This is a genomic window from Streptomyces subrutilus (genome assembly GCF_008704535.1).
Lineage (GTDB): Bacteria > Actinomycetota > Actinomycetes > Streptomycetales > Streptomycetaceae > Streptomyces > Streptomyces subrutilus.
Genome location: NZ_CP023701.1, coordinates 2,390,469 through 2,505,811 on the forward strand (window position 1 = coordinate 2,390,469; position 115,343 = coordinate 2,505,811).

General features: G+C 72.7%; 94 protein-coding genes and 2 riboswitches (2 of these 96 cut by a window edge). Of the genes, 37 read left to right on the forward strand and 57 right to left on the reverse strand.

Translation table 11 applies throughout. From position 1 onward, the window contains the following. The 5 genes from CP968_RS10155 to CP968_RS10175 all read right to left on the reverse strand — a co-directional run. Nucleotides 1-2,426: the 5' portion of a helix-turn-helix transcriptional regulator gene (locus CP968_RS10155; RefSeq protein WP_150521835.1), read on the reverse strand. It extends 661 nt beyond the left edge of the window; 2,426 of the gene's 3,087 nt are visible here — the first part of the coding sequence; it begins with the start codon at nt 2,424-2,426; the stop codon falls past the left edge of the window. Nucleotides 2,427-2,506: 80 nt separating this feature from the next. Beyond that, complete coding sequence (locus tag CP968_RS10160) at nt 2,507-2,683, reverse strand: hypothetical protein (RefSeq protein WP_167536780.1); 177 nt, start codon at nt 2,681-2,683, stop codon at nt 2,507-2,509. Between the two features lie 158 nt (nt 2,684-2,841). Continuing rightward, nucleotides 2,842-3,450: a GHMP family kinase ATP-binding protein gene (locus CP968_RS10165; protein WP_150517701.1), complete on the reverse strand. Its 609-nt coding sequence runs from the start codon at nt 3,448-3,450 to the stop codon at nt 2,842-2,844. Nucleotides 3,451-3,625: 175 nt separating this feature from the next. Then, nucleotides 3,626-5,863 carry an MMPL family transporter gene (locus CP968_RS10170; RefSeq protein ID WP_150517702.1) on the reverse strand — a complete coding sequence of 746 codons (2,238 nt, stop codon included), beginning with the start codon at nt 5,861-5,863 and terminating at the stop codon, nt 3,626-3,628. A gap of 222 nt (nt 5,864-6,085) precedes the next feature. Next, nucleotides 6,086-6,502: a cupin domain-containing protein gene (locus CP968_RS10175; protein WP_167536781.1), complete on the reverse strand. Its 417-nt coding sequence runs from the start codon at nt 6,500-6,502 to the stop codon at nt 6,086-6,088. A 55-nt stretch (nt 6,503-6,557) separates the two neighbouring features. On the opposite strand from CP968_RS10175, the gene CP968_RS10180 reads away from it, so the two are divergent. After that, on the forward strand, nt 6,558-7,358 hold the full coding sequence (locus CP968_RS10180) for a GNAT family N-acetyltransferase (RefSeq protein ID WP_150517703.1): 801 nt from the start codon (nt 6,558-6,560) through the stop codon (nt 7,356-7,358). Between the two features lie 69 nt (nt 7,359-7,427). Here the strand turns inward: CP968_RS10180 and CP968_RS10185 are convergent, their stop codons facing one another. Next, entirely contained in the window at nt 7,428-8,162 is a 735-nt protein-coding gene (locus CP968_RS10185) for a siderophore-interacting protein (protein WP_150517704.1), read from the reverse strand. Nucleotides 8,163-8,223: 61 nt separating this feature from the next. Then, entirely contained in the window at nt 8,224-8,364 is a 141-nt protein-coding gene (locus CP968_RS34750) for a hypothetical protein (protein ID WP_244330608.1), read from the reverse strand. Here CP968_RS34750 and CP968_RS10190 point away from each other — a divergent pair. Together CP968_RS10190 and CP968_RS35345 are read left to right on the forward strand one after the other, a co-directional pair. Then, on the forward strand, nt 8,327-8,539 hold the full coding sequence (locus tag CP968_RS10190) for an acetyltransferase (protein ID WP_244330600.1): 213 nt from the start codon (nt 8,327-8,329) through the stop codon (nt 8,537-8,539). The two genes, CP968_RS34750 and CP968_RS10190, sit on opposite strands and share 38 nt — an antisense overlap. A 226-nt stretch (nt 8,540-8,765) precedes the next feature. Further along, nucleotides 8,766-10,604: a protein kinase domain-containing protein gene (locus tag CP968_RS35345; RefSeq protein WP_229886129.1), complete on the forward strand. Its 1,839-nt coding sequence runs from the start codon at nt 8,766-8,768 to the stop codon at nt 10,602-10,604. Between the two features lie 183 nt (nt 10,605-10,787). Here CP968_RS35345 and gatB read toward each other — a convergent pair whose 3' ends face one another. The 10 genes from gatB to CP968_RS10245 all read right to left on the reverse strand — a co-directional run bounded on the left by gatB (nt 10,788) and on the right by CP968_RS10245 (nt 22,756). Next, a complete protein-coding gene (gatB, locus tag CP968_RS10200; protein ID WP_150517706.1) occupies nt 10,788-12,299 on the reverse strand; it encodes an Asp-tRNA(Asn)/Glu-tRNA(Gln) amidotransferase subunit GatB in 1,512 nt (503 codons plus the stop codon). 16 nt (nt 12,300-12,315) lie between these two features. Then, nucleotides 12,316-12,561: a hypothetical protein gene (locus tag CP968_RS10205; protein WP_150517707.1), complete on the reverse strand. Its 246-nt coding sequence runs from the start codon at nt 12,559-12,561 to the stop codon at nt 12,316-12,318. Next, entirely contained in the window at nt 12,558-14,051 is a 1,494-nt protein-coding gene (gatA, locus tag CP968_RS10210) for an Asp-tRNA(Asn)/Glu-tRNA(Gln) amidotransferase subunit GatA (protein ID WP_150517708.1), read from the reverse strand. The genes CP968_RS10205 and gatA overlap by 4 nt, the downstream gene beginning before the upstream one ends. A 5-nt stretch (nt 14,052-14,056) precedes the next feature. Continuing rightward, on the reverse strand, nt 14,057-14,353 hold the full coding sequence (gatC, locus tag CP968_RS10215; protein WP_010984178.1) for an Asp-tRNA(Asn)/Glu-tRNA(Gln) amidotransferase subunit GatC: 297 nt from the start codon (nt 14,351-14,353) through the stop codon (nt 14,057-14,059). A 293-nt stretch (nt 14,354-14,646) separates the two neighbouring features. Then, the gene (locus CP968_RS10220; RefSeq protein ID WP_150517709.1) at nt 14,647-16,833 is read right to left on the reverse strand and encodes a putative bifunctional diguanylate cyclase/phosphodiesterase; all 2,187 of its coding nucleotides are present in this window, start codon (nt 16,831-16,833) and stop codon (nt 14,647-14,649) included. 395 nt (nt 16,834-17,228) lie between these two features. Then, nucleotides 17,229-19,430: an NAD-dependent DNA ligase LigA gene (ligA, locus tag CP968_RS10225; RefSeq protein ID WP_150517710.1), complete on the reverse strand. Its 2,202-nt coding sequence runs from the start codon at nt 19,428-19,430 to the stop codon at nt 17,229-17,231. A gap of 30 nt (nt 19,431-19,460) precedes the next feature. Next, nucleotides 19,461-20,456: a methionine synthase gene (locus CP968_RS10230; protein WP_150517711.1), complete on the reverse strand. Its 996-nt coding sequence runs from the start codon at nt 20,454-20,456 to the stop codon at nt 19,461-19,463. Then, nucleotides 20,453-21,142, reverse strand: coding sequence for an SDR family oxidoreductase (locus CP968_RS10235; protein WP_189828865.1), 690 nt, complete (start codon nt 21,140-21,142; stop codon nt 20,453-20,455). The genes CP968_RS10230 and CP968_RS10235 overlap by 4 nt, the downstream gene beginning before the upstream one ends. A 112-nt stretch (nt 21,143-21,254) precedes the next feature. After that, complete coding sequence (locus CP968_RS10240) at nt 21,255-21,599, reverse strand: DUF1330 domain-containing protein (RefSeq protein WP_150517713.1); 345 nt, start codon at nt 21,597-21,599, stop codon at nt 21,255-21,257. A 95-nt stretch (nt 21,600-21,694) separates the two neighbouring features. After that, complete coding sequence (locus tag CP968_RS10245) at nt 21,695-22,756, reverse strand: GlxA family transcriptional regulator (RefSeq protein ID WP_150517714.1); 1,062 nt, start codon at nt 22,754-22,756, stop codon at nt 21,695-21,697. Between the two features lie 126 nt (nt 22,757-22,882). Here CP968_RS10245 and CP968_RS10250 point away from each other — a divergent pair, with 126 nt between their 5' ends. Next, nucleotides 22,883-23,806, forward strand: coding sequence for an NADP-dependent oxidoreductase (locus tag CP968_RS10250; protein ID WP_150517715.1), 924 nt, complete (start codon nt 22,883-22,885; stop codon nt 23,804-23,806). A gap of 18 nt (nt 23,807-23,824) precedes the next feature. On the opposite strand, the gene CP968_RS10255 is transcribed toward CP968_RS10250, so the two are convergent. The 3 genes from CP968_RS10255 to CP968_RS10265 form a co-directional block, all read right to left on the reverse strand. Next, nucleotides 23,825-24,559 carry a M48 family metallopeptidase gene (locus tag CP968_RS10255; protein ID WP_150517716.1) on the reverse strand — a complete coding sequence of 245 codons (735 nt, stop codon included), beginning with the start codon at nt 24,557-24,559 and terminating at the stop codon, nt 23,825-23,827. Between the two features lie 44 nt (nt 24,560-24,603). Beyond that, the gene (locus tag CP968_RS10260) at nt 24,604-28,194 is read right to left on the reverse strand and encodes a type I restriction endonuclease subunit R (RefSeq protein ID WP_150517717.1); all 3,591 of its coding nucleotides are present in this window, start codon (nt 28,192-28,194) and stop codon (nt 24,604-24,606) included. Nucleotides 28,195-28,303: 109 nt separating this feature from the next. After that, nucleotides 28,304-28,813 (reverse strand): ATP-binding protein, encoded by a 510-nt coding sequence (locus CP968_RS10265; protein ID WP_229886126.1) that lies wholly within the window; start codon nt 28,811-28,813, stop codon nt 28,304-28,306. 285 nt (nt 28,814-29,098) lie between these two features. On the opposite strand from CP968_RS10265, the gene CP968_RS10270 reads away from it, so the two are divergent. Together CP968_RS10270 and CP968_RS10275 are read left to right on the forward strand one after the other, a co-directional pair. Then, entirely contained in the window at nt 29,099-29,962 is an 864-nt protein-coding gene (locus CP968_RS10270; protein ID WP_150517718.1) for a helix-turn-helix domain-containing protein, read from the forward strand. A gap of 2 nt (nt 29,963-29,964) precedes the next feature. Then, entirely contained in the window at nt 29,965-30,153 is a 189-nt protein-coding gene (locus tag CP968_RS10275) for a DUF397 domain-containing protein (protein WP_150517719.1), read from the forward strand. Here the strand turns inward: CP968_RS10275 and CP968_RS10280 are convergent, their stop codons facing one another. From CP968_RS10280 to mnmA, 5 genes are all read right to left on the reverse strand, one after another. After that, nucleotides 30,154-31,392 (reverse strand): restriction endonuclease subunit S, encoded by a 1,239-nt coding sequence (locus CP968_RS10280; RefSeq protein WP_150517720.1) that lies wholly within the window; start codon nt 31,390-31,392, stop codon nt 30,154-30,156. Then, on the reverse strand, nt 31,382-33,973 hold the full coding sequence (locus CP968_RS10285) for a type I restriction-modification system subunit M (RefSeq protein ID WP_150517721.1): 2,592 nt from the start codon (nt 33,971-33,973) through the stop codon (nt 31,382-31,384). The genes CP968_RS10280 and CP968_RS10285 overlap by 11 nt, the downstream gene beginning before the upstream one ends. 84 nt (nt 33,974-34,057) lie before the next feature. Next, on the reverse strand, nt 34,058-34,897 hold the full coding sequence (locus CP968_RS10290) for an RloB family protein (protein WP_167536783.1): 840 nt from the start codon (nt 34,895-34,897) through the stop codon (nt 34,058-34,060). Beyond that, on the reverse strand, nt 34,894-36,231 hold the full coding sequence (locus CP968_RS10295; RefSeq protein WP_150517723.1) for an AAA family ATPase: 1,338 nt from the start codon (nt 36,229-36,231) through the stop codon (nt 34,894-34,896). The genes CP968_RS10290 and CP968_RS10295 overlap by 4 nt, the downstream gene beginning before the upstream one ends. Nucleotides 36,232-36,382: 151 nt before the next feature. Further along, nucleotides 36,383-37,513, reverse strand: coding sequence for a tRNA 2-thiouridine(34) synthase MnmA (gene mnmA, locus CP968_RS10300; RefSeq protein WP_150517724.1), 1,131 nt, complete (start codon nt 37,511-37,513; stop codon nt 36,383-36,385). A 68-nt stretch (nt 37,514-37,581) separates the two neighbouring features. Here mnmA and CP968_RS10305 point away from each other — a divergent pair, with 68 nt between their 5' ends. Next, entirely contained in the window at nt 37,582-38,256 is a 675-nt protein-coding gene (locus CP968_RS10305; RefSeq protein ID WP_150517725.1) for an N-acetylmuramoyl-L-alanine amidase, read from the forward strand. A gap of 46 nt (nt 38,257-38,302) precedes the next feature. On the opposite strand, the gene CP968_RS10310 is transcribed toward CP968_RS10305, so the two are convergent. The 11 genes from CP968_RS10310 to CP968_RS10360 all read right to left on the reverse strand — a co-directional run bounded on the left by CP968_RS10310 (nt 38,303) and on the right by CP968_RS10360 (nt 50,325). Continuing rightward, nucleotides 38,303-39,466, reverse strand: a complete 1,164-nt coding sequence (locus tag CP968_RS10310; protein ID WP_150517726.1) for a cysteine desulfurase family protein — start codon at nt 39,464-39,466, stop codon at nt 38,303-38,305. Nucleotides 39,467-39,613: 147 nt separating this feature from the next. Further along, nucleotides 39,614-40,471, reverse strand: a complete 858-nt coding sequence (locus CP968_RS10315; protein WP_150517727.1) for a thioesterase family protein — start codon at nt 40,469-40,471, stop codon at nt 39,614-39,616. A gap of 58 nt (nt 40,472-40,529) precedes the next feature. After that, entirely contained in the window at nt 40,530-41,186 is a 657-nt protein-coding gene (locus CP968_RS10320) for a trimeric intracellular cation channel family protein (RefSeq protein WP_150517728.1), read from the reverse strand. Nucleotides 41,187-41,327: 141 nt separating this feature from the next. Then, the gene (locus CP968_RS10325; RefSeq protein ID WP_373304029.1) at nt 41,328-42,452 is read right to left on the reverse strand and encodes an ABC transporter ATP-binding protein; all 1,125 of its coding nucleotides are present in this window, start codon (nt 42,450-42,452) and stop codon (nt 41,328-41,330) included. After that, nucleotides 42,449-43,546 (reverse strand): ABC transporter ATP-binding protein, encoded by a 1,098-nt coding sequence (locus CP968_RS10330; RefSeq protein ID WP_150517729.1) that lies wholly within the window; start codon nt 43,544-43,546, stop codon nt 42,449-42,451. Before CP968_RS10330 ends, CP968_RS10325 begins: the two co-directional genes overlap by 4 nt. Next, nucleotides 43,543-44,541 (reverse strand): ABC transporter permease, encoded by a 999-nt coding sequence (locus CP968_RS10335; protein ID WP_189828864.1) that lies wholly within the window; start codon nt 44,539-44,541, stop codon nt 43,543-43,545. The genes CP968_RS10330 and CP968_RS10335 overlap by 4 nt, the downstream gene beginning before the upstream one ends. A gap of 132 nt (nt 44,542-44,673) precedes the next feature. After that, complete coding sequence (locus CP968_RS10340; RefSeq protein WP_150517730.1) at nt 44,674-46,452, reverse strand: ABC transporter substrate-binding protein; 1,779 nt, start codon at nt 46,450-46,452, stop codon at nt 44,674-44,676. Between the two features lie 74 nt (nt 46,453-46,526). Next, nucleotides 46,527-47,522 carry an ABC transporter permease gene (locus CP968_RS10345; protein ID WP_150517731.1) on the reverse strand — a complete coding sequence of 332 codons (996 nt, stop codon included), beginning with the start codon at nt 47,520-47,522 and terminating at the stop codon, nt 46,527-46,529. A 486-nt stretch (nt 47,523-48,008) separates the two neighbouring features. After that, nucleotides 48,009-48,749: an enhanced serine sensitivity protein SseB C-terminal domain-containing protein gene (locus CP968_RS10350; RefSeq protein ID WP_150517732.1), complete on the reverse strand. Its 741-nt coding sequence runs from the start codon at nt 48,747-48,749 to the stop codon at nt 48,009-48,011. An 83-nt stretch (nt 48,750-48,832) separates the two neighbouring features. Further along, on the reverse strand, nt 48,833-49,567 hold the full coding sequence (locus CP968_RS10355) for an enhanced serine sensitivity protein SseB (RefSeq protein ID WP_150517733.1): 735 nt from the start codon (nt 49,565-49,567) through the stop codon (nt 48,833-48,835). A gap of 80 nt (nt 49,568-49,647) precedes the next feature. Then, nucleotides 49,648-50,325, reverse strand: coding sequence for an AAA family ATPase (locus CP968_RS10360; protein WP_373304032.1), 678 nt, complete (start codon nt 50,323-50,325; stop codon nt 49,648-49,650). 193 nt (nt 50,326-50,518) lie between these two features. Next, nucleotides 50,519-50,622, forward strand: a riboswitch (glycine riboswitch). A 140-nt stretch (nt 50,623-50,762) separates the two neighbouring features. Between CP968_RS10360 and gcvT the strand changes: the two genes are divergently transcribed. The 10 genes from gcvT (at nt 50,763) to CP968_RS10410 (ending at nt 59,464) form a co-directional block, all read left to right on the forward strand. Further along, nucleotides 50,763-51,878, forward strand: a complete 1,116-nt coding sequence (gene gcvT, locus CP968_RS10365) for a glycine cleavage system aminomethyltransferase GcvT (RefSeq protein WP_150517734.1) — start codon at nt 50,763-50,765, stop codon at nt 51,876-51,878. A gap of 102 nt (nt 51,879-51,980) precedes the next feature. After that, a complete protein-coding gene (gcvH, locus tag CP968_RS10370; RefSeq protein WP_150517735.1) occupies nt 51,981-52,364 on the forward strand; it encodes a glycine cleavage system protein GcvH in 384 nt (127 codons plus the stop codon). Between the two features lie 15 nt (nt 52,365-52,379). Beyond that, nucleotides 52,380-53,636 carry a serine hydroxymethyltransferase gene (gene glyA, locus CP968_RS10375; protein WP_150517736.1) on the forward strand — a complete coding sequence of 419 codons (1,257 nt, stop codon included), beginning with the start codon at nt 52,380-52,382 and terminating at the stop codon, nt 53,634-53,636. A gap of 322 nt (nt 53,637-53,958) precedes the next feature. Then, nucleotides 53,959-55,341 (forward strand): L-serine ammonia-lyase, encoded by a 1,383-nt coding sequence (locus tag CP968_RS10380; protein ID WP_150517737.1) that lies wholly within the window; start codon nt 53,959-53,961, stop codon nt 55,339-55,341. Nucleotides 55,342-55,498: 157 nt separating this feature from the next. After that, nucleotides 55,499-55,906 (forward strand): SsgA family sporulation/cell division regulator, encoded by a 408-nt coding sequence (locus tag CP968_RS10385; RefSeq protein WP_167536784.1) that lies wholly within the window; start codon nt 55,499-55,501, stop codon nt 55,904-55,906. Nucleotides 55,907-55,967: 61 nt separating this feature from the next. Then, a riboswitch (cobalamin riboswitch) is annotated at nt 55,968-56,162 on the forward strand. Nucleotides 56,163-56,191: 29 nt separating this feature from the next. Next, entirely contained in the window at nt 56,192-56,887 is a 696-nt protein-coding gene (locus CP968_RS10390; RefSeq protein ID WP_150517739.1) for an energy-coupling factor ABC transporter permease, read from the forward strand. Beyond that, complete coding sequence (locus CP968_RS10395; protein ID WP_150517740.1) at nt 56,887-57,225, forward strand: energy-coupling factor ABC transporter substrate-binding protein; 339 nt, start codon at nt 56,887-56,889, stop codon at nt 57,223-57,225. Before CP968_RS10390 ends, CP968_RS10395 begins: the two co-directional genes overlap by 1 nt. A gap of 3 nt (nt 57,226-57,228) precedes the next feature. After that, nucleotides 57,229-57,978, forward strand: a complete 750-nt coding sequence (gene cbiQ, locus CP968_RS10400; RefSeq protein ID WP_150517741.1) for a cobalt ECF transporter T component CbiQ — start codon at nt 57,229-57,231, stop codon at nt 57,976-57,978. Further along, nucleotides 57,975-58,832: an energy-coupling factor ABC transporter ATP-binding protein gene (locus CP968_RS10405; RefSeq protein ID WP_150517742.1), complete on the forward strand. Its 858-nt coding sequence runs from the start codon at nt 57,975-57,977 to the stop codon at nt 58,830-58,832. The genes cbiQ and CP968_RS10405 overlap by 4 nt, the downstream gene beginning before the upstream one ends. Nucleotides 58,833-58,894: 62 nt before the next feature. Further along, on the forward strand, nt 58,895-59,464 hold the full coding sequence (locus tag CP968_RS10410; RefSeq protein WP_150517743.1) for a PadR family transcriptional regulator: 570 nt from the start codon (nt 58,895-58,897) through the stop codon (nt 59,462-59,464). A 45-nt stretch (nt 59,465-59,509) separates the two neighbouring features. Here CP968_RS10410 and CP968_RS10415 read toward each other — a convergent pair whose 3' ends face one another. Continuing rightward, a complete protein-coding gene (locus CP968_RS10415) occupies nt 59,510-59,722 on the reverse strand; it encodes an EF-hand domain-containing protein (protein WP_150517744.1) in 213 nt (70 codons plus the stop codon). A gap of 254 nt (nt 59,723-59,976) precedes the next feature. Here CP968_RS10415 and CP968_RS10420 point away from each other — a divergent pair, with 254 nt between their 5' ends. After that, nucleotides 59,977-60,762 (forward strand): tRNA-dependent cyclodipeptide synthase, encoded by a 786-nt coding sequence (locus CP968_RS10420; protein WP_150517745.1) that lies wholly within the window; start codon nt 59,977-59,979, stop codon nt 60,760-60,762. On the opposite strand, the gene CP968_RS10425 is transcribed toward CP968_RS10420, so the two are convergent. The 8 genes from CP968_RS10425 to CP968_RS10460 all read right to left on the reverse strand — a co-directional run bounded on the left by CP968_RS10425 (nt 60,729) and on the right by CP968_RS10460 (nt 70,557). Then, nucleotides 60,729-61,916 (reverse strand): YncE family protein, encoded by a 1,188-nt coding sequence (locus CP968_RS10425; RefSeq protein ID WP_150517746.1) that lies wholly within the window; start codon nt 61,914-61,916, stop codon nt 60,729-60,731. The genes CP968_RS10420 and CP968_RS10425 overlap by 34 nt on opposite strands. Then, on the reverse strand, nt 61,913-62,704 hold the full coding sequence (locus CP968_RS10430) for a polysaccharide deacetylase family protein (protein ID WP_150517747.1): 792 nt from the start codon (nt 62,702-62,704) through the stop codon (nt 61,913-61,915). Before CP968_RS10430 ends, CP968_RS10425 begins: the two co-directional genes overlap by 4 nt. A gap of 363 nt (nt 62,705-63,067) precedes the next feature. Then, on the reverse strand, nt 63,068-63,592 hold the full coding sequence (locus CP968_RS10435; RefSeq protein ID WP_150517748.1) for an ATP-binding protein: 525 nt from the start codon (nt 63,590-63,592) through the stop codon (nt 63,068-63,070). 243 nt (nt 63,593-63,835) lie between these two features. Next, nucleotides 63,836-64,603, reverse strand: coding sequence for an enoyl-CoA hydratase/isomerase family protein (locus CP968_RS10440; protein ID WP_150517749.1), 768 nt, complete (start codon nt 64,601-64,603; stop codon nt 63,836-63,838). Nucleotides 64,604-64,698: 95 nt separating this feature from the next. Beyond that, a complete protein-coding gene (locus CP968_RS10445) occupies nt 64,699-65,937 on the reverse strand; it encodes a L,D-transpeptidase (RefSeq protein WP_150517750.1) in 1,239 nt (412 codons plus the stop codon). A 167-nt stretch (nt 65,938-66,104) separates the two neighbouring features. Continuing rightward, nucleotides 66,105-66,917: a L,D-transpeptidase family protein gene (locus tag CP968_RS10450; protein WP_150517751.1), complete on the reverse strand. Its 813-nt coding sequence runs from the start codon at nt 66,915-66,917 to the stop codon at nt 66,105-66,107. A 132-nt stretch (nt 66,918-67,049) separates the two neighbouring features. Then, a complete protein-coding gene (locus tag CP968_RS10455; protein ID WP_150517752.1) occupies nt 67,050-69,191 on the reverse strand; it encodes a choice-of-anchor A family protein in 2,142 nt (713 codons plus the stop codon). A gap of 145 nt (nt 69,192-69,336) precedes the next feature. After that, a complete protein-coding gene (locus tag CP968_RS10460) occupies nt 69,337-70,557 on the reverse strand; it encodes a L,D-transpeptidase (RefSeq protein ID WP_150521842.1) in 1,221 nt (406 codons plus the stop codon). 182 nt (nt 70,558-70,739) lie between these two features. Between CP968_RS10460 and glgX the strand changes: the two genes are divergently transcribed. Then, the gene (gene glgX, locus CP968_RS10465) at nt 70,740-73,124 is read left to right on the forward strand and encodes a glycogen debranching protein GlgX (RefSeq protein WP_373304028.1); all 2,385 of its coding nucleotides are present in this window, start codon (nt 70,740-70,742) and stop codon (nt 73,122-73,124) included. A 127-nt stretch (nt 73,125-73,251) separates the two neighbouring features. Next, nucleotides 73,252-73,974: a CDP-alcohol phosphatidyltransferase family protein gene (locus tag CP968_RS10470; protein WP_150517753.1), complete on the forward strand. Its 723-nt coding sequence runs from the start codon at nt 73,252-73,254 to the stop codon at nt 73,972-73,974. Here the strand turns inward: CP968_RS10470 and CP968_RS10475 are convergent. Then, complete coding sequence (locus CP968_RS10475) at nt 73,955-74,443, reverse strand: FAD synthase family protein (protein WP_150517754.1); 489 nt, start codon at nt 74,441-74,443, stop codon at nt 73,955-73,957. The genes CP968_RS10470 and CP968_RS10475 overlap by 20 nt on opposite strands. A gap of 172 nt (nt 74,444-74,615) precedes the next feature. Between CP968_RS10475 and CP968_RS10480 the strand changes: the two genes are divergently transcribed. Genes CP968_RS10480 through CP968_RS10490 form a run of 3 tightly spaced genes read left to right on the forward strand, consistent with a single transcriptional unit; the run spans nt 74,616 to nt 78,792 of the window. Next, nucleotides 74,616-75,821 carry a glycosyltransferase family 4 protein gene (locus CP968_RS10480; protein WP_150521844.1) on the forward strand — a complete coding sequence of 402 codons (1,206 nt, stop codon included), beginning with the start codon at nt 74,616-74,618 and terminating at the stop codon, nt 75,819-75,821. Further along, complete coding sequence (locus tag CP968_RS10485) at nt 75,818-77,566, forward strand: lipopolysaccharide biosynthesis protein (protein ID WP_150517755.1); 1,749 nt, start codon at nt 75,818-75,820, stop codon at nt 77,564-77,566. The genes CP968_RS10480 and CP968_RS10485 overlap by 4 nt, the downstream gene beginning before the upstream one ends. Continuing rightward, complete coding sequence (locus CP968_RS10490; protein WP_150517756.1) at nt 77,563-78,792, forward strand: MATE family efflux transporter; 1,230 nt, start codon at nt 77,563-77,565, stop codon at nt 78,790-78,792. Before CP968_RS10485 ends, CP968_RS10490 begins: the two co-directional genes overlap by 4 nt. 31 nt (nt 78,793-78,823) lie before the next feature. Here CP968_RS10490 and CP968_RS10495 read toward each other — a convergent pair whose 3' ends face one another. Continuing rightward, on the reverse strand, nt 78,824-80,344 hold the full coding sequence (locus CP968_RS10495) for a hypothetical protein (protein WP_150517757.1): 1,521 nt from the start codon (nt 80,342-80,344) through the stop codon (nt 78,824-78,826). Nucleotides 80,345-80,437: 93 nt separating this feature from the next. On the opposite strand from CP968_RS10495, the gene CP968_RS10500 reads away from it, so the two are divergent. Beyond that, nucleotides 80,438-80,977 carry a WcaF family extracellular polysaccharide biosynthesis acetyltransferase gene (locus CP968_RS10500; protein ID WP_150517758.1) on the forward strand — a complete coding sequence of 180 codons (540 nt, stop codon included), beginning with the start codon at nt 80,438-80,440 and terminating at the stop codon, nt 80,975-80,977. Then, nucleotides 80,974-82,092, forward strand: a complete 1,119-nt coding sequence (locus CP968_RS10505; protein WP_150517759.1) for a glycosyltransferase — start codon at nt 80,974-80,976, stop codon at nt 82,090-82,092. The genes CP968_RS10500 and CP968_RS10505 overlap by 4 nt, the downstream gene beginning before the upstream one ends. A 28-nt stretch (nt 82,093-82,120) precedes the next feature. Here the strand turns inward: CP968_RS10505 and CP968_RS10510 are convergent, their stop codons facing one another. From CP968_RS10510 to gmd, 4 genes are all read right to left on the reverse strand, one after another. Next, entirely contained in the window at nt 82,121-82,336 is a 216-nt protein-coding gene (locus CP968_RS10510) for a DUF6458 family protein (RefSeq protein WP_150517760.1), read from the reverse strand. Between the two features lie 136 nt (nt 82,337-82,472). After that, nucleotides 82,473-83,153, reverse strand: coding sequence for a hypothetical protein (locus CP968_RS10515; RefSeq protein ID WP_150517761.1), 681 nt, complete (start codon nt 83,151-83,153; stop codon nt 82,473-82,475). Nucleotides 83,154-83,233: 80 nt separating this feature from the next. After that, nucleotides 83,234-86,011, reverse strand: coding sequence for a CBM96 family carbohydrate-binding protein (locus CP968_RS10520; protein ID WP_167536785.1), 2,778 nt, complete (start codon nt 86,009-86,011; stop codon nt 83,234-83,236). Between the two features lie 246 nt (nt 86,012-86,257). Beyond that, nucleotides 86,258-87,271, reverse strand: coding sequence for a GDP-mannose 4,6-dehydratase (gene gmd / locus CP968_RS10525; RefSeq protein WP_150517763.1), 1,014 nt, complete (start codon nt 87,269-87,271; stop codon nt 86,258-86,260). 335 nt (nt 87,272-87,606) lie between these two features. On the opposite strand from gmd, the gene CP968_RS10530 reads away from it, so the two are divergent. Then, entirely contained in the window at nt 87,607-88,551 is a 945-nt protein-coding gene (locus CP968_RS10530; RefSeq protein ID WP_150517764.1) for a GDP-L-fucose synthase family protein, read from the forward strand. Between the two features lie 18 nt (nt 88,552-88,569). Here CP968_RS10530 and CP968_RS10535 read toward each other — a convergent pair whose 3' ends face one another. Beyond that, on the reverse strand, nt 88,570-90,045 hold the full coding sequence (locus CP968_RS10535) for a sugar transferase (protein WP_150517765.1): 1,476 nt from the start codon (nt 90,043-90,045) through the stop codon (nt 88,570-88,572). Between the two features lie 384 nt (nt 90,046-90,429). Here CP968_RS10535 and CP968_RS10540 point away from each other — a divergent pair, with 384 nt between their 5' ends. Both CP968_RS10540 and CP968_RS10545 read left to right on the forward strand, forming a co-directional pair. Next, nucleotides 90,430-92,700 carry a M4 family metallopeptidase gene (locus CP968_RS10540; RefSeq protein ID WP_150517766.1) on the forward strand — a complete coding sequence of 757 codons (2,271 nt, stop codon included), beginning with the start codon at nt 90,430-90,432 and terminating at the stop codon, nt 92,698-92,700. Nucleotides 92,701-92,926: 226 nt separating this feature from the next. Then, nucleotides 92,927-94,414 carry a beta/alpha barrel domain-containing protein gene (locus CP968_RS10545; protein WP_150517767.1) on the forward strand — a complete coding sequence of 496 codons (1,488 nt, stop codon included), beginning with the start codon at nt 92,927-92,929 and terminating at the stop codon, nt 94,412-94,414. 40 nt (nt 94,415-94,454) lie between these two features. On the opposite strand, the gene CP968_RS10550 is transcribed toward CP968_RS10545, so the two are convergent. Continuing rightward, nucleotides 94,455-96,020 carry an MFS transporter gene (locus tag CP968_RS10550; protein WP_150517768.1) on the reverse strand — a complete coding sequence of 522 codons (1,566 nt, stop codon included), beginning with the start codon at nt 96,018-96,020 and terminating at the stop codon, nt 94,455-94,457. A gap of 162 nt (nt 96,021-96,182) precedes the next feature. Between CP968_RS10550 and CP968_RS10555 the strand changes: the two genes are divergently transcribed. Then, complete coding sequence (locus tag CP968_RS10555) at nt 96,183-97,220, forward strand: Lrp/AsnC family transcriptional regulator (RefSeq protein ID WP_229886124.1); 1,038 nt, start codon at nt 96,183-96,185, stop codon at nt 97,218-97,220. A 141-nt stretch (nt 97,221-97,361) separates the two neighbouring features. On the opposite strand, the gene glgP is transcribed toward CP968_RS10555, so the two are convergent. Then, a complete protein-coding gene (glgP, locus tag CP968_RS10560; RefSeq protein ID WP_150517770.1) occupies nt 97,362-99,998 on the reverse strand; it encodes an alpha-glucan family phosphorylase in 2,637 nt (878 codons plus the stop codon). Nucleotides 99,999-100,605: 607 nt separating this feature from the next. Between glgP and CP968_RS10565 the strand changes: the two genes are divergently transcribed. From CP968_RS10565 to glgB, 4 genes are all read left to right on the forward strand, one after another. Then, entirely contained in the window at nt 100,606-102,600 is a 1,995-nt protein-coding gene (locus CP968_RS10565; protein ID WP_150517771.1) for an alpha-1,4-glucan--maltose-1-phosphate maltosyltransferase, read from the forward strand. Further along, the gene (gene treS, locus CP968_RS10570) at nt 102,597-104,342 is read left to right on the forward strand and encodes a maltose alpha-D-glucosyltransferase (protein ID WP_150517772.1); all 1,746 of its coding nucleotides are present in this window, start codon (nt 102,597-102,599) and stop codon (nt 104,340-104,342) included. The genes CP968_RS10565 and treS overlap by 4 nt, the downstream gene beginning before the upstream one ends. A 152-nt stretch (nt 104,343-104,494) precedes the next feature. Continuing rightward, on the forward strand, nt 104,495-105,940 hold the full coding sequence (locus CP968_RS10575; RefSeq protein WP_150517773.1) for a maltokinase N-terminal cap-like domain-containing protein: 1,446 nt from the start codon (nt 104,495-104,497) through the stop codon (nt 105,938-105,940). Continuing rightward, on the forward strand, nt 105,937-108,225 hold the full coding sequence (glgB, locus tag CP968_RS10580) for a 1,4-alpha-glucan branching enzyme (RefSeq protein WP_150517774.1): 2,289 nt from the start codon (nt 105,937-105,939) through the stop codon (nt 108,223-108,225). The genes CP968_RS10575 and glgB overlap by 4 nt, the downstream gene beginning before the upstream one ends. 48 nt (nt 108,226-108,273) lie before the next feature. Here the strand turns inward: glgB and trxA are convergent, their stop codons facing one another. Beyond that, a complete protein-coding gene (gene trxA, locus CP968_RS10585) occupies nt 108,274-108,621 on the reverse strand; it encodes a thioredoxin (protein ID WP_150517775.1) in 348 nt (115 codons plus the stop codon). A gap of 64 nt (nt 108,622-108,685) precedes the next feature. Then, entirely contained in the window at nt 108,686-109,084 is a 399-nt protein-coding gene (locus CP968_RS10590) for a MerR family transcriptional regulator (protein WP_150517776.1), read from the reverse strand. Nucleotides 109,085-109,342: 258 nt separating this feature from the next. Between CP968_RS10590 and CP968_RS10595 the strand changes: the two genes are divergently transcribed. Then, a complete protein-coding gene (locus CP968_RS10595) occupies nt 109,343-110,035 on the forward strand; it encodes a helix-turn-helix domain-containing protein (protein WP_229886122.1) in 693 nt (230 codons plus the stop codon). A 137-nt stretch (nt 110,036-110,172) separates the two neighbouring features. Here the strand turns inward: CP968_RS10595 and CP968_RS10600 are convergent, their stop codons facing one another. Further along, a complete protein-coding gene (locus CP968_RS10600; RefSeq protein WP_150517778.1) occupies nt 110,173-111,198 on the reverse strand; it encodes an ATP-dependent 6-phosphofructokinase in 1,026 nt (341 codons plus the stop codon). Nucleotides 111,199-111,529: 331 nt separating this feature from the next. Here CP968_RS10600 and pta point away from each other — a divergent pair, with 331 nt between their 5' ends. From pta to pyk, 3 genes are all read left to right on the forward strand, one after another. Then, nucleotides 111,530-113,623 (forward strand): phosphate acetyltransferase, encoded by a 2,094-nt coding sequence (gene pta / locus CP968_RS10605; protein WP_150517779.1) that lies wholly within the window; start codon nt 111,530-111,532, stop codon nt 113,621-113,623. A 108-nt stretch (nt 113,624-113,731) separates the two neighbouring features. Beyond that, nucleotides 113,732-114,946, forward strand: coding sequence for an acetate kinase (locus CP968_RS10610; protein ID WP_150517780.1), 1,215 nt, complete (start codon nt 113,732-113,734; stop codon nt 114,944-114,946). 62 nt (nt 114,947-115,008) lie between these two features. Next, nucleotides 115,009-115,343, forward strand: partial view of a pyruvate kinase gene (pyk, locus tag CP968_RS10615; protein ID WP_150517781.1) — the 5' portion only. It continues 1,096 nt past the right edge of the window; only the first 335 of its 1,431 coding nucleotides appear in the window; its start codon is at nt 115,009-115,011; the stop codon falls past the right edge of the window.

Sequence of the window (115,343 nt, forward strand, 5' to 3'; positions counted from 1 at the left end):
CCTGCGTCGGCGGCGGGCAGTCCACGGGCCTCGGCTTCCGCGGACGCTCCGGCGAGCAGCAGCGGCCAGGCGTACCGGTGCTGTCCGAGCGGGAAGCCGTAGGCGACGGCGGCGGCGACCTCGGTGCGGACGTCGGCGATGCGGCCCTCCCCCGCGGCGACGCCGATCGCGAGGCGGTACAGCGGTATCCGGTGCTGGGGCTGGTTGTCGTGGGTGCCGAAGTGGGCGTGGGCCGCGGCGAGTTGCGCGGTGGCCTCGGACAGCTCGCCGCGGGCCAGGGCCAGGTAGGCCAGGCGGGCGGCGCCCGAGCCGCGGGGGGCCGCGCTCTGGCCGACGAGCAGGGTGCGCCGGGCCGCCTCGGCGGCCTCGTCCCAGCGGCCGAGGCTGTAGAGGCTCTCGGCCACGTTGCCGCTGACCCAGGCCTCGCTGTCCGACAGACGTGACCGGCTGACGAGTTCGACGCCCTGCCGGCCCAGTTCCACCGCTTCCCGGGACCGTCCCATGCTTTCCAGTTGAGAGGTGAGGTTGATATGAGCCCGTCCCACGAGCTGCGTCAGACCCAGTTCGGCGGCCCGGTCCTTGACCGCGAGCAGCTCGCCGAGCCCGGATTCGCCGGTGCCGGTACCGGTGCCGGAGTCGGTGAGCAGGCAGCCGACCGTGATCCGGGCGTTGAGCTCGGTCTCCTCGGCGCCGACCATCCGCGCGTAGGCCACGGCCCGTTCGGCGGCGACCAGGTTGCCGGGGCCCGGGTCGTGGAGCATGCCCCAGCCCGCGGCCCAGACGAGGACTTCGGCGTGGACCCGGGACGGGGGCAGCCCCCTGACCAGGTCCTGGGCCTTGGCGATCTCCTCCCAGCCGTCGCTGCGGCCGAGTCCGGCCACCAGCCGGGAGCGTTCGGTCCAGAACCAGGCGGCGCGCAGCGGGTCCTCGCCGTCCAGCAGCCGCAGAGCCATCTTGGTTATCTTCAGGGCGCGTTCCCGCTCGCCGCCGTAGCGGGCCGCGACCGTCGCCTCGGCGAGCAGGTCGAGCCGCCGGAGCGGGGTGGAGGCGGGGTCGCAGCCGCACGGCGGGTACACCTCGGTGTAGTCCGCGGGGCGCAGCGCCTCGCGGACCTCCTCCGGGGCGCTGTCCCACAGGTCCATCGCCCGTTCCAGCAGCCGCAGCTGCTCGGAGTAGGCGTGCCGGCGGCGGGCGGCGACGGATGCGGCGAGCACGGCGGGCAGCGCCTTGGCCGGATCGTTCGCGTGGTACCAGTGGCTCGCCAGCCGGATGACCCGCTCCTCGGCGCGGATCAGCGTCCCGTCGGCCTCCAGGGCCCGGGCGTAGCGGCGGTTGACGCGGGCCCGTTCGCCGGGCAGGAGGTCGTCGCTCACGGCCTCGCGGACGAGCGAGTGGCGGAAGCGGTAGCCGTCGCCGTCGGAGGTCGCGAGGAGGATGTTGGCGCCGACCGCGGCGCGCAGCGCCTCGATCAGTTCGTCCTCGGTGAGCCCGGCGGCGGCGCGCAGGAGCTCGTACTCCACGGTCGAGCCGCCCTCTGCGACGACGCGCACCACCCGCTGGGCCTCTTCGGAGAGGACCTCGACCCGGACGAGGAGCAGATCGCGCAGGGATTCGGTGAGCCCGGTCCGGCAGCCGCTCGCCCGGGAGGCGACGAGTTCCTCGACGAAGAAGGCGTTGCCGTCGGAGCGGTCGAAGACGGAGTCGACGAAGTCCTCGTCGGGCTGGCTGGCGAGGATGCCGGCGAGCTGGCGGCGCACCTCGGCCCGGTTGAAGCGGGGCAGTTCGATGCGCCGGACGGTGCGGAGCCGGTCCAGCTCGGCGAGGAGGGGGCGCAGCGGGTGGCGGCGGTGCACGTCGTCGGCGCGGTAGGTGGCGACGACGACCAGGCGGCCGCTGCCGAGGGTGCGGAAGAGGTAGGCGAGCAGGTGCCGGGTGGAGGTGTCCGCCCAGTGCAGGTCCTCCAGGACGAGGACGAGGGTGCGTTCGGCCGCGAGCCGCTCCAGCATCCGGGCCGTCAGCTCGAACAGCCGGGCGGTGCTCTCCTCGTCGTGCGGGCCCCGGGGGGTGTCGCCGAGTTCGGGCAGGATGCGGGCGAGTTCGCCCTCCTGCCCCGCGGCCGCCTCGGCCAGTTGCCCGGGGAGGCTGCGGTGCAGGGCGCGCAGTGCCGTCGAGAAGGGGGCGAAGGGAAGCCCCTCCGCCCCGATCTCCACACAGCCGCCCACCGCGACCACGGCGCCCCGGCGGTCCGCCGCGCAGAGGAACTCCTCGGTGAGCCGGGTCTTGCCGACTCCGGCCTCTCCCCCGATGAGCAGGGCCTGCGGCTCGCCGGCGGCGGCGCGGGCCAGCGCGCCGGTGAGTACGGCCAGTTCGTCGGCGCGGCCGACGAACACCGGGCTGACAGATCGGGTCTCCACGCCGCCGAGCATCGCACATGCGTCCGGTCCGGCGGCAGCCGTGATCATTTCGCGGGCCGCCGGGTACGGGTACGCGCGCCGCGCGCCGCGGTTCACGCGGCGCGGGTGAAGCGGCCCCGCTGCGTCCTCACCGGCCCCTCGGCTTCCCGGCCGCGCGAGGAACGGCGCAGCGCCTTGCGGGCCTCCCGCGCCTCCCGCGCCCTGCGGTACTCGTCGGCCCGCCGGATGAGGTCGGCACTGCGGGCGGCGGCCATCTCGTACTCGAACATCGCGTACTCCCTGGGGGGTTTCTCGGGCACCTCGTTCGGTGTGGTCCAAGATTCGCTTCCCAGGGGGTACCGCCACATCGGGAGCATGCCGCATCTGTCCGGCCCCGGAGTCCTTAGGCCGGGGCCGACGGGCTCCGCGGGTGCCTTAGCCGGGTGCCTCAGGGCTGGGCGGCCGCGGGGACCTCGGGCAGGGGGAGGAAGTACATGACGGCGAAGACGATCATGCCGAGGGCGCCCAGGGCGACGGCGGCCCAGGCGACGGCACGGACCCAGTTCGGCAGGGTGCGGCCGGGGGCGCCGAAGGCCGGGCGGGCGAGGACGAAGACGGCCAGCAGCAGGGCCAGGGTGGCCAGCACGCCGTTGGCGAGGGCGGTGAGGTGCCAGGCGTCCCCGTACAGGGAGGCGATCTGGTCCTTCGGCGGGGCGGACTTGTTGCCCTCGATCTGGCCGATCAGGGTCTGGCGCTCGGCCAGGACGCGGGAGACCCAGCTGCCGCTGAGGGCGACGAGTCCGAGCCCGGCGGCCGCGACGGCGGCCGCACCCGATCCGACGCCCGCGGAGCGCACCTCGTCCTCGACCGGCTCCTCGTCGAACTCGTCGTCGTCCGGGTCCGTGTCGGTCCCGGCGGTGACGGCCCCGGCGGGCTCGGCCTCGGGGCGGGCTTCGGTGCCGGCCTCGGCGGCCCGGTCGGCCTCGGCCTTCTTCAGGTCGGCGGGGGCGGCGTCCGCCTCGGGGGCGGTCGGGTCGGGGGTCTTCGTGGTGTCCATGCCGGGCACCGTAGGCGGCCTGTCTGAGAGGTTGATGAGAATCCGCCGGAGGTGGCGGAGCGGCCCGTCCCGACGGGCCGTGCGGGCCGCGGCGCGGGCGGAGCGGGGTGTCCGCGGCGCCCGGCCGACGGCCTCGGGCCCCCGTTCGCCGGCGGGCTCACGGGGGTGCGCGGGATCACCGGGCCGCGGTGGCGCTCTCGCTGTCGCTCCCGCTCGCGGCGGTCCGCCGCGCCGGAAGCGGCGCGTGCGGTCCGCGGTCCGGTGGTTCGATGCTGATGCGGGGCAGCCGCCGGTCGAGCCAGGCGGGCAGCCACCAGTTCGCGCCGCCCAGCAGGTGCATCAGGGCGGGGACGAGCAGGGTGCGCAGGACGAAGGCGTCGAGGGCGACGGCCGCGGCGAGCGCGATGCCGAACATCGCGATGATCCGGTCACCGCTCAGCACGAAGGCCAGGAACACGGAGATCATGATGACGGCCGCCGAGTTGATGACCCGGCTGGTCTCCGCCAGGCCGACGCGGACGGCGCGCCGGTTGTCCCCGGTCTCCAGCCACTCCTCGTACATGCGGCTGACGAGGAAGACCTGGTAGTCCATGGAGAGCCCGAAGAGCACGGACACCATGATCACGGGGAGGAAGGGCTCGATCGGCCCGGCGCTGCCCAGCCCGAGCAGTTCGCTGCCCCAGCCCCATTGGAAGACCGCCACCACCACGCCGAAGGACGAGGCGACCGCGGCGATGTTCATCACGGCGGCCTTGAGCGGGATGCCGATGGACCGGAAGGCCAGCAGCAGCAGGACGCAGCCGAGGGCGACGACCACCCCGACGAACAGGGGCAGTTTGCCGATGACGACCTCGGCGAAGTCGTCGTAGCCGGCGGTCACCCCGCCGACGTGGACCCGCATGGAGTTGCCGTGCCCGGCGCGCGGGATGACCTCCTCGCGCAGGGTGTCGACGAGGTCGCTCGTGGCCCGGGACTGGGGCGCCGATTGCGGTACGACGGTCAGGACGGCGGTGTCGCCGCTCCGGTTGAGGACGGCCGGGCCGGCGGAGGCCACGCCCTTCGTGTCCCGGAGCGCCGCGGCCAGGGCCTCGACGGCCACCCGGTCCCCCGCCCCGTCGAGGCGGGCGACGACGGTCAGCGGACCGTTGGTACCGGGGCCGAACCCGTCGGCGAGCAGGTCGTAGGCCTGCCGGGTGGTGGAAGAGGCCGGGTTGTTGCCCTGGTCCGAAGTGCCGAGGTGGAGGGAGAGCGTGGGCAGCGCGAGCACCAGCATGACCACGGTGGCGACGGCGCCGAGCAGTTTGGGGTGCCGCTCCACGAAGCCGGACCAGCGGACGGCGAAGCCGGTGGCCTGCTCGGGCCGCGGCCCTTCGGCGGCGAGCCTGCGCCGCTCGCGGCGCGAGAGGGCCCGCGGGCCGATCCAGGAAAGGAGCGCCGGCAGCAGGGTGACCGAGGCGGCGACCGTCAGCACCACGGTGACGGAGGCCGCGATCGCGACCCCGTCGAGGAAGTCCAGCCGCAGCACGAGCATGCCGAGCAGCGCGATGCAGACGGTGGCTCCGGCGAAGACGACGGCCCGGCCGGTGGTGGCGACGGCGTTCTCCGCCGCCTCTTCGACGGGCAGGCCGCGCACCAGGCCCTTGCGGTGGCGGGTCACGATGAACAGGGCGTAGTCGATGCCGACACCGAGGCCCACCAGGGTGCCGAGCATGGGGGCGAAGTCGGCGACCGGCATCGCGTGGCCGAGGAGGGTGATGCCGAAATAGGCGGTGCCCACGCTGACGAGCGCCGTCGCGATGGGCAGCAGGCTGGCGGCGAGCGAGCCGAAGGCCAGGAAGAGCACGAGGGCGGCGACGGCGACGCCGATGACCTCGGCGAGGTGCGCGGTGGGCGCCTCGGTCAGGGCGATGGCCCGGCCGCCGAGTTCCACCCGCAGGCCGCCGGCCTCGGTGCCGGCGTTCTTGGCGGCGGCCACGACGGCCTTGGCCTGGGCCTCGGGCACGGCGTCGCCCGGCCGGTCGAAGGTCACCACGGCGTAGGCGGTGCGCCCATCGGGGCTGATTCGGGCGGCGCTCTCGGGACCGGTCCCGTACGGGCCCTCGACCGAGCCGACGCCGGGGAGCGCGGCGACCGTGTCCAGGGCGCGGGTCATGCGCTGCTCGATGTCCGGGGTCCGCGCGCTCTCGTGGTCCGGGGCCCGCCACACGATGGTGTTCGTGTCGCCGCCCTGGCCGTGGAAGGCCTCGCGGAGCAGGTCGTTGGCCTTGCCCGATTCGGTGCCGGGCACCTCGTAGTTGTTGGAGAACGCCGCACCGGCGGTACCCGCGGCCAGCGCGCTCCCGCCGAGGGCCAGCAGCCAGATCAGGACGGCGAGGAGTCGGTGGCGCATGCACCACCGTGCGAGTGCTGCCAACGGAGGTGCTCCCTGGTGGTTCGGATCTTTACCGGGGAGGGCCCGTCGCAAAGAACACGTGAACTGAACGCTTCAACCGGTGAAGGTACGGCCGCGGGCACGGGGGATCACCCCGGGATGCGGCCCAGGTGGTCTACACCGTGCACCATCTCAGCGTTTGATGATCCTCGGCCCGTTTCGTGGGCATCGTCACAGGGGCAACGGGCCCGGTGGGGCCGTTGGTCACGGCCTCGGGTGGCCGGCCGTCCCGGCGGCCCCGTGCCCCGAGGGCTCGTCGGCCCGGTAGCCCGGGACCGAGGGCCACCTGACGGTGAGGACCACCGCGTCCTCCTCCGCGTACCAGGAGTGGTCGACCCCGCGGCCCCAGAGCACGTAGTCGCCCTGCTCGGCGAGGACGACGCTGCGTTCCGGGAAGTCCAGCCGGAAGCGGCCGCTGATCAGCACCAGCAGCGCGGTGCGCCGCTCGGCGGTCGCCCACCGCTCCCGCTCGTCCCCCCGCGGGTGCACGCCCCACTTGATCTCCACGTCCCGGCTGTGCCGGGGGTCCGCCGGGTCCTTGAAGTGGCCCAGCAGCCAGCCGCGGTCGGCGGCCGCGTCGGGGGTGGCCTTGCCGGTGTAGATGGTGGAGTCGGCGTTCACGGAGGTGAGGCTAATGCAGTTGTGCGGGTGCCCCGGACCCTGATGAGCTGGCCGGATGACGATCGAACGTGACGCATTGACGGACATCCGGGACCGCTACGACGCCCTGGTGCGCAGGGAGGCACGGCCCGACAGCGCCGAGGCCCGGGTGGAACGGGCGGGCGGGGTCGTCCGGCACGTCATGCCGGGGGCCGGGTGGAACGGGATCATCTGGTCGGACCTCGACGAGGAGACGGCGGACGCGGAGATCGCGGCGCAGGTGGCGTTCTTCACCGAACGCGGGGCGTCGGAGTTCGAGTGGAAGCTCTACGGCCACGACCGGCCGGCGGACCTGGGCGAGCGGCTGCGGGCGGCCGGGCTGGTACCGGACGCGGCCGAGACCCTGATGGTGGCGCGGACGGACGACCTCGCCCGGCTGTCGGTCGAGCCGCCGGACGGCATCACCGTGCGGCCGGTGACGGACGAGGCGGGCCTGGACCTGATGATGGCGGTCCACGACCGCGCCTTCGAGGCCGACCGCCCGACGCACCTGCGGGAGCAGGTGCTCGCCATGCTCCGCGAGGAGCCCGACTCCATCGCCGCCGTGGTCGCCATGGCGGGCGACACCCCGGTGTGCGCGGCCCGCGTCGAGATGCGCCCGGGCACCGAGTTCGCGGGCCTCTGGGGCGGCGGCACGGACCCCCGGTGGCGCGGCCGCGGCGTCTACCGCCACCTGGTGTCCCACCGCGCGCGCCTGGCGGCGGCCCGCAGCGTCCCGTACCTCCAAGTGGATGCCTCGGACGAAAGCCGTCCCATCCTGGAGCGCCTGGGCTTCGAAGTCCTGGGCGTGACGGTGCCGTACATGTGGAGGGGGTAGGGGTCGGGCACCACGGGCCCCCGCCCCCGCCCCACCCACCCCCACCCCCCGACGCCCCCCGAGCCGCCCTCAGCCTGCCGGTCGCCAGTAGCCCAGGCCGTTCACCCGCTGCTTCGGCAGGGCGAGGTCCTTGCGGAGGTAGGACGTGAGGGTGCGGGTCGTTGCCGTGTCGCAGGCCAGCCATACGTACGCCGAGGACGGGTCCTCCACCAGTTCCGGCAGTTCGGCCTTGACCCGGTCGACCAGTGCCGTGCCGCCGCGCGAGACCCGGCGGACGTCGTGCCGGGCCGTGTCCAGTCGTACCGGCAGCTCCGCGTCCGAGGCGTGCTGCGTCTCGAACCAGATCGTCGCCGGGGTCTGGGGGAAGGCGTCCAGCAGGGAGTTGATCGCCGGGAGGGAGGCCGGGTCGCCGATGACGAGCAGGCGTTCCGGGGCCGGGGCGGGGGCGGTGAATCCGGTGCCCTGGACGGTCGCGTCGATGGTGTCGCCGGGCCGGGCGGCGCGCGCCCACGCGCTCGCGGCGCCGTCGTGCAGGGCGAACTCGAAGGAGAACGTGCCCGTTCGGGGGTCCGGGTCCACGAGCGTGTAGGCCCGCTGGTGCGGCCGGCCGGCGCCCTCGAACCACACGCGCACCCACATCGTGGGGTGCAGGGACGCGCCGGCCTCGGCGAGGAGTCCGCCGTCCGTGAAGTGCACCCGACGGTAGTTCGCGGTGACCTCTTCGGTCCCCGTCACGGTGAACGTGAAGTCCTTGCCCCGCATGAGCTTGAGGACCACGCCCTCCCAGCCCTTGCCGACCGCCATGTCCGACCCCTCCCCTGTGCGCCCTATAGTTAGGCCAGCCTAACCTAAGCCATCCCGGGAACTACGTGAGCAGCGTCGACAGGAGCGTGAGCAGGAGCGAGGGCGGCGCGGGGTTGATGATCGCCTTCATGTCGTTCGTGTTCTCCGACGGCAGGAAGCGGCGCGTGGTCGCCGAGCCGGACGCCCGCAACGAGAAGGCCATCGCCCGGCTGCAGCGCACCGGTCTCGCGCTCGGCCCGGAGCTGGAGCTCCCCGAGATCGACTGCCCGCGGTCCACCTCCCGGCGAAGCGGGCCCGCCTCGCCTTCCTCGACTCGCCGGTGCCGCTGCCCGAAAACCACTGACGGGGGCGGCCCGCCCGGCCGGGCGCTCGGCTAACGGAGGCTGCCGGGAAGGTGGTTGGGCGGGTCGGGCACCGGGCGGGGAGCGGGCCGGTTCCCGCTGCCGGTGGGGGGATCGGGGCGGGGGCGGTGTTCGTCGCGTCGGCTTGCCGACACGGATTCCGCTCATATCGTCACCCTAACGGGACGTCGATTTCCATTGACCCCGCCCGGCCTCCGGCAGGAAGCTGATGCCCACTCAAAGCATTCCGGGGTGGGGAACATTGACCAGTCAGAACCTGCACATCGGACCGGACTCGGCAGCGGACCGCTACCGCCTCCTCCGGTCCATCGGGCGCGGCGGGGAGGCCGTGCTCTATCTCGCGGAGATCGAGCTCGCGGGCGGATCGGAGCCCGTGGTCGTCAAGGTGCTGGACTCCAAGACGACCATCACGCCCGACGTCTTCGACCGCATCAGCCAGAAGTGGAACGAGCAGGCCGAGCTGCTGCGCTTCGTCCACCGGCCGGGCGTCGTCGGCGTCCGGGAGCACTTCGAGGGGCCGCCCATCCACCGGCCCGGGGAGTCCGCCACGCTCACCGGGCGGGCGCTCGTCCTCGTCATGAACCACGTCGACGGCCTGGACCTGCGGGACTGGCGGGCGGAGCGGACGCTGGCCACCGCCGCCGAGCGGCGTGAGGTGATGCGCACGCTGGAGCAGCTGGCCGACGTGCTGGACTGGCTGCACTCGGGGAAGGCCACACCGTCCGGGCGCCAGGTCATCCACGGCGACCTCTCCCCCGGCAACGTCATGGTCGACGCCCACGGGCAGGCCACGCTGGTCGACTTCGGCCTCAGCAAGCTGACCGCCGACCATCAGACGGCGGAGGTGTGGTTCACGCCTGGCTACGCGGCCCCCGAGGTGTTCGACGGCAAGCGGACGCCGGGTGCGGACCGGTACGCCTTCGGGGCCATCGCGTACTTCCTGCTCAGCGGCCAGTCGCCGCCCGCCACGCCCGAGCAGCTGGCCCACGCGCTGACCGAGCTGCCGCAGATCGCGGTGCTGGACGCGGAACAGCGGGCCCGGATCACCTCGATCTACGCGGCCGACCCGGGCAAGCGGCCGGTGAACCTGGCCGGCTGGATGAAGGACGTCCGGCACGCGGTGGTCTCCACGACCACCTCGACCTCGCAGCGGGTGGTCGCAGACTCCCCGCCGAAGCCGGCCGTGCCCCCGCCGCCGGTGGCGCCGCCGCAGCCCCTGGCCGCGCCCGCCTCCGCGCCCGTGGCCCGGCCCCCCGCGCAGAGCCCGCCCGCCCCCACCCCCACCCCCGCCCACGAGCCCGAGCCCGAGCCGGTGCGGGCCACGGTCCCGGAGGGGTACGGGGCTCCGTTCTCCCACGGAGCGCAGGCGCCCACCGCGGAGCAGCCCCAGCCGTACGCGCCGGGACCCGCGCCCGCACCCGCGCCCGCGCCGAAGAAGAGGCGGCGTACCGCGCTGGTCGTCGGCGCGGTGGCGGCGGTGCTGCTGCTCACCGCCGGGGCGTTCGCCGGGGCGCGGCTGCTCAAGGACGAGGACCGGGGGACGGACCGGGCCGCGGCCGACACGCCCGTCGCCCCGGCGGCGAGCACGCCCGGGCCGTCGGCGCCCGACCCGTCCGAGAGCGCGACGGACGAGCCCGCGGTCCAGCCCAGCGCCTCGGGTTCGCAGCCGCCGTCCGGCATCGCGCCGGACGTCAAGGCCGCCGACCTGACGGTGATGCGCCCGGTCTCGGAACTCGACAACTTCACGGTGGGTTCCGCCAAGATCGACACCAGGCAGTACGGCGCCGCGTTCATCGGGGAGCACAGCTGCGACTTCGACGCGACCGCGGAGTTCGACCTCAACCGCGAGTGGAAGCACCTGGAGTTCACGGCGGGCATCGACGACGGGTCCACGAAGGAGAAGGGGCGGGTCAGCATCTCCCTCGACGGTCAGCCCGCCGCGTTCTCCGAGCTCGTGGAGCTCGGCAAGCCGGTCACGAAGTCGGTGGACGTGAGCGGGGCGCTGCGGCTGCGCATCAAGGTGGAGAAGGGCTGCGACACCGGAATCGTCGTGATCGCGGCCCCTCAGCTCACCCGCTGACCCGCTGACCCCACGGCCCCCCGACCTGCTCATCCGCCGACCTCGCACCGGCCGACCTCCCACCGGCCGCCACCGGCTCGGGAGCACCACGCGGACGGCCCCGCACCGGAACTCCGGTGCGGGGCCGTCCGCGTGGCGGTGCCTGCGTGCCGCGCCCCCCAGGGGACGACGCGCGGGCGGCTCCTACTCGCCGACGCCGAGGCGCTCCAGGATGAGCTCCTTGACGCGCGCCGCGTCCGCCTGGCCGCGGGTGGTCTTCATGACCGCTCCGACCAGGGCGCCGACGGCGGCCACCTTGCCGCCGCGGATCTTGTCCGCGATGGCCGCGTTGCCCGCGATGGCCTCGTCGACGGCCGCGCCGAGCGCGCCCTCGTCCGAGACGACCTTCAGGCCGCGCTTCTCGACGACCTCGTCCGGGGTGCCCTCGCCGGCGAGGACGCCTTCGAGGACCTGGCGGGCCAGCTTGTCGTTCAGCTCGCCGGCCGCGACCAGCGCCGCGACACGGGCGACCTGCGCCGGGGTGATCGGCAGTTCGTCGACGACGACGCCCTGCTCGTTGGCGTTGCGGGCGAGCTCGCCCATCCACCACTTGCGCGCGGCGGCCGAGTCGGCGCCCTCCTCGATCGTGGCGACGATGGAGTCCACCGCGCCCGCGTTGAGGATCGACTGCATGTCGTGCTCGGTGACGCCCCACTCCTCGCGGAGCCGGTTGCGGCGCACGCGCGGCATCTCGGGCAGGCCGCCGCGCAGCTCCTCGATCCAGGCGCGGGCCGGGGCGACGGGCACGAGGTCGGGCTCCGGGAAGTACCGGTAGTCCTCGGCGTTGTCCTTGATGCGGCCGGCCGTGGTCGAGCCGTCCTCCTCGTGGAAGTGCCGGGTCTCCTGCACGATCGTGCCGCCGGAGGTGAGCACCGCCGCGTGGCGCTGGATCTCGAAGCGGGCGGCGCGCTCGACGGAGCGCAGCGAGTTGACGTTCTTGGTCTCGCTGCGGGTGCCGAACGCGGACTCGGGGGTCGGGCGCAGCGACAGGTTCACGTCGCAGCGCATCTGGCCCTTGTCCATGCGGGCCTCGGAGACGCCGAGGGCCTTGATGACCTCGCGCAGCTCGGCCACGTACGCCTTGGCGACCTCGGGGGCCCGCTCGCCGGCGCCCTCGATCGGCTTCGTGACGATCTCGATGAGCGGGATGCCGGCGCGGTTGTAGTCCAGCAGGGAGTGGGACGCGCCGTGGATGCGACCGGTGGCGCCGCCGACGTGCAGCGACTTGCCGGTGTCCTCCTCCATGTGGGCGCGCTCGATCTCCACGCGGAAGATCTCGCCGTCCTCCAGCTGCACGTCGAGGAAGCCGTTGAAGGCGATCGGCTCGTCGTACTGGGAGGTCTGGAAGTTCTTCGGCATGTCCGGGTAGAAGTAGTTCTTCCGGGCGAAGCGGCACCACTCGGCGATCTCGCAGTTGAGGGCGAGGCCGATCTTGATGGCGGATTCGATGCCGATCTCGTTGACGACCGGGAGCGCGCCGGGCAGGCCCAGGCAGACCGGGCAGGTCTGCGAGTTGGGCTCGGCGCCCAGTTCGGTCGAGCAGCCGCAGAACATCTTGGTCCTGGTGCCGAGCTCGACATGGACTTCGAGGCCCATGACGGGGTCGAACGAGGCGAGAGCGTCCTCGTACGACAGCAGTTCGGTGAAGGTGGTCACGGTGAAACTTTCCCTCTCAGCCCAGCAGGACGTCGTCGTCGCCCAGGCGCTTCAGCTCGCGGTACAGGATCGCGAGGCCGGTGACGATGGCGGCGGCGGACACGGCGGCGTCGACCAGCTTCAGCACGTCGTGCTCGCTGCGGGCCTTCTTGACCTGCTTGATCACGCTGAGCGCGCCGAAGGCGGTGGTGCCGATCGACAGGTAGGTGCCGGTCTTGGACTTCTTGAAGCCCTTGGCCTTGGACAGTGCACTGGTGCTCACAGGGACGGTGCCTCCTCAAGCAGCGGGTGACCCCAGCGTGCGACGAAGGCGGCCTCGACGGCGGCACCGACCTTGTAGAGCCGGTCGTCCTTCATCGCCGGGGCGATGATCTGGAGCCCGACCGGGAGACCGTCCTCCGGTGCCAGGCCGCAGGGCAGCGACATGGCGGAGTTGCCGGCCAGGTTGGTCGGGATGGTGCACAGGTCCGCGAGGTACATGGCGAGGGGGTCGTCGGTGCGCTCGCCGATGGGGAAGGCGGTGGTCGGGGTCGTCGGGGAGACGATCACGTCGACCTTCTCGAAGGACGTGTCGAAGTCCCGCGAGATGAGGGTGCGGACCTTCTGGGCCGAGCCGTAGTACGCGTCGTAGTAGCCGGAGCTGAGCGCGTACGTACCGAGGATGATGCGGCGCTTGACCTCGTCGCCGAAGCCGGCTTCGCGGGTCAGGGCCGTGACGTCCTCGGCGGACTTGGTGCCGTCGTCGCCGACGCGCAGGCCGTAGCGCATGGCGTCGAAGCGGGCCAGGTTGGAGGAGCACTCGGACGGTGCGATCAGGTAGTACGCGGCCATCGCGAGGTCGAAGGACGGGCAGTCCAGCTCGACGATCTCGGCGCCGAGCTCGCGCAGGAGCTCCACCGACTCGTCGAAGCGCTGGACGACGCCGGCCTGGTAGCCCTTGCCGGAGAACTGCTTGACGACGCCGACGCGCATGCCGGCGACGGAGCCGTTGCGCGCGGCCTCGACGACCGGCGGGACCGGGGCGTCGATGGAGGTGGAGTCCATCGGGTCGTGGCCGGCGATCACCTCGTGGAGGAGGGCCGTGTCCAGGACCGTGCGGGCGCAGGGGCCGCCCTGGTCGAGGGAGGAGGAGAAGGCGACCATGCCGTAGCGGGAGACGCCGCCGTAGGTGGGCTTGACGCCGACGGTGCCGGTGACCGCGGCGGGCTGGCGGATGGAGCCGCCGGTGTCGGTGCCGATGGCCAGGGGCGCCTGGAAGGCGGCGAGCGCGGCCGCGGAGCCGCCGCCGGAGCCGCCGGGGATGCGGGTGAGGTCCCACGGGTTGCCGGTGGGGCCGTAGGCGCTGTTCTCGGTGGAGGACCCCATGGCGAACTCGTCCATGTTGGTCTTGCCGAGGATGACGACGTCGGCTTCCTTCAGCTTGCGCGTCAGGGTGGCGTCGTAGGGCGGGATCCAGCCTTCGAGGATCTTCGAGCCGACGGTGGTCGGGACCCCGACGGTGGTGAAGATGTCCTTGAGGGCGAGCGGGACGCCGGCCAGCGGGCCGAGCTTCTCGCCGCGGGCCCTCTTGGCGTCGACGGCGCGGGCCTGGGCCAGCGCGCCTTCGCGGTCGACGTGCAGGAAGGCGTGGACCTTCTCGTCGGTCGCCTCGATGCGGGCCAGGTGGGCCTCGGTGACCTCGACGGCCGTGAGTTCGCCGGAGGCGATCTTCTCGGCGGTCCGGGCGGCCGTGAGCTTGATGATGTCGGTCATGGTTGTTAGTCCTCCCCCAGGATCTGCGGCACCTTGAAACGCTGCTGCTCCTGGGCGGGAGCACCGGAGAGCGCCTGCTCGGGGGTGAGCGAAGGACGGACCTCGTCCGCGCGCATGACGTTCGTCAGGGGCAGCGGGTGGGAGGTCGGCGGGACGTCTTGGTCGGCGACCTCGGAGACGCGGGCGACCGCGCCGATGATGTCGTCGAGCTGTCCGGCGAAGTGGTCCAGCTCTTCGGCCTTGAGCTCCAGACGTGCCAGCCGAGCGAGGTGGGCGACCTCCTCGCGCGTGATGCCAGGCATGCGGCGATCCTCTGGGGGTGGTGAGCGTGTAGTTTCGGGCCCAATCCTATGGGGCGGGGCCCCGGACCCACGAAACCGGTTTCCGGCGGGCCGCCGCCGTCGCGCCGCCCGGACCCCTCCGGACCCGCCGCAGGACCGGCCGCGGGCCGGGTGCCGCACGCAACACCGTGCGCAGCCCCGTACGCCACACCGCACGCGGCCCGTAGGCCACACCGTGCGCAACCCCGTACGCACGCGCGCCGCGGCCCCCCGGTCGCGTCCCGGTCGGCGGCGCGGGCCGAGCGGGCCGGGTCTCAGCCCGCGTCGGCCTCGGCGGCGGCCAGTTCCGCCGAGATGTCCGCCGGGCGGCGCCAGCCGCGCTCGCCGCGGGCCAGCAGCCAGGCGGTGGCCTCCTGCGGCGGCATGGCGGCCGCGACCAGCCAGCCCTGTACGGCGTCGCAGCCCAGGTCGCGCAGGCGCTCCCAGGTCTCGTCGTCCTCCACACCCTCGGCCACGACGAGCAGGCCGAGCGAGTGCGCCAGGTCGACGGTGCAGCGCACGATCTCCGCGTCCTGCGCGTCGACCGCCAGCCGCCCCACGAAGGAGCGGTCGATCTTGAGCTCGCTGACCGGCAGCCGCCGCAGGTGGACCAGGGAGGAGTAGCCGGTGCCGAAGTCGTCCAGGGACATCTTCACGCCGTGGCCCGTGAGCCCGGCCATGGTGTCCGCGGCCCGCTGCGGGTCCTCCAGCAGCACGTGTTCCGTTATCTCCAGCTGCAGACCGCTCGCCGGCACCCCGTGGCGGGCCAGCCGGGCGGCGACGGCGCCGGCGAAGCCGGGGGTGTGGACGTCGCGGGGCGAGACGTTGACGGCGACGGGCACCTTGAGGCCCTGCGCCCGCCAGCGGGCCACCTGGGCGAGGGCGGTCTCCAGGACGTACTCGGTCAGGTGCGGCATCAGCCCGGAGGTCTCGGCGATGGCGATGAACTCGTCGGGGGATACGCGTCCGCGCTCCGGATGCACCCAGCGGACCAGGGCCTCCAACCCGGCGACCTGCCCGTCGAAGCGGACCTTCGGCTGGTAGTGCAGTTCCACTTCGCCCGCGTCGAGGGCTCTTCGGAGATCGCCGAGGAGGCCGAGCCGGTCGGGGGTGTTGCTGTCGCGCTTGGACTCGTACACCTCCACGCCCGTGCGGTCCCGCTTGGCCTGGTACATCGCCACGTCGGCCCGGCGCAGCAGTCCCTCGGCGTCCAGTGCGTGGTCGGGGAAGACGGCGAGGCCCGCGCTGGCCTCCAGGACGAGGGTGAGGCCGTCGAGGTCCAGCGGGGAGCTGAGCTCGGCCACCAGGTGGCGGGCGATGCGCTGGGCGCTGGTGGTGGAGTCGGCGACGGGCAGCAGGACGGCGAACTCGTCGCCGCCGAGCCGTGCGGCCTCGGCGTCCGGGGGCAGGGCCTGGCGCAGCCGGTCGGCGATCTGGAGCAGCAGCCGGTCGCCGGCCAGGTGGCCGAGGGTGTCGTTGACCGCGCGGAAGCGGTCGAGGTCGATCAGGACGAGCGCGGCCCGGTTGCCGGACCGTTCGGCATCGTCGAGGGCTCTCCAGGCGCGTTCCAGCAGCCACTGCCGGTTGGGCAGCCCGGTGAGCGGGTCGCGCAGCTGTTCTTCGGCTCGGGCCCGGGCGATCCACAGGGTGGAGTCCAGGGCGATCAGCGGGACGGCGAACAGCGGCAGCAGGACCGGCTGGGTGACGGCGACGGCGCAGATCAGGGGTGCGATGCCGAGCAGCGCGACGGCCACCAGGGCCTGGCGCAGGACGGCGGTGCGGGCGACGGTGGGCAGGCCGCCGCCGCGCCGGGGCCCGGCGAGCCACAGCAGGAGCCGGGTGACGAGGAGGTAGGCGAGGGCGACGAGGACGACCTCGGGGACGGCGGCCAGCCCCCAGCCGGTGGGCTTCCAGGGGGTTTCCACGGAGGGTGTCTCGCCGAACGCGGTGAGGACGAGCGCGCCCGCGCCGATGCCGAGGATGTCCACGGAGCCGTGCAGCAGCCCCTGCCGCCACCGGTGCCGGCGGGCGGCCCCGACCAGCGAGACCACGGCGAGGGAGACGAGCCCGGCGGGCACCCAGCCGTAGAGGACGAGGACGCCGAGGGTGAGGGCGGCGCCGGAGCCGGTACCGCCCCACCAGCGGTCGCGGCCGAGCGCGACGAGGTGGCCGACGATGATGCCGGTCAGCAGGGCGAGGGCCCAGCCGACGGCGCCGCCGGGGAAGAGGGCCCGCCCGCCGGCCAGGGCGGAGGCGACGCCGGCCGCGAGGACGGTGGCGGCCAGGCCGACGATCGTGAGGGGGACGGCGCCGCGGAACGCGGGGAGGCCCGCGCCCTCCGCGGTGTCGCGGGGTCGGGTCTCGGGTGTCCTGGTGCCCAGGACACCGAACCGGCCCGCCCGCATGGACGGGGGGTCCCCGCCGAATTCGGGTGACGGGTCGGCGCTCTCGGTGGGTTTCATGCCCGTCCCTCTCACAGCCGGCGATGCCGATGTCACGCGATGGCCCCGATGTCGTGCCCTCACGGCCGTCGATCGCGTACCGCGGCCGTGCACGACAGGCGCACCCCACAACAGTAGGACGCGGGAGGCTCTCAGGGGCAGCGGTCGGCGGTGGTTGCCCGAATGCGACCCGGCCGTCCTCATCAGTACGGTATCCGCCGAACGGGTGAGTTTGGACCGGGCCTTCCGGCTTCCCGTCCGATGATCCGACAGGTCACCGCCGTGCGACCAGGCTTGTACCGGCCGTTTACCACCGGTTACCACCGGCGTCCGCGCCTGGCGTGCGCCCGCCCGTACGGCCGCACGCCACGCATCCGTTCGCCCCGGTGCTCCACCGGGAGGGGCCCCTCCGGCCGCTACTGCGCCGCGGCGTCCCCGTCCAGCGGGAGCGCGGCCTCGCGGGCGGCGTCGGGGCCCTGCTCCAACAGGACGGCGAAGCCGGCGTCGTCCAGGACGGCGAGCTTCAGCTGGACGGCCTTGTCGTACTTCGATCCGGGGTTGTCGCCGACCACGACGAACGAGGTCTTCTTGGAGACCGAGCCGGTGACCTTGGCGCCCCGGCTCTGCAGGGCCTCCTTGGCGCCGTCGCGGGTGTGGCTCTGGAGCGTGCCGGTGACGACGACGGTGAGGCCCTCCAGCGGGCGCGGGCCCCGCTCCTCGCCGGAGCCCTCCTCCTCCATCCGGACCCCGGCCTCGCGCCACTTGCGCAGGATCTCCTGGTGCCAGTCGACGGCGAACCACTCCTTGAGGGAGGCCGCGATGATCGCGCCGACCCCGTCGGTGCCCGTCAGCTCTTCCTCGGTGGCCTGTTCGATGCGCTCGATCGACCGGAACTCGCGGGCGAGGGCCTCGGCCGCCACCGGCCCGACGTGCCGGATCGACAGGCCGTTGATGATCCGCGCCAGCGGGCGCTCCTTGGCGGCCGCGATGTGCTCCAGCATCGCGAGGGCGTTCTTCTTCGGTTCGCCCTTCTGGTTGGCGAAGACCGTGACGATCTTCTCCTCGCCCGTCTTGGGGTCCCGCTTGGGCAGCCCGCTGTCCGGGTCCAGGACGTACGCCTTGATGGGCAGCAGCTGCTCGATGGTGAGGCCGAAGAGGTCGCCCTCGTCGAGCAGGACGGGCTCGGCGGGCTCCAGCGGGCCGGTGAGGGCGGCCGCGGCGACCATGCCGAAGTTCTCGATGTCCAGGCTCTGCCGGCCGCCGAGGTAGAAGAGCCGCTCGCGCAGCTGGGCGGGGCAGGTCTGGGCGTTGGGACACCGGACGTCGATGTCCCCCTCCTTCATCGGCCGCAGCTCGCTCCCGCACGCCGGGCAGGTGGCGGGCATGACGAACTCCCGCTCGCTGCCGTCCCGCAGGTCCACCACCGGGCCGAGGATCTCGGGGATGACGTCGCCGGCCTTGCGCAGGACGACGGTGTCGCCGATCAGCACGCCCTTGGCCTTGACCACCTGCTGGTTGTGGAGCGTCGCGAACTCGACCTCGGAGCCGGCCACCGTCACCGGCTCCACCTGGGCGTACGGGGTCACCCGTCCGGTGCGGCCGACGCCGACCTTGATGTCGATCAGCTTGGTGTTGACCTCTTCGGGCGCGTACTTCCAGGCGATGGCCCAGCGCGGGGCGCGGGCGGTCGATCCGAGCCGGCCCTGGAGGGCGATCTCGTCGAGCTTGACGACGACACCGTCGATCTCGTGCTCCACCGAGTGCCGGTTCGCGCCGAAGTGGGCGATGAACTCGCGCACTTCGGCGAGGGTGGAGACCACCTTGTTGTGGCCGCCGGTGGGCAGCCCCCACTCGTGCAGCAGCTCGTAGGCCTGCGACTGGCGGTCGATCTCGAAGCCCTCGCGGGCCCCGATGCCGTGCACGACCATGTGCAGCGGGCGGCTCGCGGTGACCTTCGGGTCCTTCTGCCGCAGCGAACCGGCGGCGGCGTTGCGCGGGTTGGCGAAGGGCTTGCCCTCCGCCTCGACGAGCCGGGCGTTGAGCTCCTCGAACTTCTCCATCGGGAAGAAGACCTCGCCGCGGATCTCGACGAGGGCCGGGATGCGGTCGCCCCCCAGCCGGTCGGGGATCTCGGCGATGGTGCGGACGTTGGGCGTGATGTCCTCGCCGGTGCGGCCGTCGCCGCGGGTGGCCGCACGGGTGAGGCGGCCGTTCTCGTAGGTGAGGTTGACGGCGAGGCCGTCCACCTTCAGCTCGCACAGGTAGTGGTAGTCGGAGGTGTTCACGTCCCGGGCCACGCGCTCGGCCCAGGCGGCCAGCTCGTCGTCGTCGAAGGCGTTGTCGAGGGAGAGCATCCGCTCCCGGTGCACGACGGAGGCGAAGTCGGTCTCGTACGCCCCGGCCACCTTCTGGGTGGGCGAGTCGGGGGTGCGCAGCTCCGGGTACTGCTCCTCCAGGGCCTCCAGCGAGCGCAGCAGCGTGTCGAACTCGGCGTCGCTGACGACCGGCTGGTCGTTGACGTAGTACCGGAAGCGGTGCTCCTCGATCTGCTCGGCCAGCAGTGCGTGCTGTTCGCGCACCGCCGCCGGTGCTGCCGTGTCCTGCTGTTCGGCTGCCATGCCGTGTCCTCCCGTGGCCCGTCTCGACCGTCACTCAGGGTTGTCGGCGAGCGACCTCGCCGCTCTGGCGCAATGCGCCTGCACGGCCCGCGCGTAGGCGGGCGAGGCGCCCGCCAGACCGCACGACGGGGTGACCACGACGGACTCGGCCAGAGTCCCCGGGGTCAGCCCCAGCCTGCGCCAAAGCTTCCTGACACCGATGACGCTACCGCCCGGGTCCGACAACGGGCCGTCGGTGCCGGGCACCACTCCGGCGAAGAGTCGGGTGCCGCCCTCGACGGCCTCGCCGATGGCGTCGTCCTCGCGCTCGGTGAGCAAGGAGAAGTCGAACGAAACGCCCGTGGCGCCGGCGCGCCGCAGCAGGCCGAAGGGGACCTCGGGGGCGCAGGAGTGCACGACGACCTCACGGCCGCCCACGGAGCCGGCGACGGCGAACAGGTCGCGCAGCGTGCCCTCGACGACCTGCCGGTCGACGGCGCGGTAGGTGCGGTAGCCGCTGGCGGAGCGGATCCGACCGAGCAGGACGGCGGTCAGGGACGGCTCGTCGAACTGGAGCACGATCTCGGCTCCGGGGATGCGCCTGCGCACGTCGGCCAGGTGCTCCCGGAGCCCCTCGGCCAGCGATCCGGCCAGGTCCCGGCAGGCGCCGGCGTCCTGGAGCACGGCCTCGCCGCCGCGCGTCTCCAGGGCGGCGGCGAGCGTCCACGGGCCGACGGCCTGCACCTTGAGCCGTCCGGTGTAGCCCTGGGTGAACTCCTCCAGGGCGTCGAGGTCCTCGCCGAGCCAGGACCGGGCTCGGCGGGTGTCGCGCCCGGGGCGGTCGCTGACGCGCCAGCCGCTGGGCTCGACATGCGCGTACAGGTCGACCAGCAGTCCCAGCGAGCGGCCGATCATGTCCGCGCCGGGCCCGCGGGCGGGCAGCTCGGCCAGGTACGGGAACTCCTCGAAGGAGCCGGTGACGGTCTTGGCCGCCTCCCGGGCGTCGCCGCCCGGCAGGGAGCCGATCCCGGTGGCGCCGGCGGTCATCGGCCGGGCCTGACGGACAGGTCGTTGACCTCGGCGTCGCGGGGCAGGTCGACGGCCATCACGATGGTGGTCGCGACGGACTCGGGGTCGATCCAGGCCGCGGGGTCGTACTCCTTGCCCTCCTGCGAGTGGACCTTGGCCTGCATGGGGCTGGCGGTGCGGCCCGGGTAGACGGAGGTGACGCGGACGCCGTTCGGCTTCTCCTCGGCGCGCAGCGAGTCGGCGAGGGCCTTGAGCCCGTGCTTGGAGGCGGCGTACGCACCCCACTCGGCGTGGGCGGCGAGGCCGGCGCCGGAGTTCACGAAGACGACGGTGGCGCGGGAGGCGCGCAGGGTGGGCAGCAGCAGCCGGGTGACCTCGGCGGGGGCGATCAGGTTGACGTTGAGCTGCTGGAGCCAGGTCTTGGGCCGCAGGTCGCCGACGGGTCCGAGGTCGACGATCCCGGCGATGTGCAGGAGCGAGTCGATCCGCTCGGGGACGGCCTGCTTGGAGAAGGCCCAGGACAGCCGCTCGGGGTCGGCGAGGTCGCCGACGAGGGCGGTGGAGCCGGGGTGGCGGTCGACGAGCTGGCGGGCCCGTCCGGCGTCGCGGGCGAGGAGGACGAGGTCGTCGCCGCGGGCGTGCAGGCGGGCCGCGACGGCGGCGCCGATGCCGGACCCGGCACCGGTGATCAGGTGAGTAGCCATGCTCCCCATGCTCGCACCCGCCCCGGCCCCTCGACGCCGCGCCCGGCGGTCGGCCCCACCCCCGCGGGGGCCGGCCGCCGGGCGGCGCGGCGGCGGCGCGTCCGGCGCCGCGTCAGAGGCCCGCGGCCGTGCGCAGGGCGGTGGCCGTGGCCGTGGCGTCGTAGTCGGCCGGGACGCCTTCGGCGAGGACGACCTCGCCCGGGACGTGGTCGGCGCGCAGCGGGAGGATCTGCTGGTAGGCGGGCGAGGCGTACCAGGCGCGGGCCCGTTCCAGGTCCGGGAAGCCGATCATGACGAGCGTGCCGGGGAAGGGGCCTTCCAGGACCTCGACCTCCTTGCCGTGCACGAGGAAGCGGCCGCCGAAGGGGTCCATGGTCGACTGGATGCGCTCGATGTACTCCAGGACCTGCTCGTTCAGGGTGCCGGGGCGGAGGTGGGCCAGGGCGTAGGCGGTCACGGTCTTCTCCCCTGTCGGTCGGGCGGCCGCCGGGCGGGCCGCGCCGTTGCCCCGATCCTGCCGCCGATCGCTCGGCGGGTCGATGACCCGGGAGGTCATGCCGGCAGGGCGGCGGCCGGTGCCGGGGCGTGCGGCCGGAAGGTGCGGCGGTAGGCGATCGGGGAGATTCCGAGGGCCGAGCGCATGTGCTGGCGCAGGGAGTTGGCGGAGCCGAAGCCGGAGCGGTGGGCCACGAGGTCGACGGGCAGGTCGCTGGACTCCAGCAGGTGGCGGGCCATCTCCAGGCGTTGCGCGGTGAGCCACTGGACGGGGGTCATGCCGACCTCGTCGCGGAAGCGCCGGGTGAAGGTGCGCAGGCTCATGCGGGCGTGGGTGGCCAGTTCCGTCAGGGTGACCGGCTCGGCGAGCCGTTCCAGGGCCCAGGCGCGGGTGGCGGTGGTGGTGGCGACGGTGGGTTCGGGGACCGGGCGGTCGATGAACTGGGCCTGTCCCCCGTCGCGCCACGGCGGTACGACGCACATGCGGGCGGCCCGGTTGGTGACGGCGGCGCCGTGGTCGCGGCGGATCAGGTGCAGGCACAGGTCGACGCCGGCGGAGACCCCGGCGGAGGTGAGGACGTCGCCGTCGTCGACGAAGAGGACCTCCTCGTCGACGCGGACGCGCGGGAAGGCCCGGCGGAACTCGGGGGCGAGGTTCCAGTGCGTGGTCGCGGGGCGGCCGTCCAGGAGGCCGGCGGCGGCGAGGACGTAGGAGCCGGAGCAGATCGAGACCAGACGGGCACCGGGGCGGATGCCGGCGACGGCGGCGGCCACCTCGGGGGGCAGCGGGCCGCCGAGGGCCAGTTCGGGCATGGCGTGGGTGGGCGGGACGATCACGGTGTCGGCGGCGGCGAGGGCCTCGGGGCCGGCGGCGGGCTGGAGGGTGAAGCCGGAGTCGCTGAGGACGGGAGCGCCGTCGGCGGTGCAGACGACGACCTCGTACAGGGGCTCGCCGTGCTCGTCCGTGGCCTGGCCGAAGACGCGGGAGGGGATGCCGAGCTCGAAGGGCGGGAAGCCGGGCAGGGCGAGCACCGCGACCAGGTGCCGGCCGTCCGGTCCGCTCCCCGTGGCGGTCGCGTGCGCTGCGGGGACGGGGGGTGTCGTGGGCGCCTCACTCATGGCCAGATCCTGTCACATAGTGGCCGGACGGCCAACACCGTCGTGGTGCGGGATGCCCGAATCTGAGGAGTGTCACCGGGGAAGCCCCGGAAAAGTACGGAATCAGTCGGAATGAGGCGGAACAACATGCGCGCGATCGTCGTGAACGAATGGGGCGGCCCCGAGAACCTGGTCGAGCGGGAGATCGACCGGCCCGAGCCCGGTCTGGGCGAGGTCCTGGTCCGCGTCCACGCGGCCGGCGTCAACCCGGTCGACTGGAAGACCCGCGCGTCGGGCGGCCTGATCGCGTGGGGCGAGGTGCCCGTGGTGGGCTGGGACGTCTCGGGCACCGTGGAGGCCGTCGCCCCCGGCGTGACCGCCTTCCGGCCGGGCGACGAGGTGTACGGCATGCCGCTGTTCCCCCGCCAGGCGGGCGGCTACGCCGAGTACGTGGTCGCCCCGGCCCGGCAGCTGGCGGCGAAGCCCGCCTCGCTGAGCCACGTCGAGGCGGCGGCCCTGCCGCTGGCCGCGCTGACCGCCTGGCAGGCGCTGGTGGACACCGCGGACGTGCGGCCCGGCGAGCGGGTCCTCGTGCACGCGGCGGCGGGCGGCGTGGGGCACCTGGCGGTACAGATCGCCAAGGCGCGCGGGGCGTACGTCATCGGCACGGCCAGCGCCGGCAAGCACGAGCTGTTGCGCTCCCTGGGCGCGGACGAGGTGATCGACTACCGGTCCGAGGACTTCGCGGAGAAGGTCGCGGACGTGGACGTCGTCCTGGACTCCCTGGGCGGGGAGACCGCCGAGCGCTCGCTGAAGGTCCTCCGGCCCGGCGGGCACCTGATCACCCTGCCGGGACCGGACTCGGTCCCGGCCGGTGCGGACGGCGTGCACGCGGTGTGGCTGCTGGTGGAGCCGGACCTGGCGGGCCTGCGGGAGATCACGTCCCTGGTCGACCGGGGCCTGCTGCGGCCCCTGGTGGACACGGTGCTCCCGCTCTCCGAGGCCGCCCGCGCCCACGAACTGGGCGAGCAGGGCCGCACCACCGGCAAGATCGTCCTGACGGTGGCCTGACCGCCGGATTCACCCGGCCTACCGGACCGCCCCTCGCCAAAGGAACGGTTCCTCTTGCTCGAACACCTTCTCGCGGCGATGGTAACCGGGCAGGGCCAGCTCCATCTCTCTCCGGAAAGCTGGACCGTGCCCTGGAATTTTCATGTGGCATAGCTCGTGCACAAGGACGAAATCGATCAGGACCGCGGGCAGCTGCATGACGGCCCAGTGCACAGCGATCAGTCCGCCCGGGCCGCACGAGCCCCAACTCTCCCCCAGGTCGTCCACAGCGACCTCGGCCGGCCGCACCCCCATGCGCAGGGCGATCGCTGGCATCCGAGAGGCAAGCCACCGCTGTCCGCGCTCGGTGTACCAGCCAGCCAGGGCCTCCGAACCAGCTGCTGGTGTGGAGGGCGCCGGAATTTCCAGCCATCCGGCTCTCAACCTCACCGGCGCTCCCTCGGCCGCCGGCACCGGTCGCAGTCGGTACCGGCGCCCCAGGTAGGCGAAGCTGCTGCCACCGACAAGCTCCTTGACGGGCTCGGCGGGGCGGGCACGGCGGCGGCGGACCTCATCCGCGAGACGCGGCAGCCGGGAACGTACGGCTGCGGCCACCGCTCGCGGATCCGCGTCGGCCGGTACAGCGAAGAGCACCTCCCCGTCCGGCGTGACGTCAATGCCCAGGGTCCGCCGCCGAGGGCGGGACTCGACGCGCCAGCTCCACCCCTCGGGGAGGGGGAGTGCGGCGATCGCCTGCTGGACCGAGGTACTCACCCGGCATTCCTACCACCCGGCTCGGACAGTCCGGCGCCACGGTCTCAGCCGTCGTGGCGCCCCGGGTAGCGCAGGAAGTCGCCGTGCCGGTGCAGCGCGAGCTCGACCAGCAGGCCCGCGACCGGTCCGGTCGCCGACCAGTCGACGTGCAGCTCCTCCTCCAGGTAGATCCTCACTTCCTTGCGTACGCGGTCCTGCGCGTCCGGCAGCGTCGTGAAGTTCGGGGAGCGCACCAGCCCCGCGATCTTCCAGGTGACATCGCTCGCCGCCTGGTAGAGGTCGGTCCCGTCCGGCACCAGCGACCCGTCCGCCGCGTCCAGCTCGCGGGCGAGCAGGGCGTACACCGGCCTCTCGGTCCAGCGGTCGAGCCCCGCCCCGGTCTCCTGCCCGCCCTCTCGCTCCGAGGCGACGATGTCCTCGACGAGCCCGGCGAGCGCCGCGGAGGCCTCCTCGAAGTCCGCGCCCATCCGCCGGATGACGGCCTCCAGGCGCTCGCTGAAGACCTCATAGCCGGCCCCGGGCGTCTCCAGCCGGGCCGTGATGTGGGTGTGGATCCGGCTGGTCAGGTACGAGATCCGGGCCCGCGGATCGGCGTTGGCCTCGACCCGTTCCATGAAGTCGGGCGCGCCGAGCTCCACCTGCGGGACGCGTTCGACGACGCCGTTCGCCTTGAGGTGCGAGGCGATCAGAGCGCGCACCTTGGCCCCGTAGCGGCGCGGGCTGAACTGGTCCCGGCCGTCGAGGTAGCGGGCGCGGGCGAGGTACTGCACCTCTCCCAGCCGCCCGGCGAAGGCCTCGTACCGGAGCGCGAACGGCCGGGGCAGGACGGCGCCCAGCGCGTTGAAGAAGTCCCGGGCCAGCTCGTCGAACTCGCCCCGCAGCAGCGGGTCCTCCAGCGCCGCCAGCAGGTCCTCGCGCTGCGCCTCGTCGGCGAGCTGCCCCGCGCCCAGCCGGGCCAGGAAGTCGTCGAGGCGCTTGAAGAGGTCGGCGAGGACCGCCTCGGCCGCAGCGTCGGTCTGGAGCCACATCCGGCCCGTGGCTGGCTGCTCCGCACCGCTGCCGGGGTCGAGGTGGTCGAAGGACACGTTCTCGTAGCCGAGGACGGCCTTCAGGTGCGCCTCCTCGTAGTCGGTCATGGACTTCGCCAGCTCGGGCCCCACACCGATGTAGTCCACCACCTGGCCCCACCGCTTGTTGCGGTACGGGCGGTTGGTGCGGGCGATGGCCTGGAGCAGGCCGGCGCCGAACAGCGGCCGGTCGAGGTAGAGGACCTGTTCCACGGGTGCGTCGAAGCCGGTGAGCAGCATGGAGGTGACCACGAGGAACCCGAGGGGACGCTCGGCCTCCTCGTCGCGGGGCCGCCGACCGGCCGCCTCGCGGTCCTCGCCCGCGCCGACGTTCCAGGGGGCGTGGGCCGAGGTCCGGGCCCCGGCGCTCGTTCCTTCCCCGGGCCGTCCGTGCGTGTGGGCGGTCCAGGAGGGGTCGTCGCTCGTCTCGAACGGATCGGGCACCTTCACCCCGCGTCGGAAGCGGTCGATGTGCGCGCTCTGGCTGCTCGGCCGGGTCCACACGTCCCAGTCCTTCGGGTCCTTGGCCTTGCCCCGCTTCGGCGACGCCGAGATGACGGCGGCGGCTTCGACCTGGGCGAGCACGTCCCGGTAGCGCAGCAGCCGCAGGAGGTCGGCCTCGCCCTCCGGGGCGGGCGCGGGGTCGTGGGCGTCTCCGCCCAGCCCGTCGAGGTCTGCCACGAGGCGGCTCAGCGCCTTCGAGATGGCCTCCCGGTACGCCACGGCCGCGCGCCGGGACACGGCGACGACCTGCGCGCCGAAGCCGTCCGGCATGGCGCCCGCCGCCCAGTGCCGCACCATGTGCTCAGCCTTCCTGGCGATCACCGCGGGCGACTCCAGGACCTCCTTCTTCCGCCCGAACCGGCGCAGGACCCGGCGACGCTGCTCGGGATCGTCGGGGACGTGCTGGTCGAAGCCCGCGTCCAGCGCGGCCTTCTCCACCACCTCCAGGCTCACCTCGTGGGCTTCGTACCGCACGGGGACGACGGCCCCGTCGATCTCGGCGTCCCGCAGGGTGTAGGTGTCGGCGTACGAACCGAAGATGTCCTCGGTGGTCTTGCGGGCCCCGCCGAGGATGGGCGTGCCGGTGAAACCGACCATGGCGGAGTTGGGCAGCATGGCGCGCAGCCGGGCGTGCTGCCAGGCGCTCTGCCCCCGGTGCGCCTCGTCGACGAGGACGACGATGTCGGAGCTGGGGTTCGCCACGCGGTTGTGGAGCCGGTCGCGCCCCTCGGGGTCCTGCGCGAGCACCTCGTCGCGGCCGTCGTCGGCGCTGTCGTCCCGGCGTGCCTTCTGGAGCATGACGAGGACGAGGTCGGGGACGTCGAGGCTCAGGTAGCTGCGGGCGTACTTCACCGAGCGTGCCCGGTAGATCTTCTCATCGGCGGCGGCCAGGCTTTGGCGGATCTGCGCTTCCAGGTCCTTGCGGTCGGTCACGACGACGACCTTGTGGCGGGCCAGGTCGCGGCTGCTGCGCAGGTAGCGGACGAGGAAGGCCATGGTGAGGGACTTGCCCGAGCCCTGAGTGTGCCAGGTGACCCCTCCGCGCTGGTCGACGTCCAGGCCCCCGGCCAGGGCCGCGTGCCGGTCGCGCAGCCGTTTCGCGATCTTGTGGACGGCCCGGAACTGCTGGTAGCGGCCGACCACCTTGACCGTGCGGGGTCCACGACCCGCCTCGGTGGTGAAGTCCTTGACGAGGGTCAGCAGGTGCGCGGGCCGGAGCACGCCGCCGGCCAGGGTCTCCTGTGCGTGGAGTTCGCGTCGACTGTCCGGTGCGGCGGCCTCTTTCCGTACCGTCTCCTGCCGGGCCGGGTAGACAGTCCGCCAAGGCGCGAAGTGCGCCGCCTCCGCGCTGATGGTGCCGATCTCGGCGTGATCCCGGTCGGTGGCGACGAGCACCTGCGCGAAGCGCACGAACTCGGTGACGGGCTCGGGTGCCTCGACCCCCGCGTAGCCGATCACGTCGTCGACGGCCCAGTCGATGGCGAACCGCTTCTCCCCGGGGCTCGACAGCGGGGCCTTGCACTCGACCACCACCCAGGGCAGGCCGTTGACGAACAGCACGACGTCGGGGATCGCCGGGGGGCCGTCGCGGCGCTCCACCTTGAACTGGGATACGGCGATAAGGTCGTTGCCAGTGCCAGCGTCTCCCAGCCCGGGGAACTCCCCCTCCCAGTCGACCAGTCGTACGTGCTCGGGATGCCCCTCGGCCCATCCCGGAAGCGTGCGCGCGTTGATCCCCTCGCGCAGCATCCGGGTCACCTCCAGGTTCCCGGCCACCCCGCGCCCGGCCGGGCCCTGGCCGGCTGCGGTGCCGAGGAGTAGCGTGAGGAGGCGGTCCAGCTGGGCGTCCGTCAGCCAGGGCTTGCCGTTGGCGTCCGGGTTGATGCGGGCCACGGCGGCGCGGAACCGGGCGGCGTAGACCACCTCGGTGAACTCGCCGCGCCCGGAGGGTGCCGGGTCGGTCACCGGCTTCCCCGGAGGCGCCCCCTGGAGGTGCTTCCACCCCATGGCGACCAGCTGGTCGATGAGCGGCCTCTCGACCTTGTCGTACTCCGGCTGCCCCATCGCTGGTCTCCCCGCCCCGTGTGCGTACGTCGCTCCCCGCCCCTGTCGAACCTCGAACAGGGGTAGGGGCCACTTTACCTACGGGGTTGGAGCGCGCCGGGGCCATTACTCAGGCCGCGAGGGCGGCGGCTGCCGGCGGGGGCGCGTCGGGCCCGCCCCTCCCGGTCCGCAGCTCGAACCAGATGGTCTTGCCGCCGGTCCCGAACAGCTTCTCGTCGAGGCAGCAGCCGCCCCACTGGTCCGCGACGAGTTCGAGTATGGCCAGCCCCCGGCCGCGCTCGGCGTCCCAGGAGATCGCGGCCGGGACCTCCACGGGGAACACGGGGCCGGAGTCGGAGACGCTGACCCGCAGCACAGGGCACACCCAGCGCAGCCGCACGGAGGCGGGCCCCTTGGTGTGCCGTACGGAGTTGGTGGCGAGCTCGGAGGCCAACAGCTCTGCGCGGTCGGTAAGTTCGTCGAGCCCATGCGCGTCGAGCACGGCCCGCAGGGTGGTCCGCGCGATACCGGGCGCGCGGGGGTCACGGGGGAAGTAGAGCTCGTACTCCCAGGGTTCGGCGAAGCCAATCGGCGGCGGGGCCGCCACCCCGGCTCGGGTGCTGTCCGTTTCGCGTGTCACGCGGGCACCTCCATGTGCAGCGTGAGGGATCTACGTCGGCCACGTGTCGCGTCCACAACGCCCGTGCCGTTCCGGTGGCTTGCCGGAACCGAGGCCCCTTGCGGGGCCCGGGGTTCGGTGCGCTTCCGATGACGCGGGAGCGAGGTTCTTTGTGGCTTGCCTCACAACGTAGAGCATTGCAACTCACACGTGAGTCAGATTTCACCAACGAGTGAACGGGAGCCTCGCTCACTAGACCGTCATCCGGCGGGCTGTCAGACTGTCCGCGCGCACGAGAGAGGACCCATGGCAGCAAGAAACGCCCCCACCGGCCGCCAGCGCCGCTTGGCCACGGAACTACGCCGCCTTCGCGAACAGGCAGGCGTCTCGATCCAGGACGCCGCCGCGATGCTCGGCGCGGACCGGACGATGGTGTCGAACATCGAGGCTGGACGCACCACCGTCAGCGAGGACCGCGTGCGGCAGCTGGCCTGTCACTACAAGTGCCCGGACTCCAACCTGATCGACGCTCTGGCCGCAATCGCGAGCAGCCGCCGAGCACCCAACTGGTGGGCCGAGTACCGCGGCAAGCTTCCGGAAGGCCATCTGGACATCTCCGAGCTGGAACACCACGCGGTGCGCATCCGCACGGCGCAGACCGTGCACCTGCCTGGACTTCTGCAAACGGAAGACCATGCGCGGGCACTCTTTGAACTCACCGTGCCGAAGTTGTCTCGTCTGGACGTGGAGCTGCGCGTGGCCCACCGGATGCGTCGCCAGACGGTCCTCACGGGTGAGGACCCCACACCCTACCTGGGCATTATCCACGAGGCCGCTCTCCGACTGGCCTTCGGAGGCCAAGACGTCGCCCGCGCCCAACTGGAACGACTGGCGGACGCGGCAGACGAGCCGCACATCACGCTGCTCGTAATCCCCTTCAGCGCTGGAGGCTTCCACGGCGCGGGCCAGTCCATCCTCTACGCAGAAGGGCCCGTACCGCAGCTCGACACCATCCAGTTGGACACGGCGCTCGGCGCCACATTCGTGGATGCGCCAACTCCACTGGGCAACTACCGTTCACTGCTGGACCTGATGGAGGAGTCCGCGCTCTCAGCGGACGACTCCCGAGAGATGATCCAGTCGATCGCCCACAAGATCGGAGAGGCCTGAAGGTGAACGGAATCGTCTGGCAGCGCTCGTCGTTCTGCGGGGGCGGGGGCAACAACTGCGTGGAGATCGCAGAACTCCCTGATGGCATAGCCATCAGGGACAGCGTCTACCCAGGCCGGGTGCTGGCGATCGGTCGGGCCACGCTGTCCGCCTTCATCGGCCATGTGCGCGCTGATGAAGACAATCTGTGATCACAGCATTTCGGTTTCCAGCAGCCCGCCCCGCCCAGCAAGCAAATCCCCCATCGTTCCCCGTTGAACGACCCTGAGCTTTTCAACCTGCCGCTGCACAAGGTTCGACTTGCGCTTGCTCGCTTCGAGCGCCCCGCTCAGCCGTTGCTGCTCACCGAGTGGAACCTCCGGCACGAGGAGCCCCTCGACTGCGGATTGACTGATGTTCTTCATGCTGCCGCTTGTCCCTGTAGCCGCTGCTGAGATTTGGCGACGGACGCCTTGGGTCGCAAGAACCGCCTCAAGGAAACGCGGATCTGCAGCGCTCTCATCCACAACGAGCCGCAACGTCTTGTCGCTCAGCATAAGCTGGCGTGGAGGATTTTCTGCCACGCAGGCCAGGCCCACGAGCGCCTCAGTATTGGCTCGCGTCATCAAGAGATCACCGTGCCTGACTTCAAAGGCAGGGTTGACCAAGTCAGGATCGCGCACGACTTTGTTCTCTGCCGGTTGGAACCAGCCTGCCTGCACGGCACTAACTTTCAGGACGCCCCATTCACCTGCGCCCGCCGGAGAGCCCTCGGCCAACGGGCTCTTGCCTGTTTCGATGCGTCGAAGCCAGGAGCCAAGTGGTACCCACTGCGCCTTAAACGGCGCTGCCAGCAAAGAGGCTTCGACGACGCCGGACTTCTTCCGCACCCACTCCAGCGCGGCGATACGTCGCTCGATCGCGTCGTGGGCGGCCACGATGCGGCGCTGCTCCGTCAGCGGTGGGACGCCGATTTCCAGTTCCTGCAAGCGTGCCGTGTCCAGGCGCCCCGTGCCGTGGCTGGTCTCCTCGACCATGGCCAGGATCTTCGGCGTCAGCGTTTGCATTGCATGGGCCAGGAAGAATGGATCGATTCCTTCGGCAGGGAGTACTGCCTTGCAGTCCTGACCAAACGCGACCGTACGCTGCGTGACTCCGATCCGGAACTCCGATTTAAGACTCATCCCCCGGACGATGAACAGCACCGTCCCCTCGCCGACAAGGCGGGACCCGTTCTCCGCACCCAGGGCGGTGACACGTCGGTCTGACTCGCCGATACGAAACGACTTCAGACTCGCTGCACTGATCCACGGGATATCGCCATCCCAGTACGCATCGTTCGATGTGCTCGGAGTGCCCCCCGACAGCCATCTACCGGCGTCTGCGAGAGACACGCGCCGCCATCCGGCGGGCCAGGTATGGCGGGCAACATTCTCAGCCTCACCGCGCATAGCCGAGCTCCTCCAGCCACTTCCCGAACTCCCCCGCCGCGCCTGCGCTTTCCGCCTCGAGGGCTTCCAGGGAGACGGCGTACTTGTCGGCCCAGCGGCGCACGGAGCCCACCAGTTCGCGGCGGCCGGCGGCCACCGATGCCGTGAGGCGGGTGGACAGGGCTTCGTCCAGGACGGTCAGGACCACGCGCTGCGCGCCCTCCGGCTCCGCCTTCGCCAGTTCGGCGGCGGCCTTCAGGTCCGGGAGGAAACGCGCGTCCAGCGCCGAGCGCTTCTTCGACGCCGCCGTACGCTCCTTGCGGCGGCGGGTGACCTCGGATTCCAGGCGGGCCAGTTCCTCCGGGGCCACGGGAGTGCGGTCCGGAGTCTCGTCCTCCTCCGCCTCCCCTTCGGGGTCCGGAGTCGGGGGCTGGGCGGCGGCCAGTTCTTCCAGAGCCGTCTTGTACGCGGCGTCCGCCGCCGCCAAGGCCGCGTCCGCGCGGGAGACCTCGGCCAGGAACTCCGGGATCAGCACTCGGACCACCGGCTCGTCCATCGCGCGGCGGCGGTCTGCGCCCGATACGGAGGACTTCGCGCGGCCCCGGCCGCGTCCGCCGGCGGGCTCCTCTGCCTCCGGCGTGACCGGTTCGACCATGGTCTCCACCGAGTCGACCCAGCCGTCGAGCACCCGCTCGTACCCGCCCGCCGCGAGCGCCTTCAGGTCATAGCGGGTGACCGTCCACCAGTCGGCCATGATGCCGGCCGTCGCGTACTCGTCCAGCACGCCCGCCGCGCCGATGGTCTCCGTGAAGCTGGTGACCAGCTCTCCGCGCAGTTCCATCAGGCGCTGGTTCTTGATCAGGGACTCGAAGTGGGCGGTCTGCTCCGACCACCACTTCTCGTACGTCTTCCGCAGGGCCTCTTCCTTCGGCGCCGTCAGCTCCGGGACGCGGGCGGCCGTGGCCTCAGGGCCCTCCGCCAGGAAGTCGACGTACTCCTCGTCGTCCGCGCGCGCCGCGAAGAGGGCGGAGGAGTCGACTCCGTACGCGGCGAACAGCTCCGCCTTGGCCTCGATCTCGGACTTCGGCACCCCGCCGTAAAGGTGGGCGCGGACGTCTTGCGGCTCGGCCGGCGGGGAGTTGTCCACCCAGCGGCGGATGTTCAGGTTGGCGTCGGCGGCCAGCAGATCCTCGACGCTCACCGCGCGCGAGTAGCCCGGCTCCTGGCGCCAGTGCCGGAAGACCGTGGCGATCTTCTCCACATGTTCGGGGCCCAGCTCGTTCTGGTTGCGCGCGGACCGGAAGTCTCGGTCGGCGTTGATGAAGAGGACCTTCTCCTCGCGGTCGCCGCGCTTGCGGTGCGGGGGCCGCAGAACCAGGATGCAGGCCGGGATGCCCGTCCCGTAGAACAGGTTGGGCCCGAGGCCGATCACGGCCTCGATGCAGTCGTCCTCCAGCAGCTTGACGCGGATGTCGCGCTCCTTGCCACTGCGGAAGAGCACGCCGTGCGGCATGACCGTGACGGCCGTACCTCGAGCCTCCAGCACTGAGACCATGTGCTGGACGAACATGAGGTCGGCCTTCTTGCCGTTCTCGGGGGTCTCGCCCCACTTCATGCGCCAGCCGTGCTTCTCGTCGGCCTCGGCGACGAGCTCGGCGTCGTAGTTCAGCGAGAACGGCGGGTTCGACAGCACCTTGGTGAAGGTCCGCAGCCGCCCGGCCGGGGTCAGGTGCAGCGGCTCGGTGAGAGTGTCGCCGTGCTGGAGGTCGAACTCGCGGATGCCGTGGAGCACCATGTTCATGCTGGCCATGGACCAGGAGGGGCCGTTCTTGTCCTGGCCGTTGATCGCGAGGTCGTCCGGCGATCCGCCGTGCTCCTCCACGTACTCGTGGGCCGCGATCAGCATGCCGCCCGACCCCGCACAGGGGTCGTAGACGCTGTCCCCGGGCTGCGGGTCGGCGAGGCGGACCATCATCCGGACGACCTCGCGCGGGGTGTAGAACTCGCCGCCGCGCTGGCCCGCCGAGTCGGCGAACCGTGCGAGCAGGTACTCGTACGCCGCCCCGAGCATGTCGGGGAACTCGAAGTCCTCGTTGCGCAGGCGGTAGAGGCTGAAGTGGCGGATGAGCGCGCGCAGCTCGGTGTTGGTGAAGCGGGGCTTGGTGCCGACGATCTCGTTGAAGGAGATGTGCGAGGCTACGCCCGCCAGCCGGCTGTGGCTGCCCTGGAGGGCCACCAGCGCCTGGTCCAGGCTCTCGCCGACCTTGTCCACGAGCATGGACAGGCCCGGCAGGGGGTGGCCGGGCTGCTCCGGGTTCTCGTGCGGGCCCTTCCACCAGCGGGCCCGCGGCGGAACGTAGAAGATCCGCGGGTAGTTGTCGGGGTCGTCGGCCCGCTCCACGGCCTTCGCCCGGTCACCGGTCCGCTCCAGGGCACCCGCGTAGACCCGCTCCCACTCCGGCTGGAACTCGTCGGAGGAACGCTTCAGGAACAGCATCCCGAAGATGTAGTCGCGGTACTCCGAGGCGTCCATCCGGCCGCGCAGGATGTCAGCGGCGGAGAACAGATGCCGTTCCAGCTGGGGCAGTGTGATACGAGCCACGCACCGGTCCTTCGTAAGCCGTGGGAGTTTCGCGAGAACTCCGGAAGCGTAGTCGGGGAGGGGTGCCTGAAGGAAACCGTCCGCTCAGCGGCGTCCACCGGGCGTCCGGGCCTTCCGCGTCCCGATGCCCAGTGAGGCGAGCAGGCGCCACAGGTCGGTGGAGGGGTCTCGCTTGAGCGGGTCGCAGCCGTCGGCATGGCCGGAGCGGCGGTTCCACTCCTCGTACGTTTCGGTGCGCGGGCCGGGGATCTTGTCGAGCTTGAGGTTCTTCGCGGAGCAGGTGCCGTGCGGGCACAGGTCGACGAGCTTGCGGGCGTTGTCGACCGCCGTCTGCTCCTTGCCGAGGAGCGTCTGCCCGCGCTGTCCGGCCAGGCCCTTGCCCCGGCCGCCGGACTTCGTGTCGTACTCGGCGAAGCCGTCCGCCTTCGGATGCTTGCGCAGCCGGTCCTTGATGGTGCCGCTACGGCCCTCCTCCTGGCTGGTGAACTGCTGAAAGTGCAGCAGCAGCCACAGCTCGATGGAGGGGTGCGACAGAGCCACCTGTACGCCCTCCCGGGCCGCCGTGCTCATGGCGTCCCGGATGGCCTTGTCACGGTTGTCCTCGGAATCCCGGTCGAAGAGTGCCCACTTCTCATCATTCGGGCTCGACGCCTGGGCGATCACGTGAGCGACGACCTGGTCCGGGCGAAGGCCCTTCCTGACCGGGGTGAATCGCAGGAAAAACTTCTCACCCTGTCCGTCACGGTAGGTGTCGTTGATCAGCTTGATGTAGTCGGCCTCGGTCCGCTCACCCTCGGCCGCGAGGTAGATGATCCGGGACGACTCGTCCGGATAGGAGCCGAGGTCGCGCCGGACGGCTCGGGACGCCTCGTGCCGGCCCTTCCGCCGATTGACGCGCCGGCTCTCCGCGGGTGGTCTGCTCACGCCGTCGTCGTCGCCTTCGGCTCCGGTTCCGATGCCGTCTGCTGCGCGAGGCGCCGCTCCAGTACGGCGAGCTGGCGGGCCACCTCGCCCGTGGCCAGGCGCGGCACGCCGCCGTAGTGGCCGTGCAGGTAGCGGCGTTCCATGTTCTCGTCGTTGCGTGCCTTACGGGCGGCGAGGAGGGGGTAGAGGGAGGACTCTCCGCTTCCCTCCTTGACCGCGATCCAGACCTGGTCTCGATCGAGCGGGCGCTCCGTGACCGAGGGGCCGAGCAGGGTGGCGTCATGCGTGGTGAAGACCAGCTGTGCGAGCTGCGGGTTGGCGTCCTGGTCCTGGAAGAGGCGGACGACCTCCGCCGCGAGCACGGGGTGCAGGCTGGAGTCCAGCTCGTCGGCAAGCAGGACCCCGCCGCCTTTCCTGTTCAGCATGGTCAGCAAGGGGCCGAGGAAGGCGAACCAGGCGTGGGTGCCCAGCGACTCCTGACTCCAGAAGTCCAGCGGGCGCACAGAGTCCCCCTCGCCTCGGTGCAGGAGCTGGATGTTCCCGGTCTCGGGGTCGATTTCCACCCCCGTGACGCCGATGTCGGCCGATGCGAGCATCGTCACGAGGCGCTCCCGCATCTCCGCACCCTGGCTGCCGGTAAGCCGCTCGCGTGTCCAGGCCGTGCGCTCCACCACGTCCTTGCCGGTAGTCACGAGCCAGAGGTTGTCGCGGAACCACCGGTGGATGGCCGAGAGCTGGGGATGGTTAAGGGCGGCGCCGACGGTCAGGAAGAGGGCGTTCGGGCGGGTGGTGGAGACGAGGAGGTCCTTGAGGTCCTTACGGCCGCTCAGGCCGGTGCCCGGGAAACGGAACTCGCCGCCGTCCGCCTCCGGTCTGTCGGCCTCCCGATCGAACCACACCTGGCGCCGTCCGGTCGGGTACGCGTGGAGCCACTCACTTTCGACGCGATCATCCGAGAGTTCGAAGCCGTAGGTGTAGCGGACCTTCTCGTTCCGGCCGAGGAGCAACTCGACCTCGAAGAGGCTCGTGTCGTCGGATGCCTCGTGGGCCAGCGCGAAGGGCTCCCGGGGGACGGGGGCATCGGGTTCGCGGTCCCAGTCGGCCAGGGATTCGAGGACCGCCCGGCGCATGAAGTACATCGCGTCCAGGATGTTGCTCTTGCCGGACGCGTTGGCCCCGAAGATCCCGACGGCGGGAAGCACCGACACGGGCTTGCCGTCGGAGCGGGTTCCCGTCTCGCGGGCGGTTCTCTCGTTGAATTCCGTGGCTACGAGCGAAAGCTCCTGCTCGTCACGGATGGACCGATGATTGGCCACCCGGAAGCTGAGCAACATGACCGACCTCCCAGCGAGGCGGGCTAGCGATTCGCCGCCTTAGGCGCTTTCGTACGGGTAATCCGTACTCTGCACCCTAAGACCTGCCGGATCAATGCGCCAGCGTACCGCCACACTGCCTTGACGAAGGAGAAGTCCGGAGCCGCGCCGTTCAGACGGCCGCGGTGGCCCGCTTCGTGGTGGCGATGGTGGCCGAGCCGACCACGCGGGTGCCGTCGTAGAGGACGATCGCCTGGCCCGGGGCCACCCCGCGGACCGGCTCCGTGAAGGAGACGCGCAGCTCGCCGTCCACCAGCTCGGCGAAGACCTCGGTCTCGCCGCCGTGGGCGCGCAGCTGCGCGGTGTACGTCCCGGGGGCGGCGGGCGCGGAGCCGCACCAGCGGGGGCGGATCGCGGTGAGGGCGGTGACGTCGAGGGCCTCGACGGGGCCGACCGTGACGGTGTTGTTCACCGGGGAGATGTCCAGGACGTACCGCGGCTTGCCGTCGGCCGCGGGGTGGCCGATGCGCAGGCCCTTGCGCTGGCCGATGGTGAAGCCGAAGGCGCCGTCGTGGGTGCCGACCTTCTCGCCCGTCTCGTCGACGATGTCGCCCTCGGCCCGGCCGAGGCGGTTCGCGAGGAAGCCCTGGGTGTCGCCGTCCGCGATGAAGCAGATGTCGTGGCTGTCGGGCTTCTTGGCGACGGCCAGGCCGCGCTCCTCGGCCTCGGCGCGGATCTCGTCCTTGGTGGTGAGGGTGTCACCGAGCGGGAAGAGGGCGTGGGCGAGCTGCTTCTCGTCCAGGACGCCGAGGACGTAGGACTGGTCCTTGGCCATGTCGGCGGCGCGGTGCAGCTCGCGGGTGCCGTCCTCGTTCAGGACGACGGTGGCGTAGTGGCCGGTGCAGACGGCGTCGAAGCCGAGGGCGAGGGCCTTGTCGAGCAGCGCGGCGAACTTGATCTTCTCGTTGCAGCGCAGGCAGGGGTTGGGGGTGCGCCCGGCCTCGTACTCCGCGACGAAGTCGTCGACGACGTCCTCGCGGAAGCGCTCGGCGAGGTCCCAGACGTAGAAGGGGATGCCGATGACGTCGGCGGCGCGGCGGGCGTCGCGGGAGTCCTCGATGGTGCAGCAGCCGCGGGCCCCGGTCCGGAAGGACTGGGGGTTGGCGGAGAGCGCGAGGTGGACGCCGGTCACGTCGTGCCCGGCTTCGACCGCGCGGGCGGCGGCGACGGCGGAGTCCACGCCGCCGGACATGGCGGCGAGGACGCGAAGGGGGCGGGCGGTGCGCGGCAGGTTCTCAGTCATAGCACCGACCAGGGTACGGGGAACCGGGCGGCGTCACAGCGCGTTGTCGGGGACAGGGGGTGGATCACATGGATCGCGAGGGAGCGAAGGGCGGCGGGCCCGCGCGCAGGGCGGGCCGGACCCGGCGTGCGGTGCTGCTGGGCGGGCTGGGGGTCGTCGCCGCGGCGGCGGTGGCGGGCCGGGAGGAGATCGGCCGCGCCTGGTGGCTGCTGCCGGGCGTGGCCAAGCCGCGCAAGGAGGGCGAGCTCGACCACGCGGGCGCGGGCTGGACGGCGGCGTCGCCGGCGAACTGGCGCCGGGCGGACCGGCCGGACGACTACCGCGTCGACCGGATCGTCGTGCACGTCACGCAGGGCGGTTTCGCGTCCTCGGTGGACGCGTTCAAGAACCCCTGGCACAAGGCGTCCGCGCACTACATAGTGCGCCAGGACGGCCACGTCGAGCAGATGGTGCGCGAGCTGGACGTCGCCTTCCACGCGGGCAACCGCTCGATGAACGAGCGCAGCGTCGGCATAGAGCACGTGGGCTTCGTGGACCGGCCGCAGGACTTCACGGACGCGATGTACGCGGCGTCCGCCCGGCTGGCGGCGGACGTCTGCCGCCGGTACGGCATACCGGCGGACCGCACCCATCTCGTGGGCCATTCCGAGGTCCCGGGCGCCGACCACACGGACCCGGGCCCGCACTGGGACTGGGACCGCTACGTCCGGATGGTCGGCGAGGAGCTCAAGGCGGCCGGGTAGGCCGGGACCGCGCCCCGGGACCGCGCCGCCCGCGGCGTCCGACGTCTCAGCTGAGGCCGGCCGTGCGGGCGCGCTCGACCGCCGGGCCGATGGCCGCCGCCACGGCGGCGACGTCCTCCTTCGTCGAGGTGTGGCCCAGGGAGAACCGCAGGGTGCCGCGGGCGAGCCGGGGGTCGGTGCCGGTGGCGAGCAGGACGTGGCTGGGCTGGGCGACGCCGGCGGTGCAGGCGGAGCCGGTGGAGCACTCGATGCCCTGGGCGTCGAGCAGCAGCAGGAGGGAGTCGCCCTCGCAGCCGGGGAAGCTGAAGTGGGCGTTGGCGGGGAGCCGGCCCTGTGGGTCGCCGCCGAGGACGGCGTCGGGGACGGCCGCCAGGACGGCGTCGACCAGCTCGTCGCGGAGCGCGGCCACCTCGGCGGCGAACCGTTCCCGACGCTCGGCGGCGAGCACGGCGGCGACCGCGAAGGCGGCGATGGCGGGGACGTCGAGGGTGCCGGAGCGGACGTGGCGTTCCTGCCCGCCGCCGTGCAGGACGGGCACCGGGGTCTGGTCGCGGCCCAGCAGCAGGGCGCCTATGCCGTAAGGGCCGCCGATCTTGTGGCCGCTGACGGTCATCGCGGCGAGGGCGCTGTCGCCGAAGCGGACGTCGAGCTGGCCGAAGGCCTGGACGGCGTCGGAGTGCAGCGGGATGCCGTGCTCGGCGGCGACGTCGGCGAGCTCGCGGACCGGCATCACGGTGCCGATCTCGTTGTTGGCCCACATGACGGTGGCCAGGGCCACGTCGTGCGGGTTGCGTTCGACGGCCTCCCGGAAGGCCTCGGGGTGCACGCGCCCGTGACGGTCCACCGGCAGGTACTCGACCCGTGCGCCCTCGTGTGCGGCGAGCCAGTCCACGGCGTCGAGTACGGCGTGGTGCTCGACGGGGCTGGCCAGGACCCGGGTGCGGGCCGGGTCGGCGTCGCGGCGGGCCCAGTAGAGCCCCTTGACGGCGAGGTTGTCGGCCTCGGTGCCGCCGGCGGTGAAGACCACCTCGCTCGGGCGGGCGCCGATCGCCTCGGCGAAGGCCTCGCGGGCCTCCTCGACGGTACGGCGGGCCCGGCGGCCGGCGGCGTGGAGGGAGGAGGCGTTCCCCGTGGCGGCGAACTGCGCGGTCATCGCCGCGGCGGCCTCCGGCAGCATCGGGGTGGTGGCGGCGTGGTCGAGGTAGGCCATGATCCCCCGATTCTACGAGCCCGCCGGGCCGGGGAACTCCAGCGGTGCTCCCGGACCGTTCGCCCCGACCGCCGGGGCCGTCGCTTTCCGGCCCCGGGGCCGTCGCTTCCGGCCCGGTCCCGCCGCTTTCCGGCCCGTCCGCCGGGTTCAGGACGTACGCGGAGCCCGGGCCAACTGGCGGGACTGGGCCACCAGCCGGCCGGCGGTGTCCCAGACCTCTGCGTCCTCCTCCAGGAAGCCGCCGGCCAGGTTGCGGGTGGTGATCGAGACCCGCAGCGGTCCGGGGGCCGGGCGTCGGCGGACGTGGGCGGTGAGCTCCACGGTGGGGGTCCAGCCCCTGAGGCCGAGGTCGAAGGCGGTGGGGGGCAGCGCGTCGACCGCGAGGAGCAGCGACAGCGGGTCGGCGTCGCGGCCGTCGGCCAGCTCGAACCAGGCCCGCATCTCGCCCTTGCCGGAAGGTGCGCCCAGCGCCCAGCCGGCCGTCGCCGGGTCCAGCCGCAGCCGGAGCCGGTCCACGATCGCGGAGCTGCCGGGGATCGGGGCCGGGCCGGCCTCGGGGCCGAGGCAGTCCTCGTAGGCGGGCATGGCCGGGGGCCGGGCCGTCGTGCGGACCTCGTCCGGGAGGGCCGCGAGGTCGCCGTAGGAGGCGAGGACGCGGATGCGCTCGGTCTCGGCGCCGTTCTCGTCGTACTGGAACAGCGAGGCCTGGCCGGTGGAGAGGGTGCGGCCGATCCGGACGACCTCGGTGCGGACCACGGCGGGGCCGGGGACCGAGGCGCTCAGGTAGTGCGCGGAGACGGTGAAGGGGTCCGGGTGCGGCAGGGCCGCCGACAGGGCGCGGCCGACCAGGGCCAGCAGGTATCCGCCGTTGACGGCGGTGATGATCGTCCACCCGGCGGAGAGGTCCGCGTCGTACACCCCGGGCTCGTCCGCGCGTGCGGTGATGGTGGTGTCGCGGTCGAACTCGCTGTCGCCGATGGATGCCTGGGCAGCTGCGTGTGACATGGCAGCGACGGTACACCGGTGATCTACTAAGCGGTAGCTTAATTTTGTCACGGCGGTGCTACGGCTCCTCGGTCACCCCGGAACGGCGGTTCCAGGCCAGGGGGGCGCGCAGGTGGTAGCGGATCGCCAGCAGCCGCAGGACGAAGGTGGTGACGATCGCCAGCGCCGTGGTGAGGGCGTTGAGGGTGTCCAGGGCGATGAACACGGCGACCATCGAGGCGCCGATCATGGCCGGGACGGCGTACATCTCGCGGTCGCGCAGCAGCGAGGGCACCTCGTTGACGAGCACGTCGCGCAGGACTCCCCCGCCGACGGCGGTGGCCAGGCCGAGCGCGGCGGAGGCGGTGAGGCCGAGGCCGTACTCGTAGGCCTTGGTGGTGCCGGTCACGCAGAACAGCCCGAGTCCGGCCGCGTCGAAGACGTTGATGGCCCGGTTGATCCGCTGGACCTCGGGGTGCAGGAAGAAGACGATCGCCGCGGCGATCAGCGGCGTGACGAAGAAGCTGAGCTCGCCGAAGGCGGCGGGCGGGACGGCGCCGATGACGAGGTCGCGGAAGAGTCCGCCGCCCAGGGCCGTGACCAGGGCGAGCACGCCGATGCCGAAGACGTCGAAGTTCTTGCGGACGGCGAGCAGGGCGCCGGCGGTGGCGAAGACGAAGATGCCCGCGAGGTCCAGCGCATGCTGGACCCCGGGCGGGAAGAGATCGTGGAGCACCGGGTCATTGTCACCTGCGGCGGCGGCCGCACACGCCGGGCGGCTCCCGCCGGGGGGCCTGGATTCCCCGCCCGCCCCGCCCCGGCCGCGGCCCGGGCCCGGCCCCGCCGCGGCCCGGGGCCGGGGCGGGGCCCGGGGTGGTCACTCCACGACCGTGACGGTCGTCACCGCCTCCGCCGCGCCCGGCAGGGGCTGGTCGCCCGGCGCCTGGTCCGGGGCGTTCTCCGGGTGGTGGCAGGCGACCTGGTGGCCGGTGGCCAGGGCCAGCAGCGGCGGTTCCTGGGTGGTGCAGATCCGTGTGGCCTTCCAGCACCGGGTGTGGAAGCGGCAGCCGCTCGGCGGGGAGATGGGCGAGGGCACGTCGCCCTTGAGCAGGATGCGGCCGCTCTTGGCCCCGCGCCGGCGCGGGTCCGGCACGGGCACCGCCGACATCAGGGCGGTGGTGTACGGGTGCATGGGCGTCCCGTACAGCGCCTTGTTGTCGGCCAGCTCGACGATCTTGCCGAGGTACATCACCGCGATGCGGTCCGAGACGTGCCGGATGACCGACAGGTCGTGCGCGATGATCACGTAGGTGAGGCCGAGCTCGTCCTGGAGGTCGTCGAGCAGGTTGACCACCTGCGCCTGGATCGAGACGTCCAGCGCGGACACGGGCTCGTCCGCGACGACCAGCTTCGGCTTGAGCGCCAGGGCCCGCGCGATGCCGATGCGCTGGCGCTGGCCGCCGGAGAACTCGTGCGGGTAGCGGTTGTAGTGCTCCGGATTGAGGCCCACCAGCGACAGCAGCCGCTGCACCTCGGCCTTGAGACCGCCCTCGGGTTCGACCTTCTGGAGCTTGAACGGCGCGCTGACGATGGTGCCCACCGTGTGCCGCGGGTTCAGGGAGCCGTACGGGTCCTGGAAGATCATCTGGATGTCGCGGCGCATCGGCCGCATCCCGGCGACGCCGAGGTGCGTGATGTCGCGGCCCTCGAACTCGACCGTGCCGGCGCTCGGTTCCAGCAGCCGGGTGATCAGCCGGCCCATGGTCGACTTCCCGCAGCCGGACTCGCCGACGACACCGAGCGTCTCACCGCGCCGCACGTCGAAGTCGATGCCGTCCACGGCCTTGACCGCGCCGGCCTGCCGGCGCAGCAGCCCCTTGGTGATCGGGAAGTGCTTGGTCAGGCCCGTGACCTTGAGCAGCAGGTCGGGTCGGGCGGCGGCGGGGGTGTCCGCGGCCTGCTCGGGGATGACGGCCGGTTGCGTCTTGCGGGTGTCGGTCACAGCTTCGGCGCAATCTCTTCGGTCCAGATCCGGGTCCGCTCCTCCTGCGACATGTGGCAGGCGGACCAGTGGCGGCTGTCGTCCTGCGTGAGCTCGGGCCGCACCGTCCGCGTGACGTTGCCCTTGGGCACGTCGGCGTACGGGCAGCGCGGGTTGAAGGCGCAGCCGCTCGGGATGTTGATGAGGCTGGGCGGCGAGCCCTTGACCGGGATGAGCCGCTCGGTCTGGTCGCGGTCGATGCGCGGCATCGAGCCCAGCAGCCCCCAGGTGTAGGGGTGCCGGGGCTCGTAGAAGACCTTCTCGGCGGTGCCGCGCTCGACGCACCGGCCGCCGTACATGACGAGGAGTTCGTCGGCCATCTCCGCGACGACGCCGAGGTCGTGCGTGATCATGATGACCGCGGAGCCGAACTCCTTCTGCAGGTCGCGGATCAGGTCGAGGATCTGGGCCTGGACGGTGACGTCCAGGGCCGTCGTCGGCTCGTCCGCGATGAGCAGTTCGGGGTTGTTGACCAGGGCCATCGCGATCATGGCCCGCTGGCGCATGCCGCCGGAGAACTCGTGCGGGTAGCTGTCGACCCGCTTGTGCGGCTCGGGGATGCCCACCCGGTCGAGGAGTTCGACGGCGCGGGTGCGCGCGGCCTTCTTGTCCACCTTGTTGTGGACCCGGTAGGCCTCGGCGATCTGCTTGCCGATGGTGAAGTACGGGTGCATCGCGGACAGCGGGTCCTGGAAGATCATCGCGATCTCCCGGCCGCGGAGCCGGCGCACCTCGTCCTCGTCGGCGGAGAGCAGCTCGCGGCCGTCCAGCCAGATCTCGCCGGAGATCCGGGCCCGCTGGCGGCCGTACTGGCCCACGCGGTGCAGGCCCATGATGCCGAGCGAGGTGACCGACTTGCCGGAGCCGGACTCGCCGACGATGCCGAGCGTCCGGCCCTTCTCCAGGGTGAAGGAGAGCCCGTCGACCGACTTGACCAGCCCGTCCTCGGTCGGGAAGTGCACCTTGAGGTCGCGGACCTCCAGGAAGGAGGTGGCGGGGGCTCCGGTGGCGGCGACGGGCTCGCCCGGGGCTCCGGTCTGGGTGAGATCGGTCATGACAGCCTCACTCGGGGGTCGATCACCGCGTACATGAGGTCAACGATGAGGTTCGCCGCGACGACGAAGAAGGCGGAGATCAGGGTGATGCCCAGGATGACCGGGAGGTCGTGCTCGCTGATCGCGCGGACCGCGCTGTAACCCAGGCCGTGCAGCGAGAACGTGTACTCGGTGAGCACCGCGCCGCCCATCAGGGCACCGAGGTCCAGGCCGAGGACGGTCAGGATGGGCGTCATCGTCGAGCGCATGGCGTGCTTGCCGATGACGACGGGTTCCGTCAGGCCCTTGGCGCGGGCGGTGCGGATGTAGTCCTCGTTGAGGACTTCGAGCATGGTGGCGCGGGTGAGGCGGGCGTACATCGCCGCGTAGAGGAAGGCCAGCGAGATCCACGGCAGGATCATGCCGTTGAACCACTTGCCGGGGTCGTCCGCGAACGAGGCCTCGGGGCGCCCGAACCAGCCGAGCTGGTCGGAGAAGAGGGCGATGAAGAGCATGCCCGTGAAGTAGATGGGGAGGGAGACGCCGGCGAGGGCGATGCCCATGGCCGAGCGGTCCAGGGCCGTACCGCGCTTGAGGGCGGAGACGACGCCGGTGGCGACCCCGCCGATGACCCACAGGACGACGGCGCCGGCGGCGAGCGAGAGGGTGACCGGCAGCCAGTCGAGCAGCAGCGGCCACACCTCCTGCTCGGTCTTGAAGGAGTATCCGAAGCAGGGCGCGGCGCATTGCGTGACGTCGGAGCCGTTGGCGTACGTGCGACCCGCCACCAGCCCGACGATGAACTTGCCGAACTGGACGAGGATCGGGTCGTCGAGACCCATCTTCTGCCGAATGCCCTCGATGGCGGCGGGGTCGGACTGCTTGCCGACGAAGTAAAGCGCCGGATCCGTCCCGATCATCTTCGGGAAGAGGAAGAAGATTCCGAAGGTCACCAGCGAGATGACCAACAGCATGACGATGACGGCGAAGATCCGCCGTATGAGATATGCAAGCACTGCGCTCGGCCTGGCTGCGGCCCGGGGGCGCCCCCTGTAGGAGAGCGCCCCCCGGCCGTAACCGCGGCCCTCACCTGCCCTTCGTGCCTAGCGGGTGTGGCACCGGAACACTGGAACGGGACTGACGGACGGTTACTTCGTGACACCCAGCGACGCGTAGTCGTACCGGCCGTTGTAGGCGTCGGAGGTGTACGCGTTCGTCAGGCGGGTGCTGCGCCAGGTGATCGTCTTGTCGTAGACGAAGGGCAGGTAGACCGCGGCCTCGGAGACCTTCTGGTTCATCGCCTTGTAGATGTCGCCGGCCTTGGCCGGGTCGGTCTCCGCGATGGCCTGGTCGAACAGGGTGTTGATCGCCGGGTCGTTCAGCTCGGAGAAGTTGTTGTTGCCGCTCTGCAGGATGAAGCGGCCGTCGACCAGCGGCTGGGAGAAGCCCTGACCGGTCGGGAAGTCGGCGCCCCAGCCCATGATGATGATGCCGTAGCCCTTCTCCTTGACGACCTTCGGCGACCCGATGATGCCGGAGGTCTGGGCGCCGTCGAACTGGTCGACGTCGGCGATGATGCCGACCTGCTTCAGGGCGTTCTGCAGGGAGACGGCCGTGGCGACCTCGACCGGCTTGTTGTTGCGGACCGCGATGGTGGTCTTGAAGCCCTCCGGCTTGCCGCAGGCCTTCAGGGCCTCCTTGGCCTTCTCCAGGTTCGGCTTGCCGTCGTTCTTCAGGACCTCGTACGGGTCGTAGGCGCCGTCGGAGCCCTTGATGCCCAGCGGGAGCATGTTCGGAGCGATGTCGCCGCCGGCCTGCGGGCCGCCGCGGGCGGTCTGCAGGGACTTCTTGTCGGCCGCGTAGATGACGGCCTTGCGGCAGTCGATGTTGTCGAACGGCGCCACGGTCTGCGGGAAGACGGCGTACCGGATGAAGCCGGTCTGGCCGTTGTCCAGGTTGCCCTTGTGGTCCTTCAGCGCGGTGGAGCGGGCCGCCTGGCCGATGCCGGTCGCGTTGATGTCGAGGTCGAACTCGCCGTTCATCAGGCGCTTGTCCATGTCGTCCGCGTTCGCCATGAACGTGACCGAGATGGTGTCCGGGAGCGCCTTGCGGATGGTGTCCGACTCGGGCTTGTAGTTCTCGTTGCGCGAGAGCTTCATGGTCTTGTTGGGCTCGTACGAGTCGATCTTGTACGGGCCGTTCGAGAAGGGCTTCAGGCCGTACTTGGCCGCGGTGTCCTTCTCCTGCTTGACCGGGCTCGCCGCGGGCATCGCGAGCATCTGCTCGAAGTCGCCGTTGGGCTGCGGGAGCTTGAAGATGACGGTCTTCGCGTCCGGGGTCTCGATCGCCTTGAGGCCGAGCTTGTCCGGGGCGGTGTCCTTGTACGGGCCGGGGTACTCGGTCTTCGGGTCGAGGACCTGCATCAGGTAGACCGGGCCGCCGGAGATGACGTCCTGGGCCCAGGTGCGCTCGATGCCGTACTTCACGTCCTGGGCGGTGACGGGGGTGCCGTCCTCCCAGGTCACGTTGTCCTTGAGGGTGTACTTGTACGTCTTGCCGCCGTCGCTGATCTCGGCCTTGGCGGTGGCGAGGTCGGGCACCAGGTCGGTGCTCTGCTCACCGGGGGCGGCCTTGTAGCTGACCAGCTGGCGGGCGTAGTAGCGGGAGAAGTCCCACATGAAGCCGTAGTAGCCGCGCTGCGGGTCCCACGAGTCGGCTTCCTGGGTGCCGACGAACTTGAGCTCGCCGCCCTTCTTGTCGGACGCGTTGGCGATCTTGCCTATGCCGGCGTTGAAGCCACCGCCGGCGGAGCCGGCCTTGTCGTCCTTCGAGTCGCTTCCGCCACAGGCGGTCGCGGTCAGCATGACCGCGAGCACGACGGCCGTGCCAGCGGCAAGCCTGCGCTTCGACGTGCGATGGGTAGTCACGATGCTCGCAACCCTCCGTTGTAGTTCCGGTGTACGTACGGCTCGGAGCCGGTTCCTGGTGTGCCCTGCGGTGGCTAGCGGGAGCCCTTCGGGTCGAGGGCGTCGCGGACGCCGTCGCCGAAGAGGTTGAAGGCCAGCACGGTGATGAAGATCGCCACGCCGGGGAAGATCATGAAGAGCGGATCGTCCTCGTAGGTCCGCACGGCCGTGGAGAGGGTCTCTCCCCACGACGGCGTGGGGGGCTTGACGCCGACTCCGAGGAAGCTCAGCGCGGCCTCGGTCAGCACGTTGGTGGGGATCATCAGCGTCGAGTAGACGGTGATGGGCGCCACCAGGTTCGGGAGCAGTTCGCGGAAGAGGATGTACATGCGGCCCGCGCCGAGGCTGCGCGCCGCCTCGACGTACTCGCGTTCGCGCAGCGACAGGGTCTGGCCGCGGACGATGCGGCCGATGTAGGGCCAGCCGAAGAAGCCGATGACCAGGACCAGGACGGCGATGCGCAGGCCCGAGCCCTCGAAGCCCCACAGCTTGCTCGGGATGACGGAGATCAGCGCGATGATGAACAGCAGCTGCGGGAAGGCCAGCAGCAGGTCCATCACGCGGCTGATGGCCGCGTCGACCCAGCCGCCGAAGTAGCCGGCGATGATGCCGAAGAAGGTGCCGAGCGACACCGCCACGAAGGCGGACAGGAAGGCCACCAGCAGGGAGATCCGGGCGCCGTAGACGATCCGGCTGAAGACGTCGCGGCCGTTGACGGGCTCGACGCCCAGCAGGAAGTCGCCGCTCATGCCGCCCCAGTCGCCGGCCGGCAGGCCGAGCAGCGGGTCCAGCATGTCCTCGTGCAGCTCCTCCGGCGGGTGGCCGAAGGCCTTGACGATCAGCGGCGCGAAGAGCGCGACGAGGATCAGCAGCAGGACGACGACACCGCCGGCCAGGGCGACCTTGTCCCGCCTGAGGCGGAGCCAGGCGATCTTCCACGGCGAACGGCCCTCGATCGCCTTCTGCGGAATTCCGGGGGCGTCCACGGCTGCGGGCTCGGCCGCGCTGGTGTCGTGCAGTGGTGCCGTCATCGTGGTGGGGACCCCTCTCGGCCGACGGTGGCCGGCCCATGCCCGCCGCTGTGGCGGCTTGGTTCCATCGGCGTCGCTGTTGGTGCGGAAAGCGCGAAATGCGCCTGAAGTGCACGTGAAGAGCGGGTGCTTGCGAGATTGACCGGCCTTCGGTGGGGGGAGTCTTCAACGCCCTCTCGAGCGCCCGCCAGACCTGCCGGGGATGTGATGCGCAACCGTGATCTGTGCCGACGGCTTCCGCTATCCGAACCGCGGGCCCTGATGAGCGGTGAAACACCGCCCGTTCGTCGCGGAACGGACATCAGGCCCAACTGCCATGTCGGGTGCGGTTCTTGGGTGCATTCGGCGGATATGCCGAAGGCCGCACCGATGGGTCCGGTGCGGCCTTCGAGCGGGATGTCTCGGTATGCGGATGTACGGAAGGGGCGGGGCAGGACGGGCGGGAGGGTCGCGCGGGGTGCGGGCGGCCGGGGCGGCGGCCCCCGGTCAGTAGCCCGGCGCCTGGCCTTCCCGGTCGTAGAACGGGCGGGTCTGCGCGCGCAGCCACATCGCCACCGGGTCGTGCTCGTCGGCCAGCGCGACCGTGCACACCGGGACGCCCTCGGGCACCACGCCGACCGACTGGCGCATCATCTCGCGCACGGACTCCAGCGCGGGCGCCGAGGCGTCGTACAGGTCGAGCCCGACGGCCAGGTACGGCGAGCCCAGCGACGGCTGCACCCAGGCGCGGCGCAGCGACCGGACGGCCGGGGTGCTGTGCGCGTGCCGGGTCAGCAGCCCGTAGAACTGCGGCAGCTCGATGGCGGGCTCCGAGAGCCGCAGCGGGCCGGCCGGCATCCGGTCCAGGCCCGTCGCGACGCGGCGCAGATCGGCCCAGGGCACGCCGAGGCCGCCGCCCTGGGCGTGCGGGTTGAGCCACAGCCCCCAGCGGTCGGGGTAGAGGGCGCGGGCGATGTCGCGGCCCGTGACCACCTCGTAGCCCCGGTTCCAGCCGCTGGCGGCCAGCTCCCCGGGCGAGGTCACGCAGGGCGCGTAGCCGAGGCCGTCGACCTCCATGCCGCCGTACTGGGCGTCGGAGGAACCCGGCTGCCCCTGCCAGAGCATCATCCACAGCCGGCCCTCGGCCAGCGCGTGCAGCAGTGACTCGTAGCTCTCGTAGCGCCCGGGAGTCACCTGGCGCAGCATGTGCTCGACCTGCCCGGCCGCGGCCGTGCCTGACGCACCCACCGGTACCCCCTCTTCGTCCGCCCGTCGTCCACGTGCACCCGGACCACGCGTGCGGCCGGGAGATGCAACCAGCTTATGCGGCCCTACGGAAGGTAGAAGGGGCGTACGCGCTCACGAATCCAGTCCGTGACCGGGTCCTCGGCCGCGTCCAGGAGGATCAACTGCACGGGCCACGGCGGCGGGACCCGGGTCAGGGCCCGGCCCAGGGCGTCCATCGGCGCGTTCCGGTATTCGGGCTCCCATCCCACCAGGCGGACACCGACGAACAGCTCCGGCGCCCCGCCCTCGACGCTGGCCAGGCAGCGGTGGGCGGCGGTGACCACCCCGGTGGCCCGGAACTCCTCGGCCGCGGCGGCGAGGAAGTCGACCGGGTCGTCCTGCCAGTCGGGCTCGTAGAGCCGGACCCGGCCGCCGGTGGCGGGGCCGTCGAGGGGCGTGTGCCCGGTGCGGCAGAGCTCGGCCACCGCGGCCGGCGGGAGCGGGACCCCGACGGCTCCCTCGGGGTTCACGGCGATGCCGAGCTGCGGGGGCAGGCCGCGGGCGAACTGGACTGCGGGCGCCACCGCGAAGTCCATGCCGGGGCCGGCGCAGAAGCGGAACTGGGCCTCGGAGCTGTAGACGGGCACGTACGCCGCCCCGCCGATCTCCATGGTGGGCAGGGTCAGGTCGGCCGAGCCCGGTCCGCCGCCACCGGGCAGCGGCACCCACACGTGGCTGCGTCCGAGCACCTCCAGGATCCGCGCCCCCGCGTCGGCCTGTCCCAGCGCCGCCCCGAGCACCTGCTCCAGTTCGTTCTCCGGCCAGCCGCTGCCCTGCATCCCGCACCCCTCCGTGGTCCCGCCCTCGTCGCCCCGAGGTTATCCGCTGGCACGACGGACCCCGCGCCCGGCGGGGGCGGTCAGCCCCGGAACGCGATGCGGGTCACGGCGGCGGCCGAGCGGCGGTCCAGCAGGGTCGCCGAGGCACAGCCGGCCGGGGGCCGCCCGGCCTCCGCCTCGCGCAGCAGCCGGCCCACGGCGCCGCGGTGCCGGGCGAAGGCGTACGCGGAGACGCGCCGGCCGCGCGCCGCCTGTCCGGAGAGCGCCTCCTCGGGGCTGCTGTCCAGGAAGAGCAGGTGCAGGGCACGGCCGCGGCGGCGGGCCGCGGCGGCGAGGAGGCCGCGCACCCAGCTCTGCGTACCGCAGTCGTGGACGACGACGGAGGCGCCGGAGCGCAGGACGCGCCACAGCCCCCAGTAGTGCGCCACGCGGACCAGCGGCCGGTACACGGCGTACGGGAGGGAGGCGGGCATCCGGCGCTCCCAGCGCTCGCGGGCGTCCTGGGAGTCCACGGAGCCGCCCTCGGCGGCCGCCCGCTTGATCAGGGTGCTCTTGCCGCCGCCGGGCAGGCCGGAGACCACGACGATGTCCCCGGCGGCGAAGCGCAGCCGCTGGGGGCCGTGCACCGCCGGGCCGCGCAGGTCGCGTACGGGGCCGGACCGGGCGGCGCCCTCGCGCGCCCGCGCCTCCCGCTGTGCCGGGACCGCCTCCACGGTCCCCGTCGCCGCCACTACCACTCCGAATCTCCGCACAGTGATCGCCTCCCCCGAACCGGGTCGCCAGGACCCTTTCCCACTGAGTGTAAAGAGACGGTAATCCGGCGGGGCCGGTTCCGGCCGGACCGCTGGAGAGCCGCACGAGCCGCGCACGAACTTTCGGGGCCCCGCCCCCCGGGTCCGGCGGGGGCGTGCAATGATGTGCGCCATCTGGACCAACTGCATACCGGCCGCTTGAATCCGCGCGGGAGAGTCCCGGCACGCCGCAAGGCCGTGCGCGGGCGCCGAAGGAGCAAGAACCTCCCTTGAATCTCTCAGGCCCCGTACCGCGTGGATGAGGCAGATCTGAAAAGCGAGCCGCTCGACGGCTCCACCCAAGGTGCAAGCCGAGGAACTCTCGGCGAACCTCTCAGGTTCCGATGACAGATGGGGAGGACCCTCCTCGTCATGTCATGCCCTGGGACTCGGGAGCCACACCCATGAGCACTGCCCCCCGCCTGACCGCCCTCGACGCGCTGCACCGTGCCCTCGGTGCGACCATGACCGACTTCGCGGGCTGGGACATGCCGCTGCGGTACGGCAGCGAGCGCGACGAGCACAACGCCGTCCGCACCCGGGCCGGCCTCTTCGACCTGTCGCACATGGGCGAGATCACCGTGACCGGCCCGGAGGCCGTCAAGGTGCTGGACTACGCGCTGGTCGGCAACATCTCCACCGTCGGCGTCGGCCGCGCCCGCTACACGCACATCTGCCGGGCGGACGGCGGCATCGTCGACGACCTGATCGTCTACCGGCTGGGCGAGGACGAGTTCATGGTCGTCGCGAACGCCTCCAACGCCCAGGTCGTGCTGGACGCGGTCACCGAGCGCGCGGCGGGCTTCGACGCCGAGGTCCGCGACGACCGCGACGCGTACGCGCTGATCGCGGTCCAGGGCCCGGAGTCGCCCGGCATCCTGAAGTCCGTGACCGACGCCGACCTGGACGGGCTGAAGTACTACGCCGGTCTGCCGGGCACCGTCGCCGGCGTGCCCGCGCTGATCGCCCGGACCGGCTACACCGGCGAGGACGGTTTCGAGCTGTTCGTCGCGCCCGAACACGCGGTGCGGCTGTGGGAGGCGCTGACCGAGGCCGGCGCGGGCGTCGGCCTGGTCCCGGCCGGCCTGTCCTGCCGCGACACCCTGCGTCTGGAGGCGGGCATGCCGCTGTACGGGCACGAGCTGAGCACCTCCCTCACGCCGTTCGACGCGGGGCTGGGCCGGGTCGTGAAGTTCGAGAAGGAGGGGGACTTCGTCGGCCGCGCCGCGCTGGAGGCCGCCGCCGAGCGCGCCGCCGCGAACCCGCCGCGCAAGCTGGTCGGACTGATCGCCGAGGGCCGCCGCGTGCCGCGGGCCGGTTTCCCGGTGGTGTCCGGTGGAGAGGTGATCGGCGAGGTCACCTCGGGCGCCCCGTCCCCGACGCTGGGCAGGCCGATCGCGATGGCGTACGTGGACGCGGCGCACGCCGCGCCCGGCACCTCCGGCGTCGGCGTCGACATTCGCGGTACGCATGAGGCGTACGAGGTCGTGGCGCTGCCGTTCTACAAGCGGCAGAAGTAGTCCCGCCGCAGGCCCCTGCCGTACGGAGAACCCGTGCGGTGCCGTCTCGGCACGCGAGACCGCTGTTCGTATCCAGTCCCCCGCATCCAGGAGAATCAGGTCATGAGCAACCCCCAGCAGCTGCGTTACACCAAGGAGCACGAGTGGCTGTCGGCCGCCGAGGACGGCGTCGCGACGGTCGGCATCACGGAGTACGCGGCCAACGCGCTCGGTGACGTCGTCTACGCCCAGCTCCCCGAGGTCGGCGGCACCGTCACCGAGGGCGAGACCTGTGGGGAGCTGGAGTCGACCAAGTCGGTCAGCGACCTGTACTCCCCCGTGTCCGGCGAGGTCGTCGAGGCCAACCAGGACGTCGTGGACGACCCCTCGCTGGTGAACTCGGCGCCCTTCGAGGGCGGCTGGCTGTTCAAGGTGCGCATCTCGGCCGAGCCGACCGACGTGCTGTCGGCCGAGGACTACGCCGCGTTCACCCACTCCGACAACTGACCTCAGGGGATCTTGATGTCTGTGCTGAACACCCCGCTCCACGAGCTCGACCCGGACGTCGCCGCCGCAGTCGACGCCGAACTCGTGCGCCAGCAGTCGACCCTGGAGATGATCGCCTCGGAGAACTTCGCTCCGGTGGCCGTCATGGAGGCCCAGGGCTCGGTCCTGACCAACAAGTACGCCGAGGGCTACCCGGGCCGCCGCTACTACGGCGGCTGCGAGCACGTCGACGTGGTCGAGCAGATCGCGATCGACCGCATCAAGGCGCTCTTCGGCGCCGAGGCCGCGAACGTCCAGCCGCACTCCGGTGCGCAGGCGAACGCCGCCGCGATGTTCGCGCTGCTGAAGCCGGGCGACACGATCATGGGCCTGAACCTGGCCCACGGCGGTCACCTGACCCACGGCATGAAGATCAATTTCTCCGGCAAGCTGTACAACGTGGTCCCGTACCACGTGGACGGGACCGGCCGGGTGGACATGGCCGAGGTCGAGCGCCTCGCCAAGGAGACCAAGCCGCAGCTGATCGTCGCCGGCTGGTCCGCCTACCCGCGCCAGCTGGACTTCGCCGCCTTCCGCCGGATCGCGGACGAGGTCGGCGCGTACCTGATGGTCGACATGGCGCACTTCGCCGGCCTGGTCGCCGCGGGGCTGCACCCGAACCCGGTGCCGCACGCCCACGTGGTCACCACCACCACGCACAAGACCCTCGGCGGTCCGCGCGGCGGTGTGATCCTGTCCACGCAGGAGCTCGCCAAGAAGATCAACTCCGCGGTCTTCCCGGGCCAGCAGGGCGGTCCGCTGGAGCACGTGATCGCGGCCAAGGCGGTGTCCTTCAAGGTCGCCGCCTCGCCCGAGTTCAAGGAGCGCCAGGAGCGCACCCTGGAAGGCGCGAAGATCCTCGCCGACCGCCTGGTGCAGCCGGACGTCACCGAGGTCGGCGTGTCCGTCCTCTCCGGCGGCACGGACGTGCACCTGGTCCTGGTCGACCTGCGCGACTCCGAGCTGGACGGGCAGCAGGCCGAGGACCGCCTCCACGAGGTGGGCATCACGGTCAACCGCAACGCCGTCCCGAACGACCCGCGGCCGCCGATGGTCACCTCGGGCCTGCGGATCGGCACGCCGGCGCTGGCCACGCGCGGCTTCGGCGCCGCCGAGTTCACCGAGGTCGCGGAGATCATCGCGGCCGCGCTGAAGCCGGAGTACGACAGCGAGGACCTGAAGGCGCGCGTCACCGCGCTCGCCGCGAAGTTCCCGCTGTACCCGTCGCTCTAGGCGCGTTCCGCAAGGGCCCGGCCCGCTCCTGCGCGGGCCGGGCCCTTCGCATGGCCGCGCGGCGCCGCCCGGCCGCGGCCCCCGGCCGGTTCCGGGCCCTGCGGGCGTACGTACGGGGGCGGGAACGGGGCAGGCGTACGGGGAAGGGCGGTGCGGGCCCGCGGGCCGCCGCGCCCCGGCCGCGCCTGACGGCCATCTCGGCGCCCCGTCCGGCAGCCGGGCCGTTCACCGCGTCGCGTTAAGCTCGACTGCCGGACAAAATCCGACCAATCCGCCTCTCCTGCCCCTCCCACCCCACGAGCAGACAAGGGAGTCCGCCACCGTGGCCATCTCCGTCTTCGACCTCTTCTCCATCGGCATCGGTCCCTCCTCCTCCCACACCGTCGGCCCCATGCGGGCCGCGCGCATGTTCGTGACCCGCCTGAAGAAGGACGGCCTCCTCGCCCAGACCGCGTCGGTGCGCGCCGAGCTGTTCGGATCGCTCGGCGCGACCGGCCACGGCCACGGCACCCCCAAGGCGGTGCTCCTGGGCCTGGAGGGCCACTCGCCCCGCACGGTGAACGTGGAGACGGCCGACGCCGAGGTCGAGCGCATCCGGCAGAGCGGCCGGCTGCGCCTGATGGGCGCGGAGATAGGCGATGCGCACGAGATCGCCTTCGACGAGCCGAACCAGCTGATCCTGCACCGCCGGCGCTCGCTGCCGTACCACGCGAACGGCATGACCCTCTTCGCGTACGACACGGCGGGCACCCCGCTGCTGGAGAAGACCTACTACTCGGTCGGCGGCGGGTTCGTCGTGGACGAGGACGCGGTCGGCGAGGACCGGATCAAGCTCGACGACACCGTGCTGAAGTACCCCTTCCGCTCCGGTGACGAGATGCTCCGCCTCGCGAACGAGACCGGCCTGTCGATCTCCTCGCTGATGCTGGAGAACGAGAAGGCCTGGCGCACCGAGGAGGAGATCCGCGAGGGCCTGCTGGAGATCTGGCGCGTGATGCAGTCCTGCGTGGCGCGGGGCATGTCCCGCGAGGGCATCCTCCCCGGCGGCCTGCGGGTCAAGCGCCGGGCCGCGTCGACGGCGCGGCAGCTGCGCACCGAGGGCGACCCGATGCTGCACCGCAGCGAGTGGGCGACGATCTACGCGATGGCGGTCAACGAGGAGAACGCGGCGGGCGGGCGGGTCGTGACGGCGCCGACCAACGGCGCGGCCGGGGTCCTGCCCGCGGTCCTGCACTACTACATGAACTTCGTGCCGGGCGCGGACGAGGACGGCGTGGTCCGCTTCCTCCTCGCGGCGGGCGCGATCGGCATGCTGTTCAAGGAGAACGCCTCGATCTCGGGCGCCGAGGTCGGCTGCCAGGGCGAGGTCGGTTCGGCCTGCTCGATGGCGGCGGGGGCCTTGGCCGAGGTGCTCGGCGGCACTCCGGAGCAGGTGGAGAACGCGGCGGAGATCGGCATGGAGCACAACCTGGGCCTGACCTGCGACCCGGTCGGCGGCCTGGTCCAGATCCCGTGCATCGAGCGCAACGGCATGGCCGCGGTGAAGGCGGTCACGGCGGCGAAGATGGCGATGCGGGGCGACGGCTCGCACAAGGTCTCCCTGGACAAGGTCATCAAGACCATGAAGGAGACCGGCGCGGACATGAAGGTCAAGTACAAGGAGACCGCCCGCGGCGGCCTCGCGGTCAACGTCATCGAGTGCTGACCCGGCGCCGCCGCGGCCGAGAGGGGCCCAGCGGCCCTGGGGGACGGGACCTTCGGCAGGGGGGCCGGGGGTCGCGGCGGGGTTAGGTTGCCCGGAGGGCGGAGAACCGCGGAACGGCCCGCGGGGCACGCGCATGCCGGCAGAGAGGCGCACTCCCTTGGTCACCACCGAACACCGCGTCCTCCCGCTGCGGCTGGAGGCCTCCCCGGTCGCCGTCACGCTGCGGGGGGTCTTCGCCTACCGCTGCGACCGGCCGTACGAAGTGTCCGTGGACCTGCACGGCGGCGGCCGGTACCTGGCGCGCTGGGTCTTCGCCCGCGACCTGCTGCTCGACGGGGAGTCCCGGGCCACCGGCGAGGGCGACCTCCGGGTGTGGCCGTGCTGGGAGGGCAGCGAGCCGCGCGTCTTCCTCGCCTTCAGCAACGGCGAGCACGGCGCGGTGGTGTCCGCCCGCGCCAAGGACGTGCGCGAACTGTGCCGCCGGCTGACCCTGCTGGTCCCGCGCGGCCAGGAGCACCGGCAGTACGACCTCGACGCGGAGCTCAGCGCGCTGCTGCCGGGCTGAGCGCGGACCCGGGCGGACGGCGGGTGCACCGGGGCGGGTTGGTGGAGGCCCGCACGGCCGACTAGGGTCATCGGGCCTTGGTGTTCGGGAAACCGGTGGGAAACCGGTGCGGCCCTCGCCACTGTGATCGGGAAGTCCGGCGCCACTCCTACGGGAAGCCACTGGGACCACGCGGGAGACCGCTCGGCCCCGGGAAGGCGGAGTCCGGGCATCAGTACCCGTGAGCCAGGAGACCGGCCGGGGCGCGTTGTCCATCCACGAGGTGCTGGAGAGGTCTCCCCACTCATGCATATCGCCGAGGGGTTCCTGCCCCCTTTGCACGCGGTCGCCTGGGGCGCCGCGTCCGCTCCCTTCGTCGTCCACGGCGTCCGGGCCCTGACCCGCGAGGTCAAGGCCAATCCGGAGAGCACCCTGCTCCTCGGTGCGTCCGGAGCGTTCACATTCGTCCTGTCCGCCCTGAAAATACCCTCGGTGACGGGAAGTTGCTCCCATCCCACCGGTACGGGGCTCGGGGCCATCCTCTTCCGGCCGCCGATCATGGCGGTGCTCGGCACGATCACCCTGCTGTTCCAGGCGCTGCTGCTGGCGCACGGCGGGCTGACCACGCTCGGCGCCAACGTCTTCTCCATGGCGATCGCCGGCCCGTGGGCGGGGTACGGCGTCTACCTCCTGCTCCGGCGGACCGGGGCGCCGCTGATGGTCTCCGTGTTCTTCGGGGCCTTCTTCGCCGACCTGGTGACCTACTGCGTGACCTCCGTGCAGCTGGCGCTGGCCTTTCCCGACCAGGCCACCGGGTTCACGGGCGCGCTCGTGAAGTTCGGTGAGATCTTCGCCCTCACGCAGATCCCGCTGGCGGTGAGCGAGGGGCTGCTGACCGTCCTGGTGATGCGGCTGCTCATGCAGTCGAGCCGGTCGGACCTGGTCCGGCTCGGCGTCGCGAAGCTCACCCGGCGCACGGCGAAGCAGGAGGCGGCGCTCTGATGACGCGGAACGCGAAGATCAACACCCTGCTGCTGCTCCTGGTGGCGGCGCTGGCCGTCCTCCCGCTGGCCCTGGGCATGGGCGACGGCAAGGAGGAGCCGTTCGCGGGCGCCGACGCGCAGGCGGAGTCGGCCATCACCGAGCTGAAGCCGGACTACGAGCCCTGGTTCTCGCCCCTGTACGAACCGCCCTCCGGGGAGGTCGAGTCGGCCCTGTTCGCCTTGCAGGCGGCGCTGGGCGCGGGGGTGCTCGCGTACTACTTCGGCGTCCGCAAGGGCCGCCGCCAGGGTGCGGCGGCCGCGGCGGCCGCCACCGGTGACCGCGCCGTGGAGTCGTAGGCGGTGCTGCCGATCGACGCGGCGGCGCACGGCAGCCGCTGGCGCCGCCGCCATCCCCTGGAGAAGGCCCTGCTGGGGATCGGGCTGACGGTCACCGCGGTGTGCCTGCCGCCCTGGCCGGGCGGCCCGCTGGTCGCCGCCGCCACCCTCGCCGTGCTCCTGGGTCCCGCCGGGGTGCCGGGGCGGCAGTTGTGGCGGGCCTTCCGGATCCCGCTGGGCTTCTGCTTCACGGGGGCGCTGCCGCTGCTGTTCGCGGTGGGCGGTCCGGCCGGGCCGGTCGCACTGGCCCCCGACGGGCCGCGGCACGCGGGGGAACTGCTGCTGCGGACCTCGGCGGCCTCGCTGGGCGTGCTGCTGTTCGCGTTCACCACTCCCGTCTCGGACGTGCTGCCGCGTCTGGTGCGGGCCGGCGTCCCGGCGCCGGTGGTGGACGTGGCGCTGGTCATGTACCGGATCGGCTTCCTGCTGCTCGACTCGCTGACCCGGGTCCGCCAGGCCCAGGCGGCCCGTCTGGGGACCACCGGCCGGGCCGCGGCCTGGCGCTCGGTGGCCGGCCTCGCCGCGACCACGTTCGTCCGGGCCTTCGACCGCGCGGCCCGGCTCCAGTCGGGGCTGGCGGGTCGCGGCTACGACGGGGCGCTGCGGGTGCTCGTGCCCGAGGCGGCGCTGTCCTGGCGGTTCCTGACCGGGACCGCCGCCCTGCTGACGGCCCTCGTCGCCGCCACCCTCGTACTCAAGGAGCTGTACCTGTGAAGCCGTTGGAGAAGCCGCCGGGGACCACGCCGGCGGGCCCGCTGGTGGAGCTGGTGGGGGTCCGCTACGCGTACGAGGACGGCCCGGACGTCCTGTCCGGCGTGGACTTCGGGATCACCGGGGGCCGGGCGCTGGCCCTGCTCGGGCGCAACGGCAGCGGCAAGACCACGCTGATGCGGCTGCTGAGCGGGGGGCTGCGGCCCGCCGCCGGCGCGCTGCTGCTGGACGGTGCGCAGGTGTCGTACCGGCGTGCCGGGCTGACCCGGCTGCGCACGGCGGTGCAGCTGGTGGTCCAGGACCCCGACGACCAGCTGTTCGCGGCCTCGGTCGAACAGGACGTGTCGTTCGGCCCGATGAACCTGGGCCTGCCCGCCGACGAGGTCCGCGCCCGGGTCGCGGGGGCGCTCGCGGCCCTGGACATCACCGCGCTGCGGGACCGTCCGACGCACCTGCTCTCGTACGGTCAGCGCAAGCGCGCGGCCATCGCCGGGGCGGTGGCGATGGCCCCGCGGGTGCTGATCCTGGACGAGCCGACGGCCGGGCTGGACCCGGACGGCCAGGAGCGGCTGCTCGACGCGCTGGCGGGGCTGCGCGGCGCGGGGACCACGGTGGTGATGGCCACGCACGACGTGGACCTGGCGGTGCGCTGGGCCGACGACGCGGCGGTGCTGACCCCGGCGGGCATCCGCGTCGGCCCGGCGGTGGAGCTGTTGTCGGACCCGGAGCTGCTGGCCTCGGCCGGGCTGCGCCAGGCCTGGTCCCCGGCGGTGACGGCCTTCCTCCGGGCGCGCGGCCTGCTGGACCCGGCCGCCCCCGGTCCGAGGACCCCGGAGGCGCTGGGCGCCCTGCGGTAGCGCCGTGCGGTAGCGTCCCGCGGCGCCCGCCGCGCCGCCCGGGCCGTACCTAGGATGGCGCCATGTCGCTGCCGCACGCCATCCTCACCGCCCTGCTGGAGAAGCCCTCGTCCGGGCTGGAGCTGACCCGTCGCTTCGACCGGTCCATCGGGTACTTCTGGTCCGCGACTCACCAGCAGATCTACCGGGAGCTGGGCCGCCTGGAGGAGTCCGGGCTGATCCGGGCGCTGCCCGGCGAGGTGCCCGTGCGGGGCCAGAAGAAGGAGTACGAGGTGCTGCCCGCGGGGGGCGCGGAGCTCGCGCGGTGGGTCGCCGAGAGCCAGGACCCCAAGCCGATGCGCGACCCGCTGCTGCTGCGCATCCGCGCGGCGGGGGTGGTGGGGCCGCGGGGGCTCGGGCCCGAGCTGCGGCGCCATCTGGAGCTGCACCGCGAGCGGTTGGCGCGGTACGAGGCCATCGAGGAGCGGGACTTCCCGCCGGGCCGTGACGCCGTGGAGGACCGGCTGCGCCGGCTCGTGCTGCACGGCGGGATCGCGCTGGAGGGGTTCTGGCTGGCGTGGCTGGAGGAGGCGCTGGCGGAGGTCGGGACCATGGAGGGGGCGCAGGACGGCTCCGGCGGGCCCGGGGCGTGACGGCGCCCCCGCCCCCGGCAGGCGGGGCGGGGGCGCGGGCCGGGACTACTTGTTCAGGGCGCCCCAGAACTCGTCGAAGCTCAGCAGGCCGTCGGCGTTCGCGTCCTTGGACGCGAGGACGGCGTCCGCGACGGCGCCGGTGACGTACGCGTCGCCCATCGCCTTCATGGCCGCGCTGTACTCGTCGGCCGTGACGAAGCCGTCACCGTTCACGTCGAACTTGTCGAACGTCGCCCGTGCGCTCTCGATGTCAGCCACTGGGTCCACCCCTTCTTGGTGCTTGTTGACCGGCTCAGGGTAGCCGCCGTCCGCGGACGCCTTCGCCGGGGGTCCCGTTCGGGCGGCGGAAAGGAATTCACATCACCTTCGGACAACACGGAAGTGACAATTCCGGCCAAGAATTCCGGTCCGCTCCCGTCACGCTCCGGCATCACGGCACAACGTACGGGCATTGCCGCCACGCCAGGAGCGCAGGGCTCCCGGGACAAGCGGCGACAAGGGCGATCACACGGGTGACGATCACAGCCGACGCATCATGCGACGTTCTGCCCTTCACCCGTACCCGCCGCCGTGTCCGGGAAGACGGCTACCATGTGCTCATCGGGGTGAGCCCCGGAAACGGCTACGTCAGCTCCGAGCGCGGGGGACCTGACGATCCGTCCGCCGCGGGCCGCGCCGTGCGGCGACACATCCTGAAAGCCGTGGAGGAATCAGGCCCGCCCCAGGCGGAAATCCGCGTGGGGGCGCGTTCCGAGTTCCAGTCCGACCCCGTCCACCAACTTCTGCACCGCCGCGTGATGCATTTCCCGGATACCGGCGACGCATTCCGTGAGGGCTGTGTGGAGATGGCCCTGAACTTCGTCGGATCCAAGGTACCGGAAGGTGAATCCGTCACGGACGCGCAGTCGCGGGTCTGTTTCGATTACATGGCCGCCGAGGGCGGCCCGGCCGACCTGCGGGCCGGGTACGCCGACCCCTGCTCCGCGGCCCTGCGGCACTTCTGCCCGGCGTCGTCCCCGGGCCGGGCGCATGCGGAGATCGTGCTGGAGGTGCTGGTGGAACGGCTGCCGGGGCTGCGCTCGCGGCGCCGGCGGAGAACCTGGTGGGGCGCACGGGCTCCATCAAGCGGCTGCCACGGCGGCTGCCCGTCGCCTGGTGGCGGCGACGCCCGTCGGCGGACGGGCCCGAGCCGGTGCCCCGGGGGCCGTGGGAGCTCCCGGGGCACCGCCGTGCGCGCCGTGCGCGGGCGGCCGCGTACGGCCGGCTACCGGAAGATGCCGGTGTGCCCGAGCGAGTAGCGGCCGGGCTGCGGGTACACGGCGAGGCCGTGCGGGCCGCCTCCGACGGGAATGCGGGCGAGCTCCTTGCCGGTGGCCGTGTCGATGGCGTAGACCTCGGCGTCGTAGCGGCCCGACAACCACAGCACCTTGCCGTCGGCGGAGACGCCGCCCATGTCGGGGCTGCCGCCGTCCGGCAGTTCCCACTTCTTGGTCAGCTTGTTCTTCGGGAAGTCGAAGACCGAGACGGTGCCCTCGCCGCGGTTGGAGATGTACATCTCCTTGGAGTCGCGGCTCACGTACAGGCCGTGGCAGCCCTTTCCGGTCGGCAGGAGCTTGGGCGTCTCGAACTTGTCGCCGCCGAGCACCCACATGCCGTGCGCCATCATGTCGGCGACGTAGAAGGTCTTGCCGTCCGGGGAGACCTTGACGTCCTGCGGCATGGCGCCCTCGAACGGCAGTTTCTGCTGGCCGATGACCTCCATCTTCTCGGTGTCGACCTTGAGGAGTTCGCCGGAGAACTCGCAGCTCACGATGAAGTAGCGGCCGTCGGCGGAGAAGTCGGCGTGGTTGACGCCGAAGCAGCTCACCGGGACGGTCTTCACGCGGTCCATGGTGTGCGGATCGCGGAAGACGAGTTCCTTGTCCATCGAGGCCATGACGATCGCGTACTTGCCGTTCGGCGTGAAGTACAGGTTGTACGGGTCGTGCACCTCGACCGGCTTCCCCGCCTCGCCGGTGGCCGGGTTGATCGGGGTGAGCGTGTGGCCCCGGTTGTTGTTGACCCACAGGGTCTTCATGTCCCAGGAGGGCACCACGTGCTGGGGCTGGTTCCCGACCGGGATGGTGTCGACCACCTGGTACGTCGCGGGGTCGATGACGGACACCGTGTTGGAGGTGGTGTTCGGCACGTAGATGCGGGAGGGGAAGTCCTTGACGACCGGGGAGAGCTTGCCGGGCCGGTCCGCCGCGTAGACGTCGTTCGGGTCCAGGACGGGGGGCATGCCGGGCAGGCCGGGCGGGACGGCCGGAAGGGCCTTGACGGGCTTGGCCGGGCCCTTGGTGCCGAGTGCCTCGGCGGGCCCGTCGCCGGAGGATCCGCAGCCGGCCAGGGCGGCGAGGACCAGACCGGCCAGCAGCACGGTGGCCTTCCGGGGAAGGCGGGTGGTCGTCATGGGGTCAGCAGCTCCGTGGTGGTCACCGCGCGCAGCTTGCGCCGCGCGAGTTCTTCGAGGAGGGGAGGCATCGCGTCGACCGTGTCCGCGTAGCCGAAGTGCAGGCTCACCACCGATCCGCCGTGGATCGTCCCGGTGACGTTGCGGAGGACGGCCGCGGCGCCGGGCGAGGTGAAGTCAAGGGAGTCCACGTCGTACGACAGGACGTGCGGGTAGCCGGCCCGCTGGGCCAGCTTCTGGACGAGCGGGGAGGCGTTCTGGGTCTGGGAGGGCCGGAACCAGGTGCCGATGGAGCCGGTGAGGCGCTTGAGCCGCTGGGCGCAGCCGGTGATCTCGGCGTAGGCCTCGTCCTGCGGCATGTCGTTGATCGCGAGGTGGCGCTGGGTGTGGTTGCCGAGTTCGTGGCCGCCGTCCAGGACGCGGCGGGCCATGTCGGGGTGGTCGTCGAGCCAGGTCCCGATGGCCAGGACGGTGATCCGGGCGCCGCCGCGCTCGGCCTCCGCCAGCACCGACCGGGCGATGGCGGGGTCCCCGTTGCCGTGGAAGGTGAGGGCGACCCGGGGGCGGTCGCGGGGGCCGTGGCCGATCTCCACGGGCTGGCCGGCGAACCGGCGCGGTGCGGCGGCGGGGCGGGCCGGGGCGGAGGGCTTGCCGGGGCCCGGGGGCGGGGCGGAGGAGGAGGTGGGGGGCGCGGTGGCGGGGCGGCCCGATCCGCACGCGGTGGCGAGTCCGACCGCGGCGGCGGCACCTGCGCGCAGGGCCGCGCGGCGGCCTGGAGGTGAGAGCACTTGCCCATTTAAGGGGTGGATGGCCCGTTAGGTAATGATTGACCCAATTTGGGACGTCGCCTCAGGGGCCTTAGACGGCCCCCTGTCCGCCATGTGGTCAACGATTTACACACAGCGGTCGATACTTATTCATTGATTACGAGGTGAGTGGCCCACCTCACCTAGGATTTAGCTAGAAAGTCTTGGTATTTGCACACTTATGTCCGAGTGGGGACTTTTGGCGTTTGAGCCCTCGTCTGCCATAGTCGGAATCACGGCTTCCCGTTGACCCGAGCGAAGTCCGTCCGCCGAGGATCACACCCCCTTCGATCCTCGGCGCCCCCATGAAGCCCCCACACCGCCCACCACGGCGCGCCGGGGGCTTCAGGCGTTCTGGCGGTCGGCCACCCGCATCTCGAACCAGGTGATCTTGCCGCGCGGCAGCAGGTCCGCGCCCCAGCGGTCGGAGAGCTTGTCGACGAGGAAGAGGCCGCGGCCGGTGGTGTCCAGGTCGTGCACCGGCATCAGACAGGGCAGTCCGCGCGAGGGGTCGCGCAGCTCCACCCTGATCCAGCCGCGCCGCCGCAGCATGCGTAAGCCGAAGGAACGGGCCCCGGTGTGCCGGACCGCGTTGCCGACGAGCTCCGAGACGAGCAGGACGCTGTGCTCGGCGATCTGCGGCGACAGGCCCCAGAGGCGGACGACCACGTACCGCGTGAGTCGGCGGGCCTCGTGCGCCGACTGCGGCAGCGAGGGCAGCGTCACTTCGTCGTCAGCCGGATTCCCGTACAACTCCATTGCGCTGAGGCCCTGTTCGTCCTCAAGCGCCGTCGTGAGCCGCACGGCGGAAGCGCTGCTGCGCTGCCGCGGCTGTTCCACACCCTCCAGGCCCGCCATGCCCCCCATCATGGAGGGCCGAGCCGCCCCTCCGGGCCGTCCCCGGAAAAACACCCCTCAGAATAATGGATTCCACAGGGGTGTCCCGGCATATGCGTCCGGCAAGCGGACGACCGCGGCGGCCGCCCTGACCTGTACCGACGCGGCGCGTGGCGCGGCCCCCGGCGGACGGATCGTCAGGTCTCCTCAAGGCTGCCTTGGGGCCCGGCCGATCCACCCGCAGGGAGGACGGGCCCGCGGACGGCCGCCACGGGCTCAGAGGAACTTCGCCTTGCCCGGCCCCTCCTCGACGAAGCTGCGCATGCCGCGCTCGCGGTCCTCGGTGGCGAACAGGCCGGCGAACCAGGTGCGCTCGATGGTCAGACCGGTGTCGATGTCGGCCTCCAGGCCCGCGTCCACGCACTCCTTGGCGGCGCGCAGCGCGAGGGCCGGGCCCTGGGCCAGCTTGGCGGCCCAGGCGTGCGCCTGTGCGTACACCTCGGCCGCGGGGACGACGCGGTCGACCAGGCCGAGGGTGAGGGCCTCGTCCGCCTTCACCATGCGGCCGGTGAAGATGAGGTCCTTGGCGCGGGAGGGGCCGATGAGACGGGACAGCCGCTGGGTGCCGCCGGCCCCCGGGATCAGGCCGAGCAGGATCTCGGGCTGGCCGAGCCGGGCGTTGTCGGCGGCGATCCGGTAGTCGGCGCAGAGCGCCAGCTCGCAACCGCCGCCCAGGGCGTAGCCGGTGACGGCCGCGACGACCGGCTTGGGGATGCGGGCCACGGCGGTGAAGGCGTCCTGGAGGCCGCGGGACCGGTCGACCATGGCCGCGTGGTCCATCGTCTGCATCTCCTTGATGTCCGCGCCCGCCGCGAACACCTTCTCGCCGCCGTAGAGCACGACGGCGCGGACGTCGGCGCGTTCGGCGGCCTCCACCGCGAGCTCGCGCAACCGGTCCTGGGCGGCGATGTCCAGGGCGTTCATGGGCGGCCGGTCCAGGCGGATGGTGCCGACGCCTTCGGAGACTTCGAGAGAGAGGGTCATACGGGCCAGGTTAGTGGCGGTTAACGCGAAGTGACCCGGTGCCGTGGGTCACAGCACCGGGCCACGCCGCTCGCGCGGGCGGGAGGTCTACCGCACTACCTGGTCCACTCCGCCCAGTCCATGTTCCAGCCGTTGAGGCCGTTGTCCGGGGCGATCTGCTTGTCCTTGGAGTTCTTCACGACCACCACGTCGCCGATCAGCGACTCGTTGAAGAACCAGGCCGCCGGCACGTCGCCGTTCCCGCCGCCGCGCACGTCGCGCAGGCCGACGCAGCCGTGGCTGACGTTCTCCGAACCGAAGGTGCCGGAGGAGGCCCAGTAGTTGCCGTGCACGAAGGTGCCCGAGTTCGACAGCCGCATGGCGTGCGGGACGTCGGCGATGTCGTACTCGCCGCCGAAGCCGACCGTCGCCCCGTTCATCCGGGTGACCTCGTACTTCTCGCTGATGACCATCTGCCCGTTGTACGTGGTCGTCGACGGGGCGCCCGCGGTGATGGGGAGGTTCTTGAGCACTTGGCCGTCGCGGACCACCTGCATCTGCTTGGTGCCCGCGTCGACCGTGGAGACCTGGGAGCGGCCGATGGTGAAGGTGACCGTACGGGTCTGCTTGCCGTAGACGCCCGGGCGGCCTTCGACCCCGTCCAGGGCGAGCTTCACGGTGACCTTGGTGCCCGGCGCCCAGTAGTTCTCGGGGCGGAAGTCGAGGCGGTCGTTGCCGAACCAGTGGCCCTCGACCGGCACGGACGGCTCGGCCGTCACCGTGACGGCCTTCTCGACCGCCTCGGGGTTGGTGATGCCGCGGGAGAAGTTGATCGAGACCGGCATGCCCACGCCGACGGTCGAGCCGTCCTCGGGCGTGTACTGGCCGATGAAGGTGTTGGCCGGGGTCAGGGTGGTGAAGCTGGTGTCCTTCGCGGACTCGCGGCCGGCCTCGTCCTTGGCCACCACGTGGACCTTGTACTCGGTCGCGGAGGCGAGGTGGCGGTCCGGCTCCCAGCTCGCGCCGTCGGCCGACGTCCTGCCCTCGACGGCGTTGCCCTTGGTGTCGGCCACCGTCACCGTGGCGAGCTTGCCGCCGGTGGTGGATATCTTCAGCACACCGCTGGTGGCGACTTCCTTGGCCCCGTCGTCCGGCTTGACGGACACCACGGCCTTGGACGCCTCGGTGCCCCCCGTGCCCGCCCCGCCGTTCTTGTCGTCGCCCCCGCCGGTCGCCCCGCCACCGCCCGCGCTGCACGCGGTGGTGAACAGCAGGGCCGCCCCCAGCAGGAGGGCCGGCAGGCCGGTGCGGGCGCGGCCGCGTATCGGCTGCAGGTTCACTCGTGTTCTCCCCATGTCCCCCGCGCGCGGACAGTCGCGCACTTGCCGACAGGTAATCACACGGGAGAACCACGAAAAGCCACGGTCTTGTCACCGTTCCGTCCCAACGGCCGGCCCCGCCCGGAGCCGTGCCGGACGGGCGCCGCACGGCCCGCGGGGGCGGGCCGGCCAGCGGGGCGCGGTCAGTCCTCGGTGCCCGGCTTGGTGCCCCAGACGTAGACGGCGTCGCCCTCGTCGAGCAGGTCCCACAGCCGGGCGGCGTCCGGGACGGAGAGGTTGACGCAGCCGGCCGAGCCGCCGTGGGCGTACAGGTCGCCGGGGCGGCCGTGCAGGGCCTGGCCGCCGTCGAAGAACTGGGCGTAGGGCATGGGGGCGTCGTCGTAGAGCGTCGACTTGTGGTCGATGCTGCGCCAGTACACCTCGTGCCAGCCGGGGCGGGTCTCCTGGTCGTCGCGTCCGGTGCGGATCGGCACGGGGTCGAAGACGACGCGCTTGCCGCTCTGCACCCACAGCAGTTGGCGTGCCATGTCCACGCAGGTGACGCGGTGGGCGCGGACCGGGCAGCCGCCGGCGGCGTTGGGGGCGGGGCGGGCCGCGACGGCGACCATCGTGCGGTAGGTGGCCAGTCCGGCGTAGCCGTCGGCCGGCTCGATCCGGTTGCCGCGCTGGAACTCCCGGACGGCCGCGCAGTCGGCGGGGCTCTGCACCCCGTCGACCGGCCGCCGCAGGTGGGCCTCCAGCTCGCGCTGGTACGGGCCGGTCCCGGCGGTGCAGGCCGCCGCGGGCGCCACCGGCGCGGCGGCCGCGGCCGGGCCCGCGGGGACGGCGAGGACGGCGAGGACGGCGGCCGCGGCCAGCGCGAGCAGCCCGCTCGGCGCGGAGGCCGGGCGGGGGCCCCGGGTGGTGCGGGCGCCGGAGGGGCGCGCGGGCGATGGGGGCCGCGCGGGTCCCGGGTCCGTCGGGGCTATCGCGCCTGCCAGGTCGGCTGTGCTCATACGGGCCTCCTCGCGCCCGCCGGCCGGGCCGCTGGACCCAGCCAACCCGACCGGGGCCGCGGCGGCCCGCGCGGATGCGCCGCCGGGGTGAGGAGGTCACCCCGGCGGCGCATCGCGGCCGTACGGGAGGGGTCAGGCCCGGGGGCCGTTCTCCGGCTCGCCGTGCTTGCCCTTGCCCTTGCCGTGGTCGTCGCGCCGGTTCTGGAGGGTGACCACGAGCCGGCCGCCCGGGGTCTGCCCGTCCAGCCGCAGCGGGCCGGTCACCCGGTCGCGCGGCAGGACGTACCCCTCGGGGACGTCCGTCTCCAGCAGGTAGTACGCGCCCTCGGGCAGCCCGGTGAAGTCGCAGACGCCGGCGCCGTCGGTGGCGCAGCCCGGCTTGGCCAGCCGGTCGGGGTTGATGCCCCGGGTCTGCAGGCCCGCGGTGCCGTTGGTCTCCTTCCACACCTCGAAGACGGCGCCGCGCAGCGGCCGCTTGGTCTTGGCGTCCTTCTTCAGCACCCGGATCGAGCCCTCGAAGGCCGGCGGGGTCCTGCGGTTCACGAGGCTGATGGTCAGGCCGTTCGCGACCGCGCCGTCGTCGACCACGAACGGGGTGACCGGGTCGGCCGGCAGGTCGTACCCGGCGGGCACGGCCGTCTCCCGCCAGTAGTAGGTCTCCCCGGACGGCAGCTCGACGGTGCAGGTGCCGGCGGCGTCGGTCACGCAGGTGCCGGCGCGGCGCTCGTCCGGGTCGCCGCCGGTCGTCTGCAGGCCGGTGCGGCCGTTGGTCTCGCGCCACAGCTCGAAGGTGGCCCCGGCGAGCGGGGCGCCGGTCCCGGCGTCGGTCTTGCGCAGGACGACTTCGGCGCCGGGGACGGGGATGCGCTGGTTGTCGGCCTGGACGCGGACCCCGGCCGCGGCGTTCTCGGCCGTCAGGGTCAGCTGGTGGACCGGGTCGGCGGGCAGCGCGTAGCCGTCGGGGGCGGCCGTCTCGCGCCAGTAGTAGGTGCCGAGTTCGGCCCGCTGCTCGCAGACGCCGTTCTGCGGGGTGGTGCAGTCGGCGACCTTGGTGTCCGGGGTCGGGCCGCCGGTCTGCAGCCCCGCGGTGCCGTTGGACTCCTTCCACAGCTCGAAGACGGCGCCCGGCAGCGCCGCGCCCGTCTCGTCGCGCTTGAGCACCGAGACCAGGCCCGTGGTCACGGGCGGGGCGCCGCAGGTGGGGAGGTCGCCGTTGAAGGGGTAGGCGTGGAACTCCTGCCCGCCCCCGAGCCCGGGCTGCCCGGTGTGGGTGACGGAGCCAGTGGTGAAGAAGCGGCCGTTGATCCCGGGCAGCCGGACGTTGGTCTGCGAGCTCTGCTCGCCCATCAGGAAGCTGCCCTGGAACTGGCCGGTGCCGTTCAGGTTGACCGTCGTGGCGTCCGGGAAGTTCCACAGGAGCCGGTCGCGGTAGGCGTTGAGCGGGTCGTCGTCGCTGATGCCGCCGCTGTAGGTGTTGATCGTGCGGTCGGCGCCGAGGACGTTGACCAGGATCGTCGCGCCGGCCGGGATCTGCTCGAAGGTGACGCCCTGCTGGGCGCCGCGGGCGCCGACCAGGTCGGCGTCGACGTTGAAGACCTGGAGCGCGGAGGTGTTGTCGCCGCGGAAGACCGTCGCGAAGCCGCTGTTGGTGACGGTGCCGGTGGCCGTGCGGGGCTGTCCGTCGACGCGGGCGTAGCACTCGCTGGCCGCGCTGAGCTGGTCGCGCAGGCCGGCGTACGGGGCGACGGCGGCGGGGTCCTGGCGCAGGGTGCCGGTCACGGTGCCCGTGACGGTGCCGGCGTGGCGGACCACGCCCGTGTCGGCGATGAGGCGCTCGCCGGCCGCGACGGTGATGTTCCCGCCGGTGGTGAGGAAGTCCGCGCCGGCGGCCGGCGGCACCAGGGAGCCGGCGCCCACGACGCCCACGTTGTAGCGGCTGTCGCCGCCGGTCGCCTTGTCCTGGTCGAAGGAGCCGAGGACGACGAGGCGCCCCTCGGCCTCGGAGGCGCGCTCGCGGACCCGGAAGTCGCCGCCGACGAAGATGTTGATGCCGTTGTCCCGGCCCTTGGGGATGCCGTCGCTGCCGATGGGCGGGTACGGGTCGGGGCAGACGGCCGGGGGCGCGGGCACGCACGGGCCGAGCCCGCCCGGCAGCAGCGCCCTCGGGGCCGCCGCGGGCCGGCCGGCGCCGGGCCCCGCCGCGAGGGCCGTGGGCGCGGAGGCCGCGAGTACGGCTCCGATCGCCACCCCGAGGGTCCAATTCCTTGCTGACATGACGCTCCGTCCGTTGCCTGCGACCCGACCTGGCCTGATGTGCCCTGTCAGGCTGGCGGCAGGAACGGGCCGGGCGGCGGCAGGACACTCGACGGCTACGGCATTGCGATCACACGAATCACCCGGATGTACGTACGAGGGCGGTTCAGATCAGGGCGGAGCCGGCCACCCAGTCCGCCCAGGACATGTTCCAGCCGCCCAGCCCGTTGTTGGCGGCCACGACCTTGTCCTGCGAGTTCACGACCTCGATCACGTCGCCGACCAGGGTCCGGTCGAAGAACCAGCCGGCCGGGGTGTCCGAGCCGCCGCCCTTGTCGTCGCGCAGGCCGACGCAGCCGTGGCTCATGTTGGAGGAGCCGAAGGTGTCCGGGCTGAGCCAGTAGTTCCCGTGCAGGAAGGTCCCGGTGTTGGTCAGCCGCATGGCGTGCGGGACGTCGGGGATGTCGTACTCGCCGCCGAACCCGACGGTCTGGCCGTTCATGCGGGTGACGTCGAACATCTCGATCACCACCATCTTGCCGTTGTAGGTGGTCGTCTTGGGGGCGCCCGCGCTGATGGGCACCGTGGACAGCAGCCTGCCGTCCCGGCGGACCTCCATGGTGTGGGCGGCGGCGTCGACGGTGGAGATCTGGGAGCGGCCGACGGTGAAGGTGACGGTCTTGTCCTGGATGCCGTACGAGCCGTCGGCGCCCTCGACGTCGCGCAGGCTCAGTTTCACGGTGACCTCGGTGCCGGCCTTCCAGTACTCCTTGGGCCGGAAGTCGAGCCGTTCGTCGCCGAACCAGTGGCCCACGACCTGCACGGGCGGCACGGAGGTGACGGAGACGGCCCGCTCCACCTCCGAGCGGTGCTCGATGGGGCGGTTGAAGTTGAGGGAGACGATCATCCCGGTGCCCACGGTGGAGCGGTTCTCGGGTTTGAAGTAGCCGATGAAGCGCTCCTCGGGGACGTAGGTGGTGAAGGTGGTGTGCCGGGCCTGGCGCCGGTTGTGGCCGTCGAGGGCGACGGCGTCCACCGTGTACTTGGCCGCGAGCGCGAGCCGGCCGCCCGCCGGGTCGGGGCTCCAGCTCAGGCCGTCGGGCGCGATGGAGCCCGGCACCTTCTCCTCCTGGGCGTCCTCCACCTTGGTGACCACGACCCGTTCCAGCCGGCCCTCGGGGACGGTGACCGTCAGCCGGCCGTCCGCCTGCACCCCCTTGGCCTTGTCCTCGGGGGTGATCCGGATGGCCTCGTCCGGCGTGCGCGGTTTGCCGGGCAGCTGGATCTCGACCGGGGACCGGCCGTCGCGGGTGCATCCGGCGAGTCCGCCCAGCAGGACCGCCCACGCCGCCACGGCGGCCAGGCCCGCCGTCGCCCGCCTCGTCAGAAGTGTCACGTTCCCTCCAACGACGTGGCCCGTCCGGGGAAACGTGAGGGCGCTCGACGTTCCGGGCAGAACTGTCCGGGCAGAACAGTGGGAAGGACCAGACGGGGGCGGGCCCGGGCCGGGACGCCGGGGCCGCACTCTCCCCCACCCCCGCCGGTACCCAGGAGCCGTGGAGGCGGTCAGTGTCGAGCGCAGCCGAGCAAGAGGCGGTGGAAGCCGTCGGCGACACCGGGAACGGCACGGGCGCGGTACGGGGCGGTCCGGCCGCGCCCGCACCGCCCCCCGACGTACGCGGCGACGGCCAGGGCGACGGGCACGGCGGCGGGCGGGGCGGCCCGCACGGCAACGGCCACGCCAACGGACTGCCGGCCGGGCAGCAGCCCCGGGCCCTGGCCGCGGCCAGGGCGTCGGCCCGGCCCGGGCCGCCGGTGTGGCCCGGGTCCGAGCATCCCCTCGGGGCCCGGTTCCACATCGGGCCGGACGGGACGGCGGGCACCAACTTCGCCGTGTGGGCGCAGGGCGCGGAGGCGGTGGAGGTCTGCCTGTTCGACGCGGGCGGCGCCGAGACCCGCTGCACCCTGACCGAGCTCACCCACGAGATCTGGCACGGCTTCGTGCCGGGCGTGCGGCCCGGGCAGCGGTACGGGCTGCGGGTGCACGGCCGCTGGGACCCGTGGACGGGCGCCCGGCACAATCCGGCGAAGCTGCTGCTGGACCCGTACGCGCGGGCCGTGGACGGCGACTTCACGCTGCCGCCGGAGGTGTACGGGCACGTACGGGACTGGCCGCAGCAGTACATCGCCGACACCGTGCGCGACGACCGGGACTCGGCGCCGTACGTCCCGAAGGGGGTGGTCGTCCACGACGACGACGACTGGGCGGACGACGTGCGGCCGAAGACGCCCTGGGCCGACTCGGTCCTCTACGAGCTGCACGTGCGCGGCTTCACCATGCGCCACCCGGGCATTCCCGAGGAGCTGCGCGGCACCTACGCGGGGCTGGGCCATCCGGCGGCCGTCGAGCACCTGAAGGGGCTGGGGGTGACGGCGGTCGAGCTGCTGCCGGTGCACCAGTTCGCGCACGAGGACCACCTGCTGCGGCGCGGGCTGCGCAACTACTGGGGCTACAACTCCGTCGGCTACTTCGCCCCGCACGCGGGGTACTCGTCGAGCGGTACGGCCGGGCAGCAGGTCGGCGAGTTCAAGCGGATGGTGAAGGCCCTGCACGCGGCGGGGATCGAGGTCATCCTCGACGTGGTCTACAACCACACGGCGGAGGCCGGCGAGCTGGGCCCGACGCTGTCGCTGCGCGGCATCGACAACCGGGGCTACTACCGGCTCCAGTCCGACCAGCGCCGCTACGCCGACTACACGGGCTGCGGGAACACCCTGCACGCCGGGCGCCCGGCCGTGCTGCGGCTGATCACGGACTCGCTGCGCTACTGGGTGACGGAGATGGGGGTGGACGGCTTCCGCTTCGACCTGGCGGCGGCGCTGGCCCGCTCCCTGCACGACGTGGACATGCTGTCCCCGTTCCTCGCGGTGATCGCCCAGGATCCGGTGCTGCGGCGGGTCAAGCTGATCGCCGAGCCCTGGGACGTGGGCTCGGGCGGCTACCAGGTGGGGGCGTTCCCGCCGCTGTGGACGGAGTGGAACGACCGCTACCGGGACGCCGTACGGGACTTCTGGCGCGGGGCCCTGCCCGATGTGCGGGACCTGGGCTACCGGCTGTCGGGGTCGAGCGACCTGTACGCGTGGGGCGGCCGGCGGCCGTACGCCTCGGTGAACTTCGTGACCGCGCACGACGGCTTCACCCTGCGGGACCTGGTCACCTACGAGCGCAAGCACAACGACGCGAACGGGGAGGAGGGCCGGGACGGGACCCATGACAACCGGTCGTGGAACTGCGGGGCCGAGGGCGAGAGCGACGACGCGCGGATCGGCGCGCTCCGCCGGCGGCAGCTGCGCAACCTGCTGACGACCCTGCTGCTGTCGACGGGGGTGCCGATGCTCGTCGCGGGCGACGAGTTCGGGCGGACCCAGGGCGGCAACAACAACGCGTACTGCCAGGACAACGAGACGGGCTGGGTGGACTGGTCGCTGCCGGCCGAGCCCGCCTGGCAGCAGCTGCTCGCCCTGACCCGGCGGCTGATCGCGCTGCGGCACGCGCACCCGGTGCTGCGCCGGCGGGCGTTCTTCTCGGGGCGGCCGCAGGGCGCCGACGGGCTGCGCGACCTGGCCTGGTTCACCCCGGCGGGGGCGGAGATGACGGAGCGGGACTGGTACGCGCCGGCCGCCGCGCTCGGCATGTACCTCTCGGGGCGCGACATCCCCGGCCGGGACGAGCGGGGCCGGCAGGTGACCGACGACAGCTTCCTGATGCTGCTGCACGCCGGGGACCGGCCGGCGCGGTGGGTGCTGCCGGGGGCGCCGTGGGCCGAGCGCTACGAGCTGGTGCTGGACACCTCGCTGGAGGAGCAGACCGCTCCCCCGGCCACCGCGCACCGGGGCGGGGAGGCGCTGACGGTGCCGGCCCGGTCGGTCCTGCTGCTGCGGGTGGTGGGCTGACGGCGCGGGATCCGGGCGGTCCGGTGCGCCCGGGGCGGGGGGGTTCCGGGCCGGCCCCTGCGATGATGTGGCCGTCGTACACGCGTGCACGTGCACACGCGTGCCATCGAGGGGGTCAGGGGTGCGCATGGCCAGTGTCGGGACCGCGCTGCGGGAGTTGCGCGGGGCGCAGAAGTCGGCGAAGGGGGTCTCGCTGTACTCCCGGTTCGTCAACCGGCCCGTCGGGCGGTACCTCGCCGCCGGGTCGTACGGGATCGGCCTCACCCCGAACCAGGTGACGCTGGTCAGCGCCGCACTGAGCTTCGCCGGCGCGGCGGCGGTCGCGCTGGTCGCGCCCTCGTGGGGGCTGGGGGCGGCCGTGTGGGCGCTGCTCGCCCTCGGGTTCGCCTTCGACTCCGCCGACGGGCAGCTGGCCCGGCTGCGCGGCGGCGGCAGCGCCTCCGGGGAGTGGCTCGACCACGTGGTGGACTGCGCGAAGCTGACCGCGCTGCACACCTGCGTGCTGATCGCGTTCTACCGCTTCCCCGAGGAGTACGGGACGGGCGCGGACGGCTGGCTGCTGGTGCCGCTGGGCTTCCAGTTCGCCGCGGTCGTCACCTTCTTCGGCGGACTGCTGACGGAGAAGCTGAAGCCGAAGGCGGCGCCGGGCAGCCCGGCGGCGGCGCCCTCGACGGTGCGCGCGGTGGCCCTGCTGCCGGTGGACTACGGGGTGTTCTGCCTGGTGTTCCTGCTGGTCGGCGGCGGGGGGCTGTTCCGCTGGGCGTACGCGGGGGCGGGGGCGCTGGCCGGCCTGTTCCTGCTGGCCTTCCTGGCGAAGTGGTACCGGGAGCTCAGCGCCGTTCCGCGGTGACGGCGGCGGGCGGCCCGAGGGGTTCGGCGAGCGCGTCCAGGGCCCGGCGCAGCTGGGTGCTGGAGGTGTGCACGGTGTAGGGGAAGTAGACGACGTCCACGCCGTGGACGGCGAAGTCCCGCTCCAGCCGGTCGCCCTTGGCCGTGCCCCGCCAGTCGTCGCCCTTGAAGATGACGTCGAAACGGACCTGCTTCCAGGTCTCGACCTTGTCCGGGACGGTCTCGACGAACGCGGCGTCGACGTACTTCACGCTGCGGACGATCTCCAGCCGCTCGACGAGCGGGATCATCGGGCGGCGGCCCTTGGCGCGTTCGGCCATCTCGTCGGAGACGACTCCGGCCACCAGGTAGTCGCAGCGGCTGCGCGCGTGCCGAAGGATATTGAGATGTCCGATATGGAAGAGATCGTACGCACCTGGCGCGTAGCCGACCCGATACGGTCGCCGCGCCGGTGTGCCCAGGTCGGACATGTCCCGCTCCGTCATTTGTCTACCCCCAGCGGCCACACCCCCCGGTGTGGCGGATTAGCAGACAATAGCGTGCACGTCCCCCGCCGCGTCGGTGAACGAATAGGGTGATGAGCGCATCATCCAGGGGAAGAAGGGACGCTCAGTGTCCAGATCCGGTCACCGGCGGCTGCTGCTGGTTTCCACCAACTACGCTCCCGAGCACGCGGGCATCGGCCCGTACGCGACCCAGATCGCGGAGCACTGGGCGGATCTCGGCCACGAGACGCACGTCCTGGCGGGGATGCCGCACTACCCGGCGTGGTCCCTCGAACCGGAGTACAGGGGCGCACTGCGGCGCACGGAACAGCGCGCGGGTGTCACCGTGCACCGGCGTGCGCACACCGTGCCGGCGCGCCAGACCGCGGTGAAGCGGGCCCTGTTCGAAGGGTCGATCCTGCTGCACGGCGCCGCCGCTCCGCCCCGGATGCCGCGGCCGGACGCGGTGCTCGCCCAGATGCCCAGCCTGGCCGGCGGGGTGCTGGCCGCCCGGCTCGCGGCGAAGTGGAAGGTCCCCTACGTCCCGGTCGTCCAGGACCTGATGGGCGCCGCGGCCGCGCAGAGCGGGATCAGCGGCGGCGACCGGGCCGCCGCGGTGGCCGGCCGCGCCGAGGCGTACGCCCTCAAGCGCGCCACCCTGGTCGGTGTGATCCACGAGACCTTCGTGGACCGGGTCGTCGGCATGGGCGTGGACCCGGGCCGCATACGGCTGGTGCCCAACTGGTCCCACGTGGCGCTTCCCACGAAGCCGCGCGGCGAGACCCGCCGCCACCTGGGCTGGGGCCCGGGCCAGACGGTCGTCCTGCACTCCGGGAACATGGGCCTCAAGCAGGGGCTCGAAGTCCTGGTCGGCGCGGCCCGGCTGGACCCGAGTGTCCGGTTCGTCCTGATGGGCGACGGCAGTCAGCGCGGGGCGCTGCGCGACCTCGCGGCGGACGTACCGAACCTTGACATCATCCCCCCTGCCGCCGACGGCGAGTTCCCGGATATCCTCGCGGCGGCGGACGTGCTCGCGGTCACGCAGCACGCCGCCGTACTGGACATGAGCGTGCCGTCGAAACTCACCTCCTACTTCCAGGCCGGCCGGCCCGTCGTCGCCTCCGTGGCGGCCCTGGGCGGTACCGCCCAGGAGGTGGAACGATCGGGCGCGGGGGTGCTCGTACCGCCGGAGGACCCCGACGCCCTGCTGAAGGCCGTCCGGGCCCTCGCCGAGGACCCGGCCGGAGCGGACGCGCTGGGAGCGGCCGGCCCCCGCCACGTGGCGGCGCACCTGAGCCGTGAAGCGGGCCTGGCCCGGATCGACGCACTGATCGACGAAGCACTTGGGGGTCCCCGGACGTGATCGAGACGAACCGCCCTGCGGCGGCCCCTGCCGACGACGAACCCGACCTCCTCAGGGACCAGTTCCGGCAGCTCCTGCGCTACCGCCGGCTCCTCGCCGCCGGCATCGGGGTGGGTCTGCTGGGCGGCGTCTACCTCGGCGTCTCCACGGCGGACACCTACGTCGCCACCGCCGACGTGGTGCTGCGCGCGCCGACCGACGACCCGTTCAACCCGAGCCTGGCCCCCGACAAGGCCATCAACATCGGCTCCGAGCGGCAGGTCGCGCTCAGCTCCTCCATAGCCAACGAGGCCGCGAAGAAGCTCGGGGTGGGCGCCGAGGGCTTCGGCGCCCTGCGCAGCGGCCTCCAGGTCACCAATCCGCCCCAGACCATGGTGCTGCGCTTCACGTACACCGCGTCCTCCCCCAAGGAGGCCGCCAAGCGGGCCAACGCCATGACGGACGCCTACCTGCTCAAGCGGCAGGAGTCCCTGGACGCCACCCGCGACAAGATGGTCAAGGGCTACCAGGAGCAGCGCGACCCGGTCGCCAAGCAGCTCGACGAGCTGTCGAAGGAGATCTCCCGGATGCCGGCGGGCGCCGCGCGCGACGCCGCCACCTCCGCCAAGACGGACCTCCAGAGCGAGGTCGGCGGCTACAACGGCAAGATCACCAAGCTGGAGGCCCTGGACATGACCCCGGGCCGGGTCACCAGCGCCGCGACCGCCCCCACCTCGACCGACGGCCCCGGCATCGTGATGTCGCTGGCGCTCGGCGCGGCCGTGGGACTCGCGCTGGGCCTGCTGGCGGCCTGGGTACGGCTCGTGTTCGACCCGGCGCCCCGCTCCGAGGGCGACGTGGCCCGTGCCCTGCGCGCGCCCGTCCTCGGCTACCTGCCCCGGGACAAGACCGGTGGCGGTCCGCTGCTCGCCGCCGGCGAGGCCGATCCGCGGCTGGCCGAGGAGTACCGCTCGGTGGCCTTCCGCCTCGCCTACGACGCCCGCTTCGCCGACCGGCGCCGCCTCCTCGTCGTCGCCCCGCGCGGCAGCAGCGAGACCGCCGCCGCGGTGGCCGTGAACCTGGCGGCCTCCTTCGCCGAGACCGGCAAGGACGTCCTGCTCATCGAGGCCGACCTGCGCACCCCGGTCCTGGCCAGCCAGCTGCCGACGGACGCGGGCGGCCGGCCGCGCTGGAGCCAGACCCCGGGCAACGGGCCGGCCGGCGGGCGCCACGGGGACTCCGAGTGGCCCGACGGGCGCCAGCTCGTCGTGGACGCCGGGGAGTCCGGCTCCTTCGACCTGATCCCCGGCGAGCGGGCCCGCAACGTGCCGCGCGCGCTGACCTCCGCCCGCGCCACCCGGCTGATCTCCGAGGCCGACTCCCCCAACTCCACCGTCGTCGTGCTCGCGCCGCCCGTGCTCTCGTACGCCGACGCGCTGGCCCTGGTCGACCGGGTCGACGGGGTGCTGGTCGTCTGCGATCCGCGGGCCGTCCACCGCACCGACCTCTCCCGTATCCGCGAGCTGATCAGCGGCGCCGGCGGCACCGTGCTCGGCGCGGTGCTGCACGCGCCGCTGCCCGGCGAGAAGCGCGGCGGCAAGGGCAAGGGCGGCTCGCCCGCCGCCGGCCCGCAGTCCGCGGCCGCGCCCGCGCCCCGGCCGCAGCCCCAGCCCATCCCGTACGAGGTGGCCGAGGCCGAGCAGCACATCCCCGGTGACGGCACCGACACGGTGGCCCTGCGCACCGTCCGCACGGGCCGGCGGTGAGCCGGCGCGGCCTCGCGGCGGTCGCGTCGGTCCTGGACCAGGCAGCCTCCAGCGCCACGAACATCCTGGTGCTGGTGCTGGCCGCCCGGCTGTCCTCGGCGGCCGGCTTCGCGGACTTCTCGATGGTGTACGTGGCGTTCAGCGTGCTCCTCGGTCTGAACATGGCCTACGTGGGCCAGAGCCTCGTCCTGGAGAAGGGCGGCCGGTTGGCCGGCGCGTGCCGCTCCGCGGCCGGGTTCACCGCGGCCGCCTCGGCCGCGGCGGGCGCGCTGCTGGCGCTGGTGGGGCTGCTGGTCCCGGGCACCGCGGGGCGGGCCTTCCTCGCCCTGGGCCTGGTGCTGCCGCTGGTGCTGCTCCAGGACGGGCTGCGGTACTGCTTCTCCGCGCTGCGCGTCCCCCAACGGGCGCTGGCCGCCGACGCGCTGCGGCTGGTGTGCGTGCTGGCCGCGCTGGCGGCGCAGCCCCGGGGGGCTTCGGCGGGGCGGCTGGTGCTGGTGTGGGGCCTGTCGGCGCTGCCGGCGCTGGCGCTGGGGCTGTGGCTGCTGCGGCCGTACGTCCGCGGCGTGCGCGCGGACCTGCGGCCGTACCTGCGCCGCGGCCACCTCGGGCAGCGGTTCGTGGTCGAGTTCGCGGTGGGCAACGGCTCCAGCCAGCTCGCCGTCCTCGGCCTGGGCGTCTTCGCGACACCGCTGGCGGTGGGCGCCCTGCGGGGCGCGACCACCCTCTTCGGACCGCTGAACGTGCTGTTCAACTCCGCGAACGCCTTCGGGCCGCCGGTCGTGGGCCGGGCCTCGGGCAAGCGGGGCGTCGTGCGCCTCACCGCCCTGATGGGCGGGGTGCTGGCGCTGCTGGGCGCCGGCTGGGGGGCGGTGCTGTACGCGCTGCCCGACGGGGTGGGCGCCCGGCTGCTCGGCGACACCTGGGGGGCGGCGTCCGCGCTGCTGCCGGCCACCGGAGCCCAGTACGCCGTCATGGGGCTGGGCACCTGCGCGCTGCTGACCCTGCGGGTGCTCAACCCGCGGGCCACCCTGTCGTTGCAGGTCGTCTTCTCGCTGCTCTCGGTGGGCCTGCTGCTGGGCGGGTACGTCCTGTGGGGCGTCGCGGGGGCCGCGTGGGGGCTGGCGCTGGGCTCGGCGGCGAAGGCGGGCGCGGGCTGGCTGCGGGTGGCCCGGCTGGAGCTGCCCGCCGCGGCCGCCCCGGCCGACCGGCCGGTCACCGCGGCCTGAGCCCTGCCGGGGCGCGGGCCGGACGGCCCGCTCAGCGCAGGGTGGTGCTCTTGTCCCCGCGGTAGGTGGCGACGAGCGCGAGGCACAGGGCCGCGATGGCCACCCGGCCCGAGGCCTGGAGCAGGGGTCCGCGCAGCAGGATGAAGGAGTAGCCGGCGACCAGCGGCACCACCACGGAGATCAGGCTGCCGGGCGGGGACCGGCGGGTGGCGCGCTTGGCGTACCGGCGGTCGACGCGCGCGGCGGCGTACCCCAGGCCGAGCAGCCCGGCGCCCATGCCGAGCGGGCCGAAGTCGAGCCACAGCTCCGCCCAGATCGGGGAGGAGAGGTTGGTGTTGACGGTGCCCATCCACAGGCCGACCATCACGCCGGTGTCGCGCGGCTTGCCCGGCCAGATGGAGCGCGGTACCGCGAAGAGGACCGATCCGGCGAGCTGGCGGCCGTAGGCGTGGCCGGGGCCGGACTGCGAGTAGGTGATGGTGTTCGCGAACATGCCGATCTGGTCGTAGTCCTTGAGCGCCATCGGCTCCAGGAAGGACGTGGTCTCGACCGGCCGGTAGTTCTTCTCGTCGTAGCGGAAGCGGTCCGCGAAGGGGAAGACGAGCAGGGCGATGACCACCGCCATCGACAGCGCCACCCGGTACATCGCGGCGCTCACCGGGAAGACGGTGAAGAGCAGCGCGAACATGACGGTGAGGAACCAGTAGCGGGGGTTGGAGATCGGGTTGTTGACCACCAGGTTCAGCGCGGCCAGCGCCGACCAGGTGACGATGACGGAGACCTTGCGGCGGGCGTACTTCGAGGTGATCAGCCAGCGCGTGTAGAGCAGCAGCGACAGCAGCGCGGGGACCGTGCCGAAGCCGCGCAGCAGGGCCTGGCTCGCCTGGCCGTCGCTGGACAGGCCGGCCTCCTCGATGCCCGCGATGATCTCCTGGCGGCTGGAGAAGAAGACCGCCGGTCCGCCGAGCTTCACGATGAACGCCGCGCTGCACAGGAAGGACAGGACCGTCAGCACCTGCAGGCGCCGCCGGTGGGCCATGACCGGGCGCTTCTCCTTGCGCGAGCCGCCGGCGCGGACGGCGGGCCGGTGCCGGGCGAGCAGCACGCCGACGTCGAAGGCGAGGCAGCCGATCAGGACCAGGCCGATGGCGAGGGTCAGGTCGGAGCGCGGGCCGACGACGGGCGTCGGGACGCGGCCGAGGACGGCCTGCGCGAGGGGGGCCACGCCCATCGCCATGTAGACGAAGAGCCAGAACGAGCCCTGGAGGAGCTTGCGGCGGCTGGTGAGCACCATCGCGGAGAGCCGGGCCCCCGCGTACATGGTGAGCAGCAACTGGAGCCAGTACGCGGCGTCGCGCTGGCCGTCGCCGTCCTGGACGGCGACGAAGAGCGGCAGGAAGACGGTGAACCCGAGGGCGAGCGGGACGGACAGCGCGCGGGAGAGCAGGGTGCGCGGGGTGGTGACCCGGCCCCACGAGGCCTCGTCCGCGAGCGGCTCCGGCGCGGGGGCGTTCCCGCGCGCGACGGCGGGCCTGCGTATGTCGGTTGCCACTGCGCCCCCACCCGATGTGCCTGTTCCGGCCGCAGTCTAGTCTGAGCGGTCGGCGTCCGGGGAGGCGCCGGCGGGGTGGACGAAGGGGCTTTCGTGCGTGATCTTCCTGCCTTCACGCTGGCCGGGTACGACAAGGGGCGCGGCCGGCTGACCCAGGCCCTCTGGTTCGCCGTCATGAACACGCTCTTCATGAGCTGGCTGTGTCCCGCCCGGCTGCGCGTGGCGCTGCTGCGGGCCTTCGGGGCGCGGATCGGCGAGGGCGTGCTGATCCGGCACCGGGTGCGGGTGCTGTGGCCCTGGAAGCTCACGGTCGGCGACCACACCTGGATCGGCGAGGGCGCCTGGGTGCTGAACCTGGAGCCGGTGACGATCGGCGCGCACGTGTGCCTCTCGCAGGAGGCGCTGCTGTGCACGGGGTCGCACGACCACCGCGCCGCCGACTTCCGCTACCGCAACGCCCCGATCACCGTCGAGGACGGCGCCTGGGTGGCCGCGCGGGCGACCGTGCTGGCCGGGGTGACCGTGGGCCGCTGCGCGGTCGCGGGCGCCGGTGCCGTCGTGCACGCGGACCTGCCGGCCCTGACCCTGCAGACCCAGGACGGGCGCCGCCGCCCGGTGGAGGAGCCCAAGTGAGAGTCCTGCACGCCGTCACCCTGCACTCCCCCTCGCACGCCTTCGGCGGACCGGTGCGGGTCGCGCTGAACCTGGCGAAGGGGCTGCGGGCCCGGGGCCACGAGGCCGGACTGCTGGCGCTCGGCGAGGGGTTCGCCGGTCCCTGGCCCACCGAGGTCGAGGGGGTGCCGGCCCGGCTGTTCCCGGCCCGGCGGCTGCTGCCGCTCGGCTTCAGCGGGATGACCTCGCCGGCGCTGCTGGCCTCGGCCGGGCGCTTGGTGCGGGACGCGGACCTGGTCCACGTGCACCTGGCGCGGGACCTGGTGACGCTGCCGGTGGCGCTGGCCGCGCTGCGGGCGGGCAGGCCGCTGGTGCTCCAGACCCACGGCATGGTCGACCCGAGCGGGAGGCTGCTGGCCAAGGTGCTGGACGCGGTGGCGGTCCGGCGGGTGCTGCGCGGCGCGGACGCGGTGCTGTACCTGACGGCGCACGAGCGCGCCGGCCTCGACGCGGTGGTCGGCGCCCCGCTGGCCTCGGCGGTGCGGCTGGTCAACGGCACCCCGGCGCAGGAGGAGCGGCCCGCCCCGGCGGGACCGCCGCGCGTGCTGTACGCGGCGCGGCTCCAGGCCCGCAAGCGGCCGGTGGACTTCGTGGACGCCGTCCCGGCGGTCCTGGCGGTGCATCCGGAGGCGCGGTTCGTCGTCGCGGGCCCGGACGAGGGCGAGCGGGCCGCGGTGCTGCGCCGGATCGCGGAGCTGGGGCTGGCGGACCGGGTGAGCGTACCCGGGGCGCTGGGCGGCGGCGAGGTGCTGCGCGAGCTGCGCGGCGCGCACGTGTACGTCCTGCCCTCGGTGGACGAGCCGTTCCCGATGTCGGTGCTGGAGGCGCTGTCCGTGGGCGTGCCCGCGGTGGTGACCCACTCCAACGGCCTGGCCCGCGACATCGCGGCCGCCGGTGCCGGCCGCGCCGTCGACCCCGGACCTGCGGGGGTGGCGGCGGCGGTCCTGGACCTGCTGGACCCGGCCGCGAACCGCGCGGCGTCGGTGGCGGCACGCGAACTGGCCGCCGGGTCCTTCTCGATGGATGCCGTGCTGGACACCCTGCTCCCGGTCTACGAGGGAGCCCTGCGGGGCTGAACGCCCGCGCCGCGGAAGCGGCGGGGGGTCACAGCACGTCGCGGCGCTGTTCCACCACGGGGACGGCGCCCACGGCGCGGCGGCGCTTGAGGACGCTCGTGTAGACGGCGAGGCCGATGGCGCCCACCGCCATCATGATCAGGCCGACCAGGTCGAGGTCGACGCTCTGCATCTCCCAGTCCGTCGCGAAGGTGAGGATCGCCCCCACCACGATCAGACCGATGCAGCCACCCAGGCCGGTCATAGGACTCGCCTCCGAAAGGTCGGTGTAGTCGTCGTGCTCCGGACCCGCGGATACCCCGGACCGGAACGCGAAAACGCCCCCGGCGGCCGGGAGTTCGGCCGCGGGGGCGTTCGGGCGTGCGGTGCGGTCCGCGGGGTTACGCGGGGATCCAGGCGTAGCAGCCCGACGAGTTGAACTCGGCGGCGCCGGCCGGGATCGTCGCGACGATCTTGTCGCCGGCCTTGGGCGGGGTCTCCGGGCCCGAGGCCAGGATGCCGCCGTCCTTGCCCTTCGCCTCCCACGTGCACCCCGTGGCCTGGGTGAGCGCCCGGTAGGAGCCGGCCGCGGGGGACGTGCGGGGGCCTTCGGCGAAGCCCTTGGCGGCCGCCGCGGTGATCGGCTTCTGCTCCGGGCACAGCAGGTCGACCGCGTCCTTGGCGCCCGCGATCTCCCCGGTGATGACGGCGCCCGTCGCCGCGTCCTTGTCCCGCTTCGCGGTGCGTTCGATCCGCTGGCAGGCCTCCTGGCCGGTCTGCAGGACGGCCGCCGGGTCCATCTTCTCCGGGACCCGGCCGCTCAGGTACTTCTTCTCCTGCGCGGTGAAGCTGCCGGTCTTGGGGGTGAGCTTGGCGTCCGGCAGGACCGGGCCGGAGGGCTTGGCCTCGGCCGGGGCCTGCGGGGTGGCCGGGGTGTCCGCGGGGTCGGGTGCCGACGACGCGGCCGGCGGCTTCGCCTTCGCGTCCGCGCCGGAGTCGGCCTTGTCGCCGCCCGAACTGCAGGCGGTCAGCGTGAGGGCGGCGGCCAGCACAACGGCAGCCGCTGCGGAGCGTCGGTACATCGGATGGCTCCCGTACTTGCTGGGGGGAAGGGTGCGGGGTCCGGCCCGGGTCGGGCCGGACCCCGCACGCCGTCAGGCGGTTACTTCGGGCCGAAGGTGAGGACCAGCTGCGGAGCGGCGTCCGCGGCGGTCGCCTCCGAGGACCAGAGCCACAGCGGGTCGGTGCCCGTGCTCGTCAGGCCCATGCTGTAGCTGGTGCCCAGCACCGCGGAGACCGCGGTGGTGTCCAGCTCCACGTTGTGCAGCGCGGACCCGTCCGGCACGGCCGACAGGGTGCCCAGCGGCGTGGTGCCGAGGGTCGGCTTGGTGTTGAAGGTGGTGCCCGCGCCGCTCCAGGTGCCGGTGACCGGGACCACGGAGACGGTGTCGGCGGTGCCGGCGCCCGCCTGGGTCGTGGTCTTGACCTGGAGGGAGGCCGACTTCAGGACCTGGCCGGCCGGGGCGGCCGGCAGGTTGAAGCGCAGGTACGTCTCGTACGCCGAGGTGCCGCGCACCGCGAGCGAGGTGGACGTGCCGTAGGCGGTGCTCGGGGCGCCCTGGTTGATGTAGGTGTCCTCGGACGCGGTGACCTTGGAGACCGTGTCGGAGGGCGCCTTGGCCAGGTCGAAGTGGTTCTTGACCTGGGCCTGGGTGAGCGCCGTCGGGTAGATGGCGGTCTCGTCGAGCTGACCGGCGAAGAAGTTGCTGGTCGGCCGGGTCGGCCAGCCGGACAGGTTGTCCCCGCCGACGTGCCAGTAGCCCGCGTAGGTCTGCGTGCTGGCCGAGTTCAGCGAGCCCTTGTTCTGGCCGTCGACGTAGAGCGTCATGCCGCCGGCGCCCTGGGTGGCGACCACGTGGTGCCACTTGTTGTCGTTGTACGTGTCGAACAGGCCGGTGCTGACGGTCTTGGCGGAGCCGTTGGAGGCGCCGAAGACCAGCCGTCCGTTGTTCGTCATGTAGACGTGCTTGTCGTAGGAGCCGCTGCTGCGCTCGGTGTTGCTGCCGAAGCCGACCAGCTTGCCGCCGCGCGTGGTGTTCGTCTTGAACCAGGTCTCGATGGTGTACGCGGTGCCGACCGTCTGGCGGTGGTCGCTGTAGACCTGCTGGCTGGTCCCGTTGAATCCCATCGAGGTGCTGGCACCGGTGACGGCGCCGGGCGTCTGGCGCAGGGCCGGGGCGTTGAGCTGGACGCCGCTGGTGTTGCCGGCGACGGAGGAGTCGGCGACGTACGGGCTGACCGTGTCGTCGAAGCGCCAGTACAGCTGGGCGCCGTCCGCGCGGACCTGGTTCGGGTACGTCTGGACCGAGGCCGGGATCGTCACCGAGGCGGTGGCCGACAGGGCGCTGGTGTTCCCGGCGGCGTCGGTCGCGGTCACGCGGTAGGTGTACGACTGGCCGGCCTTGACCGTGGTGTCGGTCCAGGAGGCCTGCGGGCGCTCCCACTCCAGGGACTCCGCCGCGACGGTGGCGACGGGGCTGGCCGAGCCGTTGCGGTAGACGCGGTAGGTCAGCTTGCTGTCGTCCTGGTCGTAGCTGGTGCGCCAGCGGACCTGGGCCTCGCCCGGCTTGACGCTGTCGGCGCTGGCGACCGGGGTGGTGGGGGCGCCGACGTCGCCGGTGGAGGCGAAGCGGGTGAGCGCCTGCTGCGGCTTGCCGTTGATGAGCGTGAACTCACCTCCGACCCACATGTACTTGACGTCGTTCTTGGCCGCCACGGCCATGACGCGCGGGCCGATGCCCTCGCCCAGGCCGTCGTTGGCGGTGGGGTGCCAGCCGAGCTTGCGCGGGCTGCGGACGAAGCCGTCGACGGGCGCGGGGGCGGGGCCGTCGTGGTCGGTCAGCTGCGCCAGCAGGAAGTTGCGCTTGCCGTCGGGGAACTGCCCCTCCAGCGTGCAGTCGTGCGCGTGCGAGGAGCTGTAGAGCACGCCCTCGTACGGCAGCACGAACTGGGTGGCGCCCAGGCAGCGGTCGCGCCACTTCTCGCCGAAGTCGCTGAGCCTGAGGCCGATGCGGCCGTCGAAGACGCCGCCGCCGGAGCCCTCGTTGCCCGTGTAGAAGCCGGTCGCGTCGGTGGAGATGTCCTTGACGACGGAGTTCGACGGGATGGTGGAGTAGGTCTTGGCGACCTTGCCGGTGGTGGCGTCGACCACGGCCAGCGCGTGCGTGTTGGACCCGTTGACGGAGAAGAAGTCGCCGCCGAGCAGCACGTTCTTGCCGTCGGGGGTGACCTCGACGGCGCGGCCGGGCTCGTCGGCGTTGGCCGTGAAGGGCTTGAGCGCGCCGGTCGAGGCGTCGACGGCGGCGAACCGCTCGCGGGTCTGGCCCTCGACCGTGCCGAAGTCGCCGGCCGCGTACAGGGTGTCGTCGGTCACGGCGAGCCCGCGCACGGTGGCGGGGAAGCTCGGGTGGAACGAGGCCTTGGGGGTGCAGCTCGCGATGTCGATCGCGGCGAGGCTGGAGACCGGGGTGCCGTTGACGGCTCCGAAGTAGCCGCCCGCGTAGAGCGTCTTCTTGTCCTTCGAGACGACCAGCGTGCGGACCGTCGCGGTCCCGTCGCCGATGGTGAAGGAGAGCTTGCAGGCGGTCGGGGCGCCGGTCGCGGCGTCCAGCGCGACGAAGTTGACGGCGTCCTGCTCGGCGCCGGAGCCGCCGTCGGGCGGGCGGACGGCGGAGAAGGTACCGCCGGCGAAGACCGTGCCGTTGGCCTCGTCCATCGCCCAGACGATGCCGTTGGGCTGCCAGGTCGGCAGGTTGTCGGCCGTGAAGGCCACCGGCTGCGTGATGGCCGACGCCTGCGGCATCAGCACCAGGCCTATACCGGTGCCGGCACCGGCCAGTGACAGGACGAGGGCAGCAGTCAGCCCTCTGGATCTACGCATGAGCCCCCCAGGGCAATGGCCCGGTTTGATGGCTGGAACTATCCGAACAGCCATATGTACTCGGCGCACACTAGGGCTCACGCAAGGGCCCGGTCACCTCACTTGACCCATTGCATACCAAATTGGAATCAACGGGTCCAGCACGGCGGTAGCACCGCGGACACACGGCGGGTTTGCCCCGGTCACACCGCCACACAGCGGGGCAGAGGACCGGAACACGGCTAATCGTAGGGGCAATATAAGCCCTCAGCGGTCGATGCGGACCGTCACGCCCGCCAGCTGGTCCTCGACCTGGCGGACGTCGGCGTCCACCATGATCTTGGCCAGTTCGGCCACCATGACCGACGGCTTCCAGCCAAGCAGCTCCTGCGCCTTGGAGGCGTCCCCGATGAGGGCGTCGACCTCGCTGGGGCGCTCGTACTTCGGGTCGTAGCGCACGTGCGCGTTCCAGTCGAGGCCGGCGTGGGCGAAGGAGGCCTCGGCGAACTCGCGGACCGTGGCGGCCACCCCGGTGGCGACCACGTAGTCGGTGGGCTCGTCCTGCTGGAGCATCCGCCACATGGCGTCCACGTACTCCGGGGCGTACCCCCAGTCGCGGACCGCGTCGAGGTTGCCGAGGTAGAGCTTCTCCTGGAGGCCCGCCTTGATCCGGGCGACCGCGCGGGTGATCTTGCGGGTCACGAAGGTCTCGCCGCGGCGCGGGGACTCGTGGTTGAAGAGGATGCCGTTCACGGCGAACATGCCGTACGCCTCTCGGTAGTTCACCGTGGTCCAGTACGCGAAGACCTTGGCGGCGCCGTACGGGCTGCGCGGGTGGAAGGGGGTGCCCTCGTTCTGCGGGGGCGGGGTCGCGCCGAACATCTCGGAGGACGAGGCCTGGTAGATGCGGGTGTCGATGCCGCTGGCCCGGATCGCCTCCAGCAGCCGCAGCGCGCCGAGGCCGGTCACGTCGCCGGTGTAGAGGGGCGCGTCGAAGGAGACGCGGACGTGGGACTGGGCGCCGAGGTTGTAGACCTCGTCGGGCCGTATCTCGCGGAGCAGGTTCACCAGGGCCACGCCGTCGGACAGGTCGGCGTGGTGCAGCACGAAGGACCGGTTCGCGGTCTGCGGGTCCTGGTAGATGTGGTCGATCCGCTCCGTGTTGAAGCTGGAGGAGCGCCGCACGAGCCCGTGCACCGTGTAGCCCTTGGTCAGCAGGAGCTCGGCGAGGTACGAGCCGTCCTGCCCGGTGACGCCGGTGATCAGTGCGGTCTTGCCCATGTCGGGTCCCCCTGGGATTCGTTGCGGTTCGTGGTGGTGCGTCGTGGTGGTGCGTGGTGGCGGGCCGGCCGCGCCGCCCGCCCGGCCGGGGCCGTGCCCCGGGAGGTCCCGTGGCCGGCCGGTCCGCCGGCGGGCCCGGTGGCCGGGCCCCCGGCGGCCGGTCCCGGCCCAGGGACGCGCCGGTCCGGGCGGCGGCGGGGCTGGATGCGTACCGTACACGCCCCGTCCGGCCGCCTTCGCGGCGGATTCCGGCGGGGGCGGCGGGCGGCGGCCGGGCGGTGGCGGGGAGCGGACCGGCCCCGCCGGGGCGCGGGCGGACTGGCATCATCTGCGGTATGACAAGCCCGCTGCCGCTCCTGCCTCCGCACGCCCGCGTCTTCGTCGCCGGCCACCGCGGCCTCGTCGGCTCCGCCGTCGCCCGGCGGCTGACCGCCGACGGCCACGAGGTGCTCGCCCGGGGCCGCGCCGACCTCGACCTGCGCGACGCCGCCGCGACCGCGGCCTACCTGGCGGACGTCCGTCCGGACGCCGTCGTGCTGGCCGCCGCCAAGGTCGGCGGGATCATGGCCAACAGCACCTACCCGGTGCAGTTCCTGGAGGACAACCTCAGGATCCAGCTCAGCGTGATCGCCGGCGCGCACGCCGCCGGGGTCGGCCGGCTGCTGTTCCTGGGCTCCTCCTGCATCTACCCGAAGCTGGCCCCGCAGCCGATCGGCGAGGACGCCCTGCTGACCGGCCCGCTGGAGCCGACCAACGAGGCCTACGCCCTCGCGAAGATCGCCGGCATCGTGCAGGTCCAGTCGTACCGCAAGCAGTACGGGGCCTCGTACATCTCGGCCATGCCGACGAACCTCTACGGTCCGGGCGACAACTTCGACCTGGAGACCTCGCACGTGCTGCCCGCCCTGATCCGGCGCTTCCACGAGGCCGCCGCCGAGGGGCGCGAGGAGGTCACCCTGTGGGGCTCCGGCACCCCCCGCCGGGAGTTCCTGCACGTGGACGACCTGGCCGCCGCGTGCGTGGTGCTGCTGAACGGCTACGACGGCGACGAGCCGGTCAACATCGGCTGCGGCGAGGACCTGACCATCAGGGAGCTGGCCGAGACGGTCGCCGAGGTGACCGGCTTCCGCGGCGAGCTCGCGTGGGACACGTCCAAGCCGGACGGGACCCCGCGCAAGCTGCTGGACGTGCGCCGGCTGACCGCGCTGGGCTGGAAGCCCGGCATCCCACTGCGGGAGGGCATCGCCACCACCTACCGGTGGTGGCGCGAGCAGGGCTGACCTCAAGACGACGGCCCCTCAGTACGCTCCGCGACCGTCGACGACGGCGCGGAGCGTGCGGCCCATGACGTCGACGTCACTGGTGAAGGACCAGTTGTCGACGTACTGGAGGTCGAGCTGGATCGTCTCGTCCCAGGACAGGTCGGACCGTCCGCTGATCTGCCAGAGCCCGGTCATCCCGGGACGCACGGTGAGCCGGCGCAGCTCGACCTCGTCGTACTGGGCCACCTCCTCCGGCAGCGGCGGGCGCGGGCCGACCAGGGACATGCGGCCGGTCAGCACGTTGAACAGCTGGGGCAGTTCGTCCATGGAGGTGCGGCGCAGCAGCCGGCCGACGCGGGTGACACGGGGGTCGCGGCGCATCTTGAACATCAGGCCGTCGTTCTCGTTGGCCCCGGCGAGCTCGGCCTTGCGGGCGTCGGCGTCCACGACCATCGTGCGGAACTTCCACATGACGAACGGGGCGCCGCCTCGGCCGATGCGCCGCTGCCGGTAGAAGGCGGGCCCGCGCGAGCCGAGCCGTATCGCGAGGACGACCCCGAGGAAGAACGGCGAGAGCAGCAGCAGGCCGAGGGCGGCTCCCGCCCGGTCCAGCGCCGACTTGAGGAGGGTCTGCACGCCCCGGCTGACCGGCGGCACGACCCGCAGCATGGCCAGGCCTCCCGCGGACAGGGTTTCCAGCCGTTTGACGGATACCTCCACCAATCCGGGGAAGACGGCGAGTTCCAGGCCCGCGTCGTGCAGGGCCCAGGCCACGCGCCGCAGCCGCTCGCCCGCGAACCGGGCGCCGGGGGCGACGAGCACCAGGTCGGCGTGGTGGGAGCGGACCGCGCCGAGCACGGCCGCGGAGTCCCCGTCCGAGGCCTCGGGGGCCGCGTCGCCGAGCCGGGCGGCGACCGGCACCCCGCTGTCGAGGGGGCCGCGGCCGACCGGGACCATGCCGACGACCACGTAGGGGTGGTCGGTGCGGGCGGCCAGGTGGGCGATGACGTCCTCGGCGGCGTCCGGCTCGCCGACGACCAGGACCCGGCTGACGGCCTGGGCCTCGCGGCGGGCCGCGGAGAGGTGGCGGTAGGTCAGCTTGTGGCAGGCGACGGTGATGAGGAGGGCGGGCACCAGGGCCCCGAGGGCGGACAGCCGGGGGGTGTCCTCCTCGGTCACCACGCGGGCCACGGCCAGTACCCCGATGAGAATCAGCCAGTCGTGCAGAACGGGCAGCACGCCGCGGGATTCGCCGAGCGACCGGGCCGCGTAGCGCCGGCGCAGCGCCTGCACCGCGGTCCAGGCGAGCGCGGCGCCGAGGGCGCAGTACAGGGGCCTGACCTGCCCGGCGGCCTCGAAGACGAGCCCTACGGGCAGGGCGGCGCCCAGGACGTCGGCGGTGACGGCGGCCGGCAGGTACCAGCGGGCCTTGTGACCGAGTCGCCGGGAGGGCTCAGTGGACTCCTGAGCCGATCCGGCCACTCTTTGCGCAGGAAAATGGACATGCCTCATGGGCCCCCCTGGCACGTGGACTTCTGGTGGTGGCGGGTGTCCACGGCTTCCCCTGGCAGTGGACATCCGGCGCACCGGGAAACAGTACGACAAACGCCCGTACGGTAAATGCCGTTTGCGTCAACGAGACCTCTTGTTGCCCAAGCGTTAGCAACCGGTACCAACCGTTCCGAATTCCGGGGCCCTTGGGGACGCACACGAAGGTGAATGGTTCGGATACCGGATTCGTCTCCTCGGACAACGAACCGTTTCCAGCCAACCTTTTGACGCGGCCCTGACATCACGCTCGCCAAGTGGCACTCTTCGACCGTTCATCGCACCAGCCCTGATCTGCCCGGAGGCCCACCCAGCCGTCCGGAACCCCCCTTGCAGAAGGAGTCTGCGTTGAGGTCCACCCCCCAGAGGCGTGCCACCGCGGCCGGCGCGCTCGTCGCGGCTGCAGCCCTGCTCGCCGTAGGTATACAGACCGGCACCGCGACCGCCGACGCCACCGCGTCGCAGTCCGCGAAGGCCGCCCAGCCCAACCCGGGCGCGGCCAATCTCGCCCTCAGCGCCTCGGAGCGTGCGACGCTCCTGGCCGAGGCCAACTCCACCACCGTGCAGGCGGCCAAGGCCCTCGGCCTCGGCAGCGGCGAGAAGCTCGTCGTCCGTGACGTGGTCAAGGACGCGGACGGCACCACGCACACCACGTACGAGCGGACCTACGACGGCCTGCCCGTGCTCGGCGGCGACCTCACCGTGCACGCCAAGGGCGGCGTCACCAAGAGCGTCACCAAGGCCACCAACCACGAGATCAAGGTCACGGACACCACCGCCTCGGTCACCCCGTCGGCCGCGGAGAGCCAGGCGGTCTCCGCCGCCGGCGCCGAGGGCGGCAAGGACGCCAAGGCCTCCAAGGGCGCCCGCAAGGTGATCTGGGCGGCCGAGGGCGCTCCGGTCCTCGCGTACGAGACGGTCGTCGGCGGGCTCCAGCACGACGGGACCCCGAGCGAACTGCACGTGGTGACCAACGCCAAGACCGGCGCCAAGATCACCGAGTGGCAGGCCATCGAGACCGGCACCGGCAACACCATGTACAGCGGCACGGTCACCCTGGGCACCACGCAGTCGGGCAGCACCTACACGCTGACCGACGCGGCGCGCGGCGGCCACAAGACCTACAACCTCAACCGCGCCACGTCGGGCACCGGCACCCTCTTCTCGGGTCCGGACGACATCTGGGGCAACGGCCTGCCGGCCAACCTGGAGACCGCCGCCGCGGACGCCCACTACGGCGCGGCCGCCACGTGGGACTACTACAAGAACGTCCACGGCCGCAACGGTCTGCGCAACGACGGCGTGGCGCCGTACTCCCGCGTCCACTACGGCAACGCGTACATCAACGCGTTCTGGGACGACTCCTGCTTCTGCATGACCTACGGCGACGGGGCCGGCAACACCAAGCCGCTGACCTCCACCGACGTGGCCGCGCACGAGATGACCCACGGTCTGACCTCGGTCACCGGCAACATGACCTACAGCGGTGAGCCCGGCGGTCTGAACGAGGCGACCTCCGACATCATGGCGGCGGCCGTCGAGTTCTACGACAACAACCCGGCCGACGTCGGCGACTACCTGGTCGGCGAGAAGATCAACATCAACGGCGACGGCACCCCGCTGCGCTACATGGACAAGCCGAGCAAGGACGGCTCGTCCAAGGACGCCTGGTACTCGGGTCTGGGCGGCATCGACGTCCACTACTCCTCGGGCCCGGCCAACCACTGGTACTACCTGGCCTCCGAGGGTTCGGGCGCCAAGGTCGTCAACGGCGTGAGCTACGACTCGCCGACCTCCGACGGCCTGCCCGTGACGGCCATCGGCCGTGACGCCGCCTCGAAGATCTGGTTCCGCGCCCTGACGGTCGGCTACTTCAAGTCGACCACCAACTACGCGGACGCCCGTGTGCAGACGCTGAAGGCCGCGGCCGACCTGTACGGCCAGGGCTCGACCGTCTACAACAACGTGGCGAACGCCTGGGCGGCCATCAACGTCGGCGCCCGGATCGTCTCCGGTGTCACCGTCAACCCGATCGCCAACCAGAACACCCAGGTCGGCGGCGCGGCGAGCCTGCAGGTCCAGGCCACCAGCACCAACCCCGGCGCGCTGAGCTACGCGGCGACGGGCCTGCCGGCCGGTCTGTCGATCAACTCCTCCACCGGTCTGATCTCGGGTACGGCGACCACCGCGGGCACGTCCAACGTGACCGTCACGGTGACCGACTCGGCGAGCAAGACGGGGACGGCGTCCTTCACCTGGACCGTCGGAACCAGCCAGCCGAACGTCTTCGAGAACACCACCGACTACCAGATCGCGGACAACGCGTCGGTGGACTCGCCCATCACGGTATCCGGCCGCACGGGCAACGCCCCGAGCACCCTCAAGGTGGACGTGAACATCGTCCACACCTACGTCGGTGACCTGAAGGTCGACCTGGTCGCCCCCGACGGCACCCTGTACAACCTGCGCAACCGCACCGGCGGCAGCGCGGACAACATCGTCCAGTCCTTCACCGTGAACGCCTCCTCCGAGGTCGCCAACGGCGTCTGGAAGCTGCGGGTCGCCGACCAGGCCAGCGCGGACACCGGCTACATCAACAGCTGGAAGCTCACCTTCTGATCCCTCCGGGACGGAAAGTGATCCACGGCTGAACCCGCAAGAGCACGGGGCCGCCCGGGAGGAAACCTCCCCGGGCGGCCCTGTTCCATTCGCCCCTCCCGCCGCGGGACCCCCTCCCCCGCGGACCGGGACCTTCGGCGCCGTGCGCGCGGCCCGGGCGGGGGGATAGTGGAGTCCAGCGAACCTACGGAACCGTAGGTCCGGGTGATCGCCGAGGACGTGCCCCATGCCGCAGAGCCCCCCGAACCTCCCCGCCGCGCCCCGCCCCTGGCTCATCCAGGGCGGCATGGGCGTCGGCGTGTCCGGCTGGAGGCTGGCCCGGGCCGTGGCCCGCGAGGGACAGCTCGGGGTGGTCTCCGGGACCGCGCTCGACGTCGTCCTGGCCCGGGTGCTCCAGACCGGCGACCCGGGCGGCCACGCCCGCCGCGCGCTCGCCGCCTTCCCGCACCCCGGGCTCGCCCGGGCCGTGCTCGACCGCTACCACCGTGCGGACGGCCTCGCCGAGGGCGCGCCGATGCGGCCCGCCCCGCGGCTGCGGGCGGCCGGCGGCGGACCGGCCGACGTCCTCACCGTCCTCGGCAACTTCGTCGAGGTCTGGCTCGCGAAGGAGGGACATGACGGAACCGTCGGCATCAACTACCTGGAGAAGATCCAGCTGGCCACCGCCCCCGCGATGTTCGGCGCGATCCTGGCAGGCGTCGACCACGTGCTCGTGGGTGCGGGGGTCCCCGGACAGATCCCGGCCCTCGCCTCGCGGCTGGCGCGCTGCGAACCCTGCCTGACGAAGGTCACCGTGGATGGGGACGAGGAGCCCCTCGACCACCCCTTCGACCCGCGCGCCCTGCTCGCCGGGCACCCGCCCGGCCCGCTGCGCCGCCCGGAGGTGCTGGCCATCGTCTCCCTGCCGGTGCTGGCGTCCTACCTCGCCCGCGACCCGGCCACCCGGCCCGACGGGTACGTGATCGAGACCAGCGGGGCGGGCGGGCACAGCGCCCCGCCGCGCGGACCGCTGCGGCTCGACGGGGCCGGCGAGCCGCTCTACGGGCCGCGCGACCATCCGGACCTGGCCCGGATGGCGGCCCTCGGACTGCCGTTCTGGCTGGCCGGCGGACAGGCGAGCCCCGGGGCCCTCGCCGCCGCCCGGGCGCGGGGGGCGGCCGGCGTGCAGGTCGGCAGCGCCTTCGCGCTGTGCGAGGAGTCGGGCATCGCGCGCCCACTGCGCGAAGAGCTGCTCGGCCGGGCGCGCGCCGGCACCCTCACCGTCCGCAACGACCCCCGGGCCTCGCCCACCGCGTTCCCGTTCAAGGTCGCCGAGCTGCCGGGCACGCTCTCCGAGCCGGAGGTGGCCGCGGCCCGGCGCCGGGTGTGCGACCTGGGCTTCCTGCGCACGCCGGTGCGCGGGGAGCGCGGCCTGGTCTACCGGTGCGCGGCCGAGCCGGTGGCGGCGTACGTCCGCAAGGGCGGGAGCGCGGCCGGCGCGGAGGGCCGGCGGTGCCTGTGCAACGGCCTGCTGGCCACCGTCGGCCTGGCCCAGCGGCGGCCCGGCGGCCGGGTGGAACCGGCGCTGGTGACCCTCGGCAAGGACCTGTCGTTCCTGCCGGCGCTGTCCCCGGACGGGCGCCCGTACTCGGCGGCGGCCGTGGTGCGGTGGCTGGGCGGGACGGACCGGGCCGCCGCTGCGGACCGGGCGGGGAGCGCGCCCGGCACGCCGTGAGCCCCCGGCCGCCGCGGCGGCCGGGGGCCCGACGGGAGGGCTACGGACGGACCGCGGGCGCCGTGGCGGACCCGGTCCGGGCGGCCGGAACCGGGCCGCCGGCCGCGGACCCCCGGCCCGGCGCCCCGTCGGAGGCCGCTCCCGCCGGACGGCGGATCAGCAGCAGCACCGCCAGCGCGCCCGCCAGCCCCATCGCGCCCGAGACGACGAACGTCTCCCGCAGCCCGCTCGCGAAGGCCGCGTCCACCAGACCGGCCAGGGCCTCCCGGGCGTCGCCGGCCGGCGCGGCGGCCAGCAGCTGCCCGGCCCCGCCGGAGGCCAGCGGCTCCGACAGCTCCCGGCCGCCCTGGCCGAGGCCCGAGCGCAGCCCGGCGTGGAAGACCGCGCCGAGGACGGCGATGCCCAGGGCGGTGCCCAGCTGCCGCGCGGTGTTCAGCGCCCCGCCGGCCATGCCCGCGCGGGCCGGGGCCACGGCCCCCATCGCGGTGGCGGCGAGGGCCGGCGTCGCCGCGCCCACCCCGGCCCCGGTCACCAGCAGCCCCGGCACCAGCGCGGACCAGCCGTCCCCGGCGTCCAGCATCCAGGCCTGGAGCAGCGCGCCCACCCCGATGAGCAGCAGCCCGCCGCCGATGGTCAGCCGCGCCGGGGCGCCGTGCAGCAGCCGGCCGGCCACCGCGGAGACCACGAAGGCGGCGGCGCTCAGCGGCACCAGCACCAGCCCCGCGCCCACCGGGCCCATCCCCTCGGCGGACTGGAGCCACAGGGAGACGTACATCAGGTAGGAGAACGCGGAGCCGGACAGCAGCAGTCCGGCGGCCATCACGGCGACGAAGGTGCGGCTGCGGAAGAGCGAGAGGTCCAGCATCGGGTGGGTGCTGCGCAGTTCGACGAGGACGAAGGCGGCGAAGGCGGCCGCGGAGAGGCCGAACAGGCCGAGGGTCGCGGGCGAGGTCCAGCCGTTCTCGCCGACGCGGATCATGGCGTAGGTGACGGCGGCCGCGCCGGCGGTGAAGGTGGCCATGCCCGGCAGGTCGAGCCCCTTGGCGTGCGGGTCGCGGGACTCGGCGACGGCCTTCAGGGTGACCCAGACGGCCAGGGCGCAGACGGGCAGGTTGATGAAGAAGATCCAGCGCCAGCCGAACTGCTCGGTGAGCAGGCCGCCGACGATCGGGCCGGCCGCGGCCGCGGCGCCGTTGACCGCGCCCCAGACGCCGAACGCCACTCCGCGGTCGCGTCCCTGGTAGGCGCCGCTGAGCAGGGCCATGGTGGTGGCGAACATGGCGGCGCCGCCGATGCCCTGGACGGCGCGGAAGGCGATCAGCGCGCCCGGGCCGGTGGCCAGGCCGCAGGCGAGCGAGGCGGCGGCGAAGAGGGCGAGGCCGCCGAGGTAGACGCGGCGGCGGCCGAGCCGGTCGGCGAGCGATCCGGCGCCGAGCAGCAGGGCGGCCAGGGCCAGGGCGTAGACGTCCATGACCCACTGGAGGCCGGCGAAGCCGGTGTGCATGTCGGCGGACATGTCGGGCAGGGCGACGGTCACGATCGTGACGTCCACGAGCAGCATGAACGCCCCGAGACAGACCGCGATGAGCGGCAGCCATTTGCGCATGACGGAACCCTCCTGAGGGGGTGCGGGGTGGTGGGGTGGCGGCGGGCCGGTCTCGGTTCGGTCCGGCGCCCCCCAAGGTCTCAGCGGGCGGCCCGTCCGCCCCACCCAGCGGCCTCCGGGCGCAGGATTCCGGTCACGCACGCCTCTGGGATGATGGAAACCATGCATCCCGCTCCGCCGGAGGGCCCGCTCGACGCGCTCGACCGGGCCCTCGTCCAGGCCTTGACCCTCGACGCCCGGGCCCCCTTCGCCCGGCTGGCCGAGGTGCTGGAGGTCTCCGACCAGACCGTCGTGCGCCGCTACCGACGGCTGCGCACCACCGGCCTGGTGCGGGTGGTGGCCCTGCCGATGGGGCGCCGGGTCGGGCTGTTCGAGTCCTGGCTGCGCATCCAGTGCGCCCCGGACGCGGCCCTGCCGGTGGCGGAGGCGCTGGCCCGCCGGCCCGACATCGCGTGGGTGACCCTGAACTCGGGCGGTACGGAGATCCAGTGCATGACCCGGGCCCGGACCCGGCAGGACCGCGACGCGCTGCTGCTGGAGAAGCTGCCGCGCACCCGCCGGGTCACCGGGATCACGGCCCACACCATCCTGCGGAAGTTCTTCGGCGGCCCGGAGGTGTGGGCCGGGCTGGACGTGCTGCGCCCGGACCAGGTCGCCGCGCTGGAGCGGCCGTCTCCCGCGGCGGACGGCCCGCTCGACGCGGCGTGTCCGGCGCGCTACGCGCTGGACGCCACGGAACTGGCGCTGCTGGCGGTGCTCGGGCAGGACGGCCGGGCCGGGTACCCGGAGCTGGCGCGGGCCACCGGCCTGTCGGAGTCCACCGCCCGGCGCCGGGTGGAGCGGCTGCGGGACGCGGGGGCGGTCTTCTTCGACGTGGAGATCGTCCCGGCGCAGCTCGGCTACGAGGCGGAGGCGACGCTGGTGCTGACCGTCCCGCCGGCCCGGCTGGCGGAGGTGGGTGCGGCGCTCGGCAGCCATCCGGAGGTGCCCTTCGCGGCGGCCGTGACCGGGGCGGCCTCGCTGATGGCGGTGGTGGTGTGCCGCGACACCGACGCCCTGTACACGTACCTGACCGAGCGGATCGGCGCGGTGCCCGGCATCCAGCAGGTCGAGCTGATCCCGACCCTGCGCAACGTCAAGCGGGCCGGGATGCTCGTCGAGGACGGCCGTCTGGTGGACCCCCCGCCCGCCGCCCCCTGACCCGGCGGACGCGGGACGGCGCCCGCGGACACCGACGCGGGACGGCGGTCAGGGGCGGCGGGCGGGGGCGGCGGGCGGGGCGCGCGACGGGGCCGGGGCCGGACCGCCCGCGGCCCCGCCCCGGCCCCGTCCGGGAACCGCTCAGCGCAGCAGCACGCCGCCGCCCGCGTCGGTGTCCGCGGGGGCCGCGAGCAGCCCCATCTCGGCCGGGGTGGCCAGCAGCGGGTGCGCGGGCAGGATGCGCACCGTGTAGCCGAAGGGGCCGGTGCGGTCGAGGGCGAGCGGGCCCTCGTACACCCAGCGGCCCTCCAGGTCGGGGCCGGCGGCGGGCTTGAGCGGGAAGGTCCGCCCGTCGCGGATCACGTCCTGCGGGTCCACCCGGCCGGCGACGGCCTGCACCTCCACGTCCTCGGGCGTGAGCGCGTCCAGCGCCACCCGCACCCGCAGCGTGAGCGTGGCGCCGAGCTCGGCGGTGCCGTCCACCGGAGCCGCCGCGACGGCCTCCACGTGCTCGACGGCCACCCGCGGCCAGGCCTCCCGCACCCCGCCCTTCCACCCGGCGAGCTCCCGGGCCGCGTCGGGGTCCAGCGCCCGGTGGGCGCGGGCGGCCGGGGCGTACAGCCGCTCCACGTACTCCCGTACCATCCGGCCCGCGAGGACCTTGGGCCCCAGCGAGACCAGCGTGCGCCGGACCATCTCGATCCAGCGCACCGGCAGTCCGCTGCGCCCGACCCGGTCGTAGAAGCGGGGTGCCACCCGGCCCTCGATCAGCTCGTAGAGCGCGCCGGCCTCCAGGTCGTCGCGCCGCACCTCGTCCGCGCCGAGGCCGTCGGCCGTGGGGATGGCCCAGCCGAAGTCCGGCTCGAACCACTCGTCCCACCAGCCGTCCAGCACCGACAGGTTGAGGCAGCCGTTGAGCGCGGCCTTCATGCCGCTGGTGCCGCAGGCCTCCAGCGGCCGAAGCGGGTTGTTCAGCCAGACGTCGCAGCCCGGGTAGAGCTTCTGCGCCATGGCCATGCCGTAGTCGGGGAGGAAGACGATGCGGTGGCGCACCCGCGGGTCGTCCGCGAACCGCACCAGCTCCTGCACGAGCCGCTTCCCGCCGTCGTCGGCCGGGTGCGCCTTGCCGGCGACCACGATCTGCACCGGCCGCTCCGGGTCCAGCAGCAGCCTGCGCAGCCGGTCGGGGTCGCGCAGCATCAGCGTCAGCCGCTTGTACGAGGGCACGCGCCGGGCGAAGCCGATGGTCAGGACGTCCGGGTCGAGCACGGAGTCCACCCAGCCGAGCTCGGCCTCGGCGGCGCCGCGCTGGCGCCAGGAGGCGCGCAGCCGGTCCCGCACCTCCTGGACCAGCTGCTCGCGCAGCACCCGCCGCAGGTCCCACACGTCCTGGTCGGGGATGTCGGCGACGGCGTCCCAGCGGGTGGAGCCGCCGACGGACAGCGCGTCCTCGGTGCGGCCCGCGCCGATCTGCCGGGCGCCGAGCCGGACCACTTCGGGGGCCACCCAGGTCGGTGCGTGGACGCCGTTGGTGACCGAGGTGATGGGCACGTCGGCCGGGTCGAAGCCGGGCCACAGCCCGGCGAACATGCCGCGGCTGACGGCGCCGTGCAGGGTGGAGACCCCGTTGGCGCGCTGGGCCAGGCGCAGGCCCATGACCGCCATGTTGAACACCCCGGGGTCGCCGCCGGGGTAGGACTCGGCGCCCAGTTCGAGGATCCGGTCGACGGGGACGCCGGCCAGTTCCGCGCCCTCCCCGAAGTGCCGGGCGACCAGGGCCCGCTCGAAGCGGTCGATGCCGGCGGGGACGGGGGTGTGCGTGGTGAACACGGTGCCGGCGCGCACCGCCTCGACGGCGGCGTCGAAGCCGAGGTCCCGCTCGCGCTCCAGTTCCCTTATGCGTTCGAGTCCGAGGAAGCCGGCGTGGCCCTCGTTGGTGTGGAAGACCTCGGGGTCGGGGTGGCCGGTGATCGCGCAGTAGGCGCGCACCGCGCGCACGCCGCCGATGCCGAGGAGCATCTCCTGGAGCAGCCGGTGGTCGCTGCCGCCGCCGTAGAGCCGGTCGGTCACCTCGCGGGCGGCGACGTCGTTGTCCTCGACGTCGGAGTCGAGGAGCAGCAGCGGCACGCGGCCGACCCGGGCCTGCCAGATGTGCGCGTGCAGGGCGCGGCTGCCGGGCAGGGTCAGCGAGACCCGGGCCGGGGTGCCGTCGTCCTGCCGGAGCAGGTCGAGCGGCAGCTCGTTGGGGTCGAGGACGGGGTAGTGCTCCTGCTGCCAGCCGTCACGGGAGAGGGACTGGCGGAAGTAGCCGTGCCGGTAGAGCAGTCCCACCCCGATGAGCGGGACGCCGAGGTCGCTGGCGGCCTTGAGGTGGTCCCCGGCCAGGATGCCGAGGCCGCCGGAGTACTGGGGCAGGGCGGCGGTGATCCCGAACTCGGGCGAGAAGTAGGCGATGCCGGCGGGCAGGGCGGCGTCGGGCTGCTGGGCCTGGTACCACCTGCCGCCGTTGACGTAGTCGTCGAGGTCGGCCACGGCGACGGCCAGGCGACGCAGGAACCGGCGGTCCGCGGCCAGTTCCGCGAGGCGGGCGGCGGGGACGGCGCCGAGCAGCCGGACGGGGTCGCCGCCGGCGGCCTGCCAGCCCTCGGGGTCGACGGATTGGAAGAGTTCGCGGGTCTCGGCATGCCACGACCAGCGCAGATTGCGCGCGAGGTCGGTGAGCGGCAGCAGGGTCTCCGGGAGGACGGGGCGCACGGTGAATCGACGGATAGCCTTCACACGTTCCACCTTCGCAGGGGATTGCCGATCGGTGCGGGCGCACCACGCTGTGCACCCGCGCATCACCCCCGGAAGGCTAGCGAGACGGCCGTCTTCCGGCCATGGCGCCTCCGGCGGGGCCCCCTCGCCATGGGGTCGAAGACCGGCCAGAGGTGTGCGGGGGCGGCATGCGGGGCGCGCTGCGGGGAAACCGAGAGGGATACCACCGGCCGGGCGCGGCCCGCCGCGAGGGTCCCGGGACCGGTGGGACGCACGGGATCGCCCCGCAGGTCGGCGGGAGCCCCACCGGCCTGACGGTGCGTCGGCCGGGCCGCATGCGGCCTTGGTGTCCTCCGTGCTCACTGCGTACGAGGAGTTAACCGACCGCCCGGGTTGGCCGGGGTGAGAGTGGGAAGGGCTCCGGCGGGTACCCGTGGTACCCGCACGGCGCACCCGCCCCCAACCTTTCCCCGCCACCCGAGTGAACGCGGACAGGAGCGGCCATGCCCGCAGCCCAGCCGTCTTCCGAGCGGCTAGAAACAGAGCGAACAGAGCGTGCACTACCAGCCGTGATTCCGGCTGGCCTGTTGTCACCGAGCCCTGCGAACTGCCTTCAGGTGATCCCATCATGATCGGTCGCATTCCCGTGCTGGACGTCCGCCCCGCCGTCGACTGCGGCGCCAGACCCGCCAAGGCGGTCGTGGACGAGGTCTTCGAGATCTCGGCCACCGTGTTCCGCGAGGGGCACGACGCCGTCGCGGCCCACGTCGTCCTGCGAGATCCGAGCGGGCGGCTGCGGCCGCCCGTGCCCCTGCGCGAGCTCGCCCCCGGTACCGACCGGTGGGGGGCCCGGGTGTCCGCCGAGGTCGAGGGGAGGTGGACGTACACGGTCGAGGCGTGGAGCGACCCGGTGGCGACCTGGCGCGCCCATGCGGCGATCAAGATCCCGGCCGGGATCGACACCGGGCTGGTGCTGCTGGAGGGCGCCGAGCTGCACGCGCGGGCCGCCGCGAAGATCCCCAAGCGGGACGGCCGCGGGGCCGTGCTGGCCGCCGCGGAGATCCTGCGGGACGAGGACCGGCCGGCCGCCGAGCGGTACGCGGCCGCCCTCGATCCGGCCGTCGACGCCGCGCTCGCCCGGCGCCCGTACCGGGAGCTGGTGACGGCGGCCAAGCCGCTGGCGCTGCTGGTCGAGCGCAAGCGGGCCCTCTTCGGCTCCTGGTACGAGCTCTTCCCCCGGTCCGAGGGGGCCGTGGTGGTGCCGGGCGAGGCGCCGGTCAGCGGCACGTTCCGGACCGCCGCCGAGCGGCTGCCGGCGGTCGCCGCGATGGGCTTCGACGTGGTGTACCTGCCGCCCGTCCACCCGATCGGGTCCACCTACCGCAAGGGCCCGAACAACACCCTGTCCGCGGGGAGTTGGGATCCGGGCGTGCCGTGGGCCATCGGCTCGACGGAGGGCGGGCACGACGCCGTCCACCCGGACCTCGGCACGATCGAGGACTTCGACGCCTTCGTCGCGCGCGCCCGCGAGCTGGACCTGGAGATCGCGCTGGACTTCGCGCTCCAGTGCTCGCCGGACCACCCCTGGGTGGAGAAGCACCCGGAGTGGTTCCGCCACCGCGCCGACGGCACGATCGCGTACGCCGAGAACCCGCCGAAGAAGTACCAGGACATCTACCCGATCCACTTCGACACGGACATGGCCGGCCTCGTGCGGGAGACGGTGCGCATCCTGCGGCACTGGATGGAGCACGGCGTCCGGATCTTCCGCGTCGACAATCCGCACACCAAGCCTGTCGTCTTCTGGCAGAAGGTGATCGCGGACATCAACAAGTCGGACCCGGACGTGATCTTCCTGGCGGAGGCGTTCACCCGTCCGGCGATGATGCGCGCGCTGGCCGCCGTGGGCTTCCAGCAGTCGTACACGTACTTCACCTGGCGCAACACCAAGGCCGAGCTCACCGAGTACCTGACCGAGCTCTCCGGGACCCGGTCCGCCTCCGTCATGCGGCCGAATTTCTTCGTCAACACCCCGGACATCCTGCACGGGTACCTTCAGCACGGCGGTCGCCCGGCCTTCGAGGTGCGGGCGGTGCTCGCCGCCACCCTCTCCCCCACCTGGGGCGTCTACGCGGGCTACGAGCTCTGCGAGAACACCCCGGTGCGCGAGGGCAGCGAGGAGTACCTGCATTCGGAGAAGTACGAGTTCAGGCCACGCGACTGGGCCGCCGCCGAGCGCGAGGGCCGCACCATCGCCCCGCTGATCACGGCGCTGAACCGCATGCGCCGGCGCAACCCGGCCCTCCAGCAGCTGCGCGACATCCACTTCCATTCGACCGACAACGAACAAGTGATCGCCTATTCGAAGCACGCGGGAGCCAATTCCGTACTGGTGGTCGTCAACCTCGATCCGCACCACACCCAGGAGGCGACGGTCTCGTTGGACATGCCGGTACTCGGCCTCGACTGGCACGGGTCCCTCGCGGTGCGCGACGAGCTCACCGGCGAGACCTATCACTGGGGCAGGGCGAACTACGTGCGCCTAGAGCCGGGCCGTACGCCCGCGCACGTGCTGGCCGCTCTGCGACCGTCCCCGCCCACCGGAGGGTCACCCATCACATGATGATCAACGATCCCGTCCACGACCTCTTCGAGGACACCCCCGCCAAGGACCGCGATCCCGACTGGTTCAAGCGGGCCGTCTTCTACGAGGTCCTCGTCCGCTCCTTCCACGACAGCAACGGCGACGGCGTGGGGGACCTCCAGGGCCTCACCGCCAAGCTGGACTACCTCCAGTGGCTCGGCGTCGACTGCCTCTGGCTGCCCCCGTTCTTCGCCTCGCCCCTCCGCGACGGGGGCTACGACGTCTCCGACTACACCTCCGTGCTGCCCGAATTCGGCGACCTCGCCGACTTCGTGGAGTTCGTGGACGCCGCGCACCAGCGCGGCATGCGGGTGATCATCGACTTCGTCATGAACCACACGAGCGACCAGCACGAGTGGTTCCAGCAGTCGCGCAAGGACCCGGAGGGGCCGTACGGCGACTACTACATGTGGGCCGACAACGACAAGCAGTACCAGGACGCCCGCATCATCTTCGTCGACACCGAGTCCTCGAACTGGACGTACGACCCCGTACGCAAGCAGTACTACTGGCACCGCTTCTTCTCGCACCAGCCGGACCTCAACTACGAGAACCCGGCCGTGGTGGAGGAGATCGTCTCCGCGCTCCGCTTCTGGCTCGACCTCGGCATCGACGGCTTCCGCCTGGACGCCGTGCCCTACCTCTACGCCGAGGAGGGCACCAACTGCGAGAACCTGCCGCGCACCCACACCCTCCTCAAGCGGGTCCGGGCCGAGATCGACGCGCACTACCCGGACACCGTGCTGCTCGCCGAGGCGAACCAGTGGCCCGAGGACGTCGTCGACTACTTCGGCGACTTCTCCAAGGGCGGGGACGAGTGCCACATGGCGTTCCACTTCCCCGTCATGCCGCGCATCTTCATGGCCGTGCGCCGGGAGTCTCGCTACCCCGTCTCCGAAATCCTGGCCAAGACCCCGGCGATCCCGGAGCGCTGCCAGTGGGGCATCTTCCTGCGCAACCACGACGAGCTCACCCTCGAAATGGTCACCGACGAAGAGCGCGACTACATGTACGCCGAATACGCCAAGGACCCGCGCATGCGGGCCAACATCGGCATCCGGCGCCGGCTCGCCCCGCTCCTGGACAACGACCGCAACCAGATGGAGCTGTTCACCGCGCTCCTGCTGTCGCTGCCCGGTTCGCCGGTGCTGTACTACGGCGACGAGATCGGCATGGGCGACAACATCTGGCTCGGCGACCGCGACGGCGTGCGCACGCCCATGCAGTGGACGCCGGACCGCAATGCCGGTTTCTCCTCCTGCGATCCGGGCAGGCTGAACCTGCCGGTCATCATGGACCCGGTCCACGGGTACCAGGTCACCAACGTCGAAGCGGCCATGGCGTCGCCCTCGTCGCTGCTGCACTGGACCCGCCGGATGATCGAAGTCCGCAAGGCGAACCCCGCTTTCGGACTCGGCTCGTACACCGAACTGCCGTCGTCGAACCCGGCGGTCCTCGCGTTCCTGCGCGAGTACGGGGACGACCTGGTGCTGTGCGTGCACAACTTCTCGCGCTTCGCGCAGCCCACCGAGCTCGATCTGCGGTCGTTCAACGGGCGGGTCCCGGTGGAGCTCACGGGTGACGTGCGCTTCCCGCCGATCGGCGAGTGGCCGTACCTGCTGACCCTGGCGGGCCACGGCTTCTACTGGTTCAGGCTCAGGAACGAGACGCGCACCGCACCGCGCATCGCACCGCGCACCACCGCGCGCACCGAGAAGTAGCCGGGTACGGGGCGGGCAGCACCGAATGGGTCAATCGCCCGCCCCTGTACGGACCATCCTGACCCGACACACGCACATGCCGGAGAAGCAACTGACGCACATCCGGGACAATCTGCGCATTCTGTGACGGCCCGGGGAAAGGACGCGACGCCATGTCGGAGGCTGCATCCGCCCGGAGCCGGCTGACGGCCGACCGGGCCGCCGGGATCGGCCCGCTGGAACCGATGCTGCGGGCCTGGCTGCCCGCACAACGCTGGTTCGCGGGCAAGGGCCGCGCCATCAGCAGGCTGCGGGCCGTCTCGGCCGCCGAGCTGCTGCCGCCGGGCTCCACGCCCGGCCTGCTCCACCTGCTCCTCGACGTCGACGGGGACTGCTACCAACTGCTGCTGGGGATCAGGCCCTCCCTGCCCCCCGCCCTCGTGCCCGCGCTGATCGGCCGCGCCGAGGAGGGCCCGTACGCGGGCCGGGCGGTCTACGAGGCGCTGGGCGATCCCCGGCTCGCCGCGATGCTGCTGGAGCGGCTGCGCTCCCCCGGCACCCTCGGCCCGCTCCGTTTCGACCGCGATCCGGACGCACCCGTGCCCGCGGGCCTCACCCCCCGGCCGCTGTCCGGGGAGCAGACGAACTCCTCGCTCATCTACGGAGATTCGTTCATCCTGAAGGTGTTCCGCCGGGTCGGCCCCGGGGTCAACCCGGACCTGGAGCTGCCGCGGGCGCTGGCCGCCGCCGGCTGCGCCCGCGTCCCGGCGCCCGTCGCCTGGTACGAGGCGGAGCTGCCCGGCAGCGAACCGCTGACCCTGGGCGTGCTCCAGCCCTACCTGCGCGGCTCGGACGACGGCTGGCAGCTCGCGCTGCGCCGGCTCGGCGCCGGGGCCGACTTCACGACGGAGGCGCACGCGCTGGGCCGGGCCACCGCCGAGGTGCACAGTGCGCTGGCCTCCGCCCTGCCCACCGTCGCCCTCGGTCCGGAGCAGACCGCCCGGCTGGCCGCGGGGATGACGGCGCGGCTGGCCGCCACGGCCCGGGAGGTGCCCGCGCTGCGGCCCTACGAGGCCGGGCTGCGCGGTGCCTTCGACGCGCTGGCCGCCTCCCGCGGGGCCGGGGTGCCGGCCCAGCGGATCCACGGGGACCTCCATCTGGGGCAGACCCTGCGCACCCTCGACGGCTCCTGGTCGTTGATCGACTTCGAGGGCGAGCCGGCCCGGCCGCTGGCCGACCGGCGCCGTCCCGAACCGGCGGTGCGCGACATCGCCGGGATACTGCGCTCGTTCGACTACGCAGCCCGTTCCCACCGGCCGTTCGCCCCCGCCTGGGCGGACGACTGCCGGGCGGCCTTCTGCGAGGGCTACGCCCGCACCACCGGCCGCGACCCGCGCGAGGACCCCGTCCTGCTGCGCGCGTACGAGACCGACAAGGCGGTCTACGAGGCCCGCTACGAGTTCCGGCACCGCCCCGACTGGCTGCACGTCCCGATGGCCGCGATCCGGCGGCTGTCCGAGCCGGTCCGTCCCGCCCACCGCATGCCGCCCGCTCCCCCCGTACCGGGCGCCCTCTCCCCCCACCCCCATCAGAAGCCCCCGAGGAGGCCGCTCGCGTGAGCGCCGCACGACAGCCGTCACCGACCGTCCGCGACGAAGCAGCGGCCCCGGCCGCGGCCGCGAGGAAGCCCCGTACCCCCCGGGCCCGTCGGGCCGACCCCGCGCACGGGGTGCGGCCGGCGTCCCCGCTGGGGGCCGAGGAGCGGGCCCGGCTGCTGGAGGGCCGCCACCACGATCCGCACGCGGTCCTGGGCGCCCGCGCCCAGCGCGGCGGGGTCTCCTTCCGCGTGCTGCGCCCGTACGCCAAGGCGGTCACCGTGGTCGCGAAGGGGCTGCGGGCCGAGCTCCACGACGACGGGGACGGCCTGTTCTCGGGCCTGTTCCCGCTCTCCGGGGTGCCGGACTACCGGCTGCTGGTGGCCTACGACAGCGACGAGATCGAGGTCCACGACCCGTACCGGTTCCTGCCGGCCCTGGGCGAACTGGACCTGCACCTGATCGGCGAGGGCCGGCACGAGCAGCTGTGGACGGCGCTGGGCTCCGAGCCGATGGAGCACCAGGGGGTGGCCGGCACCCGCTTCACGGTCTGGGCGCCGAACGCCCAGGGGGTGCGGGTCTCGGGCGACTTCTCGTACTGGGACTCGGTCGCCTACCCGATGCGCTCGCTCGGGTCGAGCGGCGTGTGGGAGCTGTTCCTGCCCGGCGTCGGCGTCGGCACGCTGTACAAGTACGACATCACGCGCCCCGACGGCAGCCACACCCTGCGCGCCGACCCGATGGCCCGGGCCGCCGAGGTCCCGCCGGCCACCGCCTCGGTGGTCACCGCCTCCGCCTACGAGTGGCGCGACGCCGAGTGGATGGCGGCGCGCGGGGCCCGGCCGCCGCACGAGGCGCCCTTCTCGGTGTACGAGCTGCACCTGGCGTCCTGGCGGCCCGGCCTGTCCTACCGCCAGCTCGCCGAGCAGCTGCCGGCGTACGTCAAGGAGCTCGGCTTCACGCACGTGGAGCTGATGCCGGTCGCCGAGCACCCCTTCGGCGGCTCGTGGGGCTACCAGGTCACCGGGTTCTACGCGCCGACCTCGCGGATGGGCTCCCCGGACGACTTCCGCCACCTGGTCGATGCGCTGCACCGGGCCGGGATCGGGGTGATCGTCGACTGGGTGCCCGCGCACTTCCCGCGCGACGAGTGGGCGCTGGCCGAGTTCGACGGCCGGCCGCTGTACGAGCACCAGGACCCGCAGCGGGCGGCGCACCCGGACTGGGGGACGCTGGAGTTCGACTACGGCCGCAAGGAGGTCCGCAACTTCCTCGTCGCCAACGCCGTGTACTGGTGCGAGCAGTTCCACGTGGACGGCCTGCGGGTGGACGCGGTGGCCTCGATGCTCTACCTCGACTACTCGCGCACCGAGGGCCAGTGGACGCCCAACGAGCACGGCGGGCGGGAGAACCTGGACGCGGTGGCGCTGCTCCAGGAGATGAACGCGACCGTCTACCGGCGCTGCCCGGGCGTGGTGACGATCGCGGAGGAGTCCACGGCGTGGAACGGGGTGACCCGGCCGACGGACGCGGGCGGGCTCGGCTTCGGACTGAAGTGGAACATGGGGTGGATGCACGACACCCTGCGCTACATGTCGAAGGAGCCGGTGCACCGCAAGTACCACCACCACGACATGACCTTCGGGATGGTCTACGCGTTCAGCGAGAACTACGTGCTGCCGATCTCGCACGACGAGGTGGTGCACGGCAAGGCCTCGCTGGTGTCGAAGATGCCCGGGGAGGACTGGTGGCAGAAGCGGGCCGCGCACCGGGCGTACCTGGGGTTCATGTGGGCCCACCCGGGCAAGCAACTGCTCTTCATGGGGCAGGAGTTCGCGCAGGGCTCGGAGTGGTCGGAGGCGTACGGGCCGGACTGGTGGCTGCTGGACACCTCCTACCCGGCGGCGGACGACCACCGGGGCGTGCGCGACCTCGTGCGCGACCTGAACCGCACGTACGCGGCGGCGCCCGCGCTGTGGGAGCGGGACAGCGTCCCGGAGGGCTTCGCCTGGGTGGAGGGGGACGCGGCGGAGGACAACGTCTTCGCGTTCCTGCGCTTCGCCGGGGACGGCTCGCCGCTGCTCGCGGTGTCGAACTTCTCGCCGGTGGTGCGGCACGGCTACCGGCTCGGGGTCCCGGAGGAGGTCCCGCTGTGGCGGGAGGTCCTCAACACCGACCTGGCGGCGTACGGCGGCAGCGGCATCCACCACACGGCGCCGCTGCGACCGGAGCCGGTCCCGGCGCAGGGGCGGGCGGCGAGCCTGCGGCTGACGCTGCCGCCGCTGGCCACCCTCTGGTTCCGGCCGTAGCGGGCGGGCGGGTCCGGACCGGCGCGGTCCGGGCCCGCCGGCCGCGGTTCAGGCGGTGGCCGGCGCCAGGTGCTCCGCCAGCTCCTGGAGCAGCCTGCGCTTGGGGCGGGCCCCGACCATCTGCCGTACGGGCTCGCCGTCCTTGAAGACGATCAGAGCCGGCAGGGACAGCACTCCGTACCGGGTGACGGTGTCGGGGTTGGTGTCCGCGTCGATCCGGACGACCTTGAGCCGGTCCGCCTCCTCGGCCGCGACGGCGGAGAGCACCGGGGCGAGCTGGCGGCAGGGGCCGCACCAGTCCGCCGTGAACTCCACCAGGACCGGCCGGTCCCGCTCGCCGAGCACCGCGGCCCCGAACTCCGCGTCGGTCACCTGGTCCACACCCTGGGCCTTCATGTCGCGTCCCTCTTTCCGTCGTCGTCATGGGTGGTCGTGCGCGCCCGGGCGGCGCCGTACGGCGTCATCCGGTCATGTCGCAGCGCGGGGCCGGGGCCCGCGGGTGCGCGGCCGGCCCTTCGGCGGCGGACAGCTGGTGGGCCACGTGGTCCCGTACGGCGGACAGCTGGCCGATGAGGCCGTCCAGCTCGGCGAGCTTGCGGCGGTAGACCGCGAGCGAGGCGGGACAGGAGTCGCCGGACGGGTGTCCGGCCCGCAGGCAGTCCACGAAGGGCCGCGTCTCCTCCAGCTCGAAGCCGAAGTCCCGCAGGGTGCGGATCTGCCGCAGCAGCCGCAGGTCGTCCTCGTCGTAGGTGCGGTGGCCGTTGCCCGACCGCCGGGCGGTCAGCAGCCCCCGCGATTCGTAGTACCGCAGGGTGCGGGTGCTGGTCCCGGCCCGCGCCGCCAGTTCGCCGATGCGCATGGGAACGACCGTACGGGTTGACGTCGACGTCAAGGCAAGGGCCGGCGCGATGGCCGGTTCGCGCGGGTGGCGGGCGCCGCGGGCTTGCGTTCGGGGGCGCTGGCTGAAACCGTACGGCGAGAGCAGATCGGGGGCTCCGCCCGATTACCGGACAGTCGCCCGGAATCCCGACGAATGCCCTTAACCCTCTCGTACGTTCCTACGAGTTATGGGCTTGTTTGTTTGGTCTGTAGGCGCAGCAGCCCAGCCACTCCTACGGTGTGCCCTGTGCACTCCAGCCCCCCTTTCAATGCCCCCGCCGCGCGTCGCCTGCGCGCGGCCCTGGGCATGGCGCCCGGCCACGTCGCCTACGGCCTGCGCGCCCAGTACGGATTGCTCGTCGCGCCCGAGACCGTCATGGCGTGGGAACGTGGCGAGATTTCGCCCTCCTCGACCGAGCTGACGGCGCTCGCCGGTGTCCTGTGGTGTTCCCCGGGGGAGCTGCTCGCCGAGCCGGTCACCCTGCGGGAGCACCGGATCGCCCGGGGGCTGAGCCCGGAGGACCTGGCCCGGCGGGTCGGGGTGGAGCCGAACGCCTACCAGAAGATGGAGGACGCCGGCCGCTGGAAGGGCAACGAACGGCAGTCCGCGGCCCTGACCCTGGTGTTGGGGCTGTCGCTGGCCCAGTTCGTGGCGGCCACCGGCAAGGAGGAGGAACTCGCCGAGCTGCTGCGCAGCGCGGTCACCACGCGCTGGCAGGCCTACGGCAAGCCGCTGTCCAAGCTGCTGCCGATCCCGCGGCCGCACCTGGAGCGGGTGCTGGAGCGGCTGCACGGCGAGTACCAGTCGCGGATGGTGGCGACCCTGAGCTGGGGCGGCGGCGAGGGGTCGGCCGCGCGGGGCGACGCGGGCCGGGAGTTCCTCGCCGGAATCGTGGACCGCTTCTGGGCCCTGGCCGGCGGTGCGGCGTAGGACACACCGGACGGGCCGGGGCCGGGCGCACGAGGGCCCCGCGCCGTCCCCGGGCGGGGCGGGAGCGGGGCCGTTCGACCGGCCAGGTGGGGCCGGAGGTCCCGGCCGGCCGGGGCTCGGGTCCCGGCGCCGGAGGGCTAGAAGACCGACTCGGCCTCGTACATCCGGTCCTCGGGGACGGTCTTGAGCTCGGTGACCGCCTGGGCCAGCGGGGCCATCACGATCTCGGTGCCGCGCAGGGCGGTCATGTTGCCGAAGGCGCCGCGGTGGACGGCCTCGACGGCGTGCCAGCCGAAGCGGGTGGCGAGGACGCGGTCGTAGGCGGTGGGGGTGCCGCCGCGCTGGACGTGACCGAGGATGACCGGACGGGCCTCCTTGCCCAGGCGCCGCTCCAGCTCGACGGCGAGGCGGTTGCCGATGCCCGCGAAGCGCTCGTGGCCGTACTGGTCGATCGCGCCCTTCTCGTACGGCATGGAGCCCTCGGCCGGGTGCGCGCCCTCGGCGACGCAGACGACGGCGAACTTCTTGCCGCGGGCGAAGCGCTCCTCGACCATCTTCACCAGGGCGTCCACCTCGAAGGGGCGCTCCGGCAGGCAGATCCCGTGGGCGCCGCCGGCCATGCCGGACTCCAGGGCGATCCAGCCCGCGTGGCGGCCCATGACCTCGACGACCATGACGCGCTGGTGGGACTCGGCGGTGGTCTTGAGGCGGTCGATGGCCTCGGTGGCGACCATGACGGCGGTGTCGAAGCCGAAGGTGCGGTCGGTGGAGGAGATGTCGTTGTCGATGGTCTTCGGCACGCCGACCACGGGCATCCCCGCGTCCGACAGCATGCGGGACGCGGTGAGCGTGCCTTCGCCGCCGATGGGAATGAGAGCGTCGATGCCGTAGCGCCGGGCCAGCTCCTGCGCGTTCTCCGCGGCCTCGTGGAGGCGGGCGCGCTCCATGCGGGCCGACCCGAGGATCGTGCCGCCGCGGGCCAGGATGCCACTGACGGCGTTGATGTCGAGCGAACGGAAATTGCCGTCGAGCAGACCCTTGAAACCGTCTTCGAACCCGATGACCTCGTCCCCGTGGCCGACCACGGCCCGGTGGACGACCGAGCGGATGACAGCGTTGAGGCCCGGGCAGTCGCCGCCTGCGGTGAGAACTCCGATACGCATCGTGCTGTGTCTCCTGCTCCTGGTCGTACCTGGCCGTGCGCGTGCGGGCGGACGGCCGTACAGATGAAGGGCGTATGGGTGAAGCGTGTCCGATTGTTCCATGCGCCGGGGGTGCGGTGCGCGGTGTGCCGCGCCGCGCGCAGGGCCTTTGGACCCCTCGGGAAGGGGCCTTGTTCCGGCGGGCGCCCTATCCATCCACAGAGGTATTGTCAAGGGGGCAAGACCGTATCAACCGGGTCAATCGCATCGTAGACCCGCCCCCGCCGCGGGGGGAGCGGAGCCCGCGGCCGCAGTCGGACAGACCAGCCACAGACAGGGACGGAGAGCACGCGTGACGCGCAGCGTGTACGTGACCGGTATCGAGCGGGGGGACGGCCGGCAGGTCGTCGAGCTGGGGATCATGGAGCTGCTGACCCGGCAGACGGCCCGGGTCGGCGTGTACCGGCCCTTGCTCCACGACGGGCCCGACCGCCTCTTCGACCTGCTGAAGGCCCGGTACCGGATCGAGCAGGACGCCGCGACGGCCTACGGCATGGAGTACGACGAGGCCTCCTCGATCCTGGCGGAGAAGGGTACCGACGAACTGGTCTCCCGGCTCGTCGACCGCTACCACCGGGTGGCGCGGGACTACGAGGTCATGCTGGTCCTCGGCACCGACTACGCCGACACCAACCTCCCCGACGAGCTGGCGCTCAACGCCCGGCTCGCCAACGAGCTGGGCGCGGTCGTCGTGCCCGTGGTGGGCGGGACCAAGCACCCGGCGGAGGCCGTGCGCGCCGAGGCACGCAACGCGTACCGCGCGTACGAGAGCCTGGGCTGCCACGTCGTCGCGATGGTCGTCAACCGGGTCGCCGCCGAGGACCGCGACCTGATAGCCGAGCGGCTGGCCGCCCGTCTCCCGGTGCCCTGCTACGTGCTGCCGGACGACAAGTCGCTGTCCGCCCCGACCGTCGCCCAGATCACCAGGGCGCTCGGCGGCGAGGTGCTCCTGGGCGACGAGGCCGGGCTGGCCCGCGACGCGCTCGACTTCGTCTTCGGCGGCGCGATGCTGCCGAACTTCCTCGCCGCCCTGACCCCCGGCTGCCTGGTCGTCACCCCCGGGGACCGCTCCGACCTGGTCGTGGGCGCGCTGGCCGCGCACACCTCGGGCACCCCGCCGATCGCCGGCGTGCTGCTGACCCTGAACGAGCGGCCGACACGGGCGGTGCTGACGCTGGCCTCGAAGCTGGCGCCGGGCACGCCCGTGGTGTCGGTCGCCGGGAACAGCTTCCCGACCGCCGCCGAACTCTTCTCGCTGCAGAGCAGGTTGAACTCGGCCACCCCGCGCAAGCTGGAGACCGCCCTCGGCCTGTTCGAGCGGCACGTGGACACCGGCGAGCTGCGGGACCTGCTGTCGGTGGCCCGTTCGGAGCGGGTCACGCCGATGATGTTCGAGCACGAGCTGCTGGAGCGGGCCCGGGCCGAGCGCCGCCGGGTGGTGCTGCCCGAGGGCACCGAGGAGCGGGTGCTGCGCGCGGCCGACGTGGTGCTGCGGCGCGGGGTCTGCGACCTCACCCTGCTGGGCGAGGAGCCGGCGATCCTGAAGAAGGCCGCCGACCTCGGGCTCGACATCTCGGCGGCGCAGCTGATCGACCCGGCGACCTCCCCGCTGCGGGAACGCTTCGCCGAGTACTACGCCGCGGCCCGCGCCCACAAGGGCATGACCGTCGAGCTGGCGAACGACGTGGTCACCGACGTGAACTACTTCGGCACCCTGATGGTGCAGGAGGGCCTGGCCGACGGCATGGTCTCGGGCTCGGTCCATTCCACGGCCGCGACGATCCGACCGGCCTTCGAGATCATCAAGACGAAGCCGGACGCGTCCATCGTCTCGTCGGTCTTCTTCATGTGCCTGGCCGACAAGGTCCTGGTCTACGGCGACTGCGCCGTCAACCCGGACCCCGACGCCGAGCAGCTCGCGGACATCGCCGTGCAGTCCGCCGCGACCGCCGCCGCCTTCGGCGTCGAACCGCGGATCGCGATGCTCTCGTACTCGACGGGCACCTCGGGCTCGGGCGCCGACGTGGACAAGGTCCGCAGGGCCACCGAGCTGGTCCGCGCGCAGCGCCCGGACCTGCTGATCGAGGGGCCGATCCAGTACGACGCGGCCGTGGAGCCCTCGGTCGCCGCGACCAAGCTGCCCGGGTCGGAGGTGGCCGGCCGCGCGAGCGTGCTGATCTTCCCCGACCTGAACACGGGCAACAACACGTACAAGGCCGTGCAGCGCTCGGCGGGCGCCGTCGCGGTCGGCCCCGTGCTCCAGGGCCTGCGCAAGCCGGTCAACGACCTCTCGCGCGGCGCGTTGGTCCAGGACATCGTCACCACCGTGGCCATCACCGCGATCCAGGCCCAGGGCGGCCCGCGGCCGGCCGACGCCACCGCCTGAGCACCACCCGCCCGCTCCGAGCTCCCGTTCCCGCCCCGCCGCCCCCGCCGCACCCGCCGCACCACCGTCCCACCGTCCCACCGTCCGCGACAAGGAAAGACCTCCACCGTGACCGCATCGCGCGTACTCGTCCTCAACTCCGGCTCCTCGTCGGTCAAGTACCAGCTCCTCGACATGGCGGACCGGTCCCGTCTCGCCGCGGGCCTGGTGGAGCGGATCGGCGAGGTCACCTCCCGCCTCGTCCACGAGCCGCTGGCCGGTCCCGGCGCCGCGGGCGGCCGGCGCGAGCAGGAGGGGCCGATCGCCGACCACGCGGCCGCCCTGCGGGCCGTGGCGGCGGAGCTGGCCGCGGACGGGATGGGCCTGGACTCGCCCGAACTGGCCGCCGTGGGGCACCGGGTGGTGCACGGCGGCACGAAGTTCACGCAGCCGGTCGTCGTCGACGACGCGGTGCTGGCGGAGATCCGCAGCCTGATCCCGCTGGCCCCGCTGCACAATCCGGCGAACGTGACGGGCATCGAGGTGGCGCGGGAGCTGCGCGCGGACCTGCCGCAGGTGGCGGTCTTCGACACCGCCTTCCACGCGACGATGCCGGAGTACGCGGCCCGGTACGCCATCGACGCGGCGACGGCCGAGAAGTACTCCGTCCGGCGGTACGGCTTCCACGGCACCTCGCACGCCTACGTCTCCCGGGCCACGGCGGCGCTGCTCGGCAGGGCGCCGGAGGAGGTCAACGTGATCGTCCTGCACCTGGGCAACGGCGCCTCGGCGTCGGCCGTGCGCGGCGGGGTCTGCGTGGACACCTCGATGGGGCTGACGCCACTGGAGGGGCTGGTGATGGGGACGCGCTCGGGCGACCTGGATCCGGCGGTCGTCTTCCACCTGGCGCGGGTGGGCGGCCTCTCGGTGGATGAGATCGATTCGCTCCTGAACAAGAAGAGCGGTCTGCTGGGCATGTGCGGGGACAACGACATGCGCGAGGTGCTCCGGCGGGCGGGCGAGGGCGACGAGGCGGCGGCGATCGCCTTCGCGGCGTACGTGCACCGGCTGAAGAAGTACATCGGCGCCTATTCGGCCGTCCTCGGGCGGGTGGACGCGGTGGTGTTCACGGCCGGGGTGGGCGAGAACGCCCACCAGGTCCGCGAGGCTGCGGTGGACGGCCTGGCCGAGCTGGGGCTCGCGCTGGACCCGGCGGCCAACGCGGTGCGCTCCGCGGAGCCGCGGCTGATCTCGGCGGAGTACGCCCGGGTGGCCGTGGCCGTGGTCCCGACGGACGAGGAACTGGAGATCGCCACCCAGGCGTACGCACTGGTTACCGAGTAGTCACTTGGACTTTCCACCAGACGGAATATTCCGCTACGAAACAAACCGATAGGATCCGCTCCATGCGCCGTTCCAAAATCGTCTGCACGCTGGGCCCCGCCGTCGACTCGTATGAGCAGCTGAAAGCGCTCATCGAGGCAGGTATGAACGTGGCCCGATTCAACTTCAGCCACGGCTCCCAGGCAGAGCACCAGGAGCGGTACGACCGCGTCCGGCAGGTGTCCGAGGACACCGGCCGCGCCGTCGGCGTCCTGGCCGACCTCCAGGGCCCGAAGATCCGTCTGGAGACCTTCGCCGAGGGCCCCGTCGAGCTGGTGCGCGGTGACGAGTTCACCATCACCACCGAGGACGTCCCGGGCGACAAGTCCATCTGCGGCACCACCTACAAGGGGCTGCC

Coding starts and splice junctions, on each gene's coding strand:
- CP968_RS10295 (WP_150517723.1), bottom strand. CDS start 36,231: ATGTTGCTCAGCTTCCGGGTGGCCAATCATCGGTCCATCCGTGACGAG.
- CP968_RS10220 (WP_150517709.1), bottom strand. CDS start 16,833: ATGAAACCCACCGAGAGCGCCGACCCGTCACCCGAATTCGGCGGGGAC.
- CP968_RS10250 (WP_150517715.1), top strand. CDS start 22,883: ATGCGCGCGATCGTCGTGAACGAATGGGGCGGCCCCGAGAACCTGGTC.
- CP968_RS10455 (WP_150517752.1), bottom strand. CDS start 69,191: ATGTCAGCAAGGAATTGGACCCTCGGGGTGGCGATCGGAGCCGTACTC.
- CP968_RS10165 (WP_150517701.1), bottom strand. CDS start 3,450: ATGGACACCACGAAGACCCCCGACCCGACCGCCCCCGAGGCGGACGCC.
- treS (WP_150517772.1), top strand. CDS start 102,597: ATGATGATCAACGATCCCGTCCACGACCTCTTCGAGGACACCCCCGCC.
- CP968_RS10545 (WP_150517767.1), top strand. CDS start 92,927: ATGCCGCAGAGCCCCCCGAACCTCCCCGCCGCGCCCCGCCCCTGGCTC.
- CP968_RS10510 (WP_150517760.1), bottom strand. CDS start 82,336: ATGACCGGCCTGGGTGGCTGCATCGGTCTGATCGTGGTGGGGGCGATC.
- CP968_RS10235 (WP_189828865.1), bottom strand. CDS start 21,142: ATGGCTACTCACCTGATCACCGGTGCCGGGTCCGGCATCGGCGCCGCC.
- gcvT (WP_150517734.1), top strand. CDS start 50,763: ATGAGCACTGCCCCCCGCCTGACCGCCCTCGACGCGCTGCACCGTGCC.
- gmd (WP_150517763.1), bottom strand. CDS start 87,271: ATGGGCAAGACCGCACTGATCACCGGCGTCACCGGGCAGGACGGCTCG.
- CP968_RS10575 (WP_150517773.1), top strand. CDS start 104,495: ATGTCGGAGGCTGCATCCGCCCGGAGCCGGCTGACGGCCGACCGGGCC.
- CP968_RS34750 (WP_244330608.1), bottom strand. CDS start 8,364: ATGGCCTTCTCGTTGCGGGCGTCCGGCTCGGCGACCACGCGCCGCTTC.
- CP968_RS10270 (WP_150517718.1), top strand. CDS start 29,099: ATGGCAGCAAGAAACGCCCCCACCGGCCGCCAGCGCCGCTTGGCCACG.
- CP968_RS10435 (WP_150517748.1), bottom strand. CDS start 63,592: ATGATGGGGGGCATGGCGGGCCTGGAGGGTGTGGAACAGCCGCGGCAG.
- CP968_RS10535 (WP_150517765.1), bottom strand. CDS start 90,045: ATGAGGCATGTCCATTTTCCTGCGCAAAGAGTGGCCGGATCGGCTCAG.
- CP968_RS10475 (WP_150517754.1), bottom strand. CDS start 74,443: ATGTCCGACCTGGGCACACCGGCGCGGCGACCGTATCGGGTCGGCTAC.
- CP968_RS10330 (WP_150517729.1), bottom strand. CDS start 43,546: ATGACCGATCTCACCCAGACCGGAGCCCCGGGCGAGCCCGTCGCCGCC.
- glyA (WP_150517736.1), top strand. CDS start 52,380: ATGTCTGTGCTGAACACCCCGCTCCACGAGCTCGACCCGGACGTCGCC.
- mnmA (WP_150517724.1), bottom strand. CDS start 37,513: ATGACTGAGAACCTGCCGCGCACCGCCCGCCCCCTTCGCGTCCTCGCC.
- gatC (WP_010984178.1), bottom strand. CDS start 14,353: ATGCCTGGCATCACGCGCGAGGAGGTCGCCCACCTCGCTCGGCTGGCA.
- ligA (WP_150517710.1), bottom strand. CDS start 19,430: ATGGCAGCCGAACAGCAGGACACGGCAGCACCGGCGGCGGTGCGCGAA.
- CP968_RS10355 (WP_150517733.1), bottom strand. CDS start 49,567: ATGCAGGGCAGCGGCTGGCCGGAGAACGAACTGGAGCAGGTGCTCGGG.
- CP968_RS10515 (WP_150517761.1), bottom strand. CDS start 83,153: ATGTACCGACGCTCCGCAGCGGCTGCCGTTGTGCTGGCCGCCGCCCTC.
- CP968_RS10310 (WP_150517726.1), bottom strand. CDS start 39,466: ATGGCCTACCTCGACCACGCCGCCACCACCCCGATGCTGCCGGAGGCC.
- CP968_RS10565 (WP_150517771.1), top strand. CDS start 100,606: ATGATCGGTCGCATTCCCGTGCTGGACGTCCGCCCCGCCGTCGACTGC.
- CP968_RS10555 (WP_229886124.1), top strand. CDS start 96,183: ATGCATCCCGCTCCGCCGGAGGGCCCGCTCGACGCGCTCGACCGGGCC.
- CP968_RS10305 (WP_150517725.1), top strand. CDS start 37,582: ATGGATCGCGAGGGAGCGAAGGGCGGCGGGCCCGCGCGCAGGGCGGGC.
- CP968_RS10180 (WP_150517703.1), top strand. CDS start 6,558: ATGACGATCGAACGTGACGCATTGACGGACATCCGGGACCGCTACGAC.
- CP968_RS10260 (WP_150517717.1), bottom strand. CDS start 28,194: ATGGGGCAGCCGGAGTACGACAAGGTCGAGAGGCCGCTCATCGACCAG.
- CP968_RS10230 (WP_150517711.1), bottom strand. CDS start 20,456: ATGACCGCCGGCGCCACCGGGATCGGCTCCCTGCCGGGCGGCGACGCC.
- gatA (WP_150517708.1), bottom strand. CDS start 14,051: ATGACCGACATCATCAAGCTCACGGCCGCCCGGACCGCCGAGAAGATC.
- CP968_RS10185 (WP_150517704.1), bottom strand. CDS start 8,162: ATGGCGGTCGGCAAGGGCTGGGAGGGCGTGGTCCTCAAGCTCATGCGG.
- CP968_RS10590 (WP_150517776.1), bottom strand. CDS start 109,084: ATGCGCATCGGCGAACTGGCGGCGCGGGCCGGGACCAGCACCCGCACC.
- CP968_RS10445 (WP_150517750.1), bottom strand. CDS start 65,937: ATGGGGAGAACACGAGTGAACCTGCAGCCGATACGCGGCCGCGCCCGC.
- CP968_RS10280 (WP_150517720.1), bottom strand. CDS start 31,392: ATGCGCGGTGAGGCTGAGAATGTTGCCCGCCATACCTGGCCCGCCGGA.
- CP968_RS10410 (WP_150517743.1), top strand. CDS start 58,895: ATGTCGCTGCCGCACGCCATCCTCACCGCCCTGCTGGAGAAGCCCTCG.
- CP968_RS10550 (WP_150517768.1), bottom strand. CDS start 96,020: ATGCGCAAATGGCTGCCGCTCATCGCGGTCTGTCTCGGGGCGTTCATG.
- CP968_RS10600 (WP_150517778.1), bottom strand. CDS start 111,198: ATGCGTATCGGAGTTCTCACCGCAGGCGGCGACTGCCCGGGCCTCAAC.
- CP968_RS10395 (WP_150517740.1), top strand. CDS start 56,887: ATGACGCGGAACGCGAAGATCAACACCCTGCTGCTGCTCCTGGTGGCG.
- CP968_RS10450 (WP_150517751.1), bottom strand. CDS start 66,917: ATGAGCACAGCCGACCTGGCAGGCGCGATAGCCCCGACGGACCCGGGA.
- CP968_RS10530 (WP_150517764.1), top strand. CDS start 87,607: ATGACAAGCCCGCTGCCGCTCCTGCCTCCGCACGCCCGCGTCTTCGTC.
- CP968_RS10425 (WP_150517746.1), bottom strand. CDS start 61,916: ATGACGACCACCCGCCTTCCCCGGAAGGCCACCGTGCTGCTGGCCGGT.
- CP968_RS10470 (WP_150517753.1), top strand. CDS start 73,252: ATGGCCAGTGTCGGGACCGCGCTGCGGGAGTTGCGCGGGGCGCAGAAG.
- CP968_RS10245 (WP_150517714.1), bottom strand. CDS start 22,756: ATGAGTGAGGCGCCCACGACACCCCCCGTCCCCGCAGCGCACGCGACC.
- gcvH (WP_150517735.1), top strand. CDS start 51,981: ATGAGCAACCCCCAGCAGCTGCGTTACACCAAGGAGCACGAGTGGCTG.
- CP968_RS10160 (WP_167536780.1), bottom strand. CDS start 2,683: ATGTTCGAGTACGAGATGGCCGCCGCCCGCAGTGCCGACCTCATCCGG.
- CP968_RS10315 (WP_150517727.1), bottom strand. CDS start 40,471: ATGTCACACGCAGCTGCCCAGGCATCCATCGGCGACAGCGAGTTCGAC.
- trxA (WP_150517775.1), bottom strand. CDS start 108,621: ATGAAGGCCCAGGGTGTGGACCAGGTGACCGACGCGGAGTTCGGGGCC.
- CP968_RS10520 (WP_167536785.1), bottom strand. CDS start 86,011: ATGCGTAGATCCAGAGGGCTGACTGCTGCCCTCGTCCTGTCACTGGCC.
- CP968_RS10345 (WP_150517731.1), bottom strand. CDS start 47,522: ATGACGGCACCACTGCACGACACCAGCGCGGCCGAGCCCGCAGCCGTG.
- CP968_RS10390 (WP_150517739.1), top strand. CDS start 56,192: ATGCATATCGCCGAGGGGTTCCTGCCCCCTTTGCACGCGGTCGCCTGG.
- CP968_RS10440 (WP_150517749.1), bottom strand. CDS start 64,603: ATGACCCTCTCTCTCGAAGTCTCCGAAGGCGTCGGCACCATCCGCCTG.